Genomic DNA, 115041 nt, shown 5'->3' with positions numbered 1-115041 from the left:
CCGTCAGGAATGCGATCTGCTTTTCCAGACGGCTTTTTTCTTCCTGATTATTTTTCTCCATTATACTCATCCGCCTTTCCTTCTCTGCTTTCTATCTGCCATTATAGCACATGTTTTCCGCAGCGGAATATTTTACTTTTCCTCCATGTGCGGATTCCCGCATAATCCCTTTCCGGTTTTTCAAAACCGGCCCGGACAATTTCCCCGCGAAGCACAAAAATCCCCTGCATCCAAAGCTGCTGCCTTGTCATGCAGGGGATTTTCCCGCTTTTTCATATTTTACAGGTCAACTTTTCCTGTTGTGTCGCCGTTTACTACATAGTAAGCTGCAGACTCTTCCGGTTTCAGATAGATTTTAACATCCTTCATATCGCCGACTTTGTTCTTAAGAACTTTTGTCCAGATCTCTTTAACTTTCTGGAAAATCTCTTTCTCCGTGTACTCTTTGCCTGCAAACTGAAGGAAGATTTCTGTCTTAACCTCAGCCTTTTTTGCCGGTGCTTTCTTAGCCGCCGGTTTCTTAACTGCCGCTTTCTTAGCCGGAGCTTTCTTTTCAGCCGTCTTTGTCTCTGCTGCCTTTGTCTCTTCTGGTGTATCTACTAAAACTGCTGCTTTTGTCTCAAGCTTCTTTGTTGTGTCTTTTTTTGTCTCAATGGCTTTCGCAGTCGCTTTTTCTGCCTTAACTGCCGGTTTTGCTGTTTCTTTTACTTCAGCGGCCGGCTTTACTGCTGCCTTTTTTTCAGTTGCTGCCTTTGTTGTTGAAGATGCTTTTTTTACTGCCATACTTGTTTTTCCCTCCTAAAACTAATTCCAACCAAGTATTTTCCGCCGCCGGCATATTACTGCCGGTGCCGCTTAGACTTCATCTTATTCCTCAAAGTTCCAATGGGATTGTACATCATTTTTTTGTAAACGTCAAATTTTTTATTCATTATCCGGGTTTATCCGGTCTTTTTGCTTTTTTCGCCATATCCCCTGAAAAAATCAGACAGTCCGTTCAGCGTCTTTATCAGTACCGGAATTTCCTGCTCATCCAGATTTTCAAGTACAGCCTCTGTCATTTTTTTATGGTATTCTTTATGATGGCTGAAAGCTCTTTTCCCTTTCTGAGTAAGACCGATAAACACAACTCTGCGGTCTTCTTCACTCCGTTTTCTGACTACATATTTCTTATTTACCAGACTGTTGATGGCCGTGGTCAGGGAGCCTGCCGTTATGCCCAGTTTTTTTGCCACAACAGACATGGTATTCCCTCCGGAAAGACCGATTGCCTCAATGATATGCATATCGTTGTTGGTTATATCCTTGAATTCGTCGGTTATAATCGCTTCTTCTTCCAGCTTCAGTATTTCGTTAAATAAATTGACCAGAATATCATTGATTGTTTCATATGCATTCACCGGTCTGTCTCCTTTCTTTCCGGGCGGTCTTCTCAATGCGCAGCATTGGAACACCTGTTTTCAGATAAGGCCCGCAGGCAAATCGAAAGCTTTCATTCTTCTTTGCCGCGTTCAGGCAAACAGCGCCTGCATTACCTCACTGACTGTCTCTATTTTCTTTGATTTATATGCTTTTGCTCCGCAGAACAGAAGTCCTTTTTCCACATTTCCCTTTACCGCGTCAATCAGGCTGTCTGTAATGCAGTATGGGATCTGGGACGGGTTACATTTTGCCAGACATCCGTGACAGGGGCTGTGTCCGATCTTTTCCCCGTTCATCACACGTTTCATCAGAGGATTTATAATCGCTCTGCCCGGCATGCCCACCGGACTTTTCACGATCTGAATATCTTCTTCTGAAGCATTGATATAAGCCTCTTTGTACCGGATATCCGCATCGCATTCCTCTGTAGTGACAAACCGTGTAGCCACCTGTACGCCGTCCGCGCCCAGCGCCATCACACGCTTTACATCCTCGCTGTCATAGATTCCTCCGGCCACAACAACAGGAATCCGGATCCCATATTTCTCTCCATAGCCTTTCACAGTAGCTATTATCTTTTTAATTTCTTCCCCATAGGACTCTTCTGTATAACTGCAGAGCTCTTCTTTCTGGAATCCCAGATGTCCGCCTGCCAGAGGTCCTTCAATCACCACAAGATCAGCCGTACGTCTGTACTTCCGGTCCCAGTATTTGAGAATCACTTTTGCGGATCTGTCAGTGGAAACAATCGGCGCTATTTTCGTCTGACTCCCCTCCGTCAGAGCCGGCAGATCCGTAGGAAGCCCGGCGCCGCAGATAATGATATCGGCTCCGGCCTTTACTGCTGCCTTTACATGAGCCGCATGCTCCTTCAGCGCTGTCATAATATTGTATCCTATGATCCCGTCCGGAGAGATGGCTCTGGCTTTTTTCATTTCACTTTCAATGGCTCTTATATTTGCCTGGGCCGGATTTTTATCAAATTCCGGATCTCTGTAGCCGATCTGGGCCGTGGAAATGATCCCGATACCGCCTTCTTTTGCTACAGAACCGGCCAGCCGACCCAGACTGATACCAACGCCCATTCCCCCCTGTATAAGTGGAAATCTGGTGATTTTATCACCTATCTTCAGATTTTTCATGTTATCCTCACATTTCATTTTACAGCAGCGGATCTTCCCCGGCCGTCCGCAGGATTCTCCCGGACGCCCGGCAGCCCGATGCGCAATTTATATATTCCGGAATCTTTTATATCGTCTGACGGTCAGTTCCTCCGGATCCATAACCGTATATTTTTCAAGGAAATCCATGATCTGAACTTCCAGATCCATCGTCACCGGTTCCATGGTTTCCGTCGTAAACTCCTCCGGCTCCGCAATAACCTGTTCCACAATTCCAAGTTTCTTCAGATCATCTGCTGTCAGCTTCATTACCTCAGCCGCCTCAGCTGCCCGTTTGCTGTCCTTCCAGAGAATACTTGCAAATCCCTCCGGCGAAAGGACAGAATAAATGGCGTTTTCCAGTATCCATACTTCATCGGCCACTGCCATGGCAAGTGCGCCGCCGCTGCCGCCCTCACCAATCACAACGGAAAGCACCGGAACTTTCAAACCGGAAAGTTCATACAGATTTCTTGCAATTGCCTCTCCCTGTCCCCGTTCCTCTGCTTCCAGTCCGCAGAACGCGCCCGGAGTATCAACAAAACAGATGACCGGCCGGCCGAACTTCTCCGCCTGCTTCATAAGACGAAGGGCTTTTCTGTATCCGTCCGGAGAAGGCATGGAAAAGTTCCGGTCCAGATTTTCTTTTGTAGTCTTTCCTTTTGCCTGGGCGATCACTGTCACCGGCATGCCGTGAAAGTGAGCGATACCCCCTACAATCGCATGGTCATCTTTAAAATATCTGTCTCCGTGGAATTCCATAAAATCATCAAACAATGCCTCTATATAATCGGTTCCTACCGGACGGTTTTTCTTTCTGGAAATCTGAACACGATCCCATGCGCTTAAGGATTTTTCTGTTGTTGCAGACCCGGCGTACATTTTACGCGCCGCTTTAACATTTGTATCCGAAAAACCTTTTTCACAATGCATCTTCAGGATCTGACCCAGTACATCTTTCATTTCTTCCCGTTCAATAATACGGTCCACAAAGCCGTGCTCCAGCAGAAACTCCGCTCTCTGAAAGCCTTTCGGAAGCTTCTGCCCTATAGTCTGCTCAATAACTCTGGGCCCTGCAAAACCAATCAGAGCCTTTGGTTCTGCAAGAATAATATCGCCCAGCATGCCGAAACTTGCCGTAACGCCGCCGGTTGTAGGATCTGTCAGCACAGTAATATACAGAAGTCCTGCATCGCTGTGTCTTTTCAGCGCTGCCGCAGTCTTCGCCATCTGCATCAGAGAAACGATCCCCTCCTGCATCCGGGCTCCTCCGGAACAGGTGAAAATAATTACCGGAAGTTTTTCTTCTGTAGCACGTTCCACCGCGCGGGCGATCTTCTCCCCCACAATATGTCCCATGCTGGCCATCATAAAACGGCCGTCGCAGATACCAAGCACGGCAGGATTGCCGTTGATTGACACTTTCCCGGTTACAACCGCCTCGTTCAGGTGTGTGCGTTCCTTCAGCCCGGCCACCTTTTCTTCATATCCTTTAAAATCAAGGGGATTGACAAAAGCCATATCCTTATCCCACTCTTCAAAAGAGCCTTCGTCTGCAATCATCTCCACACGCCGGTAAGCATGCACGCGGAAATATCCTCCGCATTTCGGACAGATATAGTATCCGTTTTTCACATCTTCCGCGATAATCGCGGCGCCGCATTTATTACATTTGCGCATCAGTCCCTGGGGAACTTCCGGCCTGGCACTCTTCAGCGCAATATAATGCTGACGGCTGCTTGTTTTCTTAAACATATTCTGTAGCTTCATTTGAGATTACCTCCAAAAAGGGGTCAGGCACTTTCCAAAAGGGGTCTGACCCCTTTGGAAAAGTGCCTGACCCCTTTTGGTCAAATTATCTGACAACTTACATTTTTTCTATAAACTCAATATCAATGTCTCCTGATACGAAATCCGGATGATTCAGTATTTCGTACTGGTAATCCACATTTGTATCAATTCCTTCTATGATCACTTCTCCCAGTGCGCTTCGCATCTTGCGGATGGCCTCGTTCCTGTTTTTTGCGTGAACAATCAGTTTTGCCAGCATGGAGTCATAATACGGAGGCACGGTGTACCCACTGTAAATCGCCGAATCAATGCGCACTCCCTTTCCGCCGGGCAGATACATATCTGTAATCGTTCCCGGCGACGGGCGGAAATTTTTCTCCGGGTTTTCTGCATTGATACGGCATTCAATCGCATGCCCTGTAATCCGGACATCTTCCTGCTTATAGCTCAGCGTTCTGCCGTCTGCAATACGGATCTGCTCTTTCACCAGGTCAATACCTGTAACCCACTCGGTTACCGGATGTTCTACCTGGATTCTTGTGTTCATTTCCATAAAATAGAAATTTCCGTTCTTTTCCAGAAGAAACTCAATTGTTCCGGCATTCGTATAATTCGCTGCCTTCGCTGCCTTTACCGCTGCTTCTCCCATTTTCTGACGAAGCTCGGGAGTAAGAGCGACAGAAGGAGATTCCTCGATCATTTTCTGGTGATTTCTCTGGATCGAGCAGTCTCTTTCTCCCAGGTGAATCACATTGCCATGCTGATCTGCCAGAATCTGAAATTCAATGTGCCGCGGATGCTGTACAAAGTGTTCAATGTACATGGTATTGTCGCCAAAAGCCATCTGGCTCTCCTTCTGAGCTGTCTTGAAGCTGTTCTCAAACTCTTCCGGCGTCTCGGCAACGCGCATGCCCTTTCCGCCGCCGCCCAGAGCAGCCTTTACAATAACCGGATATCCGATCTCAGCTGCCACTCCGGCGCCGGTCTCTGCGTCATAAATCGGATCCTTGCTTCCGGGAATAACCGGAACTCCGGCTGCAACCATTGTATTTCTGGCTTCCGCCTTATTTCCCAGTCTCCGGATTACTTCGGAATTTGGTCCTATAAATGTAATATTGCACTGTTCACACAGCTCTGCGAATTTGCTGTTTTCCGACAGGAAGCCAAATCCGGGATGGATGGCGTCCGCACCGGAAATAAGCGTTGCGCTGATAATATTCTGCATATTCAGATAGCTCTCAGAAGACGGAGCCGGACCAATACAGACAGCCTCATCTGCCAGCTGTGTGTGCAGCGCCTCTCTGTCGGCTTCCGAATACACCGCAACTGTCTCAATCCCCATCTCGCGGCATGCCCGGATAATGCGGACCGCTATCTCGCCGCGGTTTGCAATCAATACCTTTCCAATCATCTCTGCACTATTCTCCTACCATAAATGTCAGCTCCGCACTGACAACAACTTTTCCATTGACAGAAGCGATTGCTTCTCCAACTCCTACAGGTCCTTTGCGTTTGATAATCTTTGTCTCAAGTTTCAGTGTATCCCCCGGGAATACCATTCCCTTGAAACGACATTTCTGAACACCGCCGAAGAAAGCGATCTTGCCTTTGTTCTCAGGGACACTTAAAATCGCGACAGCCCCTGCCTGAGCCAGCGCCTCAAGGATCAGCACGCCCGGCATAACCGCTTTCTGCGGGAAATGTCCTTTAAAAAAATCTTCTCTGTAAGTTACGCATTTATATCCCACCGCAAATTCGCCCGGCTCATAATCCTCGATCTTGTCAAGGAGAAGAAACGGATGTCTGTGGGGAATGATCTCCTGGATCTGCTCTATGTTCAAACTGTTCATATCCTGTGCACCTCTATTCTTAATATAGGCCGGCATGTGTGCTGCGCCGCTTCCGTCCGCTCATGCCAGCTCAAATCCGCTGCTCTGCAGCTCCTTTTCGCTGTATGGCTGCCGCCATATGCCCCGCATGTGCTGTGTACTGCACGCTTCCGTCCGCTCATGCCAGCTCAAATCCGCTGCTCTGCAGCTCCTTTTCGCTGTATGGCTGCCGCCATATGCCGGTATAAGGTTTTTGACCGCCTGCGGACCAGTCCGCGCGGCTCAAAAACCTTATGCCGGCGCATGTGCGGACTAGCTGATGACAAAGAGTGGCTGGCCGTATTCTACTGCCTGGCCGTTTTCTACAAGAATTTCTGTTACGGTTCCTGTGAAATCACTTTCAATTTCGTTCATCAGTTTCATTGCCTCAACGATCGCCAGCACCTGGCCCTCTTTTACGCTGTCTCCGACTTTTACAAACGGATCCGCGTCTTCAGCCGGAGCGGCATAGAATGTTCCGACCAGAGGAGATTTTACAACTTTTCCTTTTACTTCACTCTCTGCAGATACTGCGGCAGAAGCCTCTGCATCTGCCGGTGCGCTGACCGGAGCCGCAGCCGGAACCGGAGCCGGTGCTGCCGCCGGCATTACTGCCGGAGCGATAACAGGCGCTGCTGCCGGAGCGGCCGGAGCCTGTACCTGAATAATTTTGTCACTTGTTTTTTTCAGAGAAAGCTTTACGCCGTCTTCCTCATATTTGAATTCTGTAAGCTCAGAATCTGAAACAGCCTTTACTAATTCCAATACCTGCTCAACCTTCATTGCACGCACCTCTTACCCTTCATATTTCTTTAACAACAGTGTCGCGTTATGTCCGCCGAATCCCAGAGAATTCGTAAGGACATAATTGATATCCTTCTCAACCGGAGCTCCTACCGTGTAATTCAGATCGCATTCCGGATCTACATTTTCCGTACCTATTGTCTGATGGATAAATCCATCCTGAATACTCTTCACACATACGACAAATTCCACACCGCCTGCCGCGCCCAGCAGATGTCCGATCATGGACTTCGTAGAGTTGATCTGCACGTTCTTCGCCGCGTCTCCAAGAGCATATTTGATTGCTCTTGTCTCGAACAGGTCGTTGTGATGTGTGCTTGTTCCGTGGGCATTGATATAATCAATCTGTTCCGGCTCCACGCCTGCTTCCTGCATGGCCAGTTTCATAGCCATTCCGGCACCTTCGCCGTCCTCTGCAGGGGAAGTAATGTGGTATGCGTCGCCGGTTGCGCCATATCCCACAAGTTCCGCGTAGATTTTCGCGCCTCTTGCTTTCGCATGCTCCAGCTCTTCCAGAACAACAATTCCGGAACCCTCGCCCAGAACAAATCCGTCTCTGTCCTTGTCAAACGGACGGGAAGCGTGTTCCGGATCATTTGTTGTGGAAAGCGCCGTCAGTGCGGTAAATCCTGCAATTCCCGTGGGGCATACAGAAGCCTCTGTACCGCCTGCCACCATTACGTCCGCGTCTCCGTACTCGATCGCGCGGAATGCGTCTCCGATACAGTGCGTACCGGAGGCACAGGCTGTTACCACGTTTGTACATTTTCCTTTCAGGCCCAGCTGAATGGAAATATTACCTGCCGCCATATTGGAGATCATCAACGGAACCATCAGCGGGTTCACCTTATTCGGTCCCTTTGTCAGGATCTTCTCATAGTTTGTCTCCACACACTGAAGGCTTCCGATACCGGAACCCACAATAACGCCGCAGCGGAACGGATCTTCATTTTCCATATTCAGCTCTGCGTCTTCGAAAGCCTCTTTCGCCGCAGCAACCGCATACTGTGAAAAAAGCTCCATTCTCTTCGCTGCCTTAAAGTCCATGCGCTCCTTCGCAACAAATCCTTTTACTTCTGCCGCAATCTGCACTTTGAACTCAGACGCGTCAAATTTCGTAATCGGTCCGATTCCAACCTTACCTTCTTTAATTCCGGCCCAGAACTCCTCCACCGTATTTCCGATCGGCGTCACAGCACCCAGCCCGGTCACTACAACTCTTCTCTTCATAAAACAATTCCTTTCCCAGAATCAGATCTCCTGTTTTCCTCTCAACTACATTCTTTTCCTGAAGATTCAGTTTTCTGTACAATCCGTCAGGATACTGTCCGCAGAAATGATGCAGACAGTATCCTGCTCCCTTGCAGAAAACTGATCTTACATGGCCATTCCGCCGTCTACATTGAGCACCTGTCCTGTGATGTACCGTGCTCCTTCTGACGCCAGAAATGCGACTGCATTTGCGATATCTTCTGTCTCTCCGAATTTTCCGAGCGGAATCTGCGCTACTGCGCCTTCCTTTACCTTATCGGAAAGCACTTCTGTCATCTCTGTATTGATAAATCCCGGAGCAATTGCATTTACTGTAATGCCGCGGGATGCAAGCTCTCTTGCCGCAGACTTGGTCAGTCCGATCACACCTGCTTTTGACGCGGAGTAATTTGCCTGTCCCGCATTCCCGAGAACACCGGATACGGAAGACATGTTAATGATTCTTCCGCCTCTCTGCTTGATCATCTGGCGGGCCACAAAGCGGATACAGTTAAATGTCCCCTTCAGGTTTGTGTCCAGAACCGCGTCATAATCCTCTTCAGACATCTTCATCAGCAGGCCGTCTCTTGTAATTCCTGCGTTATTTACCAGGATGTCCACGCTTCCAAGTTCGGAAACGATCTCTTTGAACATTTCCTCGCAGGCTTTGTAATCTGATACATTACACTGTTTAATCTCAGCTTTTCCGCCTGCCTGCTCAATCTCAGCCTTTACCTCTTCCGCCCGCTCTCTGGAGCCGTTATAGTTGATCACAACGGTTGCTCCTTCAGATGCCAGCCGGATCGCGACGGCTCTTCCGATTCCTCTGGAAGCGCCTGTCACAACAGCAACTTTTCCATTTAACATAATTCACTTACCACCTTATCTACATCTTCCCATGTGCCGATATTATAAACTTTCACGTCCCGGTTGATCTTGCGCATAAATCCCGCCAGTGTTCTTCCCGGTCCAATCTCTACAAACGTGTCAACACCGTCGGCAATCATATTTTCCACACTCTGCTGCCATCTGACGGAAGATGCCACCTGCTTTGCAAGCAGCGCCTTTGTCTGACTGATATCCGACACATATTCCGCCGTAACATTTGTTACATACGGGATCTGAAGAGGAGACAGTTCCACGTTTTCCAGAACTTTTCCAAGCTCCTCTCCGGCTTCTGTCAGCATGGGAGAATGGAACGGACCGCTTACATTGAGCGGCATTACTCTCTTTGCCCCGGCTTCTTTGAGAGCTTCAGAAGCCTTCTCCACACTCTCTTTCCATCCGGTAATAACGATCTGTCCCGGGCAGTTGTAATTGGCGATTGTTACGCCATCGATTTCGTTTACAACTTTCTCTATAGCGTCGCCTGTCATTCCAAGAACCGCCGCCATGGATCCTTTTCCTCCCGGAACCGCGTTCTGCATGAGAATACCGCGCTTTCTTACTGTTGCAATCGCGTCTTCTGTGCTCATGCCGCCTGCGGAAGCAATGGCGCAGTACTCGCCCAGACTTAATCCGGCTGTAACATCCGGATTCAGGCCTCTTTCCCGTACCACATGCTCCATAGCCATACATACTGTCACCAGAGCAGCCTGTGTGTATTCTGTCTGATCCAGCTTATCATTTTCTTCAAAGCATAATGCTTTCATATCTATTCCCAGCAGTTCGGTGGCTTTATCAACCACCTGCCGTGCTGTTTCACTCTGTTCATAAAAATCTTTGCCCATTCCGGCTTTCTGGGCTCCCTGGCCCGGAAACATAAATGCGATTTTACTCATAAAATCCTTTTCCTCCGATCAGGTCATCTGTCTCCTTCACCAGTTTCCGGATCAGGTCATGACATGACATTTTTTCTTTTACCATACCTGCGATCTGGCCTGCCATCACGCTTCCGGTCTTTACATCTCCATCTACAACGGCTCTTCTTAAGCCGCCCAGAGTCAGGTGCTCCAGTTCCTCAAAAGAAGCTCCCTCCTGTTCTTTCTGAAGGTACTCTTTTGTCATCTGGTTTCTCAGAGCTCTTACCGGATGTCCGGTGGATCTTCCCGTTACTCTGGAATCAATGTCTCTTGCCTTGATGATCATGTCCTTATAATTCTCATGAACCTGAGACTCATTCGTAACTACAAAGTGAGTTCCCATCTGCACGCCCTGCGCGCCCAGCATGAATGCCGCAGCAATTCCTCTTCCGTCTGCGATACCTCCTGCCGCGATTACCGGGATGCTCACCGCATCCACAACCTGCGGTACAAGTACCATAGTTGTGTTCTCACCGATGTGGCCGCCTGCCTCTGTTCCTTCAGCAACAAGCGCGTCCGCGCCGCATCTCTCCATACGTTTCGCGAGAGCTACGGATGCGATTACCGGGATTACTTTTACTCCGGCTTCTTTCCACATCTTCATATATTTTTCCGGAGATCCGGCTCCTGTCGTAACGACTTTGACGCCTTCCTCCACGATCACTTTCGCCACATCATCCGCATAGGGACTCATCAGCATGATATTCACGCCGAAGGGCTTGTCCGTAATCTTCTTTGCTTCTCTGATCTGGTCACGCACCCATTCAGCCGGCGCGCTGGCTGCACCAATCAGCCCGAGGCCGCCGGCTTCGGATACGGCGGCTGCAAGATGATATTCAGCAACCCATGCCATTCCTCCCTGAATAATCGGATATTCAATTCCTAATAGTTCGGTTACCTTTGTCTTCATACTAACAACCTTTCTTTCTAAAAAAATAAATGAATTCTTTTCCTGTACGTTTCTGCTTATCCGCTGGTCAGGCGGATATCTGCAATCCGCCCCGCGGCTTCAGTTTAATTTATTTATGTGCTTCCAGATATTTCACAACATCACCGATTGTGTTGATCTGCTCAAGATCCTCAGACGGAATCTCCACGTCAAACTCTTCCTCAAATGCCATTACCATTTCAAATAAATCCAGGGAATCTGCACCCAGATCATCTTTGAAGGATGTCTCCTCTGTCAGCTCTGCCGCGTCTGCGTTTAATGATTCTGCTACGATTTCTTTGATTTTCTCTAACATGGTTCCTTTTCCTTTCTTTAAATAAGATTACTTTTGCCCCCTCGCACCAGGGAACGGTTGCTCTCCCATCCGGGAATATTTATTTTTGTAATCCGGCCCCGCCGGTAATTACCATTCTGTCATGCAGATCTTAATGCCGTTATATCATGCTACCACTCAAAAAGGCATGCCGCCCAGGTCAGACCTGCGCCGAAGCCGGAAAGTATAAGTTTCTGTCCTTTTGAGAACTTATTATTCCGGTTCATCTCATCCAGAAGGATAGGCACGGTAGCAGCGGATGTATTTGCATACTCCTCCAGATTCATGGGAAATCTGGAAATGTCTGTGTGCAGTCTCTTGGCTACCGCTTCTATAATTCTCCTGTTTGCCTGATGAAGAATAAAATAATCAATATCGTCTATTTCCATTCCGGCTTTTTCAAGCACTTCCTCCACAATCTCCGGGACCTTGCGCACAGCAAACTTAAATACGCCCTGGCCGTCCATATGAATGTAGGATTCTTTATCTTCCTCTCCCGGTTCCCGGCCTTTCCGGTGTCTGCTCAGTCCTGTAAGAGCCGGCCCTTTGATGCCGTCTGAGTGAGCTGCCATTATACACGGCTCGCCCTCTTCTGCCTGAAGAATGGCGGCTCCCGCTCCATCTCCGAAAAGGATACAGGTGCCTCTGTCTGTCCAGTCCACCATATTGCTCATGCTGTCCGCGCCGATTACCAGAATGGTCCGGTACAGCCCCGCGCTTATGTATGCCTGGGCTGTGTTAAACGCAAGTACGAAACCTGTGCACGCCGCATTCATATCAAATCCTGCCGCGTTTACTGCTCCGATCATCTTCTGCACCTCACATGCCGCGCAGGGAAATACTGTCTCCGACGATGAGGTCGCAACAAGAATCAGTTCAATTTCTTTCGGGTCTATGCCGCTCTGCTCAACAGCCCGCAGCGCTGCCTGGCCTGCCATATAGGAAGTCGTCTCGTCTTCTATGATATGGCGTCTGGCAATCCCCGTCCGCTCCCGGATCCACGCGTCATTTGTATCCACAATCCTGGACAGGTCGTCATTGTCCATAATATGGGGCGGCACATAAGAACCGGTTCCGCAAATTTTTCCTATCATAACTATTCTCCAACTCACCAAATTACTTTGACTCTTAAATACTTTGACTTTCAAAGTATATCACATCCTGTTCAATTGTCAATATATATTCCGTAATAATTTCGTAATAATTTTCGACATAAAATACGCCCGTTTTTCAACATAAAATAAAAGCAGAACTGAAACTGATTTTTCCTTCGTAAATCAATTTCAATTCTGCCTCTATGTACCAGAACATTCTTTTCTGTCTCCGGCTATTTCATCATAATCTCTGAAATGGCATCCAGAATCTTATCGTGACAGCCGCCACAGCCGGTAGAACAATGGGTAACTTTCTGAACCTCGTCAAAAGCTTCCAGAACATCACTGAATGAAGTCATCTGATGCAGAGCATTCTCAACATCCGCATAAGACACCTGCTTACAATTACAAATCATTCCTGTCTGCATAGCACACTCTCCTTTCTTCTACACCTATCATATACTACGGCAATAAAAAAAGCAATTTGAAATTTTTTATCAATAATTTCCAGTATCGCGCTGCATAAAAATCAACGGCGGTAAATTACAACATCTTTACAAAATCCAGCAGTTCTGCCAGCGTCCCCACATACTCCGATTCAATCGGCAGATTTTTCTTATTCTCCATTGTATCCGTTACAAGATATGTTTTCACGCCCAGACTCCGGATGGAAAGATCTTCTTCTACATCATTGCCCACCATCAGGCACTTCGACGGATCCAGGTCAAACTGTTCCAGTATTGCCTGAAAATACTTTGGATTCGGCTTGCAGTACACGCAGTCCTCATAGGTCGTAATCACCCTGAAGTCCTCCGCGTCCAGTCCGGCCCAGCGGATCCGGTTCAGAGTGGCGCACCGGGGAAACACCGGATTTGTGGCCAGATAAGTCTTCAGTCCTCTGGCTCTGGCAGCCTTCACAATCTGATCAGCCACAGGTGTGGGACTGGTCGTGCAGGCCGCCTGATTAAAAGCGTCTCCATAAAAAGAAAGGGCAATCCGCTCGGACTCTTTCGCCGGAACAGGCAGATCCTTATCTATATAGCTCCAGAATGCTTCCCGATTCGTCCGGGAGCCGTCGTTTTTCACCATCGCCTCATATCCGGCCCAGACAGAACCGATAAACTTTTTCGGGTCAATTGACACTCCCTGCTCCATATAGGATTTTGCCAGCAGCGGCATATAAAAACGTACAAACTCATCCTGTACCATAGGAAGCAGTGTGCCGTCAAGATCAAATAAAATATGTCTGATACTCATCTTCGGTCTCCTTATATAGTTTCATCTTTCTATTATTATAATTCTTCTTTTCGTTTAGGCAACCTTTTTTGCTTTCAGTTTCAGCTATAGAAACATTTACCTTAGCCTAATAATACACGTCCTCCATTGTCTGACACTCTACGGCATAACCACTTCTGCAAAAAAAAATGCTTCAACCCATTATTTACAAGGATTTGAAGCATCTCGCTCATGCCGCAGACCGGAATCGAACCGGTACGGGTATCACTACCCACGGGATTTTAAGTCCCGGGCGTCTGCCAGTTCCGCCACTGCGGCAGCTATAAAATTAGTTTTCTTATCACAACTGATAAGAAAAACGACCCAGAAGAGACTCGAACTCTCGACCTCCGCCGTGACAGGGCGGCGCTCTAACCAACTGAGCCACTGGGCCTTACTATATTATATAAGAAGCACTCAGCAGCTGACTTTCAGCGCTTATGTGCAAGTGGACCTTCGGGGACTCGAACCCAGGACCGACCGGTTATGAGCCGGTTGCTCTAACCAACTGAGCTAAAGGTCCAAAATGACAGCTGTTCCTTCCGGAACAAAGCCGATGATCGGACTCGAACCGATAACCTGCTGATTACAAATCAGCTGCTCTGCCAATTGAGCCACATCGGCGTATTTTGTCTTTTGCGGAGCAGCTGATTTGTAATCAGGCTCTGCCTGCGATTGACGTGGTCAATCTTACTGAATTGAGCCACATCGGCAGGTACAATGACCCCGACGGGAATCGAACCCGTGTTACCGCCGTGAAAGGGCGATGTCTTAACCGCTTGACCACGGGGCCATATCAATCTTCCACTGAGAAAATACCACTCAGCGGCAAACTATATACTATCATAAACACATCGCTTTTGCAAGCATTTTCTTTCCTCTTTTCTTATCTTTATTCCTTCAAATGACAGCATATCTCAACACTGCCTGCATACCGGATCTATCGCAGCACAATTATACATTATCCTGACTCCTGCAGGTACACTCTGCTTTTTTAATTTTCACAGATAAAAGCAGTGCCCCGGACTTTATCCGGGGACACTGTTTTTTCAATCATTTTTAATTATAATTTACAGTCTCAGCCGCGTTTTCTTCTGTAGATTACAGCTCCTCCCATAACAACGGATACTGCCAGTAATGCAACCATTGTTCCGATCGGAGTCATATCGCCTGTCTGAACTGCTTTGTCCTGATCTGCAGAGCCGCTTCCGCCGTTATTGCCGCCTGTTCCAGGTACATCGCTCGGATTATCCTGTCCCGGTTTATCTGTTCCAGGTTCATCTGTTCCAGGTTCATCTGTTCCCGGCTCGTCTGTTCCGGATACAGGTTTCAGTGCCTCTTCAGCCTGCTGAAGTGCCGCAAGCGCTGCATCAACATCTTCCTGAGTTGCATTCACATCTGCCAGAACTTCCTTTGCATTTGCGAGTGCTTCCTGATAAGCCTGCCAGCTTTCTTCTGTATACTTATCTTTCTCAGAATCTGCCAACGCATTATCTACAGCTGTCTGCAGTTCTGATTTGTCTACCGTCGGTGCGATAGTGTTGGCAAGAGCTGCCTCCAGTGCTTTATATGCATTGTAAACATCAACCTGTGTTGCCTCTCCATTGTCCAGAACCGCCTGGGCGTCTGCAATTGCCTGCTGAAGCGCTGCCCACTCTTCTTCACCATAGTTTTCCTGTAATGCATCTGCCGCAGAATCTACCAGTGCCTGAAGCTCGTCTTTATTCACTACAGACTGGGTTTCTTCCACTTTCACATATGCATGATATCTGTAATTGTAAGCATCGTACATCGGATAGAAGTTCAGTCCGTTTGTTACAAGATGCGGAACAGATCCGTCTTCAGCATCCGGTCCTGTTACAACTTCAACAGAATCTTCCAGGTTCTCGCTGAGAACTACTGTGTACCAGTTCATCGGTACATATGTTTCTCTTGTATCTTTTGCTACCATTACAAGCGGACCATACATCAGAGATGCTACTGTGCTTCCATCCACCTTATCCGGTGTCTTATCAAGGTGAAGTGTATACGGCATAGTAATTTCTACAACATCTCCGTCGCTCCATGTGCGGTCAATCTCAACGTATGTGCTTACTTCCGGATTTGTACAGATTGTTTCACCGTTTACCTTAACCTCAAATCCTTTTGTTGCCCAGTATGGAACTCTCAGCTTCATTGTAAAGTCGCCGGAGCCGTTTACAGTAAGTTTAGAATGTTCAGACGGGAAGTTTGTCTCCTGTTTTACGGATACGCCCATCTCATCCCATGTTACTGTTGTCGGCATGTACAGATTTACATATAATGTATCAGCTGATTTTGCGTATGCAGCTGCCTGATATTTTACATGGTTCTCCATACCGGTTCCGTTACAGCATGTGAATCCGCCGTAATCATAATCGTAATCACGTTTCTGGCCCGGATCGATCGGAAGCATGTAGGTTGTACCATTGTGCATCCAGTCTGTTGTATCATGGCTCTGGGAAGCAGCGATCTGATTGATCAGAGTTCTCTCATAGTAATCCATGTACTCTGCATTATCCGGATCATAGTTATAAAGGTCTTTTGTCAGCTTCAGCATATTGTAAGCTGCACATGTCTCGCAGTTCTCACCACGTCCTTCGTTTCCAAGGATATTATTTCCCTGGCGATAAGGATCTTTGAACATCTCACCTGTTCCAACGCCGCCAATTGAGTATGCATAGCGCTGTGTTACGATATTCCAGAAATTATAAGCTGTATTATAGTAAGATACATCTCCTGTTGCAGCATACTCATGGATTGCACCAACGATACGCGGAATATGCTGATTTGCATGTTTGCCCTGAACTACATCGATATTAGATGCCAGATCTGCAAACCATGTTTTGTGATCAAACATCTGAGCCGCTTCTTTGAACTGATCTTCATGTGTAATCTCATACAGTCTTGCAAGTGACTCGTTCATTCCGCCGTACTCACCTGCAATGTACATTGCCCACATCTGCTCACGCTGCTCTTCAGTTGTGCAGCCGTCAAGTCTTCTATAGATCCATGTACCGATTCCTTTCGCAATTTCAAGAGCTTCTTCATTTCCGCCATACTGATAGCAATCGATCAGACCTGCAGTAATCTTATGCAGTGTATAATACGGTGCCCAGATTGTTGCGTATGGAGTATACTGTTCAAGCAGTGCGAACTGATCCGGTGAATATGCGCTCAGGAAACCTTCACCCCATGTGCTCGGATCTGTGCTCCACTTGGACTGTGCGGCATCATTCGGTGTACACTTGGTCTCAAATTCTGCCGGATCACCTTTGGACAGAGCCTGGAGTTTTCCAAGTTCGGTAACCATGTAATCCATTTTCTCTTTGTACTCACTCTCACCTGTTGAAGCATAAGCCTGTGCCAGTGCAGACAGGAAGTGACCGGTTGAGTGTCCTCTTAACAGACCTGTCGGTTCTTCCCAGCCTGTCAGCGGCTGAGCGCCTTTTGTATCCTGTCCGAATGCCAGACGGAAGTTATACAGCATTCTGTCGGCATCCATAATCTTCAGATATTCAAGATCACGTGCCATGTTCTGTCCGAAAATTGTATTTGTTCCGTCAAGAGTGATATCACTAAGATCAAACTCTGATGTCATAGGAGCCGGAACTTCTGACATTGTATCCACTACAGATACACTGGCTGTTACTGTAATATCGTAATCTACAATCTGTCCGGTTACTTCCACTGTATCACCTGCTGTAGCAAACTGATCTACTGACAGATCTGTAGGCCATACAACCTTTTCTTTTCCGGTTGTGTCATTTTCATATGTAACATCAACATATCCCGGAAGAAGCGGAAGCGTATTTTTCACTGTTTCTACAACAACAGGTTCTACTTTGACAATATCTGTTTTCTCATATACAGGAACTACTGTTGCTGTAAACTCTTTAGTTGTAGAAAATCCATCATAAGAGATCGTTGCTGTCAGTGTTACATCAACCGGATTGCCAACCGGTCTTACTACTGTACCGTCTGTTGCAATAATATCCGGATGAGAGCTTTCCCATGTAATTGTCGATCCTCTTTCACCTGATGTCGGAAGTGTCAGATTATCATTTACTGCTGCAAGTCCTGAAAGCATCAGATCTTCTGCATCACCGTTTACAATTTCTTCTGCTGTAAGCTGCTGTTTCACAGTTACTTCAAATGTCTTTGTATCACTTGCGTCACCCGATGTAAGTGTTGCTGTCAGCGTTACAACCGCATCGCCATCTCCAGCTGTAGGTCTTGTAACAGTACCATCTGTTGCAATAACATCTTCATCTGAACTTGCCCAGCTAATGTCAGAACCTGCTGCTCCCTTGGTAGGAAGAGTCAGATTATCAATTACTGCGCTCAGATCGCCAAGATCCAGCCATTCTTTATCTTTTGCAACTTTCTCATCGTCAGGAATTGCGAACTCATCCGCTACCTGCTCTGCTGTCATTGCATAATCATAAATCTTAAAGTCAGCTACACGACCATCCATGATCGGGTTATTAAACTGTCCGTATCCGATCATAGCGTTGTCCGCATCCTCCAAAATGGAAAGATCTACATCTGTCTTCTCTGTTCCGATCAGCACACCATCTTCATAAAGAGACATTTCTTTTTCAGAACCATCGAAAGTCACTGTTGTGAATATCCATTTTCCGGTTTCAAGAGGCTGCTGCTTTTCCGGGCCTTTCTCATCGCCCCATCCGCTGTTTGTAATAGCTGCTGTGTAACCTACATGTCCCTGATTTGAGCCGTCGGCAATCAAATACATATAGGAAGTTGTATTAAAATCAGATGCACCTGACTTAAATCCAAAATCCCAGATTCTCTGATATGCTCCACCGGAAGTATCCATATTTACCCAGCAACTTACTGTCATATCTTCCAGACCATTGAACACACCTGACGGGAGCTCCACATATGTATTTGTATCACTCGGAGATCCGCCCTGGAAATCATATGCAGTATATTCTGTTCCGTAAATATTCACGTCTGCTGTTGTTACCTGTGAACCTGTCGGGCGGACAACTCCCGCATAACCGTTTCCGCTCATATCATTAACAATTGTTCCTGATTTCAGACTTTCGAAATCATACCAGAGAACAAGTCCGTCGTCCTCTCCTGCAGCCATTGCTACATTCGACAGCGGCAGAGCCGTCGCCGTCATGGCGAATGCCGCGCCAAACGCAATTCCTTTTCTTATCAAAGACTTAACTCTTTTCATTTTTTCCCCTTTCTTCGCTTTAAATATTATGATTAGATATTTTTCTCAGATTCAGCATTGCTGTCGTTTCTGCACATTGACTGAAACTCAGAAACGGTGCCTGCTGTATCGTCTCTATATCCTACCTCCTTTCTTTGTCTCATAAATTAAGGCTGCATTTTCAGTTTACAGAGGAATCTGAAGCTTTTCATTCTAATCTGTCATTCCTGCCTTCTGTATACCGCTCCGCCTTAATTCACTACCATGGTCTCTCTGAATGCCGTTGCGGCTTCCGGAGCAAATCTGATCATGCAAAAAGATTCTCCCCTGTCTTCACACCGCCCGGATATCGAAACGTTTTACCCACCGGCCGTTTCATTCAGATTTATGTTAAAGTTGGAACCCGCAACAATCATCTTGACTAACACGCTTTTAAAAAAACGCCCTGTTCGCTCTGACTGTCACAGGATCTTCCCATGTGTAGCTTGTCCACTTCTTGTTTGAGGCGCTCTTTTCGTAATACCAATAGAACAATACCCCATTATCATTACACATTACACTTAGTATAATCTTTCTGAATTTCAGTTACGATAGATTTTTTTTAGAATTTCATTGAATTTTTTTGAAATATAAAACGTTTTACATTCACTAAATGTCTCTTTTCCTGTGTCTGAATTCTTTCGGCGAACAATAATTATATTTCCGGAACAGATAGCTGAAATACTGAGGATCATTATATCCCACTTTGTATGCTATCTCAGCTATTTTCAGAGAAGAACACAGCAGCAGTTCCCTTGCTTTCTCCATACGCACTTCCGTTAAATATTCAACAAACGTTCTCCCGGTCTCCTTGCGGAAAACAGAGCTGAAATAGCTGGAATTCATATTTACATATGTGGCAACCGAATTCAGAGATATATTTTCTGACATATAATGTTCTTCCACATATTTTTTGGCGGTCTCTATAATACGCGTATATTTGTTTCCGCTCACCGCGTTGCGCCGCTCCAGCGTATCTGCAAGCATATCGTGAAGTATCACTTTCATCTGCTCCAGTGTATGAGCGCGCTGAATCCGCTCTATAAATTTTCCTATGTATTGTTCCTTTATTCTGTCAATTCCGTTCTGTTTATAAAAGGAATTGATGGTAATAAAAATGTCCACCGACAGATACTGTCTCATCAATAAGGACTGAAAATGTTCTTCCGGTATTTCCGAAAAATAAAAACCTATAAAACTATCAAGTTCTTCCACAGAACCTTTTACCAGAAATCGTTCGATAAGCAGTCTGCTATATTCCATTTTATCAAGATTCTCCGTGCTCAGAGATTCTTTTTCCTCCAGGCTGTCGTCCTCGACAACAATAATCTGGCCGGGATCAGAAATAAATCTTCTTGAAAAAATTCTGTCTGCAGTTTCAAATGCATTCTGCAATTGGCTGATCTGCCGCACACAGGATCCTGCTCCGCCAAAATACTCCAGTCCGGGATATTTCCTGATTATTCTCTCCAGACTGTTTTTCAGACGAATCGTCTCATCTCGGATTTCCTCCATGCTTTCGGCATGCAGAAGAAAAACCCATCGTTCGGAACTGCTTCTGAAACATGCAGCGACCTCTTTAAAGTCCTTATCTACACAATACTCAATTTCGCATCCTGCTTTCTCTGTTTCATCCCCCAGCTGATCGTCCCGGCCCGTCCACACCCGCAAAAACAGAAACCGATATATCCCCGGTCCCAGCTGTATCCCGATTATTGCTGCTCTTCTATGTGCTTCGTCCTCGGATATTTTTCCCTGAAGCAGTTCATTCAAAAGGCTCACTTTCATATGATTTAACATCCTGGAGTCAAACCTTTTCTTCCATTTCTGAAGTCTTCTGCCTTTTTTCTCTTTTTCAACCGCTTCCCGCAGCTGATTCAGACTCTCGGAAAGAATTTCCGGCTTAACCGGCTTGAGTAAATAATCGGCCACTCCAAGATTAACTGCCAGCCGCATATACTCAAAATCTTCATATTCACTTATAATTATAATTTTCGTGTCAGGAAGAGCGTCTCTGATCAGCCGGCTCAATTTATATCCGTCTATTACAGGCAGCTGAATATCTGTTATCAGTATGTCAGGTTTTTCCTTAAGGATTTTTGTGTATGCCTCTTTACCGTCCGCTGCCTCTCCTACGAATTCATACTCGCCGTTTTTCCTGTCAAGCGCATCTCTGACTGTATCACGAACAGATGATTCGTTCTCCGCAAGAAATACCTTAATCATATTTTTCCCCACTTTTTTTATGTTGCTTATAATTTTACCTTCTTTATTTCTATCAGGCAATTCTATTTTTCTCTGAAAAGGTTTATTTTTTCAGATTTTATGCATTTTCTATTTTTCTTCTTAATCATCAGATGCTTGTTTTCGGCAAACGAAAATCGGAATTTCTTATAAAAAAGCCCGACAGTAAAACTTAACATTTACCATCGGGCAACACACCGGAACCCATCCAGCAACGCAATTCCGGTTCATTTTTCGATTAACAATCAAATGACTGCTTTTTTCAGCAGACGGTCTATTTTGCCCCCAAGGGGCATGTTACAAAGTCAAAGCCCCCGATGGTCTTTGGCTCTCGCGGCAGTCGCCAAATGGACATGCGAGCATGTCCGCCAGGCTCGTTGCTTGCGGAAATAAATAAAACCCGTAAACGTTGAATTTACGGGCTTTGTGAGCTCCCCCTGTTGGACTTGAACCAACGACACTTCGGTTAACAGCCGAATGCTCTACCGACTGAGCTAAGGAGGAATATTTAATTATAAGATACATTCATGTACCTTCAAAACTACATACAAAGAATCAATTTATCATCCATCTTCACCTATTCCCGCTTTGGTTATGCCCTCGACCGATTAGTAACAGTCAGCTCCATGCGTTACCGCACTTCCACCTCTGCCCTATCTACCTCGTCGTCTTCAAGGGGTCTTACTAACTTGTCGTTATGGGATATCTCATCTTGAGGGGGGCTTCACGCTTAGATGCCTTCAGCGTTTATCCCTTCCCGGCTTGGCTACTCTGCTATGCTCTTGGTAAAACAACAGATACACCAGCGGCCAGTCCATCCCGGTCCTCTCGTACTAAGGACAGCTCCTCTCAAATATCCTACGCCCACGCCGGATAGGGACCGAACTGTCTCACGACGTTCTGAACCCAGCTCGCGTACCGCTTTAATGGGCGAACAGCCCAACCCTTGGGACCGACTACAGCCCCAGGATGCGATGAGCCGACATCGAGGTGCCAAACCACTCCGTCGATGTGAACTCTTGGGAGTGATAAGCCTGTTATCCCCAGGGTAGCTTTTATCCGTTGAGCGATGGCAATCCCACTTTATACCACCGGATCACTAAGTCCTACTTTCGTACCTGCTCCACCCGTCGGTGTCGCAGTCAAGCTCCCTTCTGCCTTTGCACTCTGCGAATGGTTTCCAACCATTCTGAGGGAACCTTTGAGCGCCTCCGATACCCTTTCGGAGGCGACCGCCCCAGTCAAACTCCCCACCTGACATTGTCCCCCAGCCGGATCACGGCTGCTGGTTAGAAACCCAGTACTGCAAGGGTGGTATCCCAACATTGGCTCCATGGCAACTGGCGTCACCACTTCTTAGCCTCCCACCTATCCTGTACATGCAATACCGAATCCCAGTATCAAGCTGGAGTAAAGCTCCATGGGGTCTTTCCGTCCTGGCGCAGGTAACCAGCATCTTCACTGGTATTTCAATTTCACCGGGTGCATTGTTGAGACAGTGCCCAAATCATTACGCCTTTCGTGCGGGTCGGAACTTACCCGACAAGGAATTTCGCTACCTTAGGACCGTTATAGTTACGGCCGCCGTTTACTGGGGCTTAAGTTCAAAGCTTCGCTTGCGCTAACCTCTCCCCTTAACCTTCCAGCACCGGGCAGGCGTCAGCCCATATACCTCACCTTTCGGTTTCGCATAGACCTGTGTTTTTGCTAAACAGTTGCTTGGGCCAATTCTCTGCGGCCTCTCTCGAGGCACTCCTTCTCCCGAAGTTACGGAGTCATTTTGCCGAGTTCCTTAACAATGCTTCTCCCGTCGGCCTTAGGATTCTCTCCTCATCCACCTGTGTCGGTTTACGGTACGGGTACCCTGCAAACAATAGCGGCTTTTCTTGGCAGTCAGCTCACGTGCTTCCCTACTTGTTTTCGGTCCGCGTCACGTCTTCGGATTGTGTACCGGATTTGCCTGATACACTCCTACCTCGCTTGCACCGGTCTTTCCATTCCCGGCTCACGCTCTCTGCCTGCGTCCCCACAGTTCTGTTACAGGATAGTACAGGAATTTCAACCTGTTATCCATCGACTACGCCTCTCGGCCTCGCCTTAGGTCCCGACTTACCCAGGGCAGATCAGCTTTACCCTGGAAACCTTAGATATTCGGCCGGAAGGATTCCCACCTTCCTCTCGCTACTCATTCCGGCATTCTCTCTTCTTAACCGTCCACGGCTCCTTCCGGTACCGCTTCGTCCAGTTAACAATGCTCCTCTACCGATTTACATTCGTAAATCCCTGAGCTTCGGCAGTGTGTTTCAGCCCCGGACATTTTCGGCGCAGGACCTCTCGACTAGTGAGCTATTACGCACTCTTTTAATGGATGGCTGCTTCTAAGCCAACATCCTAGTTGTCTTCGAAATCCCACATCCTTTTCCACTTAACACACATTTTGGGGCCTTAGCTGCAGGTCTGGGCTCTTTCCCTTTTGACCACCCAACTTATCTCGGATCGTCTGACTCCCATGCATCATCTACACAGCATTCGGAGTTTGATATCCCTTGGTAAGCTTTGACGCCCCCGCAGGAATTCAGTGCTCTACCTCCGTAAGATTAACATGAGGCTAGCCCTAAAGCTATTTCGAGGAGAACCAGCTATCTCCGGGTTCGATTGGAATTTCTCCCCTACCCACACCTCATCCCCACCCTTTTCAACGGATGTGGGTTCGGTCCTCCATTGCCTTTTACGGCAACTTCAACCTGGACATGGGTAGATCACCCGGTTTCGGGTCTGCTCCGACTGACTGTGGCCCTATTCAGACTTGGTTTCCCTTCGGCTCCGGACCTGAAGTCCTTAACCTCGCCAGCCAGCGCAACTCGCCGGACCGTTCTACAAAAAGTACGCGGTTCATCATATAAAGATGTTCCACAGCTTGTAAACATATGGTTTCAGGTTCTTTTTCACTCCCCTCCCGGGGTCCTTTTCACCTTTCCTTCACAGTACTATGCGCTATCGGTCACTAAGGAGTATTTAGCCTTACGGGGTGGTCCCCGCGTATTCAGTCAAGGTTCCACGTGTCTCGACCTACTCTGGATACCGCCATGTCAACTCGCCTTTCGCTTACGGGGCTTTCACCCTCTCTGGCCGGCTTTCCCAAAACCGTTCTGCTAGGCTTATTGAATCAATTCCGCGGTCCGAACCCCAGGATGCACGCACCCTGGTTTGGGCTCTTCCGTTTTCGCTCGCCGCTACTCACAGAATCACATGTTGTTTTCTCTTCCTCCGGCTACTTAGATGTTTCAGTTCACCGGGTTCCCTTCCCTGAGTTATGGATTGGCTCAGGGACGACTGAGGTTTGCTCAGCCAGGTTTCCCCATTCGGATATCTCCGGATCGATGGGTATTTGCCCCTCCCCGAAGCTTTTCGCAGCTTATCACGTCCTTCATCGGCTCTTAGTGCCAAGGCATCCACCATACGCTCTTATCAGCATAACCAAACGATTCAGATCCACGGGAATGGATCTTCCTCTACACATGTATAGCGTTACATGTGTTGGCAATAGGCCAATTTATTTTAAGTCTGTTTTCTTCAGACTGTATTGTTAATGTTGTTAAATAACATTACCTCGGATGTCTTGTATAAGATATATAAGATCTTATATCATTGATTTTTCTCTGTATGCAGTTTTCAAGGTACATTCAGATACGAATATCTAAAACTCTTAGAGCTTCGCATCTGCTTCTGACTGATTGTTTATCAGTCATCAGAACTCAAAACTTCTTTTGAACTCTGATCACTGGTAAACCCAGCGTTAACAGCACTGCCCTGCTGATTGGGTTGGCCCGACGGATTGTTGTCCGCCCATACCAGTATTTATGTTCAACTTCGATGGCGTTTCCATCTTAGTTTCTTTTCTTTAAATTTGGCGGCCACCTACTCTCCCACACCGTCTCCAGTGCAGTACCATCGGCCGTCCGGGTCTTAACCATCGTGTTCGGGATGGGAACGGGTGTTGCCCCCGGGCGCATCGCCACCAAAAAAGCCTGAGTTCTTAGCGAGGTCTTTTCGAGCTTAGAACCAAGCTTGTTCGCCGCGCTTGGTGAGGTCCTTTCGAACCTGGCAAGGCGAACCCTTCTGTTCTTATGCTCTTTCCTCGACTTGATAACTCGACAATAGACAACAGCTCTTTACTTCTTCTTCCGTTTTAGTTAGATTGCTCCAGGCGGAAAAAGTTATTTCCTCCGTTTTAGTTGGATTGCTCCGGACGGAAAAAGTTATTTCTTCCTTAGAAAGGAGGTGATCCAGCCGCACCTTCCGATACGGCTACCTTGTTACGACTTCACCCCAGTTATCGGTCCCACCTTCGGCAGCTCCCTCCTTTCGGTTGGGTCACTGACTTCGGGCGTTACCAACTCCCATGGTGTGACGGGCGGTGTGTACAAGACCCGGGAACGTATTCACCGCGACATTCTGATTCGCGATTACTAGCGATTCCAGCTTCATGTAGTCGAGTTGCAGACTACAATCCGAACTGAGACGTTATTTTTGAGATTTGCTCGGCCTCGCGGCTCTGCCTCCCTTTGTTTACGCCATTGTAGCACGTGTGTAGCCCTGCCCATAAGGGGCATGATGATTTGACGTCATCCCCACCTTCCTCCAGGTTATCCCTGGCAGTCTCTCCAGAGTGCCCGGCCTGGCCGCTGGCTACTGAAGATAAGGGTTGCGCTCGTTGCGGGACTTAACCCAACATCTCACGACACGAGCTGACGACAACCATGCACCACCTGTCTCGAATGTCCCGAAGGAAAGGTGACATTACTCACCGGTCATTCGGATGTCAAGGGCAGGTAAGGTTCTTCGCGTTGCTTCGAATTAAACCACATGCTCCACCGCTTGTGCGGGTCCCCGTCAATTCCTTTGAGTTTCATTCTTGCGAACGTACTCCCCAGGTGGACTACTTATTGCGTTTGCTGCGGCACCGACAGGCTTTGCCTGCCAACACCTAGTAGTCATCGTTTACGGCGTGGACTACCAGGGTATCTAATCCTGTTTGCTCCCCACGCTTTCGAGCCTCAACGTCAGTTACTGTCCAGTAAGCCGCCTTCGCCACTGGTGTTCCTCCTAATATCTACGCATTTCACCGCTACACTAGGAATTCCACTTACCTCTCCAGCACTCTAGATAAACAGTTTCCAAAGCAGTCCCGGGGTTGAGCCCCGGGCTTTCACTTCAGACTTGCCTATCCGTCTACGCTCCCTTTACACCCAGTAAATCCGGATAACGCTTGCACCATACGTATTACCGCGGCTGCTGGCACGTATTTAGCCGGTGCTTCTTAGTCAGGTACCGTCATTTTCTTCCCTGCTGATAGAGCTTTACATACCGAAATACTTCTTCGCTCACGCGGCGTCGCTGCATCAGGGTTTCCCCCATTGTGCAATATTCCCCACTGCTGCCTCCCGTAGGAGTTTGGGCCGTGTCTCAGTCCCAATGTGGCCGGTCACCCTCTCAGGTCGGCTACTGATCGTTGCCTTGGTGGGCCGTTACCTCACCAACTAGCTAATCAGACGCGGGTCCATCCCATACCACCGGAGTTTTTACCCCTGCACCATGCGGTGCTGTGGTCTTATGCGGTATTAGCAGTCATTTCTAACTGTTATCCCCCTGTATGGGGCAGGTTACCCACGCGTTACTCACCCGTCCGCCGCTCAGTCACAAAACTTTTCAATCCGAAGAAATCAAAGTAAAGTGCTTCGCTCGACTTGCATGTGTTAGGCACGCCGCCAGCGTTCATCCTGAGCCAGGATCAAACTCTCGTTAAAAATGTTTGTTCCAAGTTCAGAACTAACTACTAGCTAATTCTTCCCTTTTTACTGTTTGTTTGGCATTGAACACTTGATGAGGTCTTTCACGAATCTGGTGTGAAAGCCGTTCGACGGAGTCGAACCTCATTGTTCAATGACGTTCTTAGAAATTTTCTCTTCAAAGAAATTTTCAAGGGTTGTTGTCTATTGTTCAGTTATCAAGGTTCCTGTCGTTCTCTCTCAAGCGACAGCTTTGATATTTTATCAAATCTGTTCCGCTTTGTCAAGAACTTTTTTTATTTTTCTTTGTTTTTCGCTGTCCCTCATGAGTCAGCTTTAATATATTACCACTTTCAATCGCTATATGTCAACTGTTTTTTACAGTTTTTTCAACTTATTTCTCAGTTTCCATTATGCAATTATATATGGTGGTTTTGCATGATATCATCCACCATTCAACTTGCCTTTCATAAAACATACTTCTCATTCCTTCCAGAGACAGGCACCCCTGTTCTGAAGAGAAAAAGAAAAACTACTGGTTTGCTTCCAGCAGTTTCTGGATAATATCAAACGGAGAAGGAGGGATTTGAACCCTCGCGCCGCTACTAACGACCTACTCCCTTTCCAGGGGAGCCCCTTCGGCCAGCTTGGGTACTTCTCCACAAAGCGGAGAGGGTGGGATTCGAACCCACGCGCCCTTTCGGACAAACGGTTTTCAAGACCGCCTCGTTATGACCACTTCGATACCTCTCCATCTCTCACCGTATAGTGAGTTGAATTGTAACACCGCTTTTTGCGACGGTGTTTATTCTATCATATACCTAAAACTTCTGTCAATAGATTTTTCAGATTTTATACTGCAGTTTGTAACAGTTTGTCAGGACGACCGGATTGCCGGGTTTTGTATCGCAAAAAAAACAGTTTATTCAGCATTTTCAAATCATAAACATAAGTCCGGATCAAGAAACTTATCTCTGCAAAAACCCTTCTCCGATTTCCAGATCTTCAGGTGTAGTAATTTTTATATTTTCATAGGAACCCCGAAAAAGTTTTACCGGGAAACGGAGCATCTGCTCTACAGCCATGGCATCGTCTGTCACACCGATATCTTTTTTCTGCATAAGCCGGGAATATGCTTCTTTTATCAAAGATGTTTCAAATACCTGAGGCGTCTGTATCATCCATAATGTATTTCTATCGGGTGTCGCCTTTACAAATCCGCTCTCATCCGCAATCTTTATAGTGTCCTTTACCGGCATACCGGCTGCGCAGGCACTGTGCTGAGAGACGCAGTCGTATGCTCTTTCAATTATCCCTGCGTCAACAAATGGCCTGGCTCCGTCATGAATGAACACATATCCTTCCGAAGCCGCCTGAAGGCCGTTCCAGACAGAATGATACCGTTCCGCTCCGCCTTCCACAATTTTTTTCACCTTGGTAATATGGTAAGGAGACAGAATCTGCTCCCGGCAGTATTCCTCTTCTCCGGCTCCGGTTACAAGGATAATCTCATCAATATAATCTGAGTCCTGAAATACTTCCAGAGAATAAACAAGCACCGGCTTTCCTCCCAGAAGAAGATATTGTTTATGCACTTTGGAACCCATACGCTTTCCGCTGCCCCCGGCCAGCACAATTGCTGTACAATACTTTTTCTCCACTGTCTTACCTCTCTCCCAGTTTCAGATTCGGCACCGCATTCAGATCCCAGCCATGGCGTGTTCCCGCAAGGAACTCATAATAACCCGCCGCGCCTATCATTGCCGCATTATCTGTACAGTAAACCGGCGAAGGATGAAAAAACCGGATCTTCCTCTCTCCACACGCCTGTTTCATTGCCGCGCGCAGCGCTGTATTGGATGCCACGCCTCCTGCAATGGCAAATTTATATATACCGAAATTTTCTGCCGCTTTCATAGAATTTTCCACCAGTACTTCCACAACCGCCTTCTGGAATGAGGCTGCAATATCTGCAGGATCATAACTCTCCCCTTTCATTTTGCAGCCATTGATATAGTTAAGTACCGCTGATTTCAGTCCGCTGAAACTGAAGTCATACTCTGCTCCTTCGATGTGCGCTTTTGGGAATGTAATGGCATCCGGGTTTCCTTCCTTTGCGATCCGGTCTATTTTGGGACCTCCCGGGTATCCCAGACCGATAGCTCTCGCCACTTTGTCATATGCCTCTCCGGCAGCGTCATCTCTGGTTCTTCCCAGGATCTCATATTTCCCATAATCTCTTACAAGAACAAGATGAGTATGTCCGCCTGATGCGACCAGACATAAAAAAGGCGGTTCAAGATCCGGATGTTCAATATAATTTGCCGAAATATGTCCCTCAATGTGATGAACACCAACAAGGGGCAGCTGCCGGGCATATGCAATCGCTTTTGCCTCAGCAACACCTACAAGAAGCGCGCCTACAAGTCCCGGTCCGTATGTTACTGCAACAGCATCAATGTCTTCCAGGGTAACATCCGCCTCTTTCAGGGCTTCTTCTATCACCTGATTAATCTTTTCTATATGTTTTCTGGATGCAATCTCCGGCACAACTCCGCCATACAGTTTGTGAAGGTCAATCTGGGATGAAATAATATTGGACAGTACTTCTCTGCCATTATGCACGACTGCCGCCGCAGTTTCATCACAGGAAGACTCGATTGCAAGTATATTAATATCTTTGATTTCTTTCATCTTGTTTCCTTAGCCTCCTCAAACATCAGCTCCGTTGTCATTCCATCTTTTCCCGCCTTGGCAGCGGGAAAAATTTTGCGCACTTCCTCCATATACTGCTCTGGCCGGGTCAGAGACGGACTGTAGTGTGTCAGCCACATTTCCCGGACCTGAGCTTTTTTTGCCAGGGCCGCCGCCTCATAAAATGTCATATGCTTATACTCCACGGCCTTCGCTGCCTTCTCCTTTTCACCATACATGCCTTCGCAGATAAAAAGATCTGACTTTTCAGCATTTTTCCAAATAGAATCTGCAGGTCTGGTGTCGGTAGTATAGGTCAGCTTGATTCCTTTCCGGGCAGGACCCAGAACCATATCCGGAGTAAATATTTTTCCATCCGCTTCAATGATCTCTCCGGCCTGCAGTCTGCTCCAGTATGGAAGAGGGATCCCCTGTTCCTTCGCTCTGACAGCATCGAATTTTCCGGCTCTGTCAATCTCCAGTGTATATCCGTAACAGAGTACATTATGATTTACCCGGAATGCCTTCAGGCGGTAGCCATTCAGCTCAAATGTCTGCTCCGCGCCCTGGATTTCTTTATATATAACCGGAAAAGGCAGCTCCGGAGCAATTACCCGCAGACTGCTTACCACCCGTTCCAGTCCCTTTGGACCGATCATAGTCAGAGGCCCCCTCCGATCCGCGTTCCCCATTGTAAGCAGAAGGCCGGGAAGGCCGCTGATATGGTCGCCATGATAATGAGTAAAGCAGATCACGTCAATCGGCTTAAAACTCCATCCTTTTTCTTTCATCGCAATCTGGGTTCCTTCCCCGCAGTCAATAAGCAGGCTGCTGCCGTTAAACCGGGTCAGCAGAGCCGTCAGATAGCGGTACGGCAGAGGCATCATTCCCCCGCTTCCCAGCAAACAAACATCTAACATACTATTCCCCGTTCTATTCTTCAATTCTGGCAGGTATCTGAAAAGAAGCCAGCAGCTCATCATAACAGGATTCACATAAATCAAAACTGTGCCTTTCTCCATCCTTTTCAGAAAAATATCCCCATGTGTAATCCACACTGAATACCCCTTCCCCGGGGTATCCGGCAACCGCCGGGATTTCCCTGCCACATTTGTTACAAATTATTTTTTTAATCTCTTTTGTTTCTTTTATCTGATACTGGCGCATACAATTTCCTCCTGTGTCCGCGGTGTTTCCATCGCTTTTTCTACGTCCACACTATAACATGAACACAGGACAATTCCCAGTGGGAACTTCTGCCGGAACTGCAGAACAGTTTCCAGAAAAGGAAACGTTCTTTCTATCGTGTAACCCCTTCCGGATTTCCATTCTTCTTTTCTGCAGGACGACTCATCAGAATGGCGTCCTCCTCCGGATCTTCGTAGAATTTCTGCCGGATTCCGTCCTCTCTGAACCCTGCCGATTCGTACAGCGCTCTTGCTGCTTTATTGCTCACCCTTACATCAAGAAGGATCCGGGCAATCCCCTGTTCCGCGCATTCTTTTTCCAGCGCCGCGAGAAGGGCTTTCGCGGCTCCCTGCCTCTGCAGCTCTTTTACCACGCCGATTCTGGCGATCTCCGCTTCTCCGGCCGCCGCATATGCCAGCAGATACCCGGCTGTACGTCCGGCTTTCTCCGCAATAAGACATATGGTTCCCGGCTGCTGCCATGTTTCCAGCACCGACTTCTCACTCCAGGCGTCCGGAAAAAGCTGATGTTCCATTTCCGCTGTGACGGCCGCGTCTTCCATAGTCATCTTCCGTACCTCAGGCACTGCATTTTTCTCACGTTCCGCTCTCTCACGTTCCGCCTGAGATACCCGCAGGTATTCGGGTTTATGCTCTGCCGCCGTCTCGTAATTTCCCATCTCATAATACCGGATCCCCAGAGCACCTACCACGGCGGCTCTCTGCCGGTTCATATAAGACGGCGCAAAGGAGCATGGAACCTTCAGATGCTGAATAAGAATATCACGGTACACCGGCACTCCGTCCCCGAGAAATATAACAGGACGTCCGTAATTGTTCAGCCGACGGATCAGATCACTCACCGGCGCTGCCATCTGCATCTTCAGAACCCTGAAAGCGTATTCCCGCACCTGATTTTCTTCTGTCCCTGAATCTTTCGTTGAAAAAGTATACAGTCCGGTATACACCTGATTTCTCCGTGCGTCCATAATCGGACAGATAATATCCTGGCATCCGTACACACTATAAGCCAGCGCATCGACCGTCGGCACGTGAACCAGCGGCTTATTCAGCGCAAGGCCCAGGCCCTTCGCCGTTGCCGAGCCGATTCTCAGTCCCGTAAAAGATCCCGGACCGCCCGATACCGCTATGGCATCAACTGAAGCAATATCCATTTCGACCATTTCCAGCATCTCGCTTATCATAGGAAGAAGCGTCTGCGAATGGGTCTTTTTATAATCCACTGTATACTCCGCAATTGTCCGGTCATCCTCCACCAGCGCCACGGTGGCCGTCAGCCCGGAACTGTCTATCGCTAATATCTTCATACTGTTTCCTTTCTGCAGGCTGCTGCATCTCTCCTGCATCTGCGCTCTGCGCGCAAAGGCGCTGCCGCAGAAACAGACGGGATCTCCTCCATCTCTGCGGCAGCACCGCTGCTTTATCTTCCCAGTTCTCTGATTGTGATTTTTCTGTAATCAAAGCCCTGTTCCAGATCCTTTTCTATCCGGACCTCTGTCCGCTTTTCCGGGAGAATCTCTTCAATCAGATCTGCCCACTCAATCAGGGACACCCCGTCCCCCATAATATAATCATCAAATCCCACTTCATCCATCTCTTCCACATCCCCGATCCGGTAGACGTCAAAATGGTAAAACGGGAGCCGTCCTTCTTCATAAACCTGGACAATTGTAAATGTAGGGCTGCTGACCGGTTCCGTAATTTCCAGTCCTCTGGCAAGCCCCTGGGTGAACACGGTCTTGCCCACGCCAAGATCTCCCATCAGGGTAAATACCTGTCCGGGGACAGCTGTCTCGCCCAGCTTTCTCCCTGTCTCAAAGGTCTCCTCCGGGCTTCTTGTCTCTATAACCATACAGGTTCCTCTTTTCCGGATTAGTGGTGGAACAGGCGGATTCCTGTAAACGCCATTACCATGCCGTACTTATCACAGGTCTGGATTACATTATCATCTCTCACGGATCCGCCGGGCTGGGCAATGTATTTCACACCGCTCTTATGCGCGCGCTCAATATTATCACCGAACGGGAAAAACGCGTCTGAACCAAGAGCTACATCTGTCATCTTATCCAGCCATGCTCTCTTCTCCTCGCGGGTAAATACTTCCGGTTTCTCCGTGAAAATATTTTCCCATGCGCCGTCCGCGAGTACATCCATATATTCCTCACCAATGTACAGATCGATGGCATTATCTCTGTCCGCGCGCTTGATTCCTTCTTTGAACGGCAGTTCCATTACCTTCGGGCACTGTCTGAGCCACCAGTTGTCCGCCTTCTGTCCTGCCAGACGCGTACAGTGAATACGGGACTGCTGTCCTGCGCCGATGCCGATTGCCTGTCCGCCTTTTACATAGCAGACGGAATTTGACTGCGTATATTTCAAAGTGATCATGGCAACTGCCAGATCCATCTTCGCCTCGTCAGTCATATCTTTATTTTCAGTCACAATATCTGAGAAGAAATCTTTGTCGATATTGAGTTCGTTTCTTCCCTGTTCGAAAGTAATGCCGAAAACTTCCTTGTGTTCCAGAGCCGCCGGCACATAATCCGGCTCGATCTGGATTACATTATAATTGCCTTTTTTCTTCTGTTTCAGGAGTTCCAGCGCTTCCGGCTCATATCCCGGAGCGATCACGCCGTCGGATACCTCTCTTTTAATCAGACGGGCCGTGTCCACGTCACACACGTCGGACAGTGCGATAAAATCGCCGAAGGAAGACATTCTGTCCGCGCCTCTGGCTCTTGCATAAGCGCTCGCGAGAGGAGAAAGATCGCCCAGATCATCCACCCAGTAGATCTTCGCAAGTGTATCAGTAAGGGGAAGTCCTACGGCAGCTCCTGCCGGTGATACATGCTTGAATGATGTAGCTGCCGGAAGTCCGGTCGCTTTTTTCAGCTCTGATACAAGCTGCCAGCCGTTAAATGCGTCCAGGAAATTGATATATCCCGGCCGGCCGCAGAGTACCTGGATAGGCAGGTCACTTCCGTCACTCATATAGATTTTTGACGGTTTCTGATTTGGGTTACATCCGTATTTCAGTTCTAATTCTTTCATCTTTACCTCCTGTGCCGCGCTTATAAAGCGGTATAATCAATGATTTTTGTTAACAATTTTTGTCTCGTATTTTCCTGTCTCGATATCAATATAGCGAACGAAAAGGGATACTTTGTTATCTTCGTTCAGGCTGTTCCACAGAAGCTCTGTAAAGCTGTCCATATCATCCGGAATACCAATCCGTTTCGGTTCTCCCTCAAAGCTGGGGAGCGGATCGCCGTCACACATATAAGTATGAATAAAACGTCCCTCACCGGCAGAAGGATTTTCGTAGGCAAATGTATATCTGCCGCATCCTTCCGGTCTGCCATTGTCACTTTTCAGAATTGACATGGCGAAATTATAGATACCATTTTCGATATGCATGATACCCGAAATACGCGGAGTATAATTGGGGCCGTCCGGCTCAAACTCCCGGCTGCGCAGAGACTGCTCAAATGTAAGCTGTTTATCCATTCCCTCATAAATCGTATCGGTCTGATCTCCGTTTGTCACAATGGTTTTATTGCCCAGCACCCGCACCGGCGCATAGATAATCAGGCTGGGATCTGTCAGTTTTGTCGGATCAAAAGCCTGTGTACGGATTCCCTCTCCGTCCTCCACGAAAATACGGTTGCGGCTGTTCTCACTGCGGCCCATAATAAAATAGGCAGTAACAGCTTTCTTCCCATCCGGCGTTCTGCCGATAATGATTCCTCTTCCGGGGTAGGAATTATTCCTTAATTCTTCTTCAATAGACAGCTTTTTCATTTTACTGTGTCTCCTTTCCGTTTTTTTCATCTTCTTCCGTTTCACACCGCTTTTTCTTCCCGCCGCCGGAGTCTTCATCCTCTTCTTCCGGCTGCTGCTCGATCTGCAGCTCCACTCTGGTAATACGGTTATCTTTCACTTCCATTACGTTAAATACAAGGTTGTCCTCCCGGATCACATCCCGGTCTTCCTTTGCCGGAATATGTCCCAGCTGTTCGATCAGGTAGCCGGAAAGCGTATCATAATTTTCTGTTTCCAGCTTCAGCCCCAGCTCTTCATTCAGATCCTCAATCAGAATTCCTCCGTCCAGAACATATTCATTTTCACTGACTGCCTCGATCTCAGGAACGACTTCCTCATATTCTTCATTTATATCACCCATGATCTCCTCAACAAGGTCTTCGATTGTCACAATTCCGGAAAAGCCGCCGTACTCATCTACCAGTATGGCCATGTGATGCCGCTCCGCCTGCATGGTGCGGAACAGTTCATCCGCCTCTTTCGTCTCAGGCACAAAAAACGGTTTGTGAAGCATTTCCCGTATGTTTATCTTGTCAAGGCCGGATCTTCTCAGTTCAATCATCACGTCCTTTACGTGAAGCACGCCGATAATATTGTCAATACTCTCTTCGTAGACCGGAATCCTGTTATGTCTTGTCTCAAGAATCTCGTCGATCAGTTCGTCAAACGGTTCTTCGATATCTATCGTTACCACATCACGTCTGGGCACCATAATTTCTCTGGCTGTCCGATCGTCAAAGGCAAACACCGAGTCGATCATTTCACGTTCCTCATCATCAAAGGTGCCGCTTTCATTTCCCATTTTCAGAAGAGCCTTAATCTCCTCCTCTGTCACCGCTTCTTCCTGATCCTCCGTCTTCATTCCCAGAAGTCTGAGCACCAGTTTCGTAGATACGGAAAGCAGTTTGATAAATGGTGAAAGTATAATGGAAACATAGTGAATCGGCATTACTGTCAGCATACAGAACGACTCTGCCTTCTGAAGAGCGATTCTCTTCGGCACAAGCTCACCAAATACCAGATTGAAAAACATCAGGATAAGTGTTACTCCATTGTGAGCGATCTGCTGGCTGTAAGGAATATCAAATCCTCTCAGCCACTGTGCCAGCGCCGGCGATATACCTGCTGCCGCAGATGCAGATGAATAGAAACCTGCAAATGTAATGGCCACCTGAATTGTAGAAAGAAACTTTGTAGAATCATCAAAAAGTTTCTCGATCACCTTTGCCTTTCTGTTGCCTTCCTGGGCAAGACTTCGGATCCGGTTTTTATTCACCGATACAACAGCCATCTCCGCCCCGGCAAAAAAAGCATTCATGAGAGTAAAAAACAATAAAAGCAACAAGTCAAATAAAATTGAGTTCCCCGCAGGGTCTGCGTCCATAAAAAATAACTCCTCCTAAATAAAATATTCAGGAGAAGTATATCATGCACTTAGTTTTTTCGCAATACATGTTCCTCAATAAACTGCGTCATCTGTCCCGCAGGAATTCCAAGCGCAAAAGAAAATTCACTGTACAGAGCATGTTCAAGAAGCATCTGATATTTCCGGTCAACACTGGTAATACTGCCCCTGCGCTTGGTTCTGTTATATGTTGTTTTAAGCACCTTTACCCAGTTTTCCGGACAGTAGTCAGCAATACAGTCTCTATACTCCTGTTCCCTGAGTTTTTCATTTTTTACCTTGAGCACTTCAATGTCTGCTATCCGGTCAATCAGATTTAACGCTTCCTCTCTGCTGACAGGCTTTCTGATATTTGATTCATCATCTGTAGGCACATATGCGCGGTCTCTCTCATCTTCCACCGACTGAAGCGTATAATATTTTTTCTGCCTGTCAGCGAAAGAAAAATCAAGAGTACCAATGTCTTCCACTTTGTACAGCCCTCTGCATTTGTAAACAACCGCATCTCCTCTATTGAGCATCCAATTCCTCCTTTTCCTTACCAAGAACACTCTTCCCACTTCACTGCTGATAGTATAAGTATAGCCAAAGAAAGACCGGTACAACGCTGTAACGGCCTTTTTCTGCGGTCTCACTGAAAATATTTTAACACAATTCGGACTTTAAAGTAAGATATTTTGACAATTTTCGCATATTTTTGTAAACATCTGCCAATTGACATCTATATTTTTTTGTATACTTTTGCATATAAAAGCCACCCCCGCAGGACTGGCCTGAATCAATCAAGAGTCGAGCTTCTGCACACACATTCTTCCGGTTTAAACACACTGTCTGCTGCTTTATCCGTCTCTCCGCCCTCCGGCTCCGCCGCTTTCTGCGGACGGAACTCTATATGTCCGTTCGCGGCGTCCATGCCGTCTACTATGGCCAGTGACTCCAGCTGAAATCCCAGATTTCTTATCATTCTCCCTCCTGACTGGAACCCTTTTTCTATGGCAATTCCGATTCCTTCAACTGTCGCTCCCGCAGACTGCACAATTTGAATCAGCCCCTGAAGCGCACATCCGTTGGCCAGGAAGTCATCAATAATCAGAACATGATCCTCTGGAGTCAGAAACTTCTTCGCTACTATTACATGGTTAATACATTTGTGCGTAAAAGATTCCACTTCCGCCACATATACTTCCCCGTCCAGATTAATGCTCTGGGACTTCTTCGCAAACACAACCGGTACATTGAAATGCTGGGCCGCAATACAGGCAATTCCGATCCCCGATGCTTCAATTGTAAGAATCTTATTAATGGGCTTCCCTTCAAATCTCCGTTTAAATTCCGCCCCCATCTCGTTCAGCAGCCCGATATCCATCTGATGGTTTAGAAAGCTGTCCACCTTAAGCACATTTCCTTCTTTTACAACTCCATCTCTCACAATTCGTTCTTCCAGAAAATTCATCTTTCTCCTTCTTCCCGCAGATAAAGAATCTTCTTCATCCGCATTTTATCCTTTCCAACGGATTATAACTTCCGTCTTTTCCTGTAAATCACCTGTACTGCCGCATCCTGCTTTTCAGCAGTTTTCATATCTACTGTTCTTTCTCCTTCTGCGCGTCCTCCTCCGGCTCAAATACAGTGAACACTCTTCTTAACAGATAAGAATTGACCCATGCAATCAGCGATACTCCGAACAGAAACCACAGCGGCACTGCCAGCATCAGCGTCATTGTATTCCATAGCGATGCAATTACGGCCACTACTACAACAGCCACCATCAGAACCGTATACGGAAGTTTTGCAATTGTAAGAATCAGTGCGTTTTTTAATGTGGCAGATATCTTATTCTCATACCGCGCTGTCAGCGGGAACACATATATCGTAACGGACAAAAGCAGAAATCCCACGATCATAAAAATAATTCGAAGCACATCTCCGACTCCTGCTCCCATCATTCCTGCAATTCTGAAATCAAGCCAGCAGAGCACACTGAAAACCGCAATAATCAGCCAAATCACCGTACTCTGTTTAAAATTCTCTTTAAAGGCTTTAAAAAAGCCTCTGAAAATATATCCTTCCTCATTCCGGACAATCTTCAGCATAACCGTGTACAAAGCCGTTGTTGACGCCCCGATTGTCACAATGGGAATCGAACAGATCACCCACAGCACATTCAGAAACACCATATCGCAGATCTTACTCAAAGCCCGCATGACAACATTGTCCATCAAATTAAATCTCATAGTAATCCTCTCGCTCTTATCTGATACATATTTGTTCCAGTATAGCACAGATAAACAATGAAATGAAGCACAAGTTCGGATTTGTCAAAATGAACTTTCACAAGGAAATATCCGAAAATATCCAAAACTTCCTGAATTGAACAGGACGGAGATGCGGGATGTAAGATCCTTGTTCCACTCCGGGATCTGAGAAAAATAAAGGATTTGAAATCTGATTAAAAGCAAGGCCCGAGATGAAAACTCACTCTGTTCGAACAGCTTCATCTCAGGCCTTAACATCAGACTTCAAATCCTTTGTTTTTCTGACAGATTCCTCCGAGTCACAAGGAACTCACATCCCGCATCTCCTGTGTGTTCTATCCGTGAGAAGTCCTCGAATATTTTCAGCTTTTCTAATAATGAAAGTTACTTTCACAAATCCTCATAAAACAAAATCAAAACGGAACTTTCCCGAATTCAGGGCACAAAAAAAGCGGGTGATGGGAATCGAACCCACGTATCCAGCTTGGAAGGCTGGTGTTCTACCATTGAACTACACCCGCATCATCTCCGACACAAGTGATATAATACCACAGCTGCGTTCATATTGCAAGCTTTTTTTACTATAGTTTTTACTGGTTTTTTCACTTTTGCTTGTCAAACGCCTGCATTCCGAATATGATAGATAAGAATAATCCGGCAGATTATCGAAAACCGGCCGAAAGGAGGCAAAGTACCATGAATTTTTCTCAGCTTGCAAAGCTTCAGACACTGAAAAAACATCTGGATATATTTCAGAAAAACCATCCAAAATTTCAGCATTTTTTAAATGCCGTCTCCAGAGACGCGCTTCGGGAAGGCTCTGTTATAGAAATCAAGGTCACATCCCCGGAGAAGAAAACATATATTACCAATCTTAAACTCAAAAAAGATGATCTGGATTTCCTGCAGGCTCTGCAGCAGCTCAGGCGCTGAACCGCCGCCCTTCTGCGGTTCGATGCGGACAGAGAACGATTTTTAAAAGAGATTTCATTTATATTTTTTCGTTTTGTTGTTTTAACAACATATTATCTCTGTCCGGCATTTTATAATAACTGATGAAAATCAAAGAAAAAAGCGAGGAGAATATCAGATGATCAGAAAAATAATTCAGATTGACGAACACCGGTGCAACGGCTGCGGGCTCTGTGCTTCGGCCTGCCACGAAGGGGCTATAGGAATGGTAGATGGAAAAGCCCGGCTCTTAAGAGACGACTATTGCGACGGTCTCGGCGACTGCCTGCCCGCCTGCCCGGTAAACGCAATCTCTTTTATAGAAAGAGAAGCCGCAGCCTACGATGCGGAAGCCGTAGAAAAAAACAAAAGGGAAAAAATGCAGAATAATAAAGCTCCGGCTCACGCCTGTCCCGGAAGCCTGTTCAAAGCACTTGACCATCCGGATCCGGCAAACACATCTGCTCCTTCAGAAGCTCCGTCGTCTGTGCGTTCCATGCTGGGCCAGTGGCCGGCTCAGATCAGGCTCATACCGGCCGGGGCGCCCTGTTTTGAAAATGCGTCTCTGCTTATTGCCGCAGACTGTACCGCTTATGCATATGCCCGCTTTCATGAAGAATTTATGCGCGGAAAGGTTACTCTGATCGGATGTCCGAAGCTGGATGACACCGACTACTCCGAAAAGCTGACTGCAATTATAAAAGAAAACTCCATCCGGGATGTAACCGTGGCGCGGATGGAGGTTCCCTGCTGCGGTGGACTGGAAAGCGCCGTAAGAAAATCGATTCAGGACTGCGGGAAGTGCATTCCCTGCCAGGTGACGACCATCTCAATTGGCGGGAAAATACTGTAATTATACAAAACAACTGACAGCTTCACACAAAAGAGATTTTCCTGCTGGTGAAGCTGTCAGCCTTTTTGTACGTTTATACAGCTTTCTTCTTTTTATTTTTATTGTCTGTCCCGAACAGAAATGTTGTTTTGTTCTCAGACCTTATTTTTTCCTGTGTAAAGTATCTTGCGTTGTGCAGCGTATCTGCCAACATCATCCGCCAGGCTCTTACTTTTGAGGACAGCCTGGGTTTTCTGAGTTCGTCTTCCATGCTGTGCTCATTTGTATAAATTTGATACTGAGTTACTACCCAGCAGATGAGAAGAAAGGTAAACGCCATCAAAAATGTTACAATAAAAACCTTTGTCATAAGACCCTCTCCTCTCTGTTCTATTATAACTAAATTTTAGAACTTTTTGAGGGAATAGTCAATATTTTCAGTTTTTTTATTTTATTTATATCTGTTTTCAAATATTTTTTTGCAGTCTCAAAGCATAAACTGTTTTTCCGCAGCAATATCAGCCAGTATATACAGCCCGTTCTGCCTCATTGACTCACCGAATTCCTTTATTCATTTACTTTTTATCCACGCCGGCTTTTTTACATATATCCGCAAGGCAGCATCTGTCGCAGTGAGGCTTTGTTCTCGCCGTACAGACATCCCGTCCGTGATACACAAGCCGGTGACAGAAATCGCTTCCTTCTTCCGGAGGAATGATCTTCCACAGCGCCATTTCTACTTTCTTCGGCTCTTTGATTCCATCCACAAGTCCCATCCGGTTGACAAGGCGTATGCAGTGAGTATCTGTAACTATGGCCGGTTTTCCGAAGACATCGCCCATAATCAGATTGGCGCTTTTCCTTCCTACTCCGGGCAGTTTAAGCAGCGCGTCAAAATCATCCGGTACATTTCCGCCGTATTCATCCCGCAGTATTTTCATACAGGCGCTGATATCTCTGGCTTTACTGGCTCCAAGACCGCATGGCCTGACTATATCTTCTATATCTTTGACGTCCGCACCGGCAAGCGCATCCACATCGGGATATTTTTCATACAGTCCTTCTACGACTACATTCACTCTGGCATCTGTACACTGAGCCGCCAGTCTGACGCTGACAAGCAGCTTCCATGCCTGATCATAATCAAGGGTGCACCCTGCATCCGGATATTCTTTTTTCAGGCGCTCGATAATTTCCAGCGCGCGCTGTTTCTTTGTCATGTATTTTTCCCCTTCTGTCTTTACTGTTTTCCATTTATTATCTTTTTCAGTTCGTCCAGCGTCTCCTTAAATTTCCCGGAAACTGCAGTGGGATTTCTCCTGAGCATCTGTACAATACGCAGATAACGCCTGTCTGAACGTTCGTTCATTTTCTGGAACTCGCGGGAAATATTTTCTTTTATTTCCGAAAGATCCTGTTTCCATTTTTCAGCAGCCCTGCCATTCAGCTTTAAAGGAAGATTCTCCCTTACCGCCATCTCAACTTTGGCAGACAGTTCTTCCAGCAGCTGTATGCGTGCGCGGCGGACAGCGCGGATCTTCTCCAGGTATAAGTCTCTGCCAAACGTTTTTCTGGTCTTCCTTTTTTCCGGACGGACTTTGTTCAGCACCGCAATTCCGTCCGTAACCTGATGAAGTTTGTCCTGCAGCCGCCGGAGCTGCTCTCTGGTTTTTTCCGCCTGGGCAAGGAGCTGCTTCATATCCAGAGCTTCTCTGAAGGAGAAAATAAAGTCTGCTGCCGCACCCGCCGTCAATACTCCTGCGGTTCCTGCAGCCATATGATCGGGCAGCATAAGAATTGCCGATTCAACCGGAGGGTGAACCACAAATACCATAAGTACGGAAAAACATCCCCAGCACAAAGATGCGGCAGGGCAGATATAGCCTTTCAGATTCAGCTTCTGTTTGCTGTAATCCCAATATTTTACATGAAAAATACTCTCCATCACAACTCCGGTAATAAACTCCAGAGCCGTAGCTCCTGTCATGCCGAGAGCGAAAACAAGGATAATATGATCTCTTACTCCCATGGTACAGAACAGAACCATAACCGCTCCCGAACCATAAAGAGGAAGAAACGGGCCATGCATAAATCCCCTGTTTACAAGACGCCGTTCTTTCACTGAGACATAACAGCTCTCCCACACCCAGCCCATAAAACTATATAAGAAGAAAAACAATATCCACCGTGAAACAAAATATAGATGCATCCTCTGTCATATCCTCCTGTCAGATACCCCGCCATTCATATCCTCCTGCGAAATTCTGCAATACCGGATATTCTTCTGTCCACAGCAGGCTATTTTTCTTTATTTCTTCTTTCAATGTCCATAATCAGATCCACTCTCCGCTGATGCCGTCCACCTTCGAACTCCGTATTAAGCCATGTATCGACAATCATTTTAGCCAGCTCCGCACCCACCACTCTGGCGCCGAAAGCCAGCACGTTACAGTCATTATGGGCTCTGGACATCTTTGCCGTAAACGGCTCACTGCATACGACAGCCCGGATTCCCTCGACTTTATTTGCCGCGAGAGAAATGCCCAGTCCTGTGCCGCAGATCAGAATCCCTTTCTCCACTTCGCCTGCCGCCACAGCCCGGGCTACCTTTTCTCCATATATGGGATAATCGCAGCTCTCCGGTGAATTTGTCCCATAATCCACCACCTCATGTCCTTTTTCTTTCAGGAAATCAATAATTTCCGCTTTCAGCTCCAGAGCTGAATGATCATTTCCTATGCCGATCTTCATATTTCACAACCTCCGTATCCTGGCCGGGCTCTGTTCCTTTCCGGCAATAAATAATGTAAGCGCAGAACTGTCCGGTCTTATTTTTCCAGTCGCTTCTGCTGAAAATCAAAAGCGGCTTCTCTGTGAAATATCATAACAAATTCCCCATATAAACGCAATAAAAACGACATATTGAACAAAAAAACAGGCTTCGACCAGAAAAAGGCGCCGTTTTCCACGACGCCTCTTCTACTGTATCCGCGCTGCTTCTACTGCTTCTCCAGCAGTTCTTTTATCATCTTTGTCACAGATGCCGGATCTGCCTTCCCTTTCATGGCCCGCATGGACTGTCCCATGAGCGCGCCGAAGGCTTTCTGCTTTCCCCCCTTATAATCAGCCACGGCCTGCGGATTGTCAGCAAGCACTTTCTCAACTGCCGCTCTTAAGGCGCCTTCATCATTTACGGTCTTAAGGCCCTGTTCTTCCACATATTTTTCCGGATCCACATTATCTGTAAATATCTTCTCGAATACTTTTTTCGCCACAGAGCTGCTGATCGTTCCCGTATCTGCCAGATCAATCAGCTTTGCCAGATTCTCCGGGGAAAATGCCAGCTCCTCCGCCTCCATTCCCCTCTCCTTCATCAGGCGGAACATTTCTCCCATAATCCAGTTGGATACCTTCTTCGGTTTGCCGCAAAGTTCCACGGTCTTTTCGAAAAGATCCGCAACTTTCTTGGATTCGGTAATCAGCTCCGCATCATACCGGGGAATGTCAAACTCCCTGCTGTATCTTTCCAGCTTTTCCGGGCGCAGTTCCGGCTGCCGTGCCTTCACTTCACGAATCCATTCATCGGAAATTACGACAGGCACCAGATCCGGTTCCGGAAAATAACGGTAATCCTGGGCGTCTTCCTTGGAGCGCATCGCATAAGAGCTTTCTTTATTATCATCCCAGCGCCTGGTCTCCTGCACGACTTCTTTTCCTGCTTCCAGAAGTTCAATCTGACGGGCCCTTTCTCCTTCGATGGCATGGGCAATGGCTTTAAATGAGTTCAGGTTTTTCATCTCAGTTCTTGTGCCCAGTTCCTCTGTGCCGGCTCTGCGCACCGAAAGGTTTACATCCGCCCTCATGGAACCTTCCTGAAGCTTACAGTCCGATACACCCAGGTACTGAGCAGTCATCCGCAGTTTTTCCAGGTATGCGATTACTTCGTCAGAGGAACGCATATCCGGCTCTGACACAATCTCAACCAGGGGCACGCCGCTGCGGTTATAATCTACAAGGGAGGTGTCATCCCACTCATCATGGACCAGTTTTCCGGCGTCCTCTTCCATATGCATTTCATGAATCCGCACATTCTTCTTCCCTGCCGCCGTCTCAATTTCTACGAAACCGTCTCTTGCGATGGGGAGATAGAGCTGCGAGATCTGATAGTTCTGGGGATTATCCGGATAGAAATAGTTCTTCCGGTCAAACTTGCACACCTGTGTTATTCTGCAGTTTGTGGCAAGTCCCAGCGCCATGGCATATTCCACCACTTTTTTATTCAGCACCGGAAGGGAGCCCGGCATACCCGTACACACCGGACAGGTGTGGGTATTCGGCGCGCTTCCGAATTCTGTACTGCAGCCGCAGAAGATTTTTGTCTTTGTCGCCAGCTCGATATGAACTTCAAGTCCGATCACGGTCTCATACTGTGCCATGATCAGCCCACCTCCTTTCCGGTCTCCATGGCCGCTCTGATATCTGCCATCTTTTCATACTGTTTGCCTGTCGCGCACTCATAAGTGTATGCTGCGCGGATCAGGGTTTTCTCATCAAATGCATTTCCGATCAGCTGCATGCCAATGGGCAGTCCTTCTTTATCTTTCCCGACAGGTATGGTCATGCCCGGCAGTCCGGCAAGATTTACGGAAATGGTGTAAATATCTCCCAGGTACATTTTCAGCGGATCGCTCAGGCTCTCTCCCAGCTTCGGTGCTGTGGTGGGAGCCGCCGGTCCGAGAATCAGATCGTATTTCTCAAAAGCCTTGTCAAACTCCTTTTTTATCAGGGCTTTTGTCCGGAGCGCTTTCAGATAATATGCATCATAATATCCGGAACTCAGAACAAAGGAGCCCAGCATAATCCGCCGTTTCACCTCCGGACCGAACCCTTCTGACCGGGTCTTTTTATACATGTTGTGCAGCCCTTCATAGTTTTCTGTCCGGTATCCGTATTTTACGCCGTCAAATCGTTCCAGGTTGGAACTCGCCTCCGCTGAGGCAATGGTATAGTACGCCGGAATCGCGTATTTTACAAGTCCAAGATCGAACGTCTCTACAGATGCGCCCTTTTCTTCCAGAACTTTTGCCGCGTCCTGCACTGCCTGACGCACTTCCGGATCCAGACCTTCCCCGATATAATCTCCCGGGATTCCGATCTTCAGCCCTTTAACGTCCTCTGTCAGGGCGCTCATGAAATCGCAGTCTTTTCTCTCAACAGATGTACTGTCCTTCGGGTCGTGGGAGGCAATCGCCTCAAGAAACGCCGCGCAGTCCGATACATCCTTCGCAACCGGACCGATCTGATCCAGTGAGGATCCGTATGCAATCAGTCCGTATCTGGAAACCGTTCCGTATGTGGGTTTCAGGCCCACTACGCCGCAGAAGGAACTTGGCTGCCTTATTGAGCCGCCGGTGTCAGATCCCAGCGCGCCGAAACACTCGCCTGCCGCCACTGCCGCACACGATCCGCCGGATGATCCCCCCGGAACATGTTCCGTATTGTGGGGATTTCTTGTAGGGCCGTAATAGGAAGTCTCTGTGGTACTTCCCATGGCAAATTCATCCATATTTGTCTTTCCCAGGATCACTGCTCCTGCCTTCCGCAGATTCTCAACTGCCTGCGCCGTGTATGTGGGTCTGAATCCGGAAAGAATCCGGGAACTGCAGGTAGTAAGCTGTCCCTTAATGCACATATTGTCTTTTATGGCTACCGGCACACCTGCCAGCGGACCGGTCAGCTCTCCCGCATCAATCTTTTTCTGGACTTCTTCCGCCTGCGCGTATGCTCCTTCCTCGTCCAGCGTTACATAACTGTTTATTGCCGGCTCCGCCTCTTTTGCCCGGTCAAGTGCCGCTTTTACGGCGTCTTTTACCTTGATCTCACCGGCTTTTATTTTTTCCGACAGCTCTAAAGCTGTAAGTTCTAATATTTTCATCCTCTATGCCGCCTTTCCTCATATCTCTGTCCGCTTTATCCGATCGTTCTCGGTACTTCGAAGCTGTCTTCCTTTCTCTGGGGCGCATTTTCCAGAGTTTCTTCTCTGCCGTCGCCGTTTGTCACCACATCCTCGCGGAACACATTATTTACCGGAAATACGTGAGACATAGGTTCAATTCCGGTTGTATCCAGTTCATTTAATGTGTCGATATAATCCAGCATCTTTTCCATGTCCGCTTTGGCTTCTTCTTTTTCTTCATCCGACAGTTCCAGCTTTGCAAGAATTCCCACGTATTCGATTGTCTCGTCTGATATTTTGTTTGCCATATCCATCTCTCCTTATCTGGCTGAACTTCTTTTACACATATGCCGGCTTTCACGCCGCTGTTATGGCTCCAGTCTGCTCATATCCCTCGGAAACAGTGTCGTTTCCCGGACATTATCATCACCGGTCAGTTTCATGGTCAGACGCTCAAGGCCGATTCCCAGTCCTCCGTGAGGCGGCATGCCGTATTTGAATGCGCTCAGATACTGCTCCATTCCTTCGTCTGTCATTCCCCGCTGTTCCATTTTTTCCAGAAGGCTGCGGTAATCATGGATACGCTGGCCTCCTGTGGTGATCTCCATCCCCCGGAACAGAAGATCAAAGCTCAGTGTGTACGTGGGATCCTCCGGATCGTCCATGGCATAGAACGGACGTTTTCTGGACGGATAATGTGTGACAAATACAAAGTCAGCATCCCACTTTTCCTTTGCATATCTGCTGATCAGCACTTCTTCCTCCGGCTCCAGATCATACGGGCTTCTTATCTTCCGTCCGTACTCTTCCGACACCAGACGTTTAATCTCATCAAACCGCACTGCCGGGATCTGGTCGGTTTTCGGAATCTCAACTCCCAGGATCCGCAGTTCCCGCGCGTATTCCTTTTCCAGAAGCGCCATTGTATACTGCAGATATCCGGTTTCCATTGCCATAATATCTTCAAAACTGTCAATATAGCCCATCTCAAAATCAAGGCTTGTATATTCATTCAGGTGTCTCTTTGTGTTATGTTTCTCCGCCCGGAATACCGGCGCCGTCTCAAACACTCTGTCAAAGACTCCTACCATCATCTGTTTATAAAACTGAGGACTCTGCTGGAGAACCGCCGGTCTGTGGAAATACTCCAGGCGGAACAGGTTCGCTCCGCCTTCCGCGCTCTTCGCGCCGATCTTCGGCGTGTGTATTTCTGTAAATCCTTCTCCGTACAGAAAATCCCGGAATCCTCTCACAAGTCCCTCCTGGATACGGAATCTTGCCCGCTCCCGGAGATTGCGAAGAGAAATGGGACGGTAGTTCAGCTTTGCCTCCAGAGAAGTGTTCATTTTCCATTTTGCAATGGGCAGAGGCATGGGCGCCGCAGGCTCGCTTAAAATACGGATTTCCCGCAGACGGATCTCAATTCCGTGGGGCGCTTTTCCGGACGCCGCGACAACACCTGTTACTTCCACGGATGCAGCCTCTTTTACATCCTTCAGATCAAATCCCGCCTCGCCTTTCTCATACACGCACTGTATGAGACCGTCCCGCCTGCGCAGGATCACAAAGGCCACGGTTCCCATGTCGCGGATTGTGTGCACCGCGCCGCTGACTTTTACGGTCTGCCCTTTTACCTCTTCCTTCAGCAGTTCATCAAGTTCCAGACATTCTGATTTTTTTACACCTTTTACCATTTCCATTTTTCCTTCTCCTTTCATCTGACACGCCGTACTTTCCACGGCACTATGATATACCCTTATGGTATTTCAGATGCGCATCCCGGGAAAAAGAAAGTCCCGGGATACTTAAGTATCCCGGGACGGAAATTATCAAGATAAAATCCGCGGTACCACCCGCATTGAACCTCTGCACTAGGACTCGACCTGCGCCTTACGGCTTGCTCTCATCAAGTGCTTTCGGTTCCACTCTCTGCATGTTAACGGATGCTTCTTCCGTACCGCCCTACTCAGTTTCAGACGGTCAGCTCCCAAGTGTTCCCTTAGTTTCCTCCGCTGTCCGGCGCTCTCAGTCGGTGACGCCAACTTCCTGTCAGTTTCTGAAAACCAGAGTCTTGTTCATCGCCTTTCTCTATTTCAACTCTTTAGCCAGTTAAAATATGTTTTCAATATTACCATACCGTTTTTTATATTGCAAGAACTTTTTTTAATTTATCCTGTTCTTTTTTTGCAATCTTGTTTTATTTTTCCTGCAAAATCCTCTGTTAAATCATTGTTTTTTCCGGATATATGATATATATGCGAGAACATCCTGCATTTTTCTGCAGGATGTTCTTGCCGGGCTCACAGATTCAATTGTTCCCGCAGCACTTCCACGGCTTTTTCCAGCTGATTGTCTGCATCGGGGTTATTTTCGTCATATTTATATTCTATTTCCACGTCCGGCGTCACGCCGGTACCATTAATGCTCCTGCCACTGGGGGTATAGTATTCCGCAATTGTCAGTTTCAGACAGGTTCCGTCTCCCAGACTGATCAGCTGCTGAACTACACCTTTTCCGTAAGTGGTAGTTCCCACAATCGTGCCTGTGCCATAATCCTGTACCGCGCCGCTGAAAATTTCCGATGCGCTGGCGCTGTAGCCGTTTACAAGCACAGCAAGCGGCTTTTTAAACTCATTTGTGCCGTCACAGGTCATCTCTTCTGTATTTCCGTTTTTATATTTGATCGAAATAATAGGCCCCTCCGGCAGAAGGAGTTTCAGCATGTCAGTCACTGTATCCACATTTCCGCCGGGATTATTCCTCAGGTCGATAATCAGTCCCTGCATATTCTGTGCTTCCAGATCGTCCATTGCTGTTTTGAACTGCTCATATGTTACATCGTCAAATTCACTGACCGATATATACCCGAGCTGTCCGTCCATCATCCGGTAATCTACGGTCTGTACTTCTATCGTATCCCGCACAGCCGTCAAGTCAACTTCCTTGTTGTCCCGAAGTACTGTCAGAGTGACTTCCGACCCTTTCTCACCCTTTACATAAGACACTACCGTATTCAGGTCTTTCCCCTGAATATCTTTGCCGTCAACCTGAAGCAGGATATCATCCACCTGCATTCCGGCTTTATCCGCAGGAGAGTCCTTATATATATTTGTCACGGTAATAGTGCCGTCCGGTCCCTGACTCATAGTAACGCCGATTCCACTGAACTCACCGCTGGTAGATTCAAATAACGCCTGCGTCTCCTCTTCGTCATAATATTCTGTATAGGGATCCCCGAGAGCCTCCGTATATCCGGAATACAGCCCTTCTACCAGAGCATTACTGTCAATTTCATCTTCATAGAGGTAATACTCGTCTATAAGTCCGTTGATCACATCCAGTTTGTTTTCAACATCTTTCGCAGACACGCCTGAGGAAGCCAGACTGTTCCCGATAACCCAGCTCCTGATTCCGAATGCCGCGGCAATGATCACAAGCATTCCCGCCATGCCGGTCAGTACGCCCGCGCCAAATCGCCCCTTGTGTTTCGTATGTCCTTCCCGCGTCCTGTCCTGAGAAAATCTGTTCTCGGCTTCTCCCCGTCCGCCGTCTGCCGGAAGCTCTTTTTCTGTCTTTTCTGTTGTGTCCATCTCTGTCCTGTCCTTATCCATATTTTCATACCTCTCCTTATACACTATGGCTCAAATAAAGGGAAAAAGAAGGACAAAGCGGATTTATCCTTCCGCTTTGTCCTCCCCCATCCTTTTTACACATATCGTGCAATACGATGTAATAATTATGCTATTCAGAAATATCAAAAACATTCCTCTGTCTGCTTAAACTTTCAGATGCTTGCGTACCGTAAAGAAACTTCCCAGGAAACCGATGCCGATTCCCATAAGCAGACCTATCGGCAGCAGATACCGGTATACAGTTGTTACCGGAAGGAAGTCGATAATATTCTGGAGAATACTGAATTTGGTCATCACATACTCTACCGCTCTCTCATACAGGAAATACAACAAAGCAAGCGGTATTGCCGCTCCGAAAACACCGATAATCAAACCTTCCAGTACAAACGGTGAACGGACAACAAAATCCTTCGCTCCGATATATTTCATAATCGCAATCTCTTCTTTTCGTACGGTGATACCCATCGTAACCGTATTGCTGATCAGGAAAATCGACACTCCAAGAAGAATGGCAATAATCGCAATCGAAACATATGCCACCAGCATGTTTACGCTTGAAAGCGTATTTGCTACCACATCCGACTTGTTAACTTCACGTACTCCGTCAAGTTCCTGTGCAAATTCTACAAGTTCATTCTGTGTTGAAGAAAGGGAGCGGCTTCTGGCGATCAGATTTTCATCATCGTCCATTGTCTCCATATAAACTTCGTAGTTATCAGAATTGGCAAGCGGATTATCGTTCTTAAATCCCTCGGCCAGTTCCGGATTATCGCCAAAATACTGTTTCTGGAACTCCTCCCACGCTTCATCGGCAGACACATAATTTACTCTGGCTACGCCTTCATGATTTTCCAGCTCCTGGCCAATAGCTTCTTTCTGTTCATCGGTAGCATCCTCTTCGAAGAACACCGTTATGGCAACGCCTTCTTCAGCAGTTCTGATAATATACTGAAAATTTAATATAATTGCAAAAAATAATCCAAACAGGAAGATACAAGCTGACATCGTCGCAATGGATGCGAGAGAAAACATCTTGTTCCTCCAGATATTCTTGACGCCCTGTTTTCCAACGTATCCTAATGTACTAATCCTCATCTATATACCCACCTTTTTGTTCATCACTAACGATTACGCCCTGTTTCATCGTAATAACCCGTTCATTCATCTCATTTACGATCTCCTGGTTATGTGTAACAACAAGAACTGTTGTCCCCCGTTCATTTGCCTCTTTCAGGAGACTCATAATCTCCCAGGAATTTGTGGGATCCAGGTTTCCGGTGGGCTCGTCAGCCAGCAATATGGCAGGTTCATTTACAATAGCTCTCGCTATAGCAACACGCTGCTGTTCTCCGCCGGATAATTCCTTCGGGAAAGACTTGTATTTCTGTGCAAGACCTACCAGAGAGAGCGCTGCCGGCACTTTCTTTTTAATTACCCGGGTAGGCGTCTCTGTAACGCGAAGCGCAAAAGCTATATTCTCATAAATATTTCTGTCCTTCAGGAGACGGAAGTCCTGAAAGACTACGCCTAATCCTCTTCTGTATTTTGCAATATGCCGATGTTTCATCCGGTTCAGATTCTGTCCGTTTACAATAATCGTCCCTTCTGTCGGATTTAACTCCTTCATTATCAGACGGATCAACGTAGATTTTCCTGATCCGCTGTCGCCGACGATGAAAACGAACTCTCCCCGTTCAATCCTCACGGACACTCCATTAAGAGCTGCATGCCCTTTGGAGTACTCCTTCGTCACATTTCTTAATTCAATCATATGTTCCTCCTAATTATTCATACTCCGCTGCATGTATGGACAAATCCGCTTAATATTCCAGCGACTCCATGTATTTCATGTATTTTACCACCATGAGAGCAATCTTAAACGTAATTGCATCCTCAAATACGCGGAGATCCAGCCCCGTGCTTTTCTGCAGTTTGTCCAGCCTGTATACAAGAGTATTCCTGTGAATATAAAGCTGTCTGGATGTCTCTGATACATTGAGACTGTTTTCGAAAAATTTATTAATGGTTGTCAGCGTCTCCTCATCAAAGTCATCCGGAGATTTCCCCTCAAAAATCTCTTTAATAAACATCTTGCACAGCGGAATCGGGAGCTGGTAAATCAATCGTCCGATTCCAAGTGTTGTAAACGCCACAATATCCTTTTCGTCAAAGAAAATTTTACCCACGTCAAGAGCCAGCTTTGCCTCTTTATAGGATTTGGAAACCTCTTTAATATCATTGACGATCGTGCCGTATGCAATCCTGATATGCTCTTCTCCGCCCTCATTCCGAAGCGTATCCAGCATATCTTTCGCCATTTTTTCCAGTTCCCTGTTCCCGTCCTTTTCAGTAAGTTCCTTTACAACTATAATATTCTTCTCATCAACAGCTGTAATAAAATCCTTTGACTTCCCTCCGAGAAGTCCTCTCACATTTTCAAGGGCGGCATTATCCTTTTCGTGCGATGTTTCAATAATAAAGATAACACGTTTTACTTCTGTGTCAATATGTAATTTTTTTGCACGGTTATAAATATCTACCAGAAGCAGGTTGTCCAGCAGAAGATTTTTAATAAAATTATCCTTATCAAAGCGCTCCTTGTAAGCCACAAGAAGACTCTGAATCTGGAAAGCCGCAATCTTCCCCAGCATGTACACGTCTTCGCTCTCCCCGTCTGCAAGGAGTACATATTCCAGCCTCTGTTCATCAAATATCTTGAAGAACTGACGCCCCTGAATCACCTGACTGTCCGCCGGAGACTCTACAAATGACAGCACTGCCTCACTGTAGTCATCTTCCGCATCAAATGTAGCGGCAAGCTCCTTTCCCTCCGTGTCAAGGACACAAAAATCAATCCGGGAAATTCCTTTCAGTCCCTCTATGGTGTTCTGCAGTATCTGATTTGAAATCATACCTTTTCTCCTCCACTCCTCCGGGCATTCTCATGTACATTTTTCACAAAATTTCACCCGCGAAAACATTTCCTTTCACATACTCATGTACTATATTAATGCAAAACAGCAAAAAAAGAAAGAGGAAATCCATTTTTTTTATGCATTTCCTCAAATCTTTTACAAAAAATTCACAACTCCGTCCTTTATACATTGTTAACAAAACAGTATGCGCTCTCTATCTCCCCTGCTCTTCTTTGTTCTGATGCTCCACTCTGTACCAGAAGAGTTTTTTCTGCAGGAAATGTTTCAGTCTGCCTGCCGGGCCTTTATTCTCATATTGCTGTGCAAATACCGCGCCGCATCCGAGCCATACTCTCACGTTGAGGAGTGCCTTATTCCGCGAGATAAACTCTTCCTGATACGGTGTATGAAGCACAGACAGAATGCAGTCCGTCTCTGTTCCGTTTATCTCATTAATTACATTCTCTTCCCGGGCCTCCTGGGGATCCAGAACTGAATATCCGCTGAATCGGATGCCGCGGTTTCTGTTTCTGAGCAAATTCCGGGTTTTTAAAAACTCTTCTTCACTCTCCGCAAGTATATAAACATTTTTCCGCTTTTTTTCAAGATATTTTATAAACATCTTTAAAAAAGTTCCTTCTTCTGCTTCTTTCAGCTTTGTTCTGTCACTGATATCGGCAGCTCTCAGAATCTCCGCTTCCCCCGGAAGCAGCATTGTCAGCTCTCCTGCCAGCTTTTTCCATCCTTCATCTTCTCTTTGCTCCATCAAAGTATTCATGGATATGATCTCTATCGTATCAATAGAGTCACTGTCAAGAAACTGTATTGCCTGTATCATGGCATTTTTAACCGTAACACAGTCCAGATTCAGATCCAGTATATTGATCTTTTCTTCCATAATAAATCACCCATATTCTTCCCTGGCCGTACAATTGTACCAAAGACAACGGGTTTTGTAAAGACGCCTTCAGACATCCTTCCCTGTCCTTTTCCTTTTCGTGACCATACCGCCGATCCTTCCTGTTTCCTTCGAAGTCAGGGATTTCCATCCATATTCCAGCACTTTGTCAAGCAGTCCCAGTTCAGCTGCTATTTCATATTTCGCCATCTCCTCCGGTTCCAGATTATTCAGGTCGATCTTCTTTTCTTTCTTCCTTGTCACAATACCCCTTCTTTCCGTTTTTCAGGAGTATTGCCGGAAAGTTGTCAGAATATTCACCAAAAAGGGGACGGAGCCCTTTCTAAAGGGGGCCGTCCCCTTTTCTCGTTGTCAGAAAAGTCTGTCAAATCTTTCCATTGCTTCTTTCGTCTTTTCATGTGTTCCGAAAGATGTAAGCCGGAAATGATTTTTTCCGTTTACGCCGAAACCGGCTCCCGGTGTTCCCACTACCTGGATGTTTTCAAGCAGGTAGTCAAAGAGTTCCCATGATTCCATACCGTTCGGGCATTTGAACCAGATATACGGAGAGTTTACGCCGCCGGTAAATGGAATATTCTTTTTCTTCAGAGTCTCGGCAATCACGCGGGCATTTTCCATATAGTAGGAAATGTTCCCCATGCATTCCTTCATACCCTGCTCGGTTAATACCTGCGCAGCTGCGTACTGAATGATATAGGGCGTCCCGTTGAATTTTGTAGACTGCCGTCTGTTCCACATATCATGGAGACTCAGCTGCCGTCCGTCAGATACAGTAAATACCAGTTCTTTCGGCACAACCGTATAGGAGAAACGGGTTCCGGTAAATCCTGCTGTTTTGGACAAAGAGCAGAATTCAATGGCACATCTTTCTGCACCCTCTACTTCATAGATGCTGCGGGGCAGTTCCGGCTCGGAAACAAATGCCTCATATGCAGAATCGAAGAGAATCACTGCTTCATTTGCCAGAGCATAATCCACCCATGCCTTCAGCTGTTCTCTGCTGTAGCATGCTCCGGTGGGATTATTCGGCGAACACAGGTAAATAATGTCCGCTTTTACAGAATCATCCGGCATGGGGAGGAAATTATTCTCCTCAGTTCCATTCATATAGATGATCTTTTTCCCATCCATTGTATTGGTATCCACATATACCGGATACACCGGGTCAGGTACAAGAATCACATTATCTTTTGCAAACAGTTCTGTAATATTTCCGGTATCGCTCTTTGCTCCGTCAGAGATAAATACCGCGTCCGGATCCACGCTTACGCCGTTTCTTTTATAATAATCCGACACTGCTTCCCGAACAAAAACATATCCCTGCTCCGGCCCGTATCCTTTGAATGTTTCGGATACCGCCTGCTCGTCCACCGCTTTATGAAGTCCGTCAATGGCGCTCTTTGTCAGCGGACGTGTTACATCGCCGATTCCCAGACGGATAATATTTCCGGCCTTGTCCGGATTGTTCTCTTCATATACTTTTACTCTGCGGGCAATCTCTGCAAAAAGATAGCTGTCCTGTACGTTCAGATAGTTTTCATTTAATTTGGGCATTTTCATCTTCCTTTCCATATAGTGCGGACATCCCGCGCTGTTTATACATGAGAAAAAAGCGGGATGACTCTGCCGTACCGCCCCATTGCGGCAGGACAGGGCTCAACGGGCCCGCTCTTTTATTTGCATCACTATATTATCAGAAACTCACGAATTTTTAAAGCACCTGCATGGAATTCTTTTCTGAAATTTTATTTTCTTCCTTATACACGGGTAAAACCCACATTTCGATTCACTAATATTTCGATTTACTAATATTCCTATTCGCTAGTTATATAAAAACATTTCGCTGATGCAGCAGTTCACCTTCTCCTTATCTTTCATCCCTTCAGCAGCTTAACTGCCACTACTGCCAGAATCACGCAATGTGCCACAAACATTACCGGCACACCCACCACAAATTTTGCCTTTTTTGTCTTGTGCCGGAACATAAGCATCGCCGCAAGGGCGCCCAGAGAACCGCCGGCCAGGCTCAGAAGGAGCAGCGTTCTCTCCGGAATCCGCCACTTTCCTGATCTGGCTCTTCCTTTATCCAGCCCGTACGTCACCCATGTCAAAAAATTAATCACAGACAGATAATATCCCAGAAATTTCATACCCCAATCTCCTTCCTCAAAGTAAAAGAATATATAATCTTCTCTTTCACCGGTTTTTCCGTAAGCTGTTCCAGCGCCCGGGCATAATAGTCCAGCTGGGCATGATATTTTTCTTTCAGTTCATCTGCCGCGCGCACCTGATCTGTCTTATAGTCCAGAACCACCAGACCGTCCGGCTCTTCAAAATACACATCAATAATTCCCTGGACCAGTATGGTTTCCCCGGACTGATCCTCGGGATATATTTCTTCAGCGGGCACGCCGAGGACAAACGGCTGCTCCCGGTACAGTTTCCCCTGCGCCGCTGCCGCTGCCATACGCCGGCCGCTTTCACATCCGAGGAAATAAAGGATATCCTCCATCCGGATACAGTCTGCCATCTCTTCTGTCAGTTTCCCCGCGGCTCTGTAATCTTCAATGGCCTGTGCCAGCTTCTGTTCATCATACTGCTCTGTAAAGTCCAGAAGCTCCAGCAGTTTATGATAAGCGCTTCCCCGGGAAGCTCCGGTCAGCTTCTCTTCCTCTGTCAGGAAACGGGGAATCAGAGGAACAACATCCGGCTCCTGATACATCTCCTCCCCGGACTCTTCCACAAGCGCGGTCCGCTTCTTCAGCTCAGATACCGTAAACTTCAGTTTCATCTGCCCTTCCTCTTCCCAGGGGTACACATAATCCATCTGTTTTTTCAGCTGTCCGGCATACTCCGGCGCATGATGCCTTGTACAGTCCCAGTGTTCCAGTGTATCCCGGGCCAGCACATCCGCAGTACGTTCTGCTTCCTTTTCACACTGAAGATCTTCCGCCGTAAAAAGGCGAACATCCACCGGGCAGCCCTTCCGGATCTGTCCGTTTTCTCCGGAAAATACTGCCGGTACAATCCAGTCCAGGCAGTTCTTCGCCTCTTCCAGACGGTAAAGCTCCATCCTGTCCGGTCTGTTTTCTTCTCCATCGTCCTTCTCTTCTCTGTTCCCGGCTTCGCGGATTCTCTCCTCCAGATCCTCTGTCACCTCCCGTACGCCGGTGAGAATCAATTTTTCCTTCGCCCTTGTCATCGCCACATAAAGCACCCGCATCTCCTCCGCCAGGCTTTCCAGAGATGCCTCTTCCTGTATCATCTTTTTCAAAAATGTAGGCGCCTTCGTCCGCTGTTCCAGATCCATAACATCCAGCCCGGCTCCCAGCTCCGGATGAAGGATTACGCTGCCCCGTACATCCTGCATGTTAAATGCCTTGCCCATGCCCGCGGCAAAGACAACAGGGAACTCCAGCCCTTTGCTTTTATGAATGCTCATAATCCGCACCGTATCCGCCTGCTCATCCAGAATACCGGCTTCTCCATAATCCACGTCATATTTCCGGATCTGTTCAATATAGCGGATAAAATTAAAGAGCCCTTTATAACTTGTACCTTCAAATGCCGCAGCTTTTTCCACCAGCATGTCCACATTCGCCTGGCGCTGCGCGCCTCCCGGCATGGCGCTGATATAAGTGCCGTAACCGGTCCTCTCTATCACTTCGCCCAGCAGTTCGTGAATGGGAGTATAAGGCACTTTCCGGCGGAAATAAGTCAGCTGTTCATAAAATTCCTTCAGCTTTTTCCTGGCCGCCTTGTCTTTTTCTGTTATTTCCTCTGTCTCTGTATATTCTGCTTCCGCATACCGCGGCGCGGCTGCATAAAAAGGAAGTTCCGGAAAAGCCAGACGTATCCGGGCCAGTTCTTCTGTATCCAGCGCGCCGAACGGAGACGTCAGCACAGCGGCCAGTGGCAGATCCTGTCTGGCATTGTCCAGGATCCGCAGATAATCCATCAGTACACTCACTTCATAGGTCTCAAAATACCCTTCCCTGCTCACCGAGTAAGCCGGAATTCCTTCCTCCGCCAGAACGGAGGAAAAGCTTTCTGCCCACCCTTTTATGCTCCGGGTGAGAATTACAATATCCCGGTACTGTACCCTCCGGTACGCTCCTTCTGTCCGGTCATATACCAGCCCGCTTTCTGTCAGCTCCCTGATCCGGCGGGCAATCATCCGCGCCTCTGCCTTTTTTTCATCCCTGCTGCCGTCTGCGTTCCGCATGGCCGCCTCTTTTTTATCCATCAAAAGAAGCTCCGTCCGATAGGAAAAGCCGCTGTCCGGCTCTTCCGGTCCGGCCGGGAAGTCCGCTCCCGCATAGAGCGCCGCATTATCGTCATATTCGATTCCGCCGAATCCCCGCTGCATGATCTGTTCAAACAGGTAATTCACACTGTCCAGCACTTCCGGACGGCTTCGGAAATTTTTATGCAGATCCACTCTCTGGCAGATGCTGTCGTCCAGAGTATATGTATCATATTTCTCCATGAACAGCTCCGGCCGGGACAGACGGAACCGGTAGATGCTCTGCTTCACATCTCCTACCATAAAGATATTGTTCTGTCCTTTTTCCATCCGGGAGACACTTGTAAGGACAGCCTCCTGAACCAGGTTGCTGTCCTGATACTCATCAATCATGACTTCCTCAAACCGTTCCTGATATTCCTCCGCCACAGGAGAAGGCGCCAGGCGTCCGTTCTTTTCCTCCGTAAGAATGGCAAGGGCAAACTGTTCCATGTCATTAAAGTCGATTATATTCCGGCTTCTCTTCTTCTCGTCAAGCAGCTTTGAAAACTGGTTCACCAGCCCGGAAAGCGTTTCCATGGAACCGGAAGCATCCCGCATATCTTCCGCCCACACCTGCCAGGGAGCATAGAAATATGCATCCTGCATGCCTTCCACAAGCTTTTTTGCCTGTTTCCGCAGTTTCTTTACCTCTTCCTTTTTCTCCGGAGATACTGTCGCATCCCTTTTTGTGGACAGTCTTTTCCAGGCAAATCCGGTTACCGCGTCATACATAGCTTCAAAACTTTCCGCTTTTACAATCCGGTCCAGATATTTCCGGTCAGATTCAATCATATCCGCATACATATAAGGACCGTCCGGTTCCTCGCAGACCTCCAGCGCCCGGCTCAGAATTCCGCCGATCTCTTTCCCCCGCCGGCGTACCCGAAGTTCTGCATTTTTCACAAATCCAGAGGACAGCATGTTCTCTTCTTTATACGCCCGGACACAGGATTCCAGCCATTTCCCGGGCTGAGGATAACTGCAGGAAAACTCATACAGTTTCAGAATCAGCTCCTCAATCCGCCTGTCATTTCTTCCTCTGCCGAATTTTTCTACAAACTCAAGGAATCTCTCGTCCCCTTTTTCATAGCATTCTTCCAGAAGCTCATCCAGAACATCCTGCCTGAACAGCTTCAGTTCTCCTTCTTCCACAATACGGAAGCCCGGATCTATGCCGATCACATGGAAATGGTCTCTTATCACAGAAAGACAGAAACTGTGAATCGTCGTAATGGGCGCAGTGTGAATCAGCGCCGCCTGCTGCTCCAGTCTGGCGTCTCCCGGACGCTGTTCCAGCTGTTTTTCGATGGCCGATCCGATCCGCTCTTTCATCTCAGAGGCCGCTGCTTCCGTAAATGTCACAATAAGCAGCCGGTCCACATCAACCGGCCTGCTGACATCGGTTATCCGCTGTATAATCCGCTCCACCAGCACTGCGGTCTTTCCCGAGCCTGCTGCCGCGGACACCAGAATATTCCGGTCCCTCAGATCAATGACTTTCTGCTGCTCTGCCGTCCACATCGGAGCCATGTCCCGTCACCTCCTTTTCTTCTGCCTTCTCCCTGTCTTTTCCGGCATTCTCCCGGCTGTCATCTCCTGTATTTTCCCCGGACTCTCCCGTTTTCAGCCGCATCCTTTCCACAGCCTCTTCCAGAGAATACTTCTCCAGCTGGCGGTACCGGCATCCGTCAATTCTTGGATCAAAGCCGCAGATATCTCTGCACTCACAGTAATCACATCCGGTAGCGCCGTTCAGCTCATACGGCTCTGCCTGTACTTCCCCCTCATACATTTTTTCCTTCAGTTCCGACTCCATAATCTTCGTATATGCCAGCATTGTACGGAACTCGCCGGGGGTAAGGACACGGGATGCCTTGCTCAGCGAACCATCCTTATTTCTGCCTATGGGGAAGCGCACGGAACTGCCGGACAGGCCGCGTTCCAGATGGTCCACCACCTGATCATCCCCGTTCACCAGTCCGTCCAGACGCAGTTCTTTCAGCATACTGTTTTCCACCTCTTCTTCCGTATCCGCTCTGTTCACAAAGGGATCCTGTATACGGTAGTAGAAGATTCCCGCCGGGCAGATTTCCCGGTTCGGATGTTTCTTTTTCTCGATTTCCAGGGCTGCATTGAGATACACCGGAAGCTGAATCTGCAGGCCGTGGTAAAACGCGGTAATATCAAAACTTTTCATCCCTGTTTTATAATCTGTTACCTTCACATACACTTTATTTTCATCTTCACAGGTATCAATCCGGTCAATTTTGCCGCTTCCGAATTTCAGTTCATAGCCGCTGGGCACAAAGTCGCCCTTTTCCAGCTGCCGGGTCAGCGCCCACACAGACCGGCGGATCAGCCGCTTTATCCGGTGGATCATGTACTCATTTCTTGCGGAACTGTAGAGCACTGTATTCCCGTAATCTACAATGCTCTCCTCCACACTTTCATCAATCAGCGCATCTCTTTTTTCTTCCGGCATCTCTACCCAGCTTAAGTTCTCCCGGTCGGCTTTCCTGGAGAAACGCTCCAGTGCCTGATGCGCAATATTTCCCAGATCCAGCGCCTCAAATTCATACTCTTCCCGGTCTGAAAGTTTCAGACCATACCGGAGAAAATGGGCGCAGGCGCAGGAAGCGAACTGCTCCAGTCTGGTCACGCTGATCCGGTCCGGTTCCGGATAGAGCTGCTTTGCCGTCTCCGGTTCCAGAGGCTTCGTATTGTTTCTCTTAAAGCCCGCACTGACAATCCGGTGAAGACCGGGCGCGCTTTCTTTATCTGCCGCATACCAGGTATACAGCTCTTTCCACTCCCTGCTGACGCCGTACTGTCTGTCCCGGACCCCTCCGGCCAGCCACTGCATTCCCGTCCTGGGGGTAAGCTCCCGCTCCGGCATGGCTTTTTTCTCTTCATCCTGCACGCAGATGCCGGGGAACAGCCGGCGGATGTCCTGTACCAGATAAGCCGGCCTTATGGTTTTCCCGGCTCCGGATACTCTGGACCAGGATACGGACAGATATTCCGCCGGTTTTGTCAGATTCAGATACAGATAAAATTTCTGAATATAGATCTGCTCCTTTGCGCCCGGCGACAAAGCAATCCTCTCCGCCCGGAACTGTTCCCGGTCCCGTTCTGACAGAAGCCCCCGGCTTCCTGCATTTCCCGGGAGCAGTGTATCATTGGCCCCCACAAAGAACAGGGCTCTGATATTTTTGATTCTGGTACGCTCCACATCTCCGATCACCAGCTGATCCAGACTGGGCGGAATCACGCCTACTTTGGCCTCTTCCAGACCTGCGTCAAGAAGCTCGCAGTATTCCTTCAGGGAAATCTGCTCATCTCCTAAAAGCTCTACAAATTTATCAAACAGTTCCATTACAATCCGGTATACCTGCGCATTCTCTTTTGCCAGCGCCAGTTCTCCCTGTTCCTGAAAATCCAGTTCCATTTTTTTCAGTTTTTCCTGCAGCTTTTCCTGTACGAGATACTCATAAACCGCCAGTGTCACATCCCTGACCGTCTTTTTCCTCTGCTTTAAAATGCCCATAAGCCCGGCCGTCTTTTCCACAAAAACAACCCGCAGGTGATTCAGTTCCGCCAGCTCTTCCTCATCTGTATTCCCGGTACGGCGCACCCATGCCTGCTGCCATTTCTTATACCCCTTAATGCCCAGAGCCAGACAGTAGTTTTCCATACGGTCCACCTCGTCGCAGTCAAACCCGCACAGCCCGGTTCTCAGATGCCGGAAGACACTTTCATAAGTAAAATTCTGTTCCGCCATTTCCAGAAGGCTCCGCAGGTACTCCACGAAAGCGTTCAGCAGGATGCTCTTCTTATGATCCATAAAAACAGGAATATCGTAGAGACTGCAGGCCTTTTCCAGAGCGTCCGCATATACGTCCATATCCGCGGCAATTACTGCGATCTCCCGGTACCGCAGACCTTTCTCCCGCACCAGTCTGCGGATGCTCTCTGCCACATACCGCGCTTCTCCTCTGGGATTGCCTGCTTCATGAAGGGACACCGCATTCTGTGAATCCTCGAAAGTTTTTCCCGAATACCGGAACAGTTCCGACTCCAGGAAGGCCATCCCCGGGTTATTCCGGAACCGGCGCACCGGTTTTCCGTAAAGGTATACCGGATCCTCCATCTCCGCGCCCGCTTCCCGGGCTGTTTTTACCAGGGAAACCGTCATCTGCTTGCTCATGGCGAACATCTGGTATGGATGGCGGCAGACAAAGGGATCTTCCCGTTCATCCATCTCCACCGTGATCATTACCTTTTCGCACACTTTCAGAAGCTCTCCCATGAGACGGTTCTGGACAGGAGTAAAGCCGGTGAATCCGTCCAGCGCCACAACGCTCCCTTTTAAGATTCCGGAAAAGGGCACGGCGTCGCTGAGCACATCCAGCATTTCCTCTTTGGTGATGTATTTTTCACTCAGATATGTTTCAAAACCTTCATAGACATTCCGTATATCTTTCAGTTTATAGTACAGATAGCTTTCCGGATTCAGCGTGTTCATAAATTCATCCAGCCGTTCAAAACCGACACCGTACTGGGTAAATTCTGAAATCACGGATTTCACTTCACTGATATAGCCCTGCTTCTTCAGATTTCCCTTCAGAACTGTAAGCTCTTCTTCACACTCTCCGGCGATCCTGCGGAGCACCAGATTCTTTCCTTCATCATCAAGCACAGTCCGGTTATCCTCTCCCAGCTCCTCAAAAACCCGGTGAGCCAGTCTGCCGAAACTCAGAACATCCACATTCATGATCCCGCCCCTGGGATGGGCCATACACAGATCTTTCTGAGTCTGCATGGTAAACTGCTCCGGCACAACCACAAGATAATTTTTCTCCGGATGCCGCACCGCCTCTTCTACAATATAATGATATAAATAATAGGATTTTCCGCTGCCGGAATTCCCGAAAATAAACTGTAAGGACATATTGGCCTCCCACCTGCCGATTTTCCGCTGCTTCTGGCAGTACGCCGCTGACTGACGGCATTTTTTTCACGATATCATTATACTATCCGCCAAATAATCGGACAAGCCGCAAATCTTCTGTATGGTTACAGATTATTTGTGATTTTGTCACAGAAAACTTTATAATATATGCTATACTAAGGATATCCTGAAAAGGAAATGATATAATGATCAGAAAAATACTTGTTTATTTGAAGGAGGATTCAATTATGGCAGTTATTAAATTAACAAAAGATAATTTTGACCAGGAGGTTATGCAGTCTGACAAACCGGTTCTCATTGATTTCTACGCAGACTGGTGCGGCCCATGTAAAATGATGAGCCCGGTTGTGGAAGAAGTTTCCGACGAAATGCCTGACGTAAAGGTATGCAAGATCAATATTGACGAAGAGATGGATCTGGCTCAGAAATACGGCGTTATGAGTATTCCCACCTTTATCTCCTTTAACGGCGGAGAGATCAGGGGAAAACAGATCGGAGCCGTGCCAAAAAGCGCACTGGTTGATCTTCTTAAATAATACCGGAAAGGCACGCCAAAAGGATGCGCGGACCGGTAAAGCAAGACCTGAGATGAACTGCTTTTCTTCAGCAGTTCATCTCAGGTCTTAATATCATATCCGGATCTTTCCGCTTTATAATACCGGTCTTTTTTCTTTTGAATAACCGGGCACTCTTCTGCGCTGAGGCGCATATACAAACTGGTAAAGCACCCAGGCCATAATACAGGCTCCTACTGTATCCAGAACAGAATGCTGTTTTAGAAACATAGTCGCCAGAATAATAAGCCCGGCCAGCGTGTAAACGCCAAAACTTACAGTTCTGTGCTTCTTTAATTCTCTGCTTTCAAACACTGCAACGCACACGCTGAGCGAATTGAACACATGCAGGCTGGGGAATACATTTGTACATGTATCTGTGCGGTACAGCATTCTCACCATATCTACAAAAATATTATCCCTCTCAAACACTACCGGCCTTAAATCCTGCCCGTTCGGGAAAACAGTCGATACAAGCAGGAATATTGTCATACCGCTGAACATAAACGCTGCCAGTCTGTAAAATCCGGGCACATCTGTAAAAAAGAAATACAGAAACGCTGCCACAATAAAGAAAAACCACAGCAGATACGGCACGATAAAGTATTCAATAAACGGAATATATTTATCAAACTCTGTCTGAACAACATAATAATGGGTTGTCACATGCTTCTCGAGCCAAATCCACCATGGAAGATAAATAAACAGATACAGGAACACCCATGCATGTTTATATTTTTTTATAAAATCAAAAAATTTCTTCTTCCACTCCATAGTCCGCTACTCCCTTTTCCGGGTCGTTCCGGCCCGGATAAATCGCCTTACCGATAATTCGTTTCGATTATAGCACGATTCTTATAGAGCAACAACCGGCTTTATAAAATCCTAAGAAATCTTTAGATTCTCTTATCCTGCGATCACTTTCAGCTTTTCACCCAGGGGCCCCGCTTCCGGACAGAACCGGAACCCGCCGCCCATATACTGTTATTCCTCACTTTTTCCCTCGCAAAGAGTACTGTCCAGGTATTTCCCGAGTGAACGGCTCATGTTCCCCTCAAAGTCCACCTCTCCGTTTCTTAAACACCATTCAAACACATTCCCGATCACAATCATGCGTATATCTGTAGTAAACTCTTCAATTTTTACATTCAGACTGACAATACCCGCGGCAATAGCCTTTTCCACGTATGTCTGCACTGTCACAATAGGATATGGCCTCTCGGTCCGGATCGCCGCATTCAGGGCCTGATTTTTTGTATCATAATAACCGGACATGAATTCAACTCCCAGTTCCCGGCAGTATTTCACATAATTCAGATACACCTGAATAATTCCCTTTCTGACTCCGGCTGCATTTTCCGGCATCTCCAGCAGATCCGGATTAATTGTGGGCTGATCCTCTATATAGTATGAAAGCAGGTCATCCTTTGTCCGGAAATGATGATAAAAACTTCCGTTTGACACCCCTGCCTCCTCACATATGTTTTTAATGGATAATTCTTCATATCCCTTTTTCTGAAGAATCCTTTTCGCAGCCTGGAAAATCTTTTCCTTTGTCTCCCGTGACTTCTGCTGCTGCCTGGATAATTCCACTTTTTCACTCATAGCTGTACTCTCCTGTTATTCAAACGGCCCTTCACGAAATGTTCTGCTGCATTTGCCAAAGCCGTTCTGCCGCTCCTTCCGAGGGCTTTTTTGCCAGCCGCAATTTTTTTCTGACAGATACCTCCGCAGCGGTACTTTTGTGGACAGTATAGCACAAAACCATACCGGATTCAAGAAAACAGAGCGGGCTCTGTCTTTTGCCGCCAAATTTCATTTTCTTTCTCCCCAGTCCTGACGCAATTTCCCCGCAGATGGTTTTTTCTCCACCCCCGCGGTTTTCAGATAGGGGGTGAAAGCAGACGGCATGGGATATTTTTCTTCCAGTTCATCACGTTCTGCAAAAATCATATTTCCCGGCATGCATTTTTCAAGCTCATCCACCAAAATCTCATATCCGATCATATGCCATTCTACATGACTGAAAATATGTTTTGCATTACCCAGGCTTCTGATCCGTACCGGAACCAGCCCCAGAGACTTCCCGTATTCTACTGCTTCATCCTGGCTCAGATGCCCTGTTACGCCGGGAAATTCATACATGCCTGCCAGAAGCCCGCGGTCCGGCCTCTTCTGTATTGCCGCGCACCGGCTGTCACAGAATACAAAAACAGTCCGTTCTTCAATCCTCCGCGGCCTGGCCTTCTGCCGAACCGGATACGCTCTCGGGTTCCCCTGTTCAAAAGCAAGACAGAGATGCCGGACCGGGCATTCCCCGCATTTTGGCTCCCCATTGGGCAGGCAGACAACTGCGCCCAGCTCAATGAGACTCTGATTAAAGTCTCCCGCAGCCTCCCGGGGGATAATTTCTTCAATCAGTCTCTCGATTTTTTTCTTCACTGAGGCTTTTGTGATATCCCCCGGATCCGCGAGAATCCGCGTCACAACCCGCAGAACATTGCCGTCCACTGCTGGTTTGGGAATGTTGTACACAAATGAGCTGATGGCTCCGGCCGTATAATTTCCGATTCCTTTCAGAGAATGAATTTCTTCATATGATTCCGGAAAACGTCCCCCGTATTCGACCATGATCTGCTGCGCAGCCTTCTTCAGATTCCGCGCTCTGCTGTAATAGCCAAGGCCTTCCCAGAGCTTCAGCAGCCTCTCTTCCGGCACTTCCGCCAGAGATTTCACGTCCGGCAGCTCTTCCAGGAACCGTTCATAATAAGGCTTTACAGCCTCCACCCGTGTCTGCTGGAGCATAATCTCAGAAATCCATACCCGGTAGGCATTCATCCGTTTCCGCCAGGGCAGATCTCTTTTCTTTTCCCGGAACCACTCCACCAGCGGTTCCGCTGCCTCTTTCAGTCTGGGACTCCCCAGAACCACATCCACCGGATCTGCTATGGCAATGCTGTCCGATTCCACCTCGCAGTCATACGCCAGAATCTTTACCCCTGCCGCCGCTGCTTTGACAAGCGCTTCCGCAAAAGCAGGATGGGTATCCGTATTGGGTGTAAAATACCGGACATCCTTCATCTGAATGACAAAAAATACACAGGTCTCATATCCTTCTTTCCCGGCACGGATCAGTTCTTCCAGATGTTTGACTGCCCGGTCGCTGGGCGCGTCCGGGAACCGGCAGGCTCCGTCTTCTTCCAGCGTCACTCCTTTGACTTCTATGAATATCTTTCTGTCCCCTGCTTCCACATACAGGTCGAACCGGGAGAAACCGTAGACAGTCTCCGGCCTGATCAGGGTCACATCCGGCGCGAAATTCCCCTGTTCGATCCATTCTCTTACCACCTGGTTCGGGATCTGGGAATCCATATTGATGAGCCGTTCCCCCTTTTCCACCGCGATCAGATCCCATTTGGTTTTCCGCGCAGGATTTCCGCTTTCCTGCACATAGATTACTGCTCCGGGAATCAGCAGTTCCGCACAGCGCCCTGTATTTTTTACATGAATCGTCTCTTTCTTTCCATTGATCATGGCATACGCAATAAACCGGTTCGGCCGCTCCAGAAAAACAGCCTTCTCTATCCGTTCATATTTCATAATTTTATTCCTGCTCTCCTCCGCCTTCTCCCGGACGGTTTTCTTCTTTCTGATATCTGAAAAGACCAGGCCTTTGTACAGCCCGGTCTTATCATCTGTATTTTACAGCAGTCTACTATAAGATTTTCGAAAGGAATTCTTTCAGGCGCGGATCTTTCGGATGCTGGAAGAACTCCTCCGGAGGCGCCTCCTCCAGAATCTGTCCGCCGTCCATGAACAGTACCCTGTTGGCAACTTCTCTGGCAAATCCCATCTCATGTGTGACAACCACCATGGTCATGCCTTCCTTTGCCAGCTTTTTCATCAGATCCAGCACCTCGCCTACCATCTCCGGATCCAGAGCTGACGTAGGCTCGTCAAAAAGAATCACGTCCGGATTCATGGCCAGAGAACGGATGATTGCCACTCTCTGCTTCTGTCCGCCGGAAAGGGTGGAGGGATAGACATCCGCTTTGTCATCCAGTCCGATTCGCTTTAACAGGGAGAGGGCCTGCTCTTTTGCCTCGCTCCTGATTTTCTCTTTTGTCTCAGTAATGGGTATCAGGTCTTCCTTTTTGCTGCGGAACACATTTTTCAAACGGGTTATTCTGTTTTTCCGCTTTGCCTTTTTCAGGTCCTGGCATCTCAGATAGGCCGGCGCCATCATTACGTTCTGTAGCACTGTTTTATTATTAAACAGATTAAAATGCTGAAACACCATTCCCATATGGCGGCGGTGCAGATTGATATCGACCTTCATATCAGCTATATCTACACCCTTGAAAATGATGCTTCCCGATGTAGGATCATCCATACAGTTCAGGCACCTGAGAAATGTACTCTTTCCGGAACCGGAAGGGCCGAGCACCGCAACGATATCGCCCTTGTTGATGGTGATATTGATTCCTTTCAGGACCTCAAGGCCCCCAAAGCTTTTCCTAAGATTAATTACGTCTATCACTCTTCCTCAGGCTCCTTTCCAATAATCTGATAAGCAGGGTAATCACAAATACGATACCTATGTAGATCAGGGCCATCACCAGATACGGAACCATGAACTCATAGTTATTTGTACCGATATAGTTAAACGCCACGTAAAGATCTGCTGCTCCGACAAAGCTGACTACCGATGTCTCCTTGACCAGGGAAATAAACTCATTTCCCAGAGTAGGCAGAATATTTTTTACTGCCTGGGGAATCACAATCTTTGTCATACTTGCCCCAAAACTCAGTCCGACTGCCCGTCCCGCTTCCATCTGGCCGGGATCGACAGACTGAATGCCGCTTCGCATAATTTCCGATATGTAGGCGCCGCTGTTGAGTCCGAACACAAGCATGGACACCTGCACTCCCGTCATATTCCATCCGATAATCGGAAGCAGTACATAATAGAATACAAGCAGCTGCACTACCATAGGTGTTCCTCTGAAAAGATTCACATATAAGCTGCAAATGCTGTTTACTATTCTCGGCAGCAGTTTGTATTTCGGAATCACCCGGAATGTCGCGATCAGCGTACCGATCAGTATACCGATAATCAGACCGATCACCGCGATAAGAATCGTGTTTTTCAGGCCTTCCACTACTCTTACATAGCCGTTCTGTTCTATGAAGATCTCTAAAAATTTATCTACCTTCTGACTAAAATTACCCATTGTCTTCCCTTCTCAAAAGAAGGAAAATGCCTGCACCCGCGCCGGACGCTTCTGATGCCTGTATTTTCCTTCCTGACTTCAGTCCTGTGTTTATTATTTTACTGCATCTCGTTAATTGCTTCTGTAATCGATGCTGCCGGAGCCGCGTCAATAATCACATAGTCAATGTTTCCGTGGAGCATATCCTGTACCGCAAGAGATCCGCTCTTGTATGACTGGCATGTGGCGTCAAGTCCCGGGAAGCCCAGATCTTCACTGCCCTGTACATAGCTCTGTCCGGTTGTACCCTGCTGTACTCCGATCTTTACGGAAGAATCCAGCTCACCCAGCGCGGCCGCAATAGACTCCGCATCTGTCATATCATCAAATTTTGTATTGTCACTCGGAACAATCAGACGCTGAGACGCCTGATAATATGTATCTGTAAATGTCACATATTCTTTTCTGTCCTCGCTGACAGTAAGACCTGCCATCGCAATATCGCATTTCTGCTGTCCTACTGACAGACACACCGCGTCAAAATCCATGTTCTGGATCACCAGTTCCTGGCCCAGTTCATCGGCAAGCAGCGCCGCGATCTCCATATCAACGCCAACATAGCTGTCGCCCTGCATATATTCAAAAGGTTCGAACGCCGCGTTTGTCGCTACCACAAGCTGATCTTTGGACTCATCCAGCTCAGCGGACTGTACCGGTGTAGGCTCTCCGTCTCCGAAATATTTGTCAAAAATCTCCTCCAGAGTTCCGTCATCCTTAATTTTCTGAATAAATGCATTCACCTCATCAAGGAGTTCCGGCTGTGTTTTATCCACGCCGAACGCATATTCCTCACTGGTAAGATCCACATCAATTACCTTCGCGGTCTTCGCGCCGCTTCCCGCGTCATTGCTGTCGCTTCCGCAGCCTGCTGCCAGACCTGCTACAAGGGCCGCGGAGAGAGCTACTGCTAAAAACTTTTTCATGATTTTATCCTCCATATACTTTCAGGTTGCATAATCATACAGATTATCTTCATAATTCTAACACGTTTCCGTCAAAATACAAGTCCAATTCCAAAAAACGAACTGCTTTTATGCCATTTTTCCCGCTTTCCTGTACCTTTTTCCATTATTGATATTAAAGCAGGGAGACAATTCCGAAATAAAGCAGTACAACAATACCCAGTACGATTCTGTAGTAGCCGAATACTTTAAAATCATTCTTCCTGATATAGCTCATCAGGAATTTGATAGCCACGATCGACACTGCAAAGGAAACCGCCATCCCCAGTATCAGGAGAACTGCCTGCATCACTGTAAAATCAAATCCGAATTTGACCAGCTTCACCAGACTGGCTCCAAACATAACCGGTATGGCAAGGAAAAATGTATACTCCGCCGCAAGACTTCGCGACACGCCAATCATCAGCGCGCCTACAATTGTTGCGCCGGAACGGGATGTTCCCGGAATCAGAGCCAGCATCTGAAATACACCGATAATCAGAATCATGGGAACTGAAAGCTGGGACATTCTGGTCACCTTCGGCTTTCTCTCTTTCTGGTAGTTTTCTACTACAATAAAAAGAATACCGTACAATATAAGTGTAATCGCTACTACATACCAGTGATACAGCCACTTGTCAATCAGATTGTCAAAAAGCAGGCCTATCACTCCTGCAGGGATACAGCCGATCAGAACTTTAATCCATATCTGCCAGGTCATCATCTTCTGATTCTGCGTTTTCTTCGGAGAAAATGGATTCAGCTTATGAAAATATATCACAACTACAGCCAGAACCGCTCCCAGCTGAATCACCACCTGAAACATCTCGAAGAACGCCTCACTCTGATTCAGTTTTAAAAGTTCCTCCAATATGATCAGATGTCCGGTACTGCTGATCGGAAGCCACTCTGTAATGCCTTCAACAATACCGAAAATTATCACTTTTAATACGTCTAACATCTTTTCTTCCTCCTCTTAAATCTTCCGGACTGCTTTTTATACTAAAGCAAATTTTTCAATGGCTTTTGCCGCGCCTTCATCCTCATTGCTGGATGTAATATAATCAGCCGCCTGCTTAACCTGTTCCTCTGCATTTTCCATGGCAACGCCAAACCCGGCTTCTCTCATCATTGCCGTATCATTATCTCCATCTCCGCAGGCCATAATTTCCTCTCTGCGTATTCCCAGGATCTTTCCCAGAGTAATCAGTCCGGTACCCTTATTTACCCCCCGGGCGTTAACTTCTATATTGTACTTCAGGGAACCGACAAGCTCCAGACCTTCCACTTCTTCCAGTTCTTTCCATGCTCTCTTCCGTTCATCCATATCGGCAAAAAGTGCCTGGGTTTTATCCATTCCCCTGTTTTCTTTTGCTACCAGTTCAAAAATATCTTCAACCGGGATCCTTGTTGTCCGTATGTATTCCCACATATTCGGATTTTTGTGATACCTTTCCACATGAAGCATTTTATCTGCCTGGGCATATCCCTGTCCGTCAAAATATACTTCCTGTAATGTATCATATTTTCCGCATATTTCCAATGCTTTTCCGGCCAGTTCCGGCGAAAGAAGCTGCTCCTCAATTACTCTGTTTTCATCCCTGTCTATGATCCTGGCGCCGTTTGAAGTAAGGGCATACCGCATCCCCGGGAAATTCCTCAGTTCCTCCGGCACGCCCAGCCATGGCCGTCCTGTAGCAACCAGAACTACAATCCCCTGCTCCACGGCTCTTCTGAGTACGTCCTTCGTATATGGAAGAAGTTCCTTTTTATCAGTCAAAAGCGTTCCATCCAGATCAAGCCCCACCATTCTTATCTTTCGATTCACTTTTTCGTTCCTTTCATTATGTAATTTCTGACACATCGGATATCCGCACGCCTTGCGTCGTTTTCCCCGCAAATCGTCCGGACAGCCGCGAATGTTTGTCTATATTTCATAATTTTTTTCTTCCATTGTAACAGAGTTTGATTAATAACGCAATTTATAGTATAATAGATAACCGGCAACTGATAACGTTATATTTTACCGGCATTCCGGAAAAATGTAGTCTGAAAATTGCTATATGAAAGGATTTGAGATTATGGATATCAGTAAAAAACGATGGCTCCAGGCAGGCCTCGCCCTGTTTTGTTCTGTCGCAGTCACGCTTTCTGCTCTTCCTGCTCTGGCAGATGAAGATATCGAAAGCCTGGAAAACCAGACCTCGGCCCTTGAAAATGAACTTGCGGGTATCAATCAGGATATTCTTGATCTGAACGATGATATTAACACCGCAGAGATGCAGATCGAAATACTCCAGGGCGAAATCGGACGTACATCTGATGCTCTTGCTGAAGCCGAGACAAATGAGCAGCAGCAATATGAGGATATGAAAACCCGCATTAAGTATATGTATGAAAACGGCAACGCATCACTGCTTGAGATGCTTTTTTCTGCCGAAGACATGACAGATTTTCTGAATAAAGCGGATTTCATTGAACATCTCAGCGAATATGACAGAAACGCATTGAATGAACTTGAGAATATCCACCAGGAAATCGCAGACCAGAAAACCGCTTTGGAAGAGCAGCAGGCCTCAATGGTAGATCTGCAGGCTGAACTGGAGAAGAAAAAAACTGAGCTTCAGGCAAAGGCTGACGAGACCTCCACAGATCTTAAAGAAGTAAACGCAAAACTTGAACAGGCAAAAGAAGAAGAGGCCCGGCGTCTGGCTGCAGAAGAAGAGTCCCGCGAGACCTCCACTTCCGGTTCCGGAGGCACTACAAGCGGAGGAGTAATTAATGCCTCTGTCGATGAAATCACTTTAATGGCCGCCCTTCTTGACTGCGAAGCGCATCACGATTATGACGCCATGCTTGCCGTAGCCACCGTAATCATGAACCGTGTGGAAGATCCCCGGTTCCCGAACACAATCAAGGGCGTCATCTTTGCGAAAGGCCAGTTTGAACCAGTGTGGACAGGACGTCTTGACGCAGCTCTTGACCGCGGTCCCACCAGTCTGGCAGTTGAGGTAACGGAAGATGCAGTCAACGGCAAAAGACTGGCTTCAGTTGCAGACTGTTACTTCTTCCTGTACGCGCCATATACAGACAGAGACGGTGTCATCATCGGAGATAACGTATTCTTCCGCAGCTGGTAGATTCGGATTTGTCAAAGGGAATTTCCGGAGAAAAACGCAGAATTCGGAAGGAAAAAAGTTTTTAGCAGACGGATTCAGAAGAGGGGGATACCGCCGATTAGATGCGACTTTTGGAAATGAGGGATGTGTGCTTTTGTTTCCGTTCCGCAGATAAAGAAAAACTAAAAAACCTGACGACAGGCTAAGAGCAAAATTTACAGCAGAAAACTCGCATTCGCTCAGACAATTCTGCTGTAAATTTTAACGCCTGCCGCCAGGTTTTTGGTTTTTCTAATATCTGCTCCAAAGTCACCAAAAGCACACATCCCTCATTTCCAGATCCGATTATCCAATCTCCTGGTATCCAGGTGTTTTCGGACGCCTCTCCACTCACAGCTCTCCGACAAATCCGAAGTTTTATTGGTAATCGATTACATCAATCCATTTCATAAGGAAATCTTTATGCAGCTCATTATTCTTGGACAACTGTGTCGCAGCCACAATCGGCAGCCACTGCTGCACGTACTGCTTTGCGGTATCACTTTTTTTGCAGAATAACTTCAGATACAGGTCTGCCGTATCCTGGTCTTTGAGCGCAAAGAGCAGATATGTCATAGCCGCATCGGCGCTTGCGTTGCCCTGTGTGGCATGTGCCCAGTCCACAACTGTCATCTTCCCGTTCTTTCCTACGATAACATTACTGGGATTAAAATCGCCGTGGCAGACTTTATTGTGCTTCGGCATACTCTCCAGCCGGGTCAGAAGCTCATAACGCATTGTAGCATCCAGCTCTTTCAGGCCGTTAATCTGACGGCTCATCTTATCTTTCATGCCTTTCAGAAGGGGTGATGTCTTGCTGTGCACCTCCAGTTGAAGATCCACGAAATCCTCCATATATTTTTCCATATTCTTCTTATCTGAGTTCATCATCTCCTCCAGGGTTTTTCCGTCCTTATACTCGATTGAAATCGCCCATTTTCCGTCAATCTGTACAACTTCTTTTACTTTCGGTATATCCAGTCCGGTCTCTTCAATACGGGCCGTAATCAATGCTTCATTAAACACATCGGACTTCGGATGAGTTTCAACAAATACTTTTACGATACTGTCATCGCATCTGTAAACTGTCTTATATGGACGTTTTACAATAATATTTTTTTCTTCCAGTTTCATAGATAAGGACCTCCTTTTTCTTTGTAACCGGATTCGGCCGCTCTGCCGAAAACCGTATTATTTTCAGATAGTCTCATTATATAATATAGAAATCTGAAATGTAAGCCTCCAAGAGTAATTTTGTATATTTTTTAACTATCTTTTTATATTGAAAAATATCGTTATTTTTTTGTCAATATTGAAATTCAACAAACTTCTACAGTCTTATCCGTTCCTTTTCCTCAAAAAAACTGTCGGAAAGGTAATGCGCAGACTGCGTTTTACTTTTCCGACAGTTCTTAATTTTATCTTTCAGCGCTCAGAGACGCGGCTGTCCGGGAGGAACTTTTTGTTTTATTTGCCGTAGTAGCATTTCAGATAGATTTCCTTGATTTCCTTAATCAGAGGATATCTCGGGTTCGCAGCTGTACACTGGTCATTAAATGCCTGCTCACTCATTTCATCCAGAGTTTCAAGGAAGTATTTTTCGTCAATGCCATAATCCTTAATCGTCTTTTTGATGCCGATCTTTTCTTTCAGATCTTCCAGTTTTGCAAGGAAATTCTCAAATACTTCTTCATCTGTACTGCCTGTGCATCCTGCATATCTTCCCAGCTCCGCGTATCTTGCCAGAGCATGCGGATACTGATACTGAGAGAATGTTCCCATCTTTGTCGGAACTTCTGCTGCGTTATATCTCATAACTTCAGTCAGAATTACCGCGTTTGCAACACCATGGGGCAGGTGATGGAACGCTCCGAGTTTATGGGCCATGGAGTGGTTTACTCCAAGGAAAGCGTTTGCAAATGCCATACCTGCCATACAGGAAGCATTGTGCATTGCCTCACGGGCCTTCGGATCGTTTGCTCCATTCTCATATGCTGACGGAAGGTTTTCAAATACAAGCTTAACGGCTTTCATTGCAAGTCCGTCTGTAAAGTCTGTTGCCATGATGGATACATATGCTTCAATAGCATGTGTCATAACATCAATACCTGATGCGCTTGTCAGCCCCTTCGGAGCCGTCATTGCATTGTCCACATCGACGATCGCCATGTTCGGAAGCAGTTCATAATCGGCGATGGGCCATTTTACGCCAGTCTCTGCATCAGTAATAATAGCAAACGGCGTCACTTCAGAACCTGTTCCTGAAGAGGTGGGGATTGCTACAAAGTACGCTTTTCCGCCCATCTTCGGGAATGTGTACACTCTCTTGCGGATATCCATGAAGTCCATGGCCATGTCTTCGAAGTTTGCCTCCGGATGCTCATACATCAGCCACATAATCTTTGCCGCGTCCATGGCGGAGCCGCCGCCCAGGGCGATAATTGTATCCGGCTCAAAGGATGCCATCTGTTTTACGCCTTCCTTAGCGCACTGCAGTGTAGGATCCGGCGCCACATCGTAGAAGCAGGTATGCTGAATGCCCATTTCGTCCAGTTTCTTTTCGATCGGCTCTGCGTATCCGTTTTTGTAAAGGAATGTATCTGTTACAATGAAGGCTTTCTTCTTGTGCATTACATTTCCGAGCTCTGCAAGAGCAACCGGTGTGCAGCCTTTCTTAAAGTATACTTTTTCTGGTGTTCTGAACCACAGCATATTCTCTCTCCTCTCGGCAACTGTCTTGATATTCAGAAGATGTTTTACCCCAACGTTTTCTGATACGGAGTTTCCGCCCCATGAACCACATCCAAGGGTAAGAGACGGGGCAAGTTTGAAATTGTAAAGGTCGCCGATACCGCCGTGGGAAGACGGAGTGTTGATCAGAACACGGCATGTCTTCATAGCCGCCGCATGCTTTGCAATCTTCTCTTTCTCGGCAGGATTGATGAAAAGGGAAGATGTATGACCGTATCCTCCGTCGGCAACAAGCTGCTCTGCTTTTGCAATGGCCTCATCAAAAGTCTTCGCTCTATACATAGCAAGTACAGGAGATAATTTTTCATGAGCAAATTCTTCTGAGATATCCACAGACTCTACTTCACCGATCAGAATCTTTGTGTTCTCCGGCACGTCAACGCCTGCCAGCTTCGCAATCTCATACGCTGATTTGCCGGGGATCCTGCTGTTGAGAGCGCCGTTTATAATAATCGTCTTACGTACCTTATCCAGTTCCTCGCCCGGTTTCAGGAAATAGCATCCGCGGTAGGCAAACTCTTTTTTCACTTCGTCATATACACTGTCCAGTACAGTTACCGACTGCTCAGACGCACAGATCATACCATTGTCAAATGTCTTGGAATGAATGATCGAGTTTACTGCCAGTCTGATATCCGCTGTATCGTCAATGATAACCGGTGTATTTCCGGCGCCTACGCCCAATGCCGGTTTTCCTGATGAATATGCTGCTTTCACCATTCCCGGTCCTCCGGTTGCAAGGATAATGTCTGACTCTCTCATAACTGTATTGGTCAGTTCCAGAGACGGTGTGTCGATCCATCCGATAATTCCTTCCGGCGCTCCTGCTTTTACTGCCGCGTCAAGCACAACTTTTGCCGCCGCGATGGTGCATGCCTTTGCGCTGGGATGAGGACTGATAATAATAGCATTTCTTGTCTTCAGACAGATCAGCGTCTTAAAAATCGCCGTAGAAGTCGGGTTTGTGGTCGGAATAACGGCCGCGACAAGTCCGATCGGCTCTGCAACTTTTTTAATTCCATAGGCTGTGTCTTCCTCGATCACGCCGCATGTTTTTGTATCTTTGTATGCGTTGTAAATATACTCTGCAGCGTAATGGTTTTTGATTACCTTATCCTCCATTACGCCTCTCTGCGTCTCTTCCACAGCCATTTTAGCCAGGGGGATACGCTGTTTGTTTGCTGCCATAGCAGCCTCAAAAAAGATTTTGTCCACCTGCTCCTGTGTAAATGTAGCAAAAATCTTCTGCGCTTCGCGCATTGCTTTCATCTTCGCCTCCAGCGCCTCAACGCTGTCGACGATCTCCGGCACTACTGTCTTTTCTTTCTTTGCCATTTTGATAATTCCTCCTGTAATTGAATCAACCTGTTTTTAATCACTGGAATAAGTATAGTTCCTTTGTTAAATATTTGTCAACCCGACATTTGTTAATATTTTAACGTTATTTTTTTAACATCATTTGTGCATTTATAACAAAAACACTTCCCTCCTTTCCTTTTTCTGGGCTTTTTTCTCTTTTCCGGACTGATCAGATACAACAATGATGAATATCATTACTAAATTCCTGCTGATCTTTTATCTCTTTAAAAAACGATTATCTTAGCATCAGAATAACACTTTGATATAGAAATCACAAGGTGAATTATTTAATAAAGCTGATGTGTAACAAAAATCCGTTCTATTTCAGCGCAAAAATAAAGCGCTAAATCTGTACTACTGCGGACTGCCAGTACAGATTCAACGCTTTTTTACCTGACGGTAAATAAATTATTTTATTTAATTATACAAGCTCAATCAGAACTTCCATGGCAGCATCGCCTTTACGCTGACCGATCTTGATGATTCTTGTGTAACCACCATTGCGGTTCTCATACTTCGGCGCGATCTCTGTAAACAGTTTTTCTACCATGTTCACATTCTTTGTGTTCGCTTTCTTCCCTGCTGCTTTTGCCGGAACTTCCTTAACCGGGCAGAGAACTTTCAGCATCTCACGTCTTGCGTGAAGTCTGCTCGGCTGATCCTTTTTGATCTTCTTCTCAACCTCGTCGTAAACTGTAACTTTCTTACCGTCTACAACTTCTTTTACTCTCTTGCCGTCTTTGTCCTTGCGCGGAACTTTCGCTGTAACTGTTACTTCATCGTAATTATCTTTTTCTTTTACAGCCAGTGCAATCAGACCCTCAGCAACTTTGCGGATCTCTTTTGCCTTCGCCTCTGTTGTAACGATTTTTCCGTTGTTCAGAAGCGCTGTTACCTGATTTCTGATCAGAGCTTTTCTCTGACCGGAAGTTCTACCGAGTTTTCTATACTTTGCCATTTTAAATTTCCTCCATTATTTACATCTGGTTATGCATCTTCGGGCTTACTAATCAAATGCTCCCGCCGCCCCCTTCGGACTTACCGGCGGGACATGACATTTCCCATGCAGGGCTTAACTCGCCGCCCTGTATCTAATTCCATCTTCCTGTTCATTATTCAGGAAGAGGCATCAGGACTCCGCCTTATTATTCGTCGCCCTGGATTAAGTTGTATCTTCTTGACCCTGCGGCTCAAGAATCAGCATCAGGACTCCTCGCTATCACTCATCGCCCTGATTTAGTTCTAGATTCAGTTCTTTCAGCTTAGCAAGCACTTCCTCCAGAGATTTACGTCCCAGGTTACGAACCTTCATCATATCCTCCGGAGTCTTGTTTGTAAGCTCTTCGACTGTATTAATTCCGGCACGTTTGAGGCAGTTGTAAGAGCGAACGGAAAGTTCCAGCTCGTCAATACTCATCTCCAGAACTTTTTCTTTCTCGTCATCCTCTTTTTCGATCATAACTTCCGCTGCCTGAGCAACTTCTGACAGATCAATAAAGAGTTTCAGATGTTCACTGAGTACTTTTGCTGCAAGACTGACAGCCTCATCCGGCTGCATAGTTCCTTTCGTCCATACATCCAGTGTAAGCTTGTCATAATCCGTAATCTGGCCTACACGTGTATTTTCCACAGTAAGATTAACACGCTCAACCGGAGTATAGATGGAGTCAATCGGAATCACGCCGATCGGCATATCTTCCGTCTTGTTTTTGTCTGCGCTTACATAGCCTCTGCCATTTGAAATGGTAAGTTCCATGTAGAGCTTGCTGTCGCTTCCGCCGCTGAGCGTAGCGATAACCTGCTCTGGATTTACAATCTCGATATCGGAATCAACCTGGATATCGGCACCTGTTACAACACCTTCTCCCTCAAATTCGATATACGCAGTCTTCACTTCATCTGACTCAGATGTGTTTTTGATCGCCAGAGACTTCAGGTTCATGATAATCTCCGTCACATCTTCTTTTACGCCCGGGATGGAACTGAATTCATGCAGAACTCCATCAATCTTTACAGAACTGATGGCTGTTCCCGGAAGAGAAGAAAGCATAATTCTTCTCAGGGAATTGCCCAGTGTAGTTCCATACCCTCTCTCAAGGGGTTCTACGACAAATCTTCCATACTTCTTATCATCTGAAACATCTGTAATTTCAATATTAGGCTTATTAAAATCAAACACTACACAGACCCTCCTTATGGGTTTAATATGTTGAGGGGATACTAAGTTACAGCCGATATTACTTTGAATATAACTCGACGATTAACATCTCATCTACCGGTACGTCGATTGCTTCTCTGTTCGGAAGTTCTTTTACTGTACCCTTGAGATTCTCGGAATCAACATCCAGCCACTCCGGAACCATGTTTCCTGCTGTAACTTCAAGAATCTCTTTGTATCTCTGTGAGCCTTTCTTGTTTTCTTTGATCTCAATTGTATCTCCGGCTTTTACAAGGTAAGACGGAATGTTTACCTGTTTGCCGTTTACAAGTACATGCTTATGATCAACGATCTGTCTTGCCTCTTTTCTTGTTCTTGCGAATCCCATGCGGAACATTACATTGTCCAGTCTGGACTCCAGAAGTCTCATCAGGTTCTCACCTGTCATACCTTCCATCTGTTTTGCCTTTGCATAGTAATTTCTGAACGGTTTCTCAAGAACGCCATAGATGAATTTTGCTTTCTGCTTCTCGCGAAGCTGAAGGCCGTACTCACTCATCTTTCTGTTTGATCTCTTTAACTGTCTGTTAGATTTTTTACTGATTCCGAGATAAATCGGATCCATGCCTAATGAACGGCATCTTTTAAGAACAGGAACTCTGTTTACTGCCATGTCTATCCTCCTAAATTTATATACACCGCGGCTTCACTTTACGCCGCCCTGATTTCTTTACATTGTACAATAACAGTTGTATGCTGAAAATCTCTGTATCCTGAAATTAGACTCTTCTGCGCTTCGGCGGACGGCATCCGTTGTGCGGAACCGGAGTTACGTCCTTGATGCTTACTACATCAATGCCGCATGCCTGAAGAGCACGGATTGCTGCTTCTCTTCCTGATCCCGGTCCTTTTACAAATACATCTACTGTCTTCAGACCATGTACCAATGCTGCCTTTGCTGCTGTTTCAGCTGCCATCTGCGCTGCATACGGAGTAGATTTCCTTGAACCTCTGAATCCCAGGCCGCCTGCACTTGCCCATGAAAGAGCATTTCCCTGTGTATCTGTTAATGTAACGATTGTATTATTAAAAGATGACTGGATGTGTGCCTGTCCTCGTTCAACGTTTTTCTTGACACGTTTTTTTGTTACTTTTTTTGCAACTTTCTTTGCCATTTAAACTAACCTACTTTCTTATTTCTATTTCTTCTTATTAGCTACTGTTCTCTTCGGACCCTTACATGTTCTTGCGTTTGTCTTTGTCTTCTGACCACGCACCGGAAGTCCTTTTCTGTGACGGATTCCACGGTAACATCCAATCTCTTTGAGTCTCTTAATGTTAAGCTGGATCTCTCTTCTGAGATCACCTTCAACTACCTGTGTCTCATCAATTACTGCGCTGATCTTCTTTACTTCTTCACTTGTAAGATCTCTCACGCGTGTGTCAGGATTCACTCCTGCTTCTGCCAGAATACGGTTTGAACTTGTTCTTCCGATTCCATAGATATAAGTCAGACCGATTTCTACACGTTTGTCTCTTGGTAAGTCTACACCTGCAATACGAGCCATGTGTCTTTCCTCCACTTTCTTTTTTCTCGTTTTCGGTCATACATTCATCGGGTATGACCTCCTATTGTCCCAAAAAGAGGCTGTGAATGCATACAGATCTCCCTGTTTTTTCAGCATCCTACCGGGTTTACCGCCCCGATATCCCAGCCCAGGCATGTCTGGAGACACGCCCTTTTCCCGGCACGGATCAGAATCTGTCCGCCATGCAAGCGCCGGGTATTTTAAGCAATATACAACTGCATCTTCCATACTCAATGTGATATGAAGAAAATGCACAGAACACTCCTTCTGCAGGTACCTGCGTGCAGAAACGGTGTATCCTTACTTGTATATTAAACAGCCCTACACGCCTCCTGGCGTGTCGCGCTGTCAGCCGCCTAAATTAATGCACAAACTAAGAATTGACGTTCGCCTCACTAAGCTCGAAAAGCTCTCGCCGAGTTCGCCGAACAGGCTTCACACTAAGTTCAAGCCGCGCTTGGCAGCTTGCTTTCACTAAGTGTTCTAGCCCTGACGCTGTTTGTGCTTCGGATTCTCACAGATTACTCTGATGCTTCCTTTTCTTTTAATAATCTTGCATTTCTCACAAATTGGTTTTACTGATGATCTAACCTTCATGTCAAATCCTCCTTCCCTTCTTTGCTCTGCCTTTGTTTCCGCCGCTTTTGGACACACCAACCCAAAAGCGACCATTTCATAGTATAGCATCAAATCTCTAATAAAGTCAATAACAAATTCTTTTTTTCTCTATGTGCTTTCGGTTATTTATCTCTCCAGATAATTCTTCCCTTGCTCAGATCATACGGGGACATTTCAAGTGTTACTTTGTCTCCCGGAAGAATCTTAATAAAATTCATACGGAGTTTTCCGCTGATATGAGCCAGTACAACGTGCCCGTTTTCCAGCTCCACTTTAAACATTGCATTCGGGAGTTTTTCCACTACAACTCCCTCGATTTCGATTACGTCAGCTTTTGACATATTTAATCCTCCCGCACCTGAGGCCTTGGGCCTTCACTGCTCTCTAAATTTCTGATTACTTTTCTGATTTTTTCGTCGCTGTCGGGACACTGAATCCCGGCTTTCAGAATAGGCTGAAGATGTTTTCTGTTTTTCTTTTTCATCCGGCAGAGGGGTTTTGAAGCCCCGTCTGCCAGATAAACATATTCATTTCTGACATCGCCTATGACATATATACAGTCTTTGTCCCGGCCTGCTTTTGACTTGACAAGCATTCCGCGTTTCAGTTCCATTGGCTGCTACTCTCCGAGTATATTTACAATTGCAGCAAATACGTCATCGATATCAATTGTTCCGTCAACCTCTTTTAAAATGCCTGACTGGGTGTAATAATCAATCAGAGGCTGAGTCTGCTCATGGTATACGCCAAGTCTTTTCAACACTGTTTCCGGCTTGTCATCATCCCGAAGAATAAGACTTCCGCCGCATTTATCACAAACATTTTCTACCTTTGTAGGAGCATATACAATGTGATATGTCGCTCCGCAGTCAACACAGGCTCTTCTTCCGGACATACGATTTACGATATTTTCGTCCGGCACCTCTACATTAATGGCATAGTCCACTTTCTGTCCCATTTCTGACAGTGCTTTGTCCAGAGCCTCTGCCTGGGGAATTGTTCTCGGGAACCCGTCCAGGACATACCCGTTTACACAGTCATCCTGATTTACTCTGTCAACAACAAGATCAACAACGAGTTCATCCGGAACAAGCAGGCCCTGATCCATATAGGTTTTGGCCTTTTTCCCGAGCTCTGTACCGTTTTTGATGTTAGCACGGAAAATATCGCCGGTAGAAATATGCGGTATTGAATATTTCTCCGCGATTTTCTTTGCCTGAGTACCTTTGCCTGCTCCCGGCGCTCCTAACATGATAATCTTCATAATCCACTCCTCCTATCCTGATTGATTTGTTATCAGCCAAAGCGTCCTGCGCTTTGCTCTCTTTATAATGACGGAATGCCCGCTGTGTTTTATCCCCTTTCAGGGATAAAACAGGGCGAGCTGAAATGTTCTAATATCCAAGGAAACTGTTTGACATATTGCTTCCCTTATTATTCAAAAATCCTGTGTAATTTCTTACAAGCATCTGTGATTCGATCTTCTTGATGGTCTCAAGAACAACGCCGACAATAATGATTATGGATGTTCCTCCAAATGAAACGGATGCTCCGAATACACCGTTGAAGAAGAACGGAATGATCTGTACAATAATCAGGCCGCAAGCTCCGATGAAAATAATGTAGTTCAGTATTTTCTGGAGATATTCAACTGTCGGTCTGCCCGGACGGATACCCGGAATGAATCCGCCGCTCTTTTTCATGTTGTTTGCAATTTCCATCGGATTAAATGTAATCGAAGTATAGAAATATGCAAAAAATACTGTAAGTAAAATATACACAATAAGTCCAATTGAGTAAACCGGATTCTGCGGATCAAACCAGTTATTTGAGTTCATGCCGGCCAGAATTCTGCTTCCGACTCCCGTACCGTTTCCTTTACCAAGGAACTGTGCGATAATGATCGGAGTCTGCATCAGAGAAGATGAAAAGATGACCGGGATAACACCTGCTGTATTTACACGCAGCGGAATATGCGTGGACTGTCCGCCGTATGTTCTGCGGCCCTGTACCTTTTTAGAGTACTGGACTGCAATTCTTCTCTCACCGCTCTGAAGAACTACAACAAATGTAATAACAACAAGCAGAATCACAAGAATAATAACTGCTGCAAGTACTGCAAACGCAAGTTTTTTACCCTGAATGAACATCGTATACAGCGTTACAAAATCATCCGGAATTCTGGAAAGAATGTTAATGAGAAGTACGATGGATATTCCGTTACCCACACCTTTCTCAGTAATTCTCTCTCCAATCCACATAAGGAATGCACTTCCCGCAGTAAGCGTGCACACAACAACTGCACAGTTTACGAAGTTGTATTCTTCAAGAAGTCCCTGACGTCCGAAACCGACAGCCATGGCAATTGACTGGATAAGCGCAAGCGCTACAGTCACATATCTTGTAATAGCCGCGATTTTCTTTCTTCCGTCCTCACCTTCCTTCTGCATCTCCTCAAGTTTCGGAATTGCAATTGTGAGGAGCTGCATAATAATGGAAGATGTAATATACGGTGTAATGCTCAGGGCAAATACCGACATATTTGTAAAGGAACCGCCGGTAAACGCATCAAAAAAATTGAGTGCGTCACCGGTCTGCTGCTGGAAGAATTCCTGTATAAAGGTTGGATCAACGCCCGGTGTGGGCAGCTGTGATCCAAGCCTTACAACAATAAGCATTGCAAAAGTATAAAAGAGCCTCTTTCTTATGTCTTCAATTTGAAATGCTCTCCGTACTGTCTTCAGCATTAGATCACCTCTGCTTTTCCACCAAGTGCTTCAATCTTCTCTGCCGCTTTCGCGCTGAAAGCGTTTGCCTGAACTGTAAGCTTCTTAGTTAACTCTCCATTCCCAAGAATTTTAACCCCGTCTCTCGGGTTTTTCACGATACCGTTCTCAATCAGGGTTTCAACAGATACTGTAGCGCCGTCCTCAAATCTCTCGAGAGCGCTTAAGTTGATGCCAACGATTGTTTTAGAGTTCCTGCATGTGAATCCTCTCTTCGGTATTCTTCTGTATAAAGGCATCTGACCGCCTTCGAATCCAGGTCTTGTAGCTCCTGAACGTGCCTTCTGGCCTTTGTGTCCCTTACCGGCTGTCTTGCCGTTTCCGGAACCGTGACCACGGCCTCTTCTGAAATTATCACTCTGTTTAGAACCGTCTGCCGGTCTTAAGTTTGATAAGTCCATGACGTTACCTCCTTATCTTTTTATGCCTCTTCTTCAACCTTTACCAAATGTTTAACCTGCTGTACCATACCTCTGGTAGCTGCATTGTCCGGCAGTACAACTGTTCTGCCTGTCTTCTTGAGACCAAGAGCCTCAACTGTCTTCTTATGCTTTGGTATGGCGCCGATTGTAGACTTTACTAACGTAACTTTCAAGTTTGCCATTTCAATCTTACCTCCTTATGTGACAGATCTGACTATATTGTAACAGATTCTGTCTGCTTAGCCCATGATCTCTTCGATAGATTTTCCACGAAGTCTTGCAACATCCTCAGGAGCCTTTGTTCCCTTCAGGCCTTCGATTGTAGCAAGTACGACATTCTGCTTGTTGTTTGAACCAAGAGATTTAGTACGGATGTTTTTGATACCCGCCATCTCAATCACGGCACGAGCCGGACCGCCGGCGATTACACCAGTACCGTCCGGAGCATTCTTAAGAAGTACAGAAGCGCTGCCGAACTTTCCAATCACATCATGAATTACACTTGCGTTATTGTCAAGAGTAACTGTGATCATTTTTTTCATAGCGTCTTCTTTTCCTTTGCGGATTGCTTCCGGGATCTCGGTAGCTTTTCCCAAACCTGCACCAACATGGCCGTTGCCATCACCGACAACAACTAAAGCTGTAAAACGGAAGTTACGACCACCTTTAACAACTTTGGTAACACGTTTGATTGATACCACTTTTTCTAATAATTCCATCTGACTAGCATCAATACGTTCCTGTCTCATCTGTGTTCTCCCTTCCCTAGAAATTCAGCCCGGCTTCTCTAGCCGCGTCTGCCAGTGCTTTGATTTTACCCTGGTAAATGAAGCCGCCTCTGTCAAATACGACCTCAGTGATGCCTTTTTCTTTCGCTTTCTCAGCGATTACTTTTCCAAGGTATGCTGCCGCATCAACGTTGTTTGTCTTCTCAAGCTCTGCTTTCACGTCTTTCTGAAGAGTGGAAGCCGCTACAAGAGTATTTCCGACAGTGTCGTCAATGATCTGAGCATACATATGATTATTACTTCTGAACACAGCTAAACGCGGTCTCTCAGCAGTGCCGCTGAAACGGTTGCGTAATTTCATGTGTTTTTTTCTACGAATTTCGCTTCTTGATTTCTTACTAACCATTTTCACACTCTCCTTATTTATTTCTTACCAGTCTTACCGACTTTACGTCTGATGACTTCATCAGCATACTTGATACCTTTGCCCTTGTACGGCTCAGGTCTTCTCTTGTCTCTGATCTCTGCCGCATACTGTCCGACTTTTTCTTTGTCGATACCTTTTACAGTGATCTTGTTCTGACCTTCCAGAACAGTCTCAACGCCTTCCGGATCGATCATCTCGACTGGATGAGAGTATCCAAGGTTCAGTGTCAGTTTATTTCCTGATTTGGCAGCTCTGTAACCTACACCATTTACCTCAAGAACTTTCTCATATCCCTGAGTAACACCGATTACCATGTTATTGATCAGTGTTCTTGTCAGACCGTGAAGAGATTTCATTCTCTTAAGATCGTTCGGTCTTGTTACAGTTACTTCTTCGCCTTCAACTTTGATTTCCATTTCTGTCGGAAGCTCTTTTGTAAGAGTTCCCTTTGGACCTTTTACAGTCACTACATTGTTCTCCGCAACTTCTACAGTTACTCCTGCAGGAATTGCTACGGGCAGTCTTCCTATACGTGACATACCTGTTTCCTCCTTAACTTAAATTTTCGGAGCGAATGCTTTAGTCCGCTCTGTTTTCAGTTGCATGCGCCTTCCGGCTCGGGGGTTTTTACAAGGAAGTTCTTGTCGCTGCGCTCCAAGAACAGCCTTCTCACCAGGCTCAGCCGACGCTTACGCTTGGCTTTGCCAGGTGTTCAGTACTTAACTTACCAAATGAAGCAGAGTACTTCTCCGCCTACGCCGAGTTTTCTTGCTTCTTTATCTGTTACGACACCTTTGTTTGTAGAAAGGATCGCTGTTCCAAGTCCTCCGAGAACCTTCGGGATATTCTCTGTGCTTGCGTAAACACGAAGTCCCGGTTTGGAGATTCTCTTAAGTCCGGAAATAACTTTTTCATTCTTATCCACGCCGTATTTCAGTGTGATGTGGATCGTCTGGAAATGTCCGTCTTCTACAAGATCATATTTTGCGATATATCCTTCATCAAGCAGGATGTTTGCGATAGCAATTTTCATCTTGGATGCAGGTACATCAACTGTATCATGTTTTGCAGTATTTGCGTTACGGATTCTTGTAAGCATATCTGCAATCGGATCGCTCATAGTCATTGATAGATATCCTCCTATTCATTCTTCATCTATTAACAAGGAAGTTCTTGTCGCTCCGCTCCAAGAACGGCCTTCTCACTAGACTCAGCCTGCGCTGACGCTTGGCTTCGCCAAGTGTTCAGTGCCTACCAGCTTGCCTTCTTAACACCAGGGATCTGTCCTTTATATGCCAGTTCGCGGAAGCAGATACGGCAGATTCCATATTTTCTCAAATACGCATGCGGACGTCCGCAGATTCTGCAGCGGCTGTACTCTCTTGTAGAGAATTTCTGTTTACGCTGCTGTTTGATTTTCATTGATGTCTTTGCCATGAATTTCCCTCCTTACTTTGCAAACGGCATATTGAACTGTCTCAATAATTCACGTGCTTCCTCATCAGTTTTGGCTGTTGTAACGAAGATTACATCCATACCTCTGACTTTGTCGATCTTGTCATACTCGATCTCAGGGAAAATCAGCTGCTCCTTGATTCCAAGTGCATAGTTTCCTCTTCCGTCGAATGCGTTCGGGTTTACACCGCGGAAGTCACGCACACGGGGAAGCGCAAGGTTGATCAGACGGTCAACGAACTCATACATTCTTTCGCCTCTCAGTGTAACCTTGCATCCGATCGGCATACCTTCTCTGATTTTGAAGTTAGCCACGGAGTTCTTTGCTCTTGTAACTACTGCCTTCTGACCGGAGATCTTCTCCATATCAGAGATGGCAGACTCTAATACTTTTGCATTATCTCTTGCCTCGCCGACACCCATGTTGATAACAACTTTGTCAAGCTTCGGCACTTCCATAATATTTTTATAACCAAATTTTTTGATCATTGCGTCAACGATCTCATTCTGGTACTGTTCTTTCAGTCTACTCAAAGTCCTGGACCTCCTTCCTTGAATTAATCAATCACTTCGCCTGTTGTTTTCGCAACACGTACCTTCTTGTCGCCGTCCATCCTGAAGCCTACTCTTGTCACCTTTCCCTTGTGAACATACATAACGTTAGATGCATCAATGTAGCCTTCCTGATGAACAATACCGCCATTCTGGTTTGCTGCGCTCGGCTTTGTGTGCTTTGTCAGCATATTGACGCCTTCAACCAGGACTTTACCGTCTTTTTTATTTACGGCAATAACTTTGCCTTCTTTGTCTTTATCTTTTCCGGCGATTACCCTTACAGTGTCGCCTGCTTTAATCTTCATTGTTGACATTTACGGCACCTCCCTACAGTACTTCCGGAGCCAGGGAAACGATCTTCATGAAGTGTTTCTCTCTGAGCTCTCTGGCTACTGGTCCAAAAATACGTGTTCCACGTGGGTTCATATCGTCTTTTATAATAACAGCAGCATTTTCATCGAATCTGATATAGGAACCGTCTTTACGGCGTGCGCCCTTTACGGAACGTACAACTACAGCCTTTACGACATCTCCCTTTTTCACAACGCCGCCTGGTGTTGCATCTTTAACAGTCGCAACGATCACATCACCGATGCTTGCATATCTTCTTGTAGAACCGCCAAGTACGCGGATGCACAGAAGCTCTTTTGCACCTGTGTTGTCAGCTACTTTCAGTCTGCTTTCTTGCTGTATCATGCAGGTAAACCTCCTTCAAAATTATTTTGCTTTCTCCATGATTTCCACAAGTCTCCATCTCTTGTCCTTTGACAGCGGCCTTGTTTCCATAACTTTTACTGTATCTCCGATCTTACACTCATTGTTCTCATCGTGAGCTTTCAGTTTGTAAGTTCTTTTTACGATCTTCTTATAAAGCGGGTGTTTTACATGGTCCTCAACCGCAACAACGATTGTTTTATCCATCTTGTCGCTGACAACCTTGCCCGTACGGGTTTTTCTAAGATTTCTCTCTTCCACGGTTTATGCTCCTTTCTTATCTGCCTGCTTCAGTAATCAGAGTCTGAATACGAGCGATATTCTTTCTAACTTCCTTGATTCTGCTTGTATTGTCCAACTGGTTTGTGGCATTCTGGAACCTTAAGTTGAAGAGTTCCTTCTTAGCAGCTACTAATTCCTGATTTAATTCCTCTACGGATTTTCCTCTTAATTCTTTTACAAATGTATTAGTTTTCACTGTTATCACCGCCTTCTAAGTCTGCGCGAGAAACAATTTTGCATTTGCAAGGTAACTTATGCATTGCAAGTCGAAGTGCCTCTCTAGCTGTTTCCTCTGGTACTCCTGCAATTTCAAACATTACACGGCCCGGTTTAACTACTGCTGCCCAGTACTCAACTGTACCCTTACCGCTACCCATACGAGTCTCGGCCGGCTTAGCTGTGATCGGCTTATCCGGGAAGATCTTGATCCATACCTTACCGCCACGTTTGATGTAACGTGTCATGGCAACACGGGCTGCCTCGATCTGGTTGGAACGGATCCAGCACGGCTCAGCCGCAACGATACCGTACTCACCATATGTGATCGTGTTACCTCTGAGAGCTTTTCCCTTCATGGTACCACGGAACTGTTTACGACGTTTTACTCTTTTTGGCATTAACATTATTTATCGCTCCCTTCCTTATCTGCTTTAGTCGGAAGAACCTCGCCTTTGTAAATCCAAACCTTTACACCGACTTTTCCGTAAGTTGTGTCAGCTTCTGCGAATCCATAATCAATGTCTGCTCTTAAAGTCTGCAGCGGAATTGTTCCCTCGCTGTAAAACTCTGTACGAGCCATATCTGCGCCGCCCAGACGTCCGGATACGGAAGTCTTGACTCCCAGTGCGCCTGCCTTCATTGTTCTTGACATGCAGGACTTCATGGCACGTCTGAAGGAGATACGGTTCTCAAGCTGCTGGGCAATATTCTCAGCTACAAGCTGCGCATCCTTGTCCGGTCTCTTGATTTCCTTGATGTCTACGATCAGCTTCTTGTCAGTGAACTGTCCGAGTTCTTTTTTCACTTTCTCGATCTCAGAACCGCCCTTGCCGATTACGACACCCGGTTTTGCTGTATATACAACGATCTTTACTCGGTCGGAAGCTCTCTCAATCTCAATTCTGGAGATTCCGGCACTGTATAATCTCTTCTTTAAAAATTTTCTGATCTCGTGGTCTTCAACCAGGTTGTCAGCGAAATCTTTCTCTGCATACCATCTGGAATCCCAGTCTTTGATGACGCCGACTCTCAAGCCATGAGGATTAACTTTCTGTCCCATATTGCCCTCCTATCTTTCATTCAGCACAATTGTGATGTGGCTCATTCTCTTCTCGATTCTGTAAGCCCTTCCCTGTGCTCTCGGTCTGATTCTCTTCATTGTCGGTCCTTTGTTTGCGTAGCACTCCTCAATGTAAAGGTTGCTTGCGCTCATGCCATTGTTATTCTCAGCGTTTGCGATTGCTGATTTCAGCAGTTTCTCTATCACTGTTGAAGCATATCTCGGATTGTAAGCCAAAATACCGAGTGCTGTTGTTACATCCTTACCTCTGATGGCGTCAAGAACGTAGCAGGCCTTCTGTACAGATATTCTCGCGTAGGAAATCTTAGCTGAAGGTCTTGTATCTTTCTGCTCGTTTCTCTCTCTTTTGATCTGGGATCTATGTCCTTTTGCCATGGATGAACCCTCCTTTCAAATATACGAATCTTATCTGACTTTTGACTTCTTCTCGTCTTTGCCGTGTCCTCTGTAAGTTCTTGTCGCAACAAACTCACCGAGTTTGTGTCCTACCATGTCCTCTGTAACGTATACCGGCACATGTCTTCTTCCGTCATGTACGGCAAATGTGTGGCCGACAAATGACGGGAAGATTGTAGAACGGCGTGACCATGTCTTTATAACTGTTTTATCACCTGATGCATTCATAGCGTCTACTTTTTTCAGTAAGCTTTCGTCTGCAAATGGTCCTTTTTTAAGTGAGCGAGCCATAGGTTCTAACCTCCTTGTGAATCTAATTATTTAATCGCTTTTCCGTCTCTTCTTCTTACGATCAGCTTATTGGAAGCTTTTTTCTTCTTGCGGGTCTTAAGACCAAGCGCCGGCTTGCCCCACGGAGTACACGGACCCGGGCGGCCGATACCAGTCTTACCTTCACCACCACCATGCGGATGGTCGTTCGGGTTCATAACAGAACCACGTACTGTCGGGCGGATACCCATGTGACGTTTACGTCCTGCTTTACCAATATTGATCAGGTTGTGTTCGCCGTTTCCTACCACACCTACAGATGCGCGGCAGATGATCGGAACCATTCTCATCTCACCTGACGGAAGTCTCAGAGTTGCATATTTTCCTTCTTTCGCCATAAGCTGTGCGCTGTTTCCGGCAGAACGTACAAGCTGTCCGCCTTTTCCAGGATAAAGCTCAATGTTGTGTACCTGTGTACCAACCGGAATCTCAGAAAGCGGCAGGCAGTTTCCTACATGTACCTCTGCCTCCGGTCCATTCATAACGGTCATACCGTCTTTCAGTCCTTCAGGGGCAAGAATATATGCTTTCTCGCCGTCTGCGTAGCAGATCAGCGCGATGTTGGCACTTCTGTTCGGATCGTACTCGATGCCGACTACAGTTGCCGGAATTCCGTCTTTCTTTCTCTTAAAGTCTACGATTCTATATTTTTTCTTAGCTCCGCCGCCACGGTGTCTTACAGTGATCTTTCCCTGTGCGTTGCGGCCAGCCTGTCTTTTCTTGGAATCCAGGAGGGATTTCTCAGGAGTTGTCTTTGTGATCTCAGAGAAATCAGAACCTGTCATCTGTCTTCTGGAAGGTGTATATGGGTTATAAGTTTTGATTCCCATTACTTTCTCTCCTTTCGTTAGCTCTAATTATTCGTTTCACGGATTTGCACCGTTTAATTTCATTTCTTACAGACCCTCAAAAATCTCGATGTCTTTGCTGTCCTCTGTAAGCTGTACAATTGCTTTCTTTGTCTTTGCTGTCTTTCCGAATGTCATACCACGTCTCTTGTTCTTTCCTTCAAGGTTCATGGTATTGACACTCTTAACCTTTGTTCCGTCGAACATTTTCTCAACAGCTTCTTTGATCTGATTCTTTGTAGCCTCTGTGTGTACAAGGAATGTATATTTCTTGTCAGCCATCAGATCCATGCTCTTTTCTGTGATAACCGGTTTAAGGATTACATCATAATACTGAATATTTGCCATTATGCGTACACCTCCTCAATCGCCTCAACAGCAGCCTTTGTTGCGATCACTGTGTTGTATTTCAGAACATCATATACATTAATTGTATTTGTACGTGCCGTTTTTACATCCGGAATATTTCTTGCGGAGATCTCAACATTTGTGTTTCCATCTTCCAGAACAACCAGCGCCTTGTTTACATTCAGGTTGTTCAGAACTTTCTGGAACTCTTTGGTCTTAATCTCATTAAAGCTCAGTTCATCAACTACGATGAATTTGTTTTCTTCTACTCTGGAAGTAAGTGCAGACTTCAGAGCCGCTCTCTTCTCTTTCTTGTTCATCTTGAAGGAGTAGTCTCTCGGAACCGGAGCGAATACAACGCCGCCGCCTGTCCACTGAGGAGCTCTTGTTGAACCCTGTCTTGCGTGGCCTGTTCCTTTCTGTCTCCACGGTTTTCTTCCGCCGCCGGAAACTTCAGAACGTGTCTTAGCTTTCTGTGTTCCCTGACGATTATTTGCAAGCTGATTTACAACTGCCATGTGTACCAGGTGCTCATTTACCTCAACACCGAATACAGCATCATTCAGTTCGATGGTATCAACTTCTTTACCTTCGATATTGTAAACAGATACTTTTGCCATCTGTGTGTTCCTCCTTTCTTATTGTCACCCTTAGCAGCTCTTAACGGATTCTTTGATCGTTACGAGGCATTTCTTCGGTCCCGGTACAGAACCCTTGATAAGAAGCAGGTTGTTCTCTGCATCAACTCTTACAACTTCAAGATTCTGAACTGTGATCTTCTTGTTACCCATCTGTCCGGGCATCTTCTTTCCTTTGAATACCTTGCTCGGGTCAGATGCAGCACCGTTAGAACCAGCGTGACGATGGAACTTGGAACCGTGTGTCATAGGTCCTCTGCTCTGGCCGTGACGCTTGATTGCGCCCTGGAATCCTTTACCTTTGGAGATTGCAGTTGCGTCAATGTGATCGCCTACTTCGAAGATGTCTGCTTTGATCTCCTGAGCCAGTGCATATTCCTCTGCATTGTCAAATCTGAACTCTTTTACATATCTCTTTCCGGAAACGCCAGCTTTGTCAAAATGGCCTTTCTCAGCTTTTGTCACACCGTTTCTGTGTGCAATTGCTTTCTTGCCGCTGCTGTCTTTTGTGACAATCTTCTCTTTCTTGTCAACAAATCCAACCTGTACAGCGCTGTAGCCGTCGTTCTCAACAGTCTTAACCTGTGTTACTACGCACGGTCCTGCCTGCAGAACTGTTACCGGAATCAGACTTCCGTCTTCATTGTTGAAGATCTGAGTCATTCCAACTTTTGTAGCCAAAATAGCTTTCTTCATTATAATTACCTCCTGTGATTTACAGCGGAACGCTTTCGCGCTCATCCTAAATGTTAGGACGTTACTGCTTTAATATAATGTAGCTGTCCGTATTATTTGGACTTCATTTTGATATCAATATACACACCTGCCGGCATTTCCAGTCTGGAAAGCGCGTCAACCGTCTTCTGTGTCGGTGTGATGATATCAATCAGTCTTTTATGAGTTCTCTGCTCGAACTGCTCTCTGGAGTCTTTGTACTTGTGTACAGCTCTCAGAATTGTCACTACTTCTTTCTTAGTCGGCAGCGGCACCGGTCCGCTCACCTGTGAACCATTCTTTTTTACAGTTTCGATGATTTTTTTTGCGGATGCATCAACCAGCTGGTGATCATACGCTTTCAGTGTGATTCTCATTACTTGACTTGCCATAAAAAAAGTCGCCTCCTTTTCGTACTTGTAACTCAGTACGACAAGCGGTGACTGTACACTCTCCCGTGTGTGTCGTGAGAAACATACACGGCGCTCCCGTTTTTTCAACTCCTGCCGCAGACTTCCGCCCGCATGCAAAAACGAGATACTGTTGTGATTCGTACAGTGACTTGTCGCCAGTTTCCTAACTTGACATTCGCTCCACGGAAAACCTGCCTTGGCTTATGCTTTTACTCCGGCAGCAACCTCACGCTTCATTGCTATCATGTCACAGCCCTATTAGTATAGCGAATCACGGGATTTATTGCAAGCAATTTCGAACAAATTTTGTATTTTTTTATGTACAATTTTACTTATTGCCAAAATTACCTGTGTCTAATATAATAAGTATGTATATGCCTGTCAAGGTGTAACACGTTTCAATTAATAAGGAGTACAAATGAAAAGGGGAAGTATACCATGGGAGAAGTAAGCGGCGACACAATACTGTACAAAAATGATGGTTCAATTATTGAACTTTCCGGTTCGCTTCATGAGAAAAGAGACACACCGACAAGAGGAATTCCACCCCTCAGCCAGGAGTCTGTCGCACCTGATCTTTTTGACGCAGAAGATCTCGAGGAAGCGGAAGAGCTTGAAGAAGCCGAAGATATTTCTGAAGATACGGATTCTTCCGAAACGCACACAGAATCACAAATCAATCAGAGCAACTATCTGAGATATCTGTCCGAACTTCGGAAGGCTGACAGCGAACTGGCCCTTGCGAAGGCGGAATCCGCCGAGCTGGTCCGCCTTATGGACAGCTACAAAGAACACTACTGCCAGTATGAGAAAATGATTCATACTCTTGTGCAGGGCAGCACTTCAGCCATGAATCAGCAGCTGAAAGATAATAATGAAGCTGTAACACAGCAGCTGGAGGCAATTACTGCTCTGGGCAGAAAACTGAAGAAAACAAGCGCGTCTCTTGACTCACACATTGATGCCGAAATACAGCGTCTTACCAAGTCGCTGGCAGAATCCATTGAAGGAAGCATCAAAGATTCCTGCGACAAAGAGCTTGCCAAGGTAGGCGAAGCCACTCAGGTTCTGCATGATTACAGTGACAAAGTAAAACAGCAGCACAGAAAATTTGAGCGTCTGGAAGGCTTAAAATTCGGTCTTTTCATCTTCAGCAGTATTTCATCACCAATTGTTCTTATTCTGCTGATACTGAATATGCTGCATATTATCTGAGCGGGGCACACACAATTTATAAAAATAAATATATTTGACATTTTTGTTTTAACATGCTAAAGTGTATATGACTTGTAAAAACCAAAGGCGGTTTTCTTTTAGGGGAAAACTGTCTTTTTTTATTTGTTCAGAAAAGCTCGAATGATTTTTCATGGAATATTATGCCATATTCCCCGGAAATACCGCCGCATTTTTACAGGTTCAGCTGCCGGCTGTTTCGCCCGTCCGGGAACTTTCCCCCAAATAGTTCCCCGGAGGCACTTCGGCCCTGCCTTCCTTCTATTATAAATAAGGATAATTCCCCAGTTATTCGCAGGACCGCAGACCGGCAGCAGAGGAAATCCTCTCAATTACATACCAGAAAGAAAATGCCGCTGTCTTCCAAACCTGACAGTGGCATTTTCTTTTACAAAAAACAATTTATTCATTAATAAAGAGACCAGATTCTCCGTTTTTCCAGCGACTCTTCCGAATTTCCGTACACATACCAGTTATCACTGCTTTCTCCATACACATACTGTCCGTCCTCTACTCTGATACACTGAAATGTTCCACTATCTGCATGTATTGAGAATGTACGGATTTTTCCATCTCTGCAATAGGTGTCATAAGTAAGATCACCATCAAAATAATTATCTTTTATGTTTCCCTTATAGGTATAATTCTCAGTTTTATCATCCGGGTTCACAAAGGAATATGTGCATTGTCCGTTTGCCTTATCACGCATCCAGTTTCCGTCTGTCACTGTATATCCGTCTGTATAGCTGTTGCCAAACTGTACCCCTTTGCCGTTTCTCCAGTTCTCCGTAATTTCCCCTACATAAATTCCATTCAAGGAAAGGATCACTCCCGAGCCCTCTTCTATAAAACCGCTGATCTGTCCGTTCTGATAATACACATCGTCACTCAGCCCCAGGGCACTGCTTTCATTTTTAAACCACTGCAGTACTCCTGCATAATCTTTCTTCTGCATCATAGTATACAGTTTTGCCAGATGGCACCTCAGTTCCAGTTCGTGTTTGACTGTATAAGTATACTCGCCTTCATAACCGGTTGTATTAAGCCACTGTATCGCCTTGTCATACTGTCCCTGATCGAAATACAGATCTGTCAGGCTGTAATATGCGTCGTCCACAGAAGGATCCACCTCTATCGCAGAAAGGTAGTCTGCCTCTGCAGCCTCTGTCTGGCCTGCCTGAACATTTTCTTCAGCCGAAGCAATCAGGGTATAGTAATCCCTTTTTGTCTCTGCATCATTATACAGTTCTTCATATTTTTCATAATATGTATCATCAGCATTTGCCCTGCCCTCATCCAGTACTTCCAGAGCTTTTTCATATTCCCCCGTTCCATAATATGCCGCTGCCAGATATTCATATCCGCGGCTATCATCCGGATACTCCTCTATCAGATCCTCAGCGCTGACAATTACATTGTAATTTTCAGCGTCCAGCGCCATCTCCACTGATTCAAATGCATTTTCTTTTTCTTCCGCCTTCTTCTCTCTGTAATCCCATATAAAGTACACGATCAGACCAAATACAAGCGTAACCCCCGCTATATTATAGAACCATTTCTTTGTTGACCTGCCGCTTTCTGCCGTATATGTTCCGGATGCTTTCTTAGCCGGAGACACTGATGCGGTTTTCGGTGTTTCTGCCGGCTTTTTTGTTTCAGCAGTGCTTTTCTTTTCCGGTGTTTTCTCTGCCGCTGACGGCCCTTTTTTCTCTTCCGACACAGGCGCTGTCTTCTGCGCTTTTTGCGGAACAGGATCCGGATCCTTGCGCACTTTACCCATCTGTTTATATTCCTCAAGGTCTACAAACACTACTTTACTTTTGTTCTCATCCTCATTCACTTTTCATCCCTCAATTTCTCTGATATTAACCGTATATTTATCTTTCCTCAAGCAGACTGCTGATCTCCGGGAAAAGTTCCACACTCCGCTTCAGAATCCCTTTTATATATGCTATCAGAATTCCATAATTTGTTATAGGAACCCCCTGATCTTCTGCACAGCTTAACCGATATTTCATCTCTCTTTCATTGAGCATACATCCGCCGCAGTGTACAATCAGCTTATACTCGCCAAGCTCATCCGGAAACTGTGTTCCGGAAGTCGTTTCAAACTGTATCTCTTTCCCTGTATACTCACGGATCCACCGAGGAATCTTTACCGTTCCGATATCATCACACTGCCGGTGGTGGGTACACCCTTCACTGATCAGAATCTTATCTCCATTTTTCAGCTTATCCAGTGTAGTCACGCCTTTTACCGCCATCTCTAGATTTCCTTTGTATCTGGCAAAAAGTATGGAAAATGACGTCAAAAGGATATCCTCCGGCGTATCAGCCGCAACCGTTTCAAAAGCCTGGCTGTCGGTAATCACAAGCCGGGGCTTTTTGCCGAGACTTTCTATGGTTTCTCTGACACGGTCTTCTTTTATTACAACAGAAACAGCATCTGCCTCCAGGATATCACGTATTGTCTGCTGCTGCGGCAGAATCAGCCTTCCCTTCGGAGCCGCGCTGTCAATAGGCACTACCAGCACAATAAAATCAGAAGGGGATATCATGTCTCCTATAATCCGGCGCTCCAATTCTTCCGGTTTTGCAATCTGAGCGATCCGTTCTTTCAGTTCATTAATGCCGGTGCCGTCTGCCGCGCTTACCGACAGCAGCTGTTCCCTGCCGATTCCCAGCATCTGAATTGTCTGTTCCTTTATCTCTTCTGATGCCAGATCCTGTTTGTTTAATACAACCGTATACGGAATCTGTTTTTTTCGTATTTTTTTCAGCATTGCCGCATCTTCCTCTGACGCCCCGGAAAGGCCGTCTATCACAAGCACGGCAGCATCTGTCTTGTTGAGGACCTGATAACTTTTCTTTACTCTTAACTTACCCAGCTCTCCTTCATCGTCAATTCCGGGCGTGTCCATCATAACGACCGGTCCGAGAGGCAGCAGCTCCATAGATTTGTAGACGGGATCCGTCGTTGTTCCTTTCACTTCGGAAACCACAGCCAGATCCTGTCCAGTCACCGCGTTCAAAACACTGGATTTTCCCGCGTTTCTTTTTCCAAAAAAGCCGATGTGCACTCTTTCTGACATCGGCGTCTGATTCATGCTCATTTTTCATTCCTTCTTTTAATTACTTTTCTGGCGGGGACATGTGGGAATCGAACCCACCCGGGACGGTTCTGCCGCCCCACACAGGTTTTGAAGACCCGGAAGCACACCAGTCGCTTTTCTGCCCCCATACATCTAATCTCTCCGGTATTTCCCGAAGGGGTAAAAATAATCCGGCCTTCCAGTAATATAATACGCTATCCCCCACCCATACTGCAAACATTATTTTACCCCCGGCTGACAGCAATACATACTGCAAAAACATAAAACGCCTTCGTTTAAGCCATATGTATTCTGTCAGCCGGGGGTAATAATTACGCATAACCGCCATAGCCGGAACCACCGTATCCTCCGCAGCACAGGCCGCCGCCTCCGCAGCACAGATTGCACAGCAGATTTGCCACACAAAGTTTCACGCAGCAGCTGCTGTCAAAAGAACCCGGATATCCATACATCGTCTGCCGCTGCTGATACCAGGTTCCGCCGCCCTCCATCCGCTCCAGCAGCATCCGGTACTGCATGTTTTCCGGCTCCAGCCGAACCGCCTCACGGGCATGTTCCAGAGCCGTCACATTGTTTCCAAGACCGGAGTTCGCAGAGGCGCTGTAAAAATACCAGAGCGCGTTTCTTTCCTTGATTCCGTCCAGAACATTCAGGGCTTCCCGATAATGTCCGCTGCGGATATAATTGGCTGCAGCCTTCAGATGCGGATCCGTTGTTTCCCGTCTGCTGTCAGACTCACCGCTCTGACCGTAGCCGCCATATCCGCCAAAAGAGCCAAACCCGCCGAAAGGACCATAACCGCCATAGAAACTGCCTCCGTAGCCGGAACCGCTTCCCGAAGAGCTGCCTCCGCCGCTGGAAGTATAACCCCGCTCACGCTCATCCATAATCTGCTGATATGCCTGCTGCACTTCTTTGAACTTTGCCTCCGCTTCATCTTTATGTGGATTATTTATATTCGCATCCGGATGATACTTTCTGCTCAGACTTCGGTAAGCCTTTTTCAACTCATCATCCGATGCATTTCTGTCTACGCCTAACACACTGTATGGATCTGGCATCTTCTCTCATTCACTCCCTGTTCTGCGCTCAGCTGTTTTTTATAAAGGTAGTATTACATTTCGGACAACGGACTTCAATCTTCCCTTTTCCTTTCGGAATCCTGATCTTCTGTCCGCATCCCGGGCACTTATAGATGTGATAGACTTTACGCTGCTGCCACATATACTTCTGTTTCCGGAAAAAATTTCTGATACCGTTGGTTTTAGCCAGAAAGGCCTCATTTTCCGCATAGCGCTTTGACACATTTCTGGAAAACACTCTGAAATACCCCCAGATTACCAGAACCCAGCCGAGGAAATACACAATAAGTCCCAGAACACCCCAGTTAAAAAATGCTGATACAAGAACAACGACAACACCGACAATAATCAAAAACTTAGAGAGCTGATCAATCCCGTATCTTCCCTGCATGAAACGTATTAATTTTTCTTTCATTTTCCTCCATCCTTCTGAGTAAAACCATGTACAGGAACCCGGCCTGCTGACAGCCTTTTCTCCCGCACACTGACATTTATGACATTTACGATATATTTTGCTCTGTTTTCTTCTTGTTGTCAATTGAAATAAAATGAAATAATTATTAAGAATTTAAAATATTCTGGCATATTTCATCGGAAATCAAATAAACAATCCGGGAATCATTTATCATAACATACCTGTTCCCATCCGCATTTTCATCGCCGATATAAAGGGTAAGCACCTTTTCTTCCCCGTCATCTGTATATACCGCTTCAACTGTAATACGCGACTCTTCATCAAGGCCAAAGCTCCCCAGATCCTCATCAGAAACCAAATAATCGGCAGCTTCAGAAAGGGTTACAGCGCCCAGACCGCCCGCCACCGCGGCAATACCCTTTCTCTTTCACCACGGCGGCGAATCACTTTATCGTCTCTGTCCGGTCCGCCGCAGCGCGGAAAACTGATTCTGTCACAGGCAGTCGCGGACAATTTCCGCTATAATTCTCTGTCCTTCCTGATCCGGATGCACGCCATCACTCTGTACATGGGCGGAAACATCGGATGAAGCCAGGTCCGCAACCGCGTACCCATACTCCTCCGCATGACTGTCTATGATATCATTCATATTCTGAATAATATCGCCTACCGCCTGGCTTACAGGTTCCGGAAGATTCATTCCGACAGCAGGATTATATATATTATTCACCACAATTCCGGCGTCCCCCCTCTTAACCGCCGCTATAGTATCCATCATTTCAGTCCATTCTTTCTCAAAGGAATGATAATCCCATTTCCCCAGAGCATCAATTACACTGAAAATCAGAACCGGATTCTCCTTCACCCGTTCTTCCAGTTCCGCCAGAGCCTGATCTGCGCTCTTAAATCCGGTATCCATATCCAGAATCCGCTGAACCACCGTCTTGCATTCATTCAGCAGATCATTGGAGCCCGTGCTGATAAGAATAATATCTGATTTTTCAAGACTTCTGAGCGCATCGTCCCGGACCAGTATTTCTTCATTCATTTTTTCCGTATCCAGACCATTTCTGGCATAATTTCTTAATTTATATCTGCATCCGTTATCGATAGCTGTCTGTTTTACCGCAATTCTTCCATAGCACTCTATCCAGACTGACTTGTCCCCGGAATACCCTTTCGCAATACTGTCTCCCAATACAGTACAGAATATCTCTTCCCGGTTCTTTGTTCCCGATTCCGAAGCTGTCCGGACAGTCTCCGTGGGGACTGCCGATTCTTCCGCTTTTTTAAGAAATATAGCCAGTACCGACGCAAACAGGACAACTGAAAGAATCACTGCCGCTTTTCTGTATTTTTTCATAACCAGATCATCCCTTCCTCCGGTCTTTCATTCACCTCTGCAGAGGCTCCGGCCGCCTGATAGAAAAGGATGCCGTAAAATCCGGCTTCCTTACACAGATTTCACAACATCCCTTTTATATTGTGTCCTTACTGTACAGCTTCATACCCGAACAGCTGCAAAATCATTTTTCCCGGCTCAAATCTTTATAATAAGCACCGGTATGGGCGGATGGCTGGGGCGGTTTATATACTCCGCCTGTATCACCAGAAACTCTCTGGGATTCAGTTTTTTCAAAAAAGAGAGAACCGTCTCTTTTTCTTCAAACCCACTGTCGCCTCCACTGTAAATACAAAGTGTCAGAAGTCCTTTTTTCTTTAGAAGTTTCAGGCCCTCTTTTATCGCTCTGACAGTCGTTCCGGCCTTTGTCGCTATTCCATGGCTGCCTCCGGGAAGATACCCCAGATTAAACACAATGCAGGAAACACTTTCCTCCCGGGCATATCGGGACATATACTCATGCGATTCCATGAACAGAGTACAGCTTTTCTCAAGTCCCTCCCGGGCCAGCCTGTCTTCTGTATTTTTCAGGGCCTGCTCCTGTATGTCAAAAGCAAGCACATGTCCGGACTTTCCCGCAAGCCGGGCCAGAAGGAGCGTATCATTTCCATTGCCCATTGTGGCATCAATACACAAGTCGCCTTCTCTTACCTGCTGCCGTATAAAATGCTGTATCCATTCTGTCACCTGCAAGTTTTCCATGCTCCTGCGCTCCTTTAGTCTGCTGTTTTATTTTTTGTTCTCCACAGCCAGATTGCAGCTACAATTCCGATAATATAAAGAATATTGACAAGTACTGTGGGCTCGTCTTTCAAGAATCCGATTACCGCCACAATCGCGGCCAAAGATACCGCCAGCTGAAAAGCCGAGAGTATCCGTTTCCCGCGCTCGTCCCTGAATTTCTGCTCATTCTCATAGCGTTTCTGTTCGAGAAGAAGATAATCCATCAGATGTTCATCATCAATTCTGGAAAGAACAGCCTGCTCCCGGATATATTTTCCTTCTCTTGTGAAATAATCAAAAAACCGGGGGCCGCGTTTCTTCTTTTCCGGATCAGCCCCTGCATTGTCTGCCGGCTCCGGATCCGGTTCCTGCTCTTTTTTTGCCGGTTCCGGGTCTGGCTCAGCTGCTTTTTTCACCGGTTCCGGATCTGGTTCCCGGGTCTCTCCGGCCGGTTCCGGACCTGGTTTCGCATTTTTTGCTCCTGTTCCGCCGCTCTCCGTACCAGTTTCTGTTGTATAAGCAGTTGTTTCTCCCGATACCTCGGTATATAATCTATCATAAAGCGAAGTATCCGGTGTTTCTGAATCAGGCTGTCCGTATTCTGCCTCCTGTTCCGCCTCTTCCCGCTCATTTTCCGGAGTCATTACGCTTTCATATTCCTCTTCAAGTATCGTTGCCGCAGAATTCTCAGCTGCCGGATTTTCCTCTGTACTCTTTATTGTTTTTTCTTCTGCCATGACGCCTTCTCCTCTCTTTTACAGCATCGTTACAGCTTCACAATTGTCGGTTCATGTTCCATGGCCGGGATGATCTTATCTGTCAGATCTCTCATATCAAAGCGAATACTGGATGTGTTAATACATGGATGACAGGCAAAATATGGCTCCTTCAGAACATCTTCATCAATAAGAAGCCGCACCTTTTTCCCCCTGTCATTCATTAATCCCATCACACTCACCGAACCCGGCGTAATATCCAGATACTTTTCCATATATTCCGGTTTTCCAAAGGACAAACGGGAAGAACCGATCTGAGCGGACAGATACTTTGTCTTAAAGGGCTTCTCCCCCGGTATCAGAAGAAGATAAAAATCTGTCTCCTGCCGATTGCACAGGAAAAGATTTTTACAGATTGCCGCTCCTTCTCCCAGGGTCCGGTCAATCTCTTCACAGGCTTCCATTGTCATGGCCGCCTCATGGTCAATCCGCTTATACTGTACTCCCAGAGAGTCCAGAAAATCATATACTCTTATTTCTTTTTCCAGTCTTCCTTCTGAAATTTCCGGTCTTCCGTCTACTAACTGCATCCCGTATTCTCCTTCGTCTTTTTTATTATATTCTTATTTTATGGGATTGTCATCACCATAAATATTCCCGCCTCATAAAATACCGGCAGCGTCTCATCTGCGTTCTGTCCTGCTGAAACACTATAATTTCAGGCTCCTGTACCGGTTAAAGCAGGCAAAGATCTCCTGCCTTCTGGGCCTTGCCATACCCGCAACAGAAGCACGGCTCTCGCAGAGTTCTTCCATAGACTGACGTTCTATAACCGACTCCAGCTCATCCACAATCCGGCGCAGGTTTTTCCTGCCGTCCAGAATATTTTTCTGGGCATATTTCACACAGTACCCCAGCGCTGTCACCTGCTCACTGTCTGTAATCTGCTCTACGTACCTGAGATCTATCGTTTCCTTATTTATCATTACGCCTTCCCGGGCAATCGTCTTCATCTTAATCCTGTCGCCGCTTTTAAATGCCTGCGACGGTCCGGGACATCTGGAAAAATCCGGCTTTCCGGCCGGTGCGTCCGGTCCGCTGAGCACAGGGAAACTTTTCGCTTCCTTCTTTGCATACACAGTAATATCCTTCGGCACATATCTGTCCATCTGAATAATACTGTCAGCAATATGAAAATATGCTCCTGAACTTCCCGCGACAATAACCGTAGAAATCCCGTAACTTTCATACAGTTCCCGAATCCGGTCGATAAACGGCGTGATCGGTTCCATATCCCGGTGAATCACTCTCTGCATCAGCTCATCCCGGATCATAAAGTTCGTTGCGCTGGTATCTTCGTCGATCAGAAGGAGCGAAGTCCCCGCCTCTATGCTTTCTACAACATTCGCCGCCTGAGATGTGCTTCCGCTGGCGTCCTCTGTGACGAAATTAACCGTATCTTTTCCGTTCGGCAGATCATTGATGAACATGGAAATATCCGTCTTCCGGATGCTTCTTCCGTCTTCAGCCCGAATCTTCATGGCTGTATCATCTGTAATCACATACTCTCTTCCGTCCCCTGCAATATGATTGTAAACGCCCAGTTCCAGCGCCTTCAGCAGTGTGGATTTTCCGTGGTATCCGCCGCCCACTATGAGGGTAATTCCCTTCCGGATACCCATGCCTGTAAGCCTTCCTTTATGCGGCAGATCAAGAGTCACCTTCAGTTCTTCAGGGGCTTTGAATTTCACGCCGCCTTTCATGGGACGGGAAGAAACGCCGGATTCTCTTGGCAGAATGCTGCCGTCCGCCACAAAAGCACAAAGTCCCAGCTTCGGCAGCATTTCCCGGATATACTGCTGGTCTTCTGCCAGATCAATAAGCTCCCTCAGCCGTTTCGGGTCGAGATTTTTATAAAAAAGAGAATCCCTCACACAGCTGGGCAGAAAATCAAACAGGATCTTCTCCAGTTCCCGGGCATTGATGGTACGCCCGTTGGCCGGAAAGCCCACTTCAAACCGCATCACAATGTCTCCATTCTCCGGGTTCAGTCTGCATGCCGTCCTTTCCAGCACTTCCTGACCGCAGCGGCTCACAGAGATTAACCCGCTCTTTCCCGAGCCTTTGGCTTTAAAAGCAAACTGCTCCGCCTGCCTGCCAAACTTCCGGGTCAGTTCATCCTGAAGTATGATTCTCTGATGCCTGTCCTTATACAGTTCCGGAGGAAATGCCGCTGTCTTCCCCTTCACATGAATGCTCAGTTTTGACGGAGAAGCAAAGGGATCTCCCTGAACATGATCAATTGACAGAATGTAACCGGGGAACTGGTACATTCCTTTTGTATCTTTGTATGCCGGATAGCCTCTGTGGTCAATCCGGGAAAGTAAACTTCTTAATTCCGCTGATGTCTGCATTATTTCTCCTTTCGTGCGGGAATATCGTTCAGATAATTTTCTCCCTTTCCTGTTTTAATTCGTTTTTAAGTATGCCCCCATTCCGGTCTTTCTGTCAATCTTTAACTGAAACAAGTAAAAACAAAGAAGCCCCTTCCCGGGAACTGAATAACAGTTCCGGGAAGAGGCTCCGGCCTTCTTACATATTTTTATTTATTATACTTCGAAAATCAGATCTCCGTAAGACGGCATCGGCCATGCCTCTTTGTCCACGATCATTTCCAGCTTATCTACCGGAGCGCGAAGTGCTTCCATTGCCGGGAATACGTTGGAATGATAGAAGTTTGCCTGTACGGCGCCTTCTTCTTTTGCAGCCGCCTCGTCTGTTACTTTGACCAGCGCGTCCAGGGCGGTCTTTGTCTCTCCCATAAGCTCTGTCACTTTGTTCAGGCAATCCAGCTGAACGGACGCATCTGCGCCTGCAGCTTTAACTGAATTTACCGTATCCGCCAGTGTCTTTGTATACTTAATAAACGCCGGAATAAACTGCTTGCTGGCCATGTCGATCATTGTGCGCGCCTCAATATTGATTGCCTTAGCATATGTCTCATACTGGATTTCCGCGCGGGACTCAAGCTCGGACTGCGTAAATACATGGAAGCGTTCAAACAGAGAAACTGCTTTTTCTGTTGTCATGGCCGGAATTGCTTCTACCATGGACCGGATATTCGGGAGACCCCTTCTCTCGGCCTCTTTTACCCATTCTTCCGAGTAGCCGTCTCCGTTGAACACGATTCTCTGGTTTTCTGTCGCGTATTCTTTGATCAGATCATGTACCGCCTTATCAAAATCATCTGACTGCTCAATTGTATCGCAGGCATCCGCAAAAGATTCAGCAACTATTGTGTTAAGCACAATATTCGGAGAAGCAATGGAATCCCTGGAACCAACCATACGGAATTCGAATTTGTTTCCGGTAAATGCAAATGGCGATGTTCTGTTTCTGTCTGTAGCGTCTTTTGCCAGCTCCGGCAGAGATCTTGCTCCGGTCTCAAGCTTTCCGCCCTTCAGGCTGTGAGTTGCCTCGCCCGTGCTGATCAGCTGTTCCATTACATCTTCAAGCTGTTCGCCAAGGAATACGGAAATAATTGCCGGCGGCGCCTCGTTCGCTCCCAGTCTGTGATCATTTCCCGGATCCGCGGCAGACTCTCTTAACAGATCCGCATGTCTGTTTACCGCCCTTAAGATACACATGAGAACAAGAAGGAACTGTGTATTTTCATGAGGAGTCTTGCCCGGATCAAGCATATTGATTCCATCGTCTGTTGTCAGCGACCAGTTGTTGTGCTTACCGGATCCGTTTACACCTGCAAACGGTTTCTCATGCAGCAGACATTTCATGCCGTGCTGGCAGGCAACTCTCTTCAATGTCTGCATTACAATCTGGTTATGATCTACAGCAATATTTGCCTCTGCATAAATGGGCGCCAGCTCATGCTGCGCGGGAGCGACTTCGTTGTGCTGTGTCTTTGCTGTAACTCCCACTTTCCACAGTTCTTCATTGACATCCTTCATAAATCCGGCAATTCTCTGGCGGATTGTTCCGAAGTAGTGGTCGTCCAGTTCCTGTCCTTTCGGAGGCATTGCGCCGAACAGAGTACGCCCTGTATAGATCAGGTCTTTTCTCTGTTCAAACTTCTCAGCATCTACAAGGAAATATTCCTGCTCCGGTCCGACCGACGGAGTAACCTTTCTGGAAGTTGTATTTCCAAACAGGCGGAGCAGACGAAGCGCCTGCGTATTAATTGCTTCCATGGATCTTAAAAGTGGGGTTTTCTGATCCAGCGCCTCGCCGGTATAGGAGCAGAATGCTGTCGGAATGCAAAGCGTGGCTCCTGCCGCGTCCTGTCTTACAAATGCCGGAGACGTGCAGTCCCACACGGTATATCCTCTGGCTTCAAATGTCGCTCTTAATCCTCCTGACGGGAACGAAGATGCATCCGGCTCTCCTTTAATCAGTTCCTTTCCGGAAAAGCTCATCAGAACCTTTCCGCTGGGAAGCGGTGCGGAGATAAAGGAATCGTGCTTCTCCGCCGTAACTCCTGTCAGCGGCAGGAACCAGTGTGTATAGTGGGTAGCGCCTTTTTCAATTGCCCACTCCTTCATCTCATGCGCAATAACATCTGCAGTCTCAAGATCCAGATCTTTTCCTTCTTCGATTGTTTTTCTGAGATTCTTGTAAACCTTTTTCGGCAGACGCTCCTGCATTACTGTATCATTAAAAACATTTTCTCCAAAGATCTCAGATACATTGATCAGTTCTGTACTCATCTCAACCATCCTCCTTTTTACTTAAGACCCCGCCGTGAGGATGGCTCTCTCTGCCCTGCAGAACATCGTGAGAATCCCCATATAGCGAAAAAAGGGCACTCCAATCTATATTGGAACGCCCTTGTTCTTGTCTACGTCAGTCAGTATAACGCAGCCTTGTAAAAAAAGCAAGCAGAAATTCAAAAAATTTTTCAGGCCTTTCCTACAGAGCCGAATAATTCCATCTTTTCTTTTACTTTCGCGATAATTGCTTCATATCCCGGTTTCAGGACTTTACGCGGGTCAAATCCTTTGCCGACTTTGTCTTTTCCTTCTTCAAAGTACTTACGTGTTGCTTCTGTGAACACGATCTGGCACTCTGTATTTACATTGATCTTCGCAACTCCGAGAGTGATTGCCTTTTTGATCATATCATCCGGAATACCTGTGCCTCCGTGAAGAACCAGCGGCATGTCGCCCGTCTTCTGCTGGATTGCATCCAGAGTTTCAAAGCTCAGGCCTTCCCAGTTGTCCGGATATACACCGTGGATGTTTCCGATACCTGCTGCCAGGAAGTCGATTCCCAGATCCGCAATCATCTTGCACTCGTCCGGATCCGCGCACTCGCCTCTTCCGATTACGCCGTCTTCCTCGCCGCCGATTGCGCCGACCTCAGCCTCGATAGACATGTTGTTGTCATGAGCGATTTTAACCAGCTCTGTTGTCTTCGCGATGTTCTCCTCGATCGGATAGTGAGATCCGTCAAACATGATAGATGAGAAACCAGCCTCAACACATTTCAGGCATGCGTCGTAGCTGCCGTGATCCAGATGCGTAGCAACCGGAACTGTAATGCCAAGTTCTTCGATCATTCCGTTCACCATGCCAACGATGGTCTTGTATCCGCCCATATATTTTCCGGCGCCTTCGGATACTCCGAGGATAACCGGAGAATTGCACTCCTGAGCTGCTGTCAGGATTGCTTTTGTCCACTCAAGATTGTTGATGTTGAACTGGCCTACAGCATAGTGGCCTGCTTTTGCTTTCTGAAGCATTTCTGTCGCTGATACTAACATATTATTTTCCTCCACTTCTTACTGCCCCGCCATTTTCCTGTGAATCAGCAGACGGGGTTGTCTAATTTTTTAAGCTTTTTTTATTATAGCCCATCCGGGGTAAAAAAACAAGCGGCATATATGCTCAGCAGTTTTAAACGGTAAAAATATATTTGCCTGCCATATGCCAATGAATTTCTAAGAAAAAATAAGTTATCCACAACACTGGTTTTTCTTCCGAACTTATTCACTTTTAAGGCCCTGATGACCGAATTTCCTCTTTTTGTAGATAATTCAGTTCATTTTCCTCTTGGCAGGCACCACTTCCTTTGCTATACTTATCTCAGTTGAATGACTGTGTATTTTCATCAACTGGGAATATATCTTCTTTTGTTAGTTGCCGTCCAAAGCTGGCTAACAAATCAGAAGATATATTTTTTTGCTTCTTTTTGATCCCATTCTTCTCCAGATAATAATACTCATACAACTGTTTCACAAAATCCGAGATCTGTGCCATTAGATAATGGTTCTTCTGCGCCTGGTCATCCCAGCTGCATGTATGGGTAATGCTTCCCTGCCAGTTCTTCTGCCGGTTAAATCCTTCATTCTCTATCTTCCAGCGCTTTCTTCCCGTTTCCGCCATCTTTTCCGCATTCCCTTTGGTAATCCTTATGCTGCTCAGCCATTGGAATTCTGTTGTTTCTCCAGCCTTTTCTTCCCGATATCTTAATACGTGTACCGGTTTGCCATCATAATCAATATCATTCACGAATTCGGCTTTCTCTGTTTTCCCTTTTTCCGGTATCTTTTCGTATTCTTCCGCTATGCTCGGAATACTTCCCTTTTTATACCGGATCAGGAATTCCCACTTATATTCCCTGCACAGATCCATAACCGGTTTTGATGCATACAGACTGTCTGCCAGCAGCAGGATCGGCAGCCGGGGAAATCTTTTCTTGATCCGTCCTGCCAATCGGGTAAATGCTTTGGTCTCACAATCCTGTTTGATCTCCTCCGCACTCATTTTTTCCTGGCGTTTCCGGTCTTCCCCGTTATTCTCGATGAATTCACTCCCTATACTGGCTACCAGCTTTTCTCCAAAGAAGATCTTCGCCTCCAGCACATCCCGGTGATACAGTGTGATCTCTTTGTCTGTTCCCTTATTACAGCACCGTTCCAGACAATGCTCATTCAGTTTTCTCTGTCCGCAGTATAGCTGTGTCCCATCCACTATGATCAGCCATTTTTTCTTATATCTTGCATCCTCAAAGCATCGTCTCCGGATCAGATGATACACCAGGTCCTGCTTGATTTCTTCCAACTCCATAGGAGCAAGCCTTTCCAGATACTCATTCTCTGTTACATGATGGGGAACGTATTCCCCGGCTTTTTCCCCTATAAATGCAGACAGATTTTTAGAAACCGTCTCTTCATTAAACTGTTCTGTCATCTCCTGCATACTGTCAATCCCCGCGATTCCCTTATAATATAAAGTCCCCAGCATCATCCGGTTTGTATATGTGATATAGCTCGGATGTCGGGGATCCTTTGTTTGGGCAAACTTCCAAAACAGCTGACTATAATATCTGTTTTGGATTTTATTAAGTTCTCTAATTGGATTTTTTTCAAGTTTCTTTTGTATTCTCTGTTCTTTTCTTCCCATTTCAGCCTCACCGCGAAAAAATTTTTTGTAATAATTCTATTTTCGCAGTGAAGCTGTGTATTTTCAATAGATTTAGTGCGAATTATTTTTACCTGTCAAAGCTGTATGCTCAGTCAGCTCTGACGAGCAAAATATATTCCGTTTATATAAAGCGCGTCTTTTAGGCTTTTCTACTCGTTGCATCTGACTGTTCGTTCTCTAAAAGCCGGAACTTCCCCTCTTTTCCCTTTATGCACCCTTCTTTTCCCCTTATCTCCCCTCATCACTTCCTTTCTTTAGCTGCACGCAAATCTCACTTGTATTTTTTTCTCCAATTCTGATTCGTTTTCTTTTATCCGTCGGTTTTTCCATGCATTGAGCAGGAGCCGGTGCTTTTGCGTCCTGCTCTGTTTTACTTTCTTCCACAACCTCTCACATGCTTCTATGATCTGCGCGATCATGTGTCCAATCTGTATCACATAATAATGGTTCTTCATCCCCTGGTAATCATGGCTGAACCGGTGTTCCAGATAATACCCCTGCTTTTTCTGTGTATTGAACCCTTCGTTTTCTATCTTCCATCTCCATCTTCCACGTTCCACTGTTTCTTTTACATTTCTCCCCGTAATACTCAGATCCGTTACATACAAAAATTTCTTCTTCTCTTCCTCTCTCTCGTATTCTATTACGTTGATACTCTCTCCGCGGTAATCTATCCCTGTAACATAGTCATAAACTCCTTCCGGCTTTTCCTGCCGGTTCTTTTCCCGCTTTTTTAATACCTGATACTCCTGGTTAATACTGGGGATGCTCCCTTCCTTATACCGTAAAATATATTTCCATTTCTTCCTGCGGCATTCTTTAAAAAATCCTTCACTCGCATACAAGCTGTCCCCGCAGATACATATCTGCAGCATCGGGAATTCCTGTTTCAAACGCTCCATCAGCCGCTTCGCACCTTCCTGCTCACAGTCCTGCTTATCCACTTCCCGCTTTTCATTCTCAATAAACTCTGTCAGGATGCTCACCTGAATCTTTTCGTGAAGAACGACCTTCGCTTCCAATACATAATAGTAGTACTCCGTATATTCTTCCTCGGTTCCTTTCTTCTTTCGACAGAACAGGCTGTGTTCCCCCAGATCTTTTCTGCTCCGATACAACTGTGTCCCATCTATAATAATCTGCCAGTACTTTCCTCGAAGCCGCGCATCCTCGAAAGCTCTGCTCCGGATCAGCCTGTATACCAGCCGACATACAACTTTCTGTAGTTCATCCGATGAAAACCGTTTCAGATAATTGTTGATCGTTTCCCAATAAGGCAGCTCCCTTAGTTCTTCTCCGCACAACATCCCAATATTTTCAATTACAGTTTCATCATTAAATTCTCCGCTTGTACTCCTCATGCTGTTGATATAAAATATAGATGATAGGATCCGTGTCATCAGTAAGACGTGGTTGCTATAGATAATATAGCTTTGGTGCCTTGGATCCTCCACCCGCTTTAACAAGGATAAAAGTTCTGGGAAAAAGTGGCGGATAACTTTTACCAATTCACAGGCAAGGTTAAACCGTGCCAGGTGTTCCCTTGATTCTTTTCTCTTGATTTTTTCTTTTGTTTTTGCTGGAAAAACCTCCCTTCTTTCGGGCTTGCGAAGAAAAAAGTTTTTGGGCTAACTTTATTATCTCGCAATTCTCCTGAAAAAGGGAGGTTTTTATTAATAATTATTTTTGCTCGTCAGAGCTGTATGCTCAGTCAGGCTCTTTCGGATGCACTTCACCGGCCTTCCGGTAAACAGACGCGGACATTGTTCCGTCACATCCTGATCTCTTTGAGCCGGCCTTCTCCTCTCAGATATTTTCTGTAAATAAAAATGAATACAATACTGGATACGCAGGCTGCCAGTCCGTCTGCTACAGGTTCCGCGTAAAAAGCCGAGCGGGCAGTCAGAAAAAGAGGCAGGATACAGGTAGCGCCGAAATACAGGATCTTCCTCAGCAGCGAAAGGCTCAGGGATATCTTTGTCATGCCAAGCGCCGTCAGCCCATCCACAATCACATACTGGAAACTGAGCGGAATAATCATCATCGTAAACACTTCAATTCCCCAGACCGCCAGTCCGGCGTATTCCGGATTTCCTGTAAAAATACGCACGAAATACCGGGGCATAACCCGGGAAACGAAAAACATAACCGAAGTAAAACAGAGACACAGCATGAACACCCAGAAAAACGTTTTCCTGATACGGTCCGGCCGGTTCGCTCCATAATTAAAGCTGATCAGCGGCTGAGAACCTCCGGTAATACCCAGCATCGGAGATGTGATCAGCAGCATATAGCTCTGAACGATCGTCGCCGCCGTAATCAGCGTATCTCCGTATTCCCGGCCTCCGTAATACTGCAGAACCGCATTCAGGGCAATAATGATAATGCTGTCCGTAGCCAGAATCAGGAACGGGGAAAATCCGATTTTCACAATCTGTCTGCATGTCCCGGCTTCCGGTTTCACAAGTCCCAGAGGCACCCGCATTTTCTTTCTGCGCAGCGTGCACAATACAAAAAGGCAGGAAGAAATCTGCGCAATCACGGTTGCCAGAGCCGCTCCGGCCACATCCATGTGAAAGAGAAAGATAAAGACCGGATCAAGAACAATGTTGACCACCGCTCCGATCAGAGTCGTCAGCATCCCCAGAACCGGAAATCCCTGCGCTGTGATAAAATAGTTCATTCCCATAGATAACAGAGCAAAAAACGTTCCCGCTGTATAAATGGTCATGTATGTATCCGCATAGGGAAATATTGTCTCACTTGCTCCGAACCAGTTCAGCAGCTGATCCCTGGTCAGCAGAAACAGAACTGTCAACACAAGGGATACAATAATGAGCATGGAAAAACTGTTTGCCAGCACTTTCCGCGCTCCTTTCTCATCTTCCGCACCCAGCCGGACCGAAAACAGAACCGAGCCGCCTATGCCGAACAATGTTCCAAAAGATGACAGCAGAGTCACAATCGGCGCGCAGACTCCCACACCGGCAAGGGCATCCGCGCCTGTACCGGGAATATTCCCTACATAAATTCTGTCTACAATGCTGTACAGCACATTAACAAACTGTGCAAACATAAATGGAATGGATATTTTTAATACGAGCAGCGGAATAGAATCCCTGCCGAAATCATTCATTTTCTTCATCTTACGTTCCCCCTCTTTTCCGATTGCTTCCGTCGCAGGCACATTCCGGGATTGTAAGCAGTCGCCAGGGTCTCGGGCAAGCCCGGACTCTGGCTCGTTGCAGGCGCAAAAAAAAAGTCCGAACAATCGGACTTTTCAGTGACTCCGAGGGGAATCGAACCCCTGATTCCAGCGTGAGAGGCTAGCGTCTTGACCGCTTGACCACGGAGCCATATTCTATTCGCTGTTTGGTTGTCCCTCACAGCGAATATTACTATATCATATACATTTGTAAGATGCAAGTAGTTTTTTAATTTTTTTTATTTTTTCAAAAACATCTGCTTTTCAGGCAAGAAAATCCGGTTTTCCTTTCTCTAATCCCTCTTTAACCATAATCTGAAGCGCCTGCTTTTTGTTTTGTATCAGTACATGGTCATGGACTCCCCCAAACTCTCCGTCCAGAGTCCAGGGAATCTCCTCAACAGATTCAAAGTGAATTTCTCCGGTTTTAAATGAGTACATTCTTTCTGAATTGATCTGTTTCATCACAAGGGCCCCTAAGATCTCATTCAGTTCGATAGGATTTTTCGGTGTTTTAATCAACGTCACCTCAAATTCCCCATCGTCAAACACCACGTCTCTGCCGATTATTCCTCTGAAGCCCCCCACAGATCTGGAATTTGTTACCATGCCAAATATAAACTCATCTTCAAACTCTTCCCCGTCATGCTGAACTTTTATGCGGTAGGACGGAATATTAAATATTCTCTTTGTCCCCTCCAGCACATACGCAAGGTGGCCCAGAATATTTTTCATACTCTGTTTTGTCTCATATGACACGTCCGTAAACAGGCCGAATGCCGCGATATAAATGAAAAAATCATCGTTAAATCTGCCCACGTCACATGCAAACGGAATTCCGTTCACTGCCGTGTCTGCCGCTTCAAGAATATTCCTGGAAATATGAAGACTGCTGGCAAAATCATTGGTTGTTCCTGTAGGAATATATCCGATGGGAACTTTCTTTTCCCTGTTTTCCATTCCGGAGACAACTTCATCCAGTGTTCCGTCCCCGCCGCTGCATACAACCAGATCGTATTCTCCCGTATACGTTCTGGTTTTATCCAGAGCATCGTGATATTTCTGCGTCGGATATACGGTCACTTCATACCCGGCTTTTACAAATATATCCAGCACATCCGCCAGTTTTGGCTTCAGCTGTCCGACCCCGGAAAGAGGATTATAAATAAACAACAGTTTTTTCACGTCTATACTCTCCTTTCTGCAGAGCAGCGCCCTGCGTCTCTCTGTTGGTCCGCGCTGTCTCCGGTACTTTACACTGCCGCCTGTACCGCCGGGCCTTTTACCGGTTATAACAAAAGGCTGCACATAAGCACAGCCTTTACGTCGGTTTCTTTATCTATTCTGATACTGCTTTTCCGCGAATTTATGTATTATACCACGTCAAAAAAAGTCTTTATATCTTCCGCCGCTTTCTTCTCATCCTCACCGTCCGTCACAACAGTAAGTTGTTCTCCCCCTGACAAGGTCAGGCTCATCATACCCATAATACTTTTCGCGTTAATGTTCTTCTCGCCCACCTGGATATATACCTTGCTGGCATACTGACTTGCCTTCTGTACCAGCAGTGCAATCGGCCTTCCATCAAATCCTCTGTCTGATCTAACTACAACAGATGTCTTAATCATATTAATCCTCCTTGTTCTTGCCTTACCCGATCTGCCATTTCGCTCAGCTTCCGCAGTCTGTGATTGATGCCTGATTTGCCCACCGGAGGTGTCAGGGATTCCCCCAGTTCTTTCAGCGTAGCGTCCGGATTGGCAAGGCGGGCAAGGGCAGCCTCCACCAGTCCTTCCGGCATCTTGTCAAAGCCTATCGTATCCCGGAGATAAGTAATATCTTCAACTTGTTTCACAGCCGCTGAAACCGTCTTATTAATATTGGCAGTCTCGCAGTTTACTTTCCTGTTTACGGTATTGCGCATTTCCTTGAGTATTCTTACATTTTCAAGAGCCATAAGCGACACATGCGCTTCCATAATATTCAGAATATCTACTATCTGGGAGCCCTCTTTCAGGTAAACAACAAATGATTTCTTTCGAAGCACTATCTTTGCGTCCATACCGAAACCGCACATAATATCGCAGATCTGTCCGG

General features: G+C 46.5%; 113 protein-coding genes, 11 tRNA genes and 3 rRNA genes (2 of these 127 cut by a window edge). 5 read left to right on the top strand and 122 right to left on the bottom strand.

The genetic code is table 11. The features are described from left to right. The 42 genes from AC0QUU_RS04570 to AC0QUU_RS04365 all read right to left on the bottom strand — a co-directional run. Positions 1–61, bottom strand: partial view of an HD domain-containing protein gene (locus tag AC0QUU_RS04570; protein WP_474544878.1) — the 5' end (the start) only. It extends 551 nt beyond the left edge of the window; only the first 61 of its 612 coding nucleotides appear in the window; it begins with the start codon at positions 59–61; its stop codon lies off the left edge, out of view. Positions 62–279: 218 nt separating this feature from the next. Next, positions 280–783, bottom strand: coding sequence for a DUF6465 family protein (locus AC0QUU_RS04565; protein WP_474544877.1), 504 nt, complete (start codon positions 781–783; stop codon positions 280–282). Positions 784–941: 158 nt separating this feature from the next. Then, positions 942–1400: a MarR family winged helix-turn-helix transcriptional regulator gene (locus AC0QUU_RS04560; protein ID WP_474544876.1), complete on the bottom strand. Its 459-nt coding sequence runs from the start codon at positions 1398–1400 to the stop codon at positions 942–944. 111 nt (positions 1401–1511) lie between these two features. Then, positions 1512–2564, bottom strand: a complete 1053-nt coding sequence (locus AC0QUU_RS04555) for an NAD(P)H-dependent flavin oxidoreductase (RefSeq protein WP_474544875.1) — start codon at positions 2562–2564, stop codon at positions 1512–1514. Between the two features lie 87 nt (positions 2565–2651). Then, positions 2652–4352, bottom strand: a complete 1701-nt coding sequence (locus tag AC0QUU_RS04550; protein ID WP_474544874.1) for an acetyl-CoA carboxylase carboxyltransferase subunit alpha — start codon at positions 4350–4352, stop codon at positions 2652–2654. 97 nt (positions 4353–4449) lie between these two features. Beyond that, complete coding sequence (locus AC0QUU_RS04545; protein WP_474544873.1) at positions 4450–5784, bottom strand: acetyl-CoA carboxylase biotin carboxylase subunit; 1335 nt, start codon at positions 5782–5784, stop codon at positions 4450–4452. A 7-nt stretch (positions 5785–5791) separates the two neighbouring features. Continuing rightward, positions 5792–6223: a 3-hydroxyacyl-ACP dehydratase FabZ gene (gene fabZ, locus AC0QUU_RS04540; RefSeq protein WP_474544872.1), complete on the bottom strand. Its 432-nt coding sequence runs from the start codon at positions 6221–6223 to the stop codon at positions 5792–5794. 291 nt (positions 6224–6514) lie between these two features. Continuing rightward, entirely contained in the window at positions 6515–7024 is a 510-nt protein-coding gene (gene accB, locus AC0QUU_RS04535; protein ID WP_474544871.1) for an acetyl-CoA carboxylase biotin carboxyl carrier protein, read from the bottom strand. Positions 7025–7036: 12 nt separating this feature from the next. After that, the gene (gene fabF / locus AC0QUU_RS04530) at positions 7037–8275 is read right to left on the bottom strand and encodes a beta-ketoacyl-ACP synthase II (protein WP_474544870.1); all 1239 of its coding nucleotides are present in this window, start codon (positions 8273–8275) and stop codon (positions 7037–7039) included. A gap of 147 nt (positions 8276–8422) precedes the next feature. Next, complete coding sequence (fabG, locus tag AC0QUU_RS04525) at positions 8423–9163, bottom strand: 3-oxoacyl-[acyl-carrier-protein] reductase (protein ID WP_474544869.1); 741 nt, start codon at positions 9161–9163, stop codon at positions 8423–8425. Beyond that, positions 9157–10077, bottom strand: a complete 921-nt coding sequence (gene fabD, locus AC0QUU_RS04520; protein ID WP_474544868.1) for an ACP S-malonyltransferase — start codon at positions 10075–10077, stop codon at positions 9157–9159. Before fabD ends, fabG begins: the two co-directional genes overlap by 7 nt. Next, entirely contained in the window at positions 10070–11035 is a 966-nt protein-coding gene (gene fabK / locus AC0QUU_RS04515; protein WP_474545518.1) for an enoyl-[acyl-carrier-protein] reductase FabK, read from the bottom strand. Before fabK ends, fabD begins: the two co-directional genes overlap by 8 nt. 82 nt (positions 11036–11117) lie before the next feature. Next, positions 11118–11342, bottom strand: a complete 225-nt coding sequence (locus tag AC0QUU_RS04510) for an acyl carrier protein (RefSeq protein ID WP_474544867.1) — start codon at positions 11340–11342, stop codon at positions 11118–11120. Positions 11343–11491: 149 nt separating this feature from the next. Next, positions 11492–12454: a beta-ketoacyl-ACP synthase III gene (locus tag AC0QUU_RS04505; protein ID WP_474544866.1), complete on the bottom strand. Its 963-nt coding sequence runs from the start codon at positions 12452–12454 to the stop codon at positions 11492–11494. 233 nt (positions 12455–12687) lie between these two features. Then, entirely contained in the window at positions 12688–12882 is a 195-nt protein-coding gene (locus tag AC0QUU_RS04500; protein ID WP_474544865.1) for a (2Fe-2S)-binding protein, read from the bottom strand. Between the two features lie 115 nt (positions 12883–12997). Next, complete coding sequence (locus AC0QUU_RS04495; RefSeq protein ID WP_474544864.1) at positions 12998–13711, bottom strand: HAD family hydrolase; 714 nt, start codon at positions 13709–13711, stop codon at positions 12998–13000. A gap of 211 nt (positions 13712–13922) precedes the next feature. Beyond that, positions 13923–14008 (bottom strand) — tRNA-Leu (locus AC0QUU_RS04490). A gap of 41 nt (positions 14009–14049) precedes the next feature. Further along, positions 14050–14123 (bottom strand) — tRNA-Asp (locus tag AC0QUU_RS04485). Between the two features lie 55 nt (positions 14124–14178). Beyond that, a tRNA-Ile gene (locus AC0QUU_RS04480) sits at positions 14179–14252 on the bottom strand. 28 nt (positions 14253–14280) lie between these two features. Then, positions 14281–14353, bottom strand: a tRNA-Thr gene (locus tag AC0QUU_RS04475). Between the two features lie 97 nt (positions 14354–14450). Beyond that, a tRNA-Glu gene (locus AC0QUU_RS04470) sits at positions 14451–14522 on the bottom strand. 285 nt (positions 14523–14807) lie between these two features. Continuing rightward, the gene (locus AC0QUU_RS04465; protein WP_474544863.1) at positions 14808–18956 is read right to left on the bottom strand and encodes a beta-L-arabinofuranosidase domain-containing protein; all 4149 of its coding nucleotides are present in this window, start codon (positions 18954–18956) and stop codon (positions 14808–14810) included. A gap of 627 nt (positions 18957–19583) precedes the next feature. Beyond that, entirely contained in the window at positions 19584–21200 is a 1617-nt protein-coding gene (locus AC0QUU_RS04460; protein ID WP_474544862.1) for a response regulator transcription factor, read from the bottom strand. Between the two features lie 449 nt (positions 21201–21649). Next, positions 21650–21722 (bottom strand) — tRNA-Asn (locus AC0QUU_RS04455). A gap of 84 nt (positions 21723–21806) precedes the next feature. Then, a 23S ribosomal RNA gene (locus tag AC0QUU_RS04450) occupies positions 21807–24697 on the bottom strand. A 426-nt stretch (positions 24698–25123) separates the two neighbouring features. Beyond that, a 5S ribosomal RNA gene (gene rrf, locus AC0QUU_RS04445) occupies positions 25124–25241 on the bottom strand. 251 nt (positions 25242–25492) lie between these two features. Then, positions 25493–27025: ribosomal RNA gene (locus AC0QUU_RS04440) — 16S ribosomal RNA — on the bottom strand. Together the 16S, 23S and 5S rRNA genes with 1 tRNA gene alongside form the textbook arrangement of a ribosomal RNA operon. A 553-nt stretch (positions 27026–27578) precedes the next feature. Then, positions 27579–27668, bottom strand: a tRNA-Ser gene (locus tag AC0QUU_RS04435). 6 nt (positions 27669–27674) lie between these two features. Continuing rightward, positions 27675–27760 (bottom strand) — tRNA-Ser (locus AC0QUU_RS04430). 215 nt (positions 27761–27975) lie between these two features. Continuing rightward, complete coding sequence (gene ispD / locus AC0QUU_RS04425) at positions 27976–28668, bottom strand: 2-C-methyl-D-erythritol 4-phosphate cytidylyltransferase (RefSeq protein WP_474544861.1); 693 nt, start codon at positions 28666–28668, stop codon at positions 27976–27978. A gap of 4 nt (positions 28669–28672) precedes the next feature. Beyond that, a complete protein-coding gene (gene tsaD, locus AC0QUU_RS04420; protein ID WP_474544860.1) occupies positions 28673–29701 on the bottom strand; it encodes a tRNA (adenosine(37)-N6)-threonylcarbamoyltransferase complex transferase subunit TsaD in 1029 nt (342 codons plus the stop codon). Then, on the bottom strand, positions 29698–30621 hold the full coding sequence (locus tag AC0QUU_RS04415) for a ribonuclease Z (protein ID WP_474544859.1): 924 nt from the start codon (positions 30619–30621) through the stop codon (positions 29698–29700). Before AC0QUU_RS04415 ends, tsaD begins: the two co-directional genes overlap by 4 nt. A 13-nt stretch (positions 30622–30634) precedes the next feature. Continuing rightward, a complete protein-coding gene (locus AC0QUU_RS04410) occupies positions 30635–30868 on the bottom strand; it encodes a hypothetical protein (protein WP_474544857.1) in 234 nt (77 codons plus the stop codon). Between the two features lie 133 nt (positions 30869–31001). Beyond that, positions 31002–32216, bottom strand: coding sequence for a tRNA (adenosine(37)-N6)-threonylcarbamoyltransferase complex dimerization subunit type 1 TsaB (gene tsaB / locus AC0QUU_RS04405; RefSeq protein ID WP_474544856.1), 1215 nt, complete (start codon positions 32214–32216; stop codon positions 31002–31004). Positions 32217–32329: 113 nt separating this feature from the next. Then, entirely contained in the window at positions 32330–32761 is a 432-nt protein-coding gene (gene tsaE, locus AC0QUU_RS04400; RefSeq protein WP_474544855.1) for a tRNA (adenosine(37)-N6)-threonylcarbamoyltransferase complex ATPase subunit type 1 TsaE, read from the bottom strand. Positions 32762–32781: 20 nt separating this feature from the next. Then, a complete protein-coding gene (locus AC0QUU_RS04395; protein ID WP_474544854.1) occupies positions 32782–33960 on the bottom strand; it encodes a phosphoribosylaminoimidazolecarboxamide formyltransferase in 1179 nt (392 codons plus the stop codon). A 36-nt stretch (positions 33961–33996) separates the two neighbouring features. Continuing rightward, the gene (locus tag AC0QUU_RS04390; RefSeq protein WP_474544853.1) at positions 33997–34710 is read right to left on the bottom strand and encodes an IMP cyclohydrolase; all 714 of its coding nucleotides are present in this window, start codon (positions 34708–34710) and stop codon (positions 33997–33999) included. A gap of 1 nt (position 34711) precedes the next feature. Further along, positions 34712–36115, bottom strand: a complete 1404-nt coding sequence (locus tag AC0QUU_RS04385) for a hemolysin family protein (RefSeq protein ID WP_474544852.1) — start codon at positions 36113–36115, stop codon at positions 34712–34714. Positions 36116–36165: 50 nt separating this feature from the next. After that, positions 36166–36657 carry a CarD family transcriptional regulator gene (locus tag AC0QUU_RS04380; RefSeq protein ID WP_474544851.1) on the bottom strand — a complete coding sequence of 164 codons (492 nt, stop codon included), beginning with the start codon at positions 36655–36657 and terminating at the stop codon, positions 36166–36168. Positions 36658–36914: 257 nt separating this feature from the next. Then, positions 36915–37589 (bottom strand): xanthine phosphoribosyltransferase, encoded by a 675-nt coding sequence (locus AC0QUU_RS04375; RefSeq protein WP_474544850.1) that lies wholly within the window; start codon positions 37587–37589, stop codon positions 36915–36917. 130 nt (positions 37590–37719) lie between these two features. Beyond that, positions 37720–38370, bottom strand: a complete 651-nt coding sequence (locus tag AC0QUU_RS04370; protein ID WP_474544849.1) for a YesL family protein — start codon at positions 38368–38370, stop codon at positions 37720–37722. Positions 38371–38841: 471 nt separating this feature from the next. After that, a tRNA-Gly gene (locus AC0QUU_RS04365) sits at positions 38842–38912 on the bottom strand. A 175-nt stretch (positions 38913–39087) separates the two neighbouring features. On the opposite strand from AC0QUU_RS04365, the gene AC0QUU_RS04360 reads away from it, so the two are divergent. Further along, positions 39088–39324 (top strand): hypothetical protein, encoded by a 237-nt coding sequence (locus tag AC0QUU_RS04360; protein WP_474544848.1) that lies wholly within the window; start codon positions 39088–39090, stop codon positions 39322–39324. Positions 39325–39481: 157 nt separating this feature from the next. Continuing rightward, positions 39482–40195, top strand: coding sequence for an ATP-binding protein (locus tag AC0QUU_RS04355; RefSeq protein WP_474544847.1), 714 nt, complete (start codon positions 39482–39484; stop codon positions 40193–40195). A 73-nt stretch (positions 40196–40268) separates the two neighbouring features. Here the strand turns inward: AC0QUU_RS04355 and AC0QUU_RS04350 are convergent, their stop codons facing one another. The 18 genes from AC0QUU_RS04350 to AC0QUU_RS04265 form a co-directional block, all read right to left on the bottom strand. Further along, positions 40269–40544, bottom strand: a complete 276-nt coding sequence (locus tag AC0QUU_RS04350) for a hypothetical protein (RefSeq protein ID WP_474544846.1) — start codon at positions 40542–40544, stop codon at positions 40269–40271. 205 nt (positions 40545–40749) lie between these two features. Then, positions 40750–41394, bottom strand: coding sequence for an endonuclease III domain-containing protein (locus AC0QUU_RS04345; RefSeq protein ID WP_474544845.1), 645 nt, complete (start codon positions 41392–41394; stop codon positions 40750–40752). A gap of 20 nt (positions 41395–41414) precedes the next feature. Further along, complete coding sequence (locus AC0QUU_RS04340; protein WP_474544844.1) at positions 41415–42383, bottom strand: putative ABC transporter permease; 969 nt, start codon at positions 42381–42383, stop codon at positions 41415–41417. A gap of 89 nt (positions 42384–42472) precedes the next feature. Then, positions 42473–42925 carry a ribose 5-phosphate isomerase B gene (gene rpiB, locus AC0QUU_RS04335; protein WP_474544843.1) on the bottom strand — a complete coding sequence of 151 codons (453 nt, stop codon included), beginning with the start codon at positions 42923–42925 and terminating at the stop codon, positions 42473–42475. A 248-nt stretch (positions 42926–43173) separates the two neighbouring features. After that, positions 43174–44613, bottom strand: coding sequence for an Asp-tRNA(Asn)/Glu-tRNA(Gln) amidotransferase subunit GatB (gatB, locus tag AC0QUU_RS04330; protein WP_474545517.1), 1440 nt, complete (start codon positions 44611–44613; stop codon positions 43174–43176). Next, positions 44613–46109, bottom strand: coding sequence for an Asp-tRNA(Asn)/Glu-tRNA(Gln) amidotransferase subunit GatA (gene gatA, locus AC0QUU_RS04325; protein WP_474544842.1), 1497 nt, complete (start codon positions 46107–46109; stop codon positions 44613–44615). The genes gatB and gatA overlap by 1 nt, the downstream gene beginning before the upstream one ends. Before the next feature lie 35 nt (positions 46110–46144). Continuing rightward, positions 46145–46438 carry an Asp-tRNA(Asn)/Glu-tRNA(Gln) amidotransferase subunit GatC gene (gene gatC, locus AC0QUU_RS04320; protein WP_474544841.1) on the bottom strand — a complete coding sequence of 98 codons (294 nt, stop codon included), beginning with the start codon at positions 46436–46438 and terminating at the stop codon, positions 46145–46147. A 60-nt stretch (positions 46439–46498) separates the two neighbouring features. Beyond that, on the bottom strand, positions 46499–47830 hold the full coding sequence (gene aspS, locus AC0QUU_RS04315) for an aspartate--tRNA(Asn) ligase (RefSeq protein ID WP_474544840.1): 1332 nt from the start codon (positions 47828–47830) through the stop codon (positions 46499–46501). A gap of 600 nt (positions 47831–48430) precedes the next feature. Further along, on the bottom strand, positions 48431–49579 hold the full coding sequence (locus tag AC0QUU_RS04310) for a S41 family peptidase (RefSeq protein ID WP_474545516.1): 1149 nt from the start codon (positions 49577–49579) through the stop codon (positions 48431–48433). A 327-nt stretch (positions 49580–49906) separates the two neighbouring features. Further along, positions 49907–50857, bottom strand: coding sequence for a permease-like cell division protein FtsX (gene ftsX / locus AC0QUU_RS04305; RefSeq protein WP_474544839.1), 951 nt, complete (start codon positions 50855–50857; stop codon positions 49907–49909). Next, positions 50847–51533, bottom strand: a complete 687-nt coding sequence (gene ftsE, locus AC0QUU_RS04300; protein WP_474544838.1) for a cell division ATP-binding protein FtsE — start codon at positions 51531–51533, stop codon at positions 50847–50849. Before ftsE ends, ftsX begins: the two co-directional genes overlap by 11 nt. A gap of 49 nt (positions 51534–51582) precedes the next feature. Continuing rightward, positions 51583–52674, bottom strand: a complete 1092-nt coding sequence (locus tag AC0QUU_RS04295; RefSeq protein WP_474544837.1) for a PucR family transcriptional regulator — start codon at positions 52672–52674, stop codon at positions 51583–51585. Positions 52675–52891: 217 nt separating this feature from the next. Then, complete coding sequence (locus AC0QUU_RS04290) at positions 52892–53575, bottom strand: WecB/TagA/CpsF family glycosyltransferase (protein ID WP_474544836.1); 684 nt, start codon at positions 53573–53575, stop codon at positions 52892–52894. A 69-nt stretch (positions 53576–53644) separates the two neighbouring features. Further along, positions 53645–53839: a small, acid-soluble spore protein, alpha/beta type gene (locus tag AC0QUU_RS04285; RefSeq protein ID WP_474544835.1), complete on the bottom strand. Its 195-nt coding sequence runs from the start codon at positions 53837–53839 to the stop codon at positions 53645–53647. 108 nt (positions 53840–53947) lie between these two features. After that, entirely contained in the window at positions 53948–55150 is a 1203-nt protein-coding gene (locus AC0QUU_RS04280; protein WP_474544834.1) for an LL-diaminopimelate aminotransferase, read from the bottom strand. A 320-nt stretch (positions 55151–55470) separates the two neighbouring features. After that, positions 55471–55746 (bottom strand): DUF1294 domain-containing protein, encoded by a 276-nt coding sequence (locus AC0QUU_RS04275; RefSeq protein WP_474544833.1) that lies wholly within the window; start codon positions 55744–55746, stop codon positions 55471–55473. Next, on the bottom strand, positions 55743–59414 hold the full coding sequence (gene addA / locus AC0QUU_RS04270; protein ID WP_474544832.1) for a helicase-exonuclease AddAB subunit AddA: 3672 nt from the start codon (positions 59412–59414) through the stop codon (positions 55743–55745). The genes AC0QUU_RS04275 and addA overlap by 4 nt, the downstream gene beginning before the upstream one ends. Beyond that, positions 59374–62835 (bottom strand): PD-(D/E)XK nuclease family protein, encoded by a 3462-nt coding sequence (locus tag AC0QUU_RS04265; protein ID WP_474544831.1) that lies wholly within the window; start codon positions 62833–62835, stop codon positions 59374–59376. The genes addA and AC0QUU_RS04265 overlap by 41 nt, the downstream gene beginning before the upstream one ends. Before the next feature lie 248 nt (positions 62836–63083). Between AC0QUU_RS04265 and trxA the strand changes: the two genes are divergently transcribed. Continuing rightward, positions 63084–63392 (top strand): thioredoxin, encoded by a 309-nt coding sequence (gene trxA, locus AC0QUU_RS04260; protein WP_474544830.1) that lies wholly within the window; start codon positions 63084–63086, stop codon positions 63390–63392. Between the two features lie 114 nt (positions 63393–63506). On the opposite strand, the gene AC0QUU_RS04255 is transcribed toward trxA, so the two are convergent. The 8 genes from AC0QUU_RS04255 to AC0QUU_RS04220 form a co-directional block, all read right to left on the bottom strand. Beyond that, complete coding sequence (locus tag AC0QUU_RS04255; protein ID WP_474544828.1) at positions 63507–64184, bottom strand: phosphatase PAP2 family protein; 678 nt, start codon at positions 64182–64184, stop codon at positions 63507–63509. A gap of 210 nt (positions 64185–64394) precedes the next feature. Beyond that, positions 64395–65015, bottom strand: a complete 621-nt coding sequence (locus AC0QUU_RS04250; protein WP_474544826.1) for a TetR/AcrR family transcriptional regulator — start codon at positions 65013–65015, stop codon at positions 64395–64397. A 210-nt stretch (positions 65016–65225) separates the two neighbouring features. After that, positions 65226–67010: an A/G-specific adenine glycosylase gene (mutY, locus tag AC0QUU_RS04245; RefSeq protein WP_474544824.1), complete on the bottom strand. Its 1785-nt coding sequence runs from the start codon at positions 67008–67010 to the stop codon at positions 65226–65228. Positions 67011–67125: 115 nt separating this feature from the next. Beyond that, entirely contained in the window at positions 67126–67950 is an 825-nt protein-coding gene (locus tag AC0QUU_RS04240) for an amino acid ABC transporter ATP-binding protein (protein WP_474544823.1), read from the bottom strand. Beyond that, positions 67934–68644 (bottom strand): amino acid ABC transporter permease, encoded by a 711-nt coding sequence (locus AC0QUU_RS04235; RefSeq protein WP_474544821.1) that lies wholly within the window; start codon positions 68642–68644, stop codon positions 67934–67936. The genes AC0QUU_RS04240 and AC0QUU_RS04235 overlap by 17 nt, the downstream gene beginning before the upstream one ends. A gap of 98 nt (positions 68645–68742) precedes the next feature. After that, a complete protein-coding gene (locus AC0QUU_RS04230; RefSeq protein WP_474544819.1) occupies positions 68743–69606 on the bottom strand; it encodes a transporter substrate-binding domain-containing protein in 864 nt (287 codons plus the stop codon). A 154-nt stretch (positions 69607–69760) separates the two neighbouring features. After that, the gene (locus AC0QUU_RS04225; RefSeq protein WP_474544817.1) at positions 69761–70585 is read right to left on the bottom strand and encodes an undecaprenyl-diphosphate phosphatase; all 825 of its coding nucleotides are present in this window, start codon (positions 70583–70585) and stop codon (positions 69761–69763) included. A gap of 36 nt (positions 70586–70621) precedes the next feature. Next, positions 70622–71452, bottom strand: coding sequence for a Cof-type HAD-IIB family hydrolase (locus AC0QUU_RS04220; RefSeq protein WP_474544815.1), 831 nt, complete (start codon positions 71450–71452; stop codon positions 70622–70624). A 235-nt stretch (positions 71453–71687) separates the two neighbouring features. Here AC0QUU_RS04220 and AC0QUU_RS04215 point away from each other — a divergent pair, with 235 nt between their 5' ends. Then, positions 71688–72764 carry a cell wall hydrolase gene (locus tag AC0QUU_RS04215; protein WP_474544813.1) on the top strand — a complete coding sequence of 359 codons (1077 nt, stop codon included), beginning with the start codon at positions 71688–71690 and terminating at the stop codon, positions 72762–72764. 396 nt (positions 72765–73160) lie between these two features. Here the strand turns inward: AC0QUU_RS04215 and AC0QUU_RS04210 are convergent, their stop codons facing one another. The 34 genes from AC0QUU_RS04210 to rpsJ all read right to left on the bottom strand — a co-directional run bounded on the left by AC0QUU_RS04210 (position 73161) and on the right by rpsJ (position 93592). Next, complete coding sequence (locus AC0QUU_RS04210) at positions 73161–73916, bottom strand: phosphotransferase (RefSeq protein WP_474544811.1); 756 nt, start codon at positions 73914–73916, stop codon at positions 73161–73163. A 333-nt stretch (positions 73917–74249) separates the two neighbouring features. Then, positions 74250–76868, bottom strand: coding sequence for a bifunctional acetaldehyde-CoA/alcohol dehydrogenase (gene adhE / locus AC0QUU_RS04205; RefSeq protein ID WP_474544809.1), 2619 nt, complete (start codon positions 76866–76868; stop codon positions 74250–74252). A gap of 445 nt (positions 76869–77313) precedes the next feature. After that, positions 77314–77850, bottom strand: coding sequence for a bL17 family ribosomal protein (locus AC0QUU_RS04200; RefSeq protein WP_474544807.1), 537 nt, complete (start codon positions 77848–77850; stop codon positions 77314–77316). A gap of 261 nt (positions 77851–78111) precedes the next feature. After that, positions 78112–79071, bottom strand: coding sequence for a DNA-directed RNA polymerase subunit alpha (locus tag AC0QUU_RS04195; protein ID WP_474544805.1), 960 nt, complete (start codon positions 79069–79071; stop codon positions 78112–78114). 58 nt (positions 79072–79129) lie between these two features. Beyond that, on the bottom strand, positions 79130–79723 hold the full coding sequence (gene rpsD, locus AC0QUU_RS04190) for a 30S ribosomal protein S4 (RefSeq protein ID WP_474544803.1): 594 nt from the start codon (positions 79721–79723) through the stop codon (positions 79130–79132). Positions 79724–79829: 106 nt separating this feature from the next. Beyond that, positions 79830–80225 (bottom strand): 30S ribosomal protein S11, encoded by a 396-nt coding sequence (gene rpsK / locus AC0QUU_RS04185; RefSeq protein ID WP_072524017.1) that lies wholly within the window; start codon positions 80223–80225, stop codon positions 79830–79832. Positions 80226–80249: 24 nt separating this feature from the next. Further along, entirely contained in the window at positions 80250–80618 is a 369-nt protein-coding gene (rpsM, locus tag AC0QUU_RS04180) for a 30S ribosomal protein S13 (protein ID WP_474544801.1), read from the bottom strand. Positions 80619–80654: 36 nt separating this feature from the next. Then, a complete protein-coding gene (locus AC0QUU_RS04175) occupies positions 80655–80867 on the bottom strand; it encodes a hypothetical protein (protein ID WP_474544799.1) in 213 nt (70 codons plus the stop codon). A 255-nt stretch (positions 80868–81122) separates the two neighbouring features. Beyond that, positions 81123–81236, bottom strand: a complete 114-nt coding sequence (rpmJ, locus tag AC0QUU_RS04170; protein ID WP_003497809.1) for a 50S ribosomal protein L36 — start codon at positions 81234–81236, stop codon at positions 81123–81125. 143 nt (positions 81237–81379) lie between these two features. After that, complete coding sequence (gene infA, locus AC0QUU_RS04165; protein WP_072524019.1) at positions 81380–81598, bottom strand: translation initiation factor IF-1; 219 nt, start codon at positions 81596–81598, stop codon at positions 81380–81382. 2 nt (positions 81599–81600) lie between these two features. Further along, the gene (locus AC0QUU_RS04160) at positions 81601–81870 is read right to left on the bottom strand and encodes a KOW domain-containing RNA-binding protein (RefSeq protein ID WP_474544789.1); all 270 of its coding nucleotides are present in this window, start codon (positions 81868–81870) and stop codon (positions 81601–81603) included. Between the two features lie 6 nt (positions 81871–81876). Continuing rightward, on the bottom strand, positions 81877–82521 hold the full coding sequence (locus AC0QUU_RS04155) for an adenylate kinase (RefSeq protein ID WP_474544787.1): 645 nt from the start codon (positions 82519–82521) through the stop codon (positions 81877–81879). A gap of 130 nt (positions 82522–82651) precedes the next feature. Next, positions 82652–84004 carry a preprotein translocase subunit SecY gene (gene secY, locus AC0QUU_RS04150; RefSeq protein WP_474544785.1) on the bottom strand — a complete coding sequence of 451 codons (1353 nt, stop codon included), beginning with the start codon at positions 84002–84004 and terminating at the stop codon, positions 82652–82654. Then, positions 84004–84444 (bottom strand): 50S ribosomal protein L15, encoded by a 441-nt coding sequence (gene rplO, locus AC0QUU_RS04145; RefSeq protein WP_474544783.1) that lies wholly within the window; start codon positions 84442–84444, stop codon positions 84004–84006. Before rplO ends, secY begins: the two co-directional genes overlap by 1 nt. Before the next feature lie 20 nt (positions 84445–84464). Further along, entirely contained in the window at positions 84465–84647 is a 183-nt protein-coding gene (rpmD, locus tag AC0QUU_RS04140; RefSeq protein ID WP_474544782.1) for a 50S ribosomal protein L30, read from the bottom strand. 57 nt (positions 84648–84704) lie between these two features. Continuing rightward, positions 84705–85214 carry a 30S ribosomal protein S5 gene (gene rpsE, locus AC0QUU_RS04135; RefSeq protein ID WP_474544780.1) on the bottom strand — a complete coding sequence of 170 codons (510 nt, stop codon included), beginning with the start codon at positions 85212–85214 and terminating at the stop codon, positions 84705–84707. A 16-nt stretch (positions 85215–85230) separates the two neighbouring features. Next, positions 85231–85599, bottom strand: a complete 369-nt coding sequence (gene rplR, locus AC0QUU_RS04130; RefSeq protein WP_205129707.1) for a 50S ribosomal protein L18 — start codon at positions 85597–85599, stop codon at positions 85231–85233. A gap of 17 nt (positions 85600–85616) precedes the next feature. Further along, positions 85617–86159 (bottom strand): 50S ribosomal protein L6, encoded by a 543-nt coding sequence (gene rplF, locus AC0QUU_RS04125; RefSeq protein ID WP_474544777.1) that lies wholly within the window; start codon positions 86157–86159, stop codon positions 85617–85619. Positions 86160–86344: 185 nt separating this feature from the next. Continuing rightward, the gene (gene rpsH, locus AC0QUU_RS04120) at positions 86345–86746 is read right to left on the bottom strand and encodes a 30S ribosomal protein S8 (RefSeq protein ID WP_087178646.1); all 402 of its coding nucleotides are present in this window, start codon (positions 86744–86746) and stop codon (positions 86345–86347) included. 125 nt (positions 86747–86871) lie between these two features. Next, positions 86872–87057, bottom strand: coding sequence for a type Z 30S ribosomal protein S14 (locus AC0QUU_RS04115; RefSeq protein ID WP_474544775.1), 186 nt, complete (start codon positions 87055–87057; stop codon positions 86872–86874). 12 nt (positions 87058–87069) lie between these two features. Beyond that, positions 87070–87609 carry a 50S ribosomal protein L5 gene (gene rplE, locus AC0QUU_RS04110; RefSeq protein ID WP_474544773.1) on the bottom strand — a complete coding sequence of 180 codons (540 nt, stop codon included), beginning with the start codon at positions 87607–87609 and terminating at the stop codon, positions 87070–87072. Between the two features lie 23 nt (positions 87610–87632). Beyond that, positions 87633–87944 carry a 50S ribosomal protein L24 gene (rplX, locus tag AC0QUU_RS04105; RefSeq protein ID WP_474544771.1) on the bottom strand — a complete coding sequence of 104 codons (312 nt, stop codon included), beginning with the start codon at positions 87942–87944 and terminating at the stop codon, positions 87633–87635. 13 nt (positions 87945–87957) lie between these two features. After that, positions 87958–88326, bottom strand: coding sequence for a 50S ribosomal protein L14 (gene rplN, locus AC0QUU_RS04100; protein ID WP_474544769.1), 369 nt, complete (start codon positions 88324–88326; stop codon positions 87958–87960). A 21-nt stretch (positions 88327–88347) separates the two neighbouring features. After that, positions 88348–88605 (bottom strand): 30S ribosomal protein S17, encoded by a 258-nt coding sequence (gene rpsQ, locus AC0QUU_RS04095; protein ID WP_009243086.1) that lies wholly within the window; start codon positions 88603–88605, stop codon positions 88348–88350. A 16-nt stretch (positions 88606–88621) separates the two neighbouring features. Continuing rightward, a complete protein-coding gene (gene rpmC, locus AC0QUU_RS04090) occupies positions 88622–88822 on the bottom strand; it encodes a 50S ribosomal protein L29 (RefSeq protein WP_072524033.1) in 201 nt (66 codons plus the stop codon). After that, positions 88812–89249: a 50S ribosomal protein L16 gene (gene rplP / locus AC0QUU_RS04085; protein WP_474544767.1), complete on the bottom strand. Its 438-nt coding sequence runs from the start codon at positions 89247–89249 to the stop codon at positions 88812–88814. Before rplP ends, rpmC begins: the two co-directional genes overlap by 11 nt. Continuing rightward, entirely contained in the window at positions 89249–89905 is a 657-nt protein-coding gene (rpsC, locus tag AC0QUU_RS04080) for a 30S ribosomal protein S3 (protein WP_474544765.1), read from the bottom strand. Before rpsC ends, rplP begins: the two co-directional genes overlap by 1 nt. Positions 89906–89914: 9 nt before the next feature. Further along, positions 89915–90301: a 50S ribosomal protein L22 gene (rplV, locus tag AC0QUU_RS04075; RefSeq protein WP_419094346.1), complete on the bottom strand. Its 387-nt coding sequence runs from the start codon at positions 90299–90301 to the stop codon at positions 89915–89917. Between the two features lie 30 nt (positions 90302–90331). Beyond that, positions 90332–90613, bottom strand: coding sequence for a 30S ribosomal protein S19 (rpsS, locus tag AC0QUU_RS04070; protein ID WP_474544763.1), 282 nt, complete (start codon positions 90611–90613; stop codon positions 90332–90334). Positions 90614–90639: 26 nt separating this feature from the next. Next, positions 90640–91482 carry a 50S ribosomal protein L2 gene (gene rplB / locus AC0QUU_RS04065; RefSeq protein WP_474544762.1) on the bottom strand — a complete coding sequence of 281 codons (843 nt, stop codon included), beginning with the start codon at positions 91480–91482 and terminating at the stop codon, positions 90640–90642. 66 nt (positions 91483–91548) lie between these two features. After that, positions 91549–91848, bottom strand: coding sequence for a 50S ribosomal protein L23 (gene rplW, locus AC0QUU_RS04060; protein WP_072524039.1), 300 nt, complete (start codon positions 91846–91848; stop codon positions 91549–91551). Continuing rightward, complete coding sequence (gene rplD, locus AC0QUU_RS04055; protein ID WP_474544759.1) at positions 91848–92468, bottom strand: 50S ribosomal protein L4; 621 nt, start codon at positions 92466–92468, stop codon at positions 91848–91850. The genes rplW and rplD overlap by 1 nt, the downstream gene beginning before the upstream one ends. Before the next feature lie 30 nt (positions 92469–92498). Next, positions 92499–93182 carry a 50S ribosomal protein L3 gene (rplC, locus tag AC0QUU_RS04050; protein WP_474544757.1) on the bottom strand — a complete coding sequence of 228 codons (684 nt, stop codon included), beginning with the start codon at positions 93180–93182 and terminating at the stop codon, positions 92499–92501. A gap of 92 nt (positions 93183–93274) precedes the next feature. Beyond that, on the bottom strand, positions 93275–93592 hold the full coding sequence (rpsJ, locus tag AC0QUU_RS04045) for a 30S ribosomal protein S10 (protein WP_087150377.1): 318 nt from the start codon (positions 93590–93592) through the stop codon (positions 93275–93277). A 459-nt stretch (positions 93593–94051) separates the two neighbouring features. Here rpsJ and AC0QUU_RS04040 point away from each other — a divergent pair, with 459 nt between their 5' ends. Further along, the gene (locus AC0QUU_RS04040; protein ID WP_474544756.1) at positions 94052–94828 is read left to right on the top strand and encodes a hypothetical protein; all 777 of its coding nucleotides are present in this window, start codon (positions 94052–94054) and stop codon (positions 94826–94828) included. A gap of 427 nt (positions 94829–95255) precedes the next feature. Here AC0QUU_RS04040 and AC0QUU_RS04035 read toward each other — a convergent pair whose 3' ends face one another. The 20 genes from AC0QUU_RS04035 to whiA all read right to left on the bottom strand — a co-directional run. Further along, entirely contained in the window at positions 95256–96686 is a 1431-nt protein-coding gene (locus AC0QUU_RS04035; RefSeq protein WP_474544754.1) for a tetratricopeptide repeat protein, read from the bottom strand. A 37-nt stretch (positions 96687–96723) separates the two neighbouring features. Next, positions 96724–97959, bottom strand: a complete 1236-nt coding sequence (hydF, locus tag AC0QUU_RS04030; protein ID WP_474544752.1) for a [FeFe] hydrogenase H-cluster maturation GTPase HydF — start codon at positions 97957–97959, stop codon at positions 96724–96726. A 28-nt stretch (positions 97960–97987) separates the two neighbouring features. Next, positions 97988–98085, bottom strand: a tRNA-Sec gene (locus AC0QUU_RS04025). A 185-nt stretch (positions 98086–98270) separates the two neighbouring features. Beyond that, positions 98271–99020 (bottom strand): J domain-containing protein, encoded by a 750-nt coding sequence (locus AC0QUU_RS04020; RefSeq protein ID WP_474544750.1) that lies wholly within the window; start codon positions 99018–99020, stop codon positions 98271–98273. A gap of 28 nt (positions 99021–99048) precedes the next feature. Then, positions 99049–99456, bottom strand: a complete 408-nt coding sequence (locus tag AC0QUU_RS04015) for a zinc ribbon domain-containing protein (RefSeq protein WP_474544748.1) — start codon at positions 99454–99456, stop codon at positions 99049–99051. Positions 99457–99601: 145 nt separating this feature from the next. Further along, the gene (locus AC0QUU_RS04010; RefSeq protein WP_474544746.1) at positions 99602–99862 is read right to left on the bottom strand and encodes a DUF4340 domain-containing protein; all 261 of its coding nucleotides are present in this window, start codon (positions 99860–99862) and stop codon (positions 99602–99604) included. 87 nt (positions 99863–99949) lie between these two features. Beyond that, positions 99950–100819 (bottom strand): SGNH/GDSL hydrolase family protein, encoded by an 870-nt coding sequence (locus AC0QUU_RS04005; RefSeq protein WP_474544744.1) that lies wholly within the window; start codon positions 100817–100819, stop codon positions 99950–99952. A gap of 177 nt (positions 100820–100996) precedes the next feature. After that, complete coding sequence (gene mnmM / locus AC0QUU_RS04000) at positions 100997–101560, bottom strand: tRNA 5-(aminomethyl)-2-thiouridylate-methyltransferase MnmM (RefSeq protein ID WP_474544741.1); 564 nt, start codon at positions 101558–101560, stop codon at positions 100997–100999. Between the two features lie 14 nt (positions 101561–101574). Beyond that, positions 101575–102318, bottom strand: a complete 744-nt coding sequence (locus tag AC0QUU_RS03995) for a hypothetical protein (protein WP_474544740.1) — start codon at positions 102316–102318, stop codon at positions 101575–101577. A 29-nt stretch (positions 102319–102347) separates the two neighbouring features. Next, on the bottom strand, positions 102348–102887 hold the full coding sequence (locus AC0QUU_RS03990) for a prolyl-tRNA synthetase associated domain-containing protein (protein ID WP_474544739.1): 540 nt from the start codon (positions 102885–102887) through the stop codon (positions 102348–102350). A 120-nt stretch (positions 102888–103007) separates the two neighbouring features. Next, complete coding sequence (locus AC0QUU_RS03985) at positions 103008–104711, bottom strand: ABC-ATPase domain-containing protein (protein ID WP_474544737.1); 1704 nt, start codon at positions 104709–104711, stop codon at positions 103008–103010. A gap of 195 nt (positions 104712–104906) precedes the next feature. Beyond that, positions 104907–107021: a glutamine synthetase III family protein gene (locus AC0QUU_RS03980; protein WP_474544735.1), complete on the bottom strand. Its 2115-nt coding sequence runs from the start codon at positions 107019–107021 to the stop codon at positions 104907–104909. Between the two features lie 191 nt (positions 107022–107212). Next, positions 107213–108076, bottom strand: a complete 864-nt coding sequence (gene fba / locus AC0QUU_RS03975; protein ID WP_474544733.1) for a class II fructose-1,6-bisphosphate aldolase — start codon at positions 108074–108076, stop codon at positions 107213–107215. A gap of 322 nt (positions 108077–108398) precedes the next feature. Continuing rightward, entirely contained in the window at positions 108399–109718 is a 1320-nt protein-coding gene (locus AC0QUU_RS03970) for a transposase (protein ID WP_474541810.1), read from the bottom strand. 275 nt (positions 109719–109993) lie between these two features. Further along, positions 109994–111100, bottom strand: coding sequence for a transposase (locus AC0QUU_RS03965; RefSeq protein ID WP_070087463.1), 1107 nt, complete (start codon positions 111098–111100; stop codon positions 109994–109996). 410 nt (positions 111101–111510) lie between these two features. After that, complete coding sequence (locus AC0QUU_RS03960) at positions 111511–112884, bottom strand: MATE family efflux transporter (protein WP_474544732.1); 1374 nt, start codon at positions 112882–112884, stop codon at positions 111511–111513. 139 nt (positions 112885–113023) lie between these two features. Then, positions 113024–113095 (bottom strand) — tRNA-Glu (locus AC0QUU_RS03955). 113 nt (positions 113096–113208) lie between these two features. Then, positions 113209–114129, bottom strand: coding sequence for a diacylglycerol/lipid kinase family protein (locus tag AC0QUU_RS03950; protein ID WP_474544730.1), 921 nt, complete (start codon positions 114127–114129; stop codon positions 113209–113211). 188 nt (positions 114130–114317) lie between these two features. Further along, positions 114318–114572, bottom strand: a complete 255-nt coding sequence (locus AC0QUU_RS03945) for an HPr family phosphocarrier protein (protein ID WP_474544728.1) — start codon at positions 114570–114572, stop codon at positions 114318–114320. Beyond that, positions 114569–115041 carry the 3' portion of a DNA-binding protein WhiA gene (gene whiA, locus AC0QUU_RS03940; protein WP_474544727.1) on the bottom strand. The gene runs 487 nt beyond the window's last position, so only the last 473 of its 960 coding nucleotides appear in the window; the start codon falls outside the window, past its right edge; its stop codon occupies positions 114569–114571. The genes AC0QUU_RS03945 and whiA overlap by 4 nt, the downstream gene beginning before the upstream one ends.

The sequence above is a fragment of the Mediterraneibacter sp. HA8405 genome (assembly GCF_056148955.1).
This window is presented reverse-complemented; position numbering and strand designations above follow the sequence as displayed.

What these genes read in the sequence shown, in the direction of transcription:
- AC0QUU_RS04565 (WP_474544877.1), bottom strand. Translation starts at nt 783, where the DNA reads ATGGCAGTAAAAAAAGCATCTTCAACAACAAAGGCAGCAACTGAAAAA.
- AC0QUU_RS04500 (WP_474544865.1), bottom strand. Translation starts at nt 12,882, where the DNA reads ATGCAGACAGGAATGATTTGTAATTGTAAGCAGGTGTCTTATGCGGAT.
- tsaE (WP_474544855.1), bottom strand. Translation starts at nt 32,761, where the DNA reads ATGGTTATAGAGACAAGAAGCCCGGAGGAGACCTTTGAGACAGGGAGA.
- rplB (WP_474544762.1), bottom strand. Translation starts at nt 91,482, where the DNA reads ATGGGAATCAAAACTTATAACCCATATACACCTTCCAGAAGACAGATG.
- AC0QUU_RS04375 (WP_474544850.1), bottom strand. Translation starts at nt 37,589, where the DNA reads ATGAATTTTCTGGAAGAACGAATTGTGAGAGATGGAGTTGTAAAAGAA.
- AC0QUU_RS04295 (WP_474544837.1), bottom strand. Translation starts at nt 52,674, where the DNA reads ATGATTTCAAATCAGATACTGCAGAACACCATAGAGGGACTGAAAGGA.
- rpmJ (WP_003497809.1), bottom strand. Translation starts at nt 81,236, where the DNA reads ATGAAGGTTAGATCATCAGTAAAACCAATTTGTGAGAAATGCAAGATT.
- AC0QUU_RS03990 (WP_474544739.1), bottom strand. Translation starts at nt 102,887, where the DNA reads ATGCAGTTAGTAGACGGAAGACCGGAAATTTCAGAAGGAAGACTGGAA.
- AC0QUU_RS04360 (WP_474544848.1), top strand. Translation starts at nt 39,088, where the DNA reads ATGAATTTTTCTCAGCTTGCAAAGCTTCAGACACTGAAAAAACATCTG.
- fba (WP_474544733.1), bottom strand. Translation starts at nt 108,076, where the DNA reads ATGTTAGTATCAGCGACAGAAATGCTTCAGAAAGCAAAAGCAGGCCAC.
- AC0QUU_RS04465 (WP_474544863.1), bottom strand. Translation starts at nt 18,956, where the DNA reads ATGAAAAGAGTTAAGTCTTTGATAAGAAAAGGAATTGCGTTTGGCGCG.
- fabG (WP_474544869.1), bottom strand. Translation starts at nt 9,163, where the DNA reads ATGTTAAATGGAAAAGTTGCTGTTGTGACAGGCGCTTCCAGAGGAATC.
- AC0QUU_RS04350 (WP_474544846.1), bottom strand. Translation starts at nt 40,544, where the DNA reads ATGACAAAGGTTTTTATTGTAACATTTTTGATGGCGTTTACCTTTCTT.
- AC0QUU_RS03980 (WP_474544735.1), bottom strand. Translation starts at nt 107,021, where the DNA reads ATGAGTACAGAACTGATCAATGTATCTGAGATCTTTGGAGAAAATGTT.
- AC0QUU_RS03945 (WP_474544728.1), bottom strand. Translation starts at nt 114,572, where the DNA reads ATGATTAAGACATCTGTTGTAGTTAGATCAGACAGAGGATTTGATGGA.
- rpsS (WP_474544763.1), bottom strand. Translation starts at nt 90,613, where the DNA reads ATGGCTCGCTCACTTAAAAAAGGACCATTTGCAGACGAAAGCTTACTG.
- aspS (WP_474544840.1), bottom strand. Translation starts at nt 47,830, where the DNA reads ATGGAAATGGTAAAAGGTGTAAAAAAATCAGAATGTCTGGAACTTGAT.
- AC0QUU_RS04005 (WP_474544744.1), bottom strand. Translation starts at nt 100,819, where the DNA reads ATGAAAAAATACAGAAAAGCGGCAGTGATTCTTTCAGTTGTCCTGTTT.
- AC0QUU_RS04410 (WP_474544857.1), bottom strand. Translation starts at nt 30,868, where the DNA reads ATGCGCCAGTATCAGATAAAAGAAACAAAAGAGATTAAAAAAATAATT.
- AC0QUU_RS04355 (WP_474544847.1), top strand. Translation starts at nt 39,482, where the DNA reads ATGATCAGAAAAATAATTCAGATTGACGAACACCGGTGCAACGGCTGC.
- AC0QUU_RS03995 (WP_474544740.1), bottom strand. Translation starts at nt 102,318, where the DNA reads ATGGCAGAAGAAAAAACAATAAAGAGTACAGAGGAAAATCCGGCAGCT.
- AC0QUU_RS03985 (WP_474544737.1), bottom strand. Translation starts at nt 104,711, where the DNA reads ATGCAGACATCAGCGGAATTAAGAAGTTTACTTTCCCGGATTGACCAC.
- AC0QUU_RS03970 (WP_474541810.1), bottom strand. Translation starts at nt 109,718, where the DNA reads ATGGGAAGAAAAGAACAGAGAATACAAAAGAAACTTGAAAAAAATCCA.
- rpsD (WP_474544803.1), bottom strand. Translation starts at nt 79,723, where the DNA reads ATGGCAGTAAACAGAGTTCCTGTTCTTAAAAGATGCCGTTCATTAGGC.
- AC0QUU_RS04015 (WP_474544748.1), bottom strand. Translation starts at nt 99,456, where the DNA reads ATGAAAGAAAAATTAATACGTTTCATGCAGGGAAGATACGGGATTGAT.
- fabZ (WP_474544872.1), bottom strand. Translation starts at nt 6,223, where the DNA reads ATGAACAGTTTGAACATAGAGCAGATCCAGGAGATCATTCCCCACAGA.
- AC0QUU_RS04275 (WP_474544833.1), bottom strand. Translation starts at nt 55,746, where the DNA reads ATGAAATTTCTGGGATATTATCTGTCTGTGATTAATTTTTTGACATGG.
- AC0QUU_RS04265 (WP_474544831.1), bottom strand. Translation starts at nt 62,835, where the DNA reads ATGTCCTTACAGTTTATTTTCGGGAATTCCGGCAGCGGAAAATCCTAT.
- AC0QUU_RS04210 (WP_474544811.1), bottom strand. Translation starts at nt 73,916, where the DNA reads ATGAAACTGGAAGAAAAAAATATTATTGTAAAACGTCCATATAAGACA.
- mutY (WP_474544824.1), bottom strand. Translation starts at nt 67,010, where the DNA reads ATGAAATATGAACGGATAGAGAAGGCTGTTTTTCTGGAGCGGCCGAAC.
- AC0QUU_RS04390 (WP_474544853.1), bottom strand. Translation starts at nt 34,710, where the DNA reads ATGAAAAAGCTGTCTATTGAAGAAGAATTAAGGAATAATTCCTACCCC.
- AC0QUU_RS04370 (WP_474544849.1), bottom strand. Translation starts at nt 38,370, where the DNA reads ATGAGATTTAATTTGATGGACAATGTTGTCATGCGGGCTTTGAGTAAG.
- AC0QUU_RS04255 (WP_474544828.1), bottom strand. Translation starts at nt 64,184, where the DNA reads ATGGAGTGGAAGAAGAAATTTTTTGATTTTATAAAAAAATATAAACAT.
- AC0QUU_RS04550 (WP_474544874.1), bottom strand. Translation starts at nt 4,352, where the DNA reads ATGAAGCTACAGAATATGTTTAAGAAAACAAGCAGCCGTCAGCATTAT.
- mnmM (WP_474544741.1), bottom strand. Translation starts at nt 101,560, where the DNA reads ATGGAAAACTTGCAGGTGACAGAATGGATACAGCATTTTATACGGCAG.
- hydF (WP_474544752.1), bottom strand. Translation starts at nt 97,959, where the DNA reads ATGAGCATGAATCAGACGCCGATGTCAGAAAGAGTGCACATCGGCTTT.
- fabD (WP_474544868.1), bottom strand. Translation starts at nt 10,077, where the DNA reads ATGAGTAAAATCGCATTTATGTTTCCGGGCCAGGGAGCCCAGAAAGCC.
- AC0QUU_RS04290 (WP_474544836.1), bottom strand. Translation starts at nt 53,575, where the DNA reads ATGGAAGAAAAGATCAATATACTGGATCTGAATCTGGACTGTGTTACG.
- ftsX (WP_474544839.1), bottom strand. Translation starts at nt 50,857, where the DNA reads ATGAGGATTAGTACATTAGGATACGTTGGAAAACAGGGCGTCAAGAAT.
- AC0QUU_RS04280 (WP_474544834.1), bottom strand. Translation starts at nt 55,150, where the DNA reads ATGCCCAAATTAAATGAAAACTATCTGAACGTACAGGACAGCTATCTT.
- AC0QUU_RS03960 (WP_474544732.1), bottom strand. Translation starts at nt 112,884, where the DNA reads ATGAAGAAAATGAATGATTTCGGCAGGGATTCTATTCCGCTGCTCGTA.
- rplN (WP_474544769.1), bottom strand. Translation starts at nt 88,326, where the DNA reads ATGATACAGCAAGAAAGCAGACTGAAAGTAGCTGACAACACAGGTGCA.
- infA (WP_072524019.1), bottom strand. Translation starts at nt 81,598, where the DNA reads ATGTCAAAAGCTGACGTAATCGAAATCGAGGGAGTTGTAGTGGAAAAA.
- rplX (WP_474544771.1), bottom strand. Translation starts at nt 87,944, where the DNA reads ATGTCAACAATGAAGATTAAAGCAGGCGACACTGTAAGGGTAATCGCC.
- rplF (WP_474544777.1), bottom strand. Translation starts at nt 86,159, where the DNA reads ATGTCACGTATAGGAAGACTGCCCGTAGCAATTCCTGCAGGAGTAACT.
- rplP (WP_474544767.1), bottom strand. Translation starts at nt 89,249, where the DNA reads ATGTTAATGCCAAAAAGAGTAAAACGTCGTAAACAGTTCCGTGGTACC.
- AC0QUU_RS04235 (WP_474544821.1), bottom strand. Translation starts at nt 68,644, where the DNA reads ATGGGTAATTTTAGTCAGAAGGTAGATAAATTTTTAGAGATCTTCATA.
- AC0QUU_RS04040 (WP_474544756.1), top strand. Translation starts at nt 94,052, where the DNA reads ATGGGAGAAGTAAGCGGCGACACAATACTGTACAAAAATGATGGTTCA.
- AC0QUU_RS04380 (WP_474544851.1), bottom strand. Translation starts at nt 36,657, where the DNA reads ATGCTCAATAGAGGAGATGCGGTTGTTTACAAATGCAGAGGGCTGTAC.
- AC0QUU_RS04395 (WP_474544854.1), bottom strand. Translation starts at nt 33,960, where the DNA reads ATGAAAGAATTAGAACTGAAATACGGATGTAACCCAAATCAGAAACCG.
- rpsK (WP_072524017.1), bottom strand. Translation starts at nt 80,225, where the DNA reads ATGGCAAAGAAAGTTGCAAAAAAAGTAACAAAAAAACGTGTCAAGAAA.
- rpmD (WP_474544782.1), bottom strand. Translation starts at nt 84,647, where the DNA reads ATGGCAAACTTGAAAGTTACGTTAGTAAAGTCTACAATCGGCGCCATA.
- fabF (WP_474544870.1), bottom strand. Translation starts at nt 8,275, where the DNA reads ATGAAGAGAAGAGTTGTAGTGACCGGGCTGGGTGCTGTGACGCCGATC.
- adhE (WP_474544809.1), bottom strand. Translation starts at nt 76,868, where the DNA reads ATGGCAAAGAAAGAAAAGACAGTAGTGCCGGAGATCGTCGACAGCGTT.
- ftsE (WP_474544838.1), bottom strand. Translation starts at nt 51,533, where the DNA reads ATGATTGAATTAAGAAATGTGACGAAGGAGTACTCCAAAGGGCATGCA.
- rplV (WP_419094346.1), bottom strand. Translation starts at nt 90,301, where the DNA reads ATGGCAAAAGGACATAGATCCCAGATCAAAAGAGAGAGAAACGAGCAG.
- rplD (WP_474544759.1), bottom strand. Translation starts at nt 92,468, where the DNA reads ATGGCAAAAGTATCTGTTTACAATATCGAAGGTAAAGAAGTTGATACC.
- AC0QUU_RS04215 (WP_474544813.1), top strand. Translation starts at nt 71,688, where the DNA reads ATGAAAGGATTTGAGATTATGGATATCAGTAAAAAACGATGGCTCCAG.
- AC0QUU_RS04160 (WP_474544789.1), bottom strand. Translation starts at nt 81,870, where the DNA reads ATGGAACTGAAACGCGGAATGCTTGTCAAGTCAAAAGCAGGCCGGGAC.
- AC0QUU_RS04250 (WP_474544826.1), bottom strand. Translation starts at nt 65,015, where the DNA reads ATGAGTGAAAAAGTGGAATTATCCAGGCAGCAGCAGAAGTCACGGGAG.
- AC0QUU_RS04115 (WP_474544775.1), bottom strand. Translation starts at nt 87,057, where the DNA reads ATGGCAAAGACATCAATGAAAATCAAACAGCAGCGTAAACAGAAATTC.
- AC0QUU_RS04555 (WP_474544875.1), bottom strand. Translation starts at nt 2,564, where the DNA reads ATGAAAAATCTGAAGATAGGTGATAAAATCACCAGATTTCCACTTATA.
- AC0QUU_RS04230 (WP_474544819.1), bottom strand. Translation starts at nt 69,606, where the DNA reads ATGAAAAAGTTTTTAGCAGTAGCTCTCTCCGCGGCCCTTGTAGCAGGT.
- AC0QUU_RS04200 (WP_474544807.1), bottom strand. Translation starts at nt 77,850, where the DNA reads ATGGCAAAGTATAGAAAACTCGGTAGAACTTCCGGTCAGAGAAAAGCT.
- secY (WP_474544785.1), bottom strand. Translation starts at nt 84,004, where the DNA reads ATGCTGAAGACAGTACGGAGAGCATTTCAAATTGAAGACATAAGAAAG.
- AC0QUU_RS04020 (WP_474544750.1), bottom strand. Translation starts at nt 99,020, where the DNA reads ATGCCAGATCCATACAGTGTGTTAGGCGTAGACAGAAATGCATCGGAT.
- tsaB (WP_474544856.1), bottom strand. Translation starts at nt 32,216, where the DNA reads ATGAAGATATTAGCGATAGACAGTTCCGGGCTGACGGCCACCGTGGCG.
- AC0QUU_RS04225 (WP_474544817.1), bottom strand. Translation starts at nt 70,585, where the DNA reads ATGTTAGACGTATTAAAAGTGATAATTTTCGGTATTGTTGAAGGCATT.
- AC0QUU_RS04310 (WP_474545516.1), bottom strand. Translation starts at nt 49,579, where the DNA reads ATGGCGGGAATGCTTGTGATCATTGCCGCGGCATTCGGAATCAGGAGC.
- trxA (WP_474544830.1), top strand. Translation starts at nt 63,084, where the DNA reads ATGGCAGTTATTAAATTAACAAAAGATAATTTTGACCAGGAGGTTATG.
- rplO (WP_474544783.1), bottom strand. Translation starts at nt 84,444, where the DNA reads ATGGACTTATCAAACTTAAGACCGGCAGACGGTTCTAAACAGAGTGAT.
- rpsC (WP_474544765.1), bottom strand. Translation starts at nt 89,905, where the DNA reads ATGGGACAGAAAGTTAATCCTCATGGCTTGAGAGTCGGCGTCATCAAA.
- addA (WP_474544832.1), bottom strand. Translation starts at nt 59,414, where the DNA reads ATGGCTCCGATGTGGACGGCAGAGCAGCAGAAAGTCATTGATCTGAGG.
- tsaD (WP_474544860.1), bottom strand. Translation starts at nt 29,701, where the DNA reads ATGAAAGAAATCAAAGATATTAATATACTTGCAATCGAGTCTTCCTGT.
- AC0QUU_RS04155 (WP_474544787.1), bottom strand. Translation starts at nt 82,521, where the DNA reads ATGAAGATTATCATGTTAGGAGCGCCGGGAGCAGGCAAAGGTACTCAG.
- accB (WP_474544871.1), bottom strand. Translation starts at nt 7,024, where the DNA reads ATGAAGGTTGAGCAGGTATTGGAATTAGTAAAGGCTGTTTCAGATTCT.
- rpiB (WP_474544843.1), bottom strand. Translation starts at nt 42,925, where the DNA reads ATGAAGATCGGCATAGGAAATGATCATTCAGCTCTGGAGCTGAAAGCG.
- AC0QUU_RS04460 (WP_474544862.1), bottom strand. Translation starts at nt 21,200, where the DNA reads ATGATTAAGGTATTTCTTGCGGAGAACGAATCATCTGTTCGTGATACA.
- rpsJ (WP_087150377.1), bottom strand. Translation starts at nt 93,592, where the DNA reads ATGGCAAGTCAAGTAATGAGAATCACACTGAAAGCGTATGATCACCAG.
- rpsH (WP_087178646.1), bottom strand. Translation starts at nt 86,746, where the DNA reads ATGACTATGAGCGATCCGATTGCAGATATGCTTACAAGAATCCGTAAC.
- AC0QUU_RS04510 (WP_474544867.1), bottom strand. Translation starts at nt 11,342, where the DNA reads ATGTTAGAGAAAATCAAAGAAATCGTAGCAGAATCATTAAACGCAGAC.
- rpsE (WP_474544780.1), bottom strand. Translation starts at nt 85,214, where the DNA reads ATGAGACAGGAACGTATTGATGCTAGTCAGATGGAATTATTAGAAAAA.
- AC0QUU_RS04545 (WP_474544873.1), bottom strand. Translation starts at nt 5,784, where the DNA reads ATGATTGGAAAGGTATTGATTGCAAACCGCGGCGAGATAGCGGTCCGC.
- rplC (WP_474544757.1), bottom strand. Translation starts at nt 93,182, where the DNA reads ATGAAGAAAGCTATTTTGGCTACAAAAGTTGGAATGACTCAGATCTTC.
- rplW (WP_072524039.1), bottom strand. Translation starts at nt 91,848, where the DNA reads ATGGCAAATATTCAGTATTATGATGTAATCCTTAAACCGGTTATCACA.
- gatA (WP_474544842.1), bottom strand. Translation starts at nt 46,109, where the DNA reads ATGAAAATATTAGAACTTACAGCTTTAGAGCTGTCGGAAAAAATAAAA.
- AC0QUU_RS04345 (WP_474544845.1), bottom strand. Translation starts at nt 41,394, where the DNA reads ATGACAAAGAAACAGCGCGCGCTGGAAATTATCGAGCGCCTGAAAAAA.
- AC0QUU_RS04340 (WP_474544844.1), bottom strand. Translation starts at nt 42,383, where the DNA reads ATGCATCTATATTTTGTTTCACGGTGGATATTGTTTTTCTTCTTATAT.
- AC0QUU_RS04385 (WP_474544852.1), bottom strand. Translation starts at nt 36,115, where the DNA reads ATGGACGCAGACCCTGCGGGGAACTCAATTTTATTTGACTTGTTGCTT.
- rplR (WP_205129707.1), bottom strand. Translation starts at nt 85,599, where the DNA reads ATGGTTAGTAAGAAATCAAGAAGCGAAATTCGTAGAAAAAAACACATG.
- AC0QUU_RS04495 (WP_474544864.1), bottom strand. Translation starts at nt 13,711, where the DNA reads ATGAGTATCAGACATATTTTATTTGATCTTGACGGCACACTGCTTCCT.
- gatC (WP_474544841.1), bottom strand. Translation starts at nt 46,438, where the DNA reads ATGGCAAACAAAATATCAGACGAGACAATCGAATACGTGGGAATTCTT.
- AC0QUU_RS03965 (WP_070087463.1), bottom strand. Translation starts at nt 111,100, where the DNA reads ATGAGGAGTACAAGCGGAGAATTTAATGATGAAACTGTAATTGAAAAT.
- AC0QUU_RS04415 (WP_474544859.1), bottom strand. Translation starts at nt 30,621, where the DNA reads ATGTTAGATGTTTGTTTGCTGGGAAGCGGGGGAATGATGCCTCTGCCG.
- rpsM (WP_474544801.1), bottom strand. Translation starts at nt 80,618, where the DNA reads ATGGCTCGTATTGCAGGTGTAGACTTACCAAGAGACAAACGTGTAGAA.
- AC0QUU_RS04505 (WP_474544866.1), bottom strand. Translation starts at nt 12,454, where the DNA reads ATGATAGGAAAAATTTGCGGAACCGGTTCTTATGTGCCGCCCCATATT.
- AC0QUU_RS04175 (WP_474544799.1), bottom strand. Translation starts at nt 80,867, where the DNA reads ATGGAAGATGCAGTTGTATATTGCTTAAAATACCCGGCGCTTGCATGG.